Origin of the sequence: Microtetraspora sp. NBRC 16547, from assembly GCF_030268965.1 — a bacterium.
Lineage (GTDB): Bacteria > Actinomycetota > Actinomycetes > Streptosporangiales > Streptosporangiaceae > Microtetraspora.
In genome coordinates this window covers 1-110423 of the sequence record NZ_BSSE01000014.1, presented here as the reverse complement: position 1 = coordinate 110423, position 110423 = coordinate 1, and the positions used below count along the sequence as shown (strand labels likewise).

At 69.9% G+C, this 110423-nt stretch carries 113 protein-coding genes, 3 pseudogenes and 1 riboswitch (1 of these 117 running past the window's edge); of the genes and pseudogenes, 68 read left to right on the top strand and 48 right to left on the bottom strand.

Annotated features, from left to right (window positions below):
- Positions 1-991, top strand: the 3' portion of a protein-coding gene (locus tag QSK17_RS20085) for a glycoside hydrolase family 113 protein (protein WP_285706461.1). The gene continues 32 nt to the left of window position 1, outside the view; 991 of the gene's 1023 nt are visible here — the last part of the coding sequence; its start codon lies beyond the left edge, outside the window; the stop codon is at positions 989-991.
- Positions 992-1003: 12 nt separating this feature from the next.
- Here QSK17_RS20085 and QSK17_RS20080 read toward each other — a convergent pair whose 3' ends face one another.
- From QSK17_RS20080 to QSK17_RS20070, 3 genes are all read right to left on the bottom strand, one after another.
- Positions 1004-2104 (bottom strand): BUD32 family EKC/KEOPS complex subunit, encoded by a 1101-nt coding sequence (locus QSK17_RS20080; RefSeq protein ID WP_285706460.1) that lies wholly within the window; start codon positions 2102-2104, stop codon positions 1004-1006.
- Between the two features lie 195 nt (positions 2105-2299).
- Positions 2300-2440 carry a hypothetical protein gene (locus QSK17_RS20075; RefSeq protein WP_285706459.1) on the bottom strand — a complete coding sequence of 47 codons (141 nt, stop codon included), beginning with the start codon at positions 2438-2440 and terminating at the stop codon, positions 2300-2302.
- 74 nt (positions 2441-2514) lie between these two features.
- The gene (locus tag QSK17_RS20070; protein WP_285706458.1) at positions 2515-3429 is read right to left on the bottom strand and encodes a DUF5937 family protein; all 915 of its coding nucleotides are present in this window, start codon (positions 3427-3429) and stop codon (positions 2515-2517) included.
- A 114-nt stretch (positions 3430-3543) separates the two neighbouring features.
- Between QSK17_RS20070 and QSK17_RS20065 the strand changes: the two genes are divergently transcribed.
- A complete protein-coding gene (locus QSK17_RS20065) occupies positions 3544-4017 on the top strand; it encodes a cupin domain-containing protein (protein WP_285706457.1) in 474 nt (157 codons plus the stop codon).
- 63 nt (positions 4018-4080) lie between these two features.
- Positions 4081-4458, top strand: a complete 378-nt coding sequence (locus QSK17_RS20060) for a DUF4267 domain-containing protein (RefSeq protein ID WP_285706456.1) — start codon at positions 4081-4083, stop codon at positions 4456-4458.
- 93 nt (positions 4459-4551) lie between these two features.
- Here QSK17_RS20060 and QSK17_RS20055 read toward each other — a convergent pair whose 3' ends face one another.
- Entirely contained in the window at positions 4552-4725 is a 174-nt protein-coding gene (locus tag QSK17_RS20055) for a hypothetical protein (RefSeq protein ID WP_285706455.1), read from the bottom strand.
- A 28-nt stretch (positions 4726-4753) separates the two neighbouring features.
- Here QSK17_RS20055 and QSK17_RS20050 point away from each other — a divergent pair, with 28 nt between their 5' ends.
- Positions 4754-6064, top strand: coding sequence for an FAD-binding oxidoreductase (locus QSK17_RS20050; protein ID WP_285706454.1), 1311 nt, complete (start codon positions 4754-4756; stop codon positions 6062-6064).
- Between the two features lie 305 nt (positions 6065-6369).
- Here QSK17_RS20050 and QSK17_RS20045 read toward each other — a convergent pair whose 3' ends face one another.
- Complete coding sequence (locus QSK17_RS20045; protein ID WP_285706453.1) at positions 6370-8049, bottom strand: TlrC/CarA/OleB/SrmB family ABC-F type ribosomal protection protein; 1680 nt, start codon at positions 8047-8049, stop codon at positions 6370-6372.
- A 329-nt stretch (positions 8050-8378) separates the two neighbouring features.
- Here QSK17_RS20045 and QSK17_RS20040 point away from each other — a divergent pair, with 329 nt between their 5' ends.
- From QSK17_RS20040 to QSK17_RS20025, 4 genes are all read left to right on the top strand, one after another.
- Positions 8379-9449 (top strand): metallophosphoesterase family protein, encoded by a 1071-nt coding sequence (locus QSK17_RS20040; RefSeq protein ID WP_285706452.1) that lies wholly within the window; start codon positions 8379-8381, stop codon positions 9447-9449.
- A gap of 159 nt (positions 9450-9608) precedes the next feature.
- Complete coding sequence (locus tag QSK17_RS20035; protein ID WP_285706450.1) at positions 9609-10544, top strand: ABC transporter ATP-binding protein; 936 nt, start codon at positions 9609-9611, stop codon at positions 10542-10544.
- 1 nt (position 10545) lies between these two features.
- Positions 10546-11316 carry an ABC transporter permease gene (locus QSK17_RS20030; protein WP_285706448.1) on the top strand — a complete coding sequence of 257 codons (771 nt, stop codon included), beginning with the start codon at positions 10546-10548 and terminating at the stop codon, positions 11314-11316.
- On the top strand, positions 11316-12140 hold the full coding sequence (locus tag QSK17_RS20025; protein ID WP_285706446.1) for an ABC transporter permease: 825 nt from the start codon (positions 11316-11318) through the stop codon (positions 12138-12140). Before QSK17_RS20030 ends, QSK17_RS20025 begins: the two co-directional genes overlap by 1 nt.
- A gap of 62 nt (positions 12141-12202) precedes the next feature.
- Here the strand turns inward: QSK17_RS20025 and QSK17_RS20020 are convergent, their stop codons facing one another.
- Entirely contained in the window at positions 12203-13231 is a 1029-nt protein-coding gene (locus QSK17_RS20020) for a helix-turn-helix transcriptional regulator (protein ID WP_285706445.1), read from the bottom strand.
- 63 nt (positions 13232-13294) lie between these two features.
- Between QSK17_RS20020 and QSK17_RS20015 the strand changes: the two genes are divergently transcribed.
- Both QSK17_RS20015 and QSK17_RS20010 read left to right on the top strand, forming a co-directional pair.
- Positions 13295-13768 (top strand): VOC family protein, encoded by a 474-nt coding sequence (locus QSK17_RS20015; protein WP_285706444.1) that lies wholly within the window; start codon positions 13295-13297, stop codon positions 13766-13768.
- A gap of 194 nt (positions 13769-13962) precedes the next feature.
- Complete coding sequence (locus QSK17_RS20010) at positions 13963-14697, top strand: DUF2786 domain-containing protein (protein WP_285706443.1); 735 nt, start codon at positions 13963-13965, stop codon at positions 14695-14697.
- A 66-nt stretch (positions 14698-14763) separates the two neighbouring features.
- Here the strand turns inward: QSK17_RS20010 and QSK17_RS20005 are convergent, their stop codons facing one another.
- From QSK17_RS20005 to QSK17_RS19990, 4 genes are all read right to left on the bottom strand, one after another.
- Positions 14764-15516 carry an amino acid ABC transporter ATP-binding protein gene (locus tag QSK17_RS20005; RefSeq protein ID WP_285706566.1) on the bottom strand — a complete coding sequence of 251 codons (753 nt, stop codon included), beginning with the start codon at positions 15514-15516 and terminating at the stop codon, positions 14764-14766.
- 86 nt (positions 15517-15602) lie between these two features.
- A complete protein-coding gene (locus QSK17_RS20000; protein WP_285706442.1) occupies positions 15603-16511 on the bottom strand; it encodes an amino acid ABC transporter permease in 909 nt (302 codons plus the stop codon).
- 1 nt (position 16512) lies between these two features.
- Entirely contained in the window at positions 16513-17466 is a 954-nt protein-coding gene (locus tag QSK17_RS19995) for an ABC transporter substrate-binding protein (protein ID WP_285706441.1), read from the bottom strand.
- 13 nt (positions 17467-17479) lie between these two features.
- Positions 17480-19048, bottom strand: a complete 1569-nt coding sequence (locus tag QSK17_RS19990; RefSeq protein WP_285706440.1) for an amidohydrolase — start codon at positions 19046-19048, stop codon at positions 17480-17482.
- Positions 19049-19157: 109 nt separating this feature from the next.
- Between QSK17_RS19990 and QSK17_RS19985 the strand changes: the two genes are divergently transcribed.
- Together QSK17_RS19985 and QSK17_RS19980 are read left to right on the top strand one after the other, a co-directional pair.
- Positions 19158-20033: a LysR family transcriptional regulator gene (locus tag QSK17_RS19985; RefSeq protein ID WP_285706439.1), complete on the top strand. Its 876-nt coding sequence runs from the start codon at positions 19158-19160 to the stop codon at positions 20031-20033.
- A 203-nt stretch (positions 20034-20236) separates the two neighbouring features.
- Entirely contained in the window at positions 20237-21418 is a 1182-nt protein-coding gene (locus QSK17_RS19980) for an amidase (RefSeq protein ID WP_285706565.1), read from the top strand.
- A gap of 29 nt (positions 21419-21447) precedes the next feature.
- Here the strand turns inward: QSK17_RS19980 and QSK17_RS19975 are convergent, their stop codons facing one another.
- The gene (locus QSK17_RS19975) at positions 21448-21588 is read right to left on the bottom strand and encodes a hypothetical protein (protein ID WP_285706438.1); all 141 of its coding nucleotides are present in this window, start codon (positions 21586-21588) and stop codon (positions 21448-21450) included.
- Positions 21546-22607 (bottom strand): Lrp/AsnC family transcriptional regulator, encoded by a 1062-nt coding sequence (locus QSK17_RS19970; protein ID WP_285706437.1) that lies wholly within the window; start codon positions 22605-22607, stop codon positions 21546-21548. The genes QSK17_RS19975 and QSK17_RS19970 overlap by 43 nt, the downstream gene beginning before the upstream one ends.
- 134 nt (positions 22608-22741) lie before the next feature.
- Between QSK17_RS19970 and cuyB the strand changes: the two genes are divergently transcribed.
- Positions 22742-23518, top strand: a complete 777-nt coding sequence (gene cuyB / locus QSK17_RS19965; RefSeq protein WP_285706436.1) for a cysteate racemase — start codon at positions 22742-22744, stop codon at positions 23516-23518.
- Positions 23519-23525: 7 nt separating this feature from the next.
- Here the strand turns inward: cuyB and QSK17_RS19960 are convergent, their stop codons facing one another.
- From QSK17_RS19960 to QSK17_RS19950, 3 genes are all read right to left on the bottom strand, one after another.
- Positions 23526-23873 (bottom strand): DUF952 domain-containing protein, encoded by a 348-nt coding sequence (locus QSK17_RS19960; protein WP_285706435.1) that lies wholly within the window; start codon positions 23871-23873, stop codon positions 23526-23528.
- A 9-nt stretch (positions 23874-23882) separates the two neighbouring features.
- On the bottom strand, positions 23883-24716 hold the full coding sequence (locus QSK17_RS19955) for a putative protein N(5)-glutamine methyltransferase (RefSeq protein ID WP_285706434.1): 834 nt from the start codon (positions 24714-24716) through the stop codon (positions 23883-23885).
- Between the two features lie 298 nt (positions 24717-25014).
- Positions 25015-26064, bottom strand: coding sequence for a helix-turn-helix transcriptional regulator (locus QSK17_RS19950; protein WP_285706433.1), 1050 nt, complete (start codon positions 26062-26064; stop codon positions 25015-25017).
- 173 nt (positions 26065-26237) lie between these two features.
- On the opposite strand from QSK17_RS19950, the gene QSK17_RS19945 reads away from it, so the two are divergent.
- The 3 genes from QSK17_RS19945 (at position 26238) to QSK17_RS19935 (ending at position 28185) form a co-directional block, all read left to right on the top strand.
- Entirely contained in the window at positions 26238-26699 is a 462-nt protein-coding gene (locus tag QSK17_RS19945; protein ID WP_061253105.1) for a cupin domain-containing protein, read from the top strand.
- 66 nt (positions 26700-26765) lie between these two features.
- The gene (locus tag QSK17_RS19940; protein WP_285706430.1) at positions 26766-27695 is read left to right on the top strand and encodes an AfsR/SARP family transcriptional regulator; all 930 of its coding nucleotides are present in this window, start codon (positions 26766-26768) and stop codon (positions 27693-27695) included.
- 4 nt (positions 27696-27699) lie between these two features.
- The gene (locus tag QSK17_RS19935; protein WP_285706429.1) at positions 27700-28185 is read left to right on the top strand and encodes a cupin domain-containing protein; all 486 of its coding nucleotides are present in this window, start codon (positions 27700-27702) and stop codon (positions 28183-28185) included.
- Between the two features lie 187 nt (positions 28186-28372).
- On the opposite strand, the gene map is transcribed toward QSK17_RS19935, so the two are convergent.
- A complete protein-coding gene (gene map / locus QSK17_RS19930; protein ID WP_285706427.1) occupies positions 28373-29140 on the bottom strand; it encodes a type I methionyl aminopeptidase in 768 nt (255 codons plus the stop codon).
- 52 nt (positions 29141-29192) lie between these two features.
- Between map and QSK17_RS19925 the strand changes: the two genes are divergently transcribed.
- The 3 genes and pseudogenes from QSK17_RS19925 (at position 29193) to QSK17_RS36215 (ending at position 30283) form a co-directional block, all read left to right on the top strand.
- Complete coding sequence (locus QSK17_RS19925; protein ID WP_285706426.1) at positions 29193-29510, top strand: helix-turn-helix domain-containing protein; 318 nt, start codon at positions 29193-29195, stop codon at positions 29508-29510.
- 87 nt (positions 29511-29597) lie between these two features.
- Positions 29598-29825 (top strand): annotated as a pseudogene (locus QSK17_RS36220) (transposase family protein); the annotation flags it as partial.
- A gap of 239 nt (positions 29826-30064) precedes the next feature.
- Positions 30065-30283 (top strand): transposase, encoded by a 219-nt coding sequence (locus QSK17_RS36215; RefSeq protein ID WP_352231818.1) that lies wholly within the window; start codon positions 30065-30067, stop codon positions 30281-30283.
- A 1000-nt stretch (positions 30284-31283) separates the two neighbouring features.
- On the opposite strand, the gene QSK17_RS19915 is transcribed toward QSK17_RS36215, so the two are convergent.
- Genes QSK17_RS19915 through QSK17_RS19905 form a run of 3 tightly spaced genes read right to left on the bottom strand, consistent with a single transcriptional unit; the run spans position 31284 to position 33498 of the window.
- Complete coding sequence (locus QSK17_RS19915; protein WP_285706424.1) at positions 31284-32516, bottom strand: RNA polymerase sigma factor; 1233 nt, start codon at positions 32514-32516, stop codon at positions 31284-31286.
- Positions 32513-32836, bottom strand: a complete 324-nt coding sequence (locus tag QSK17_RS19910; protein WP_285706422.1) for a YciI family protein — start codon at positions 32834-32836, stop codon at positions 32513-32515. The genes QSK17_RS19915 and QSK17_RS19910 overlap by 4 nt, the downstream gene beginning before the upstream one ends.
- A gap of 53 nt (positions 32837-32889) precedes the next feature.
- Positions 32890-33498 carry a dihydrofolate reductase family protein gene (locus QSK17_RS19905; protein WP_285706421.1) on the bottom strand — a complete coding sequence of 203 codons (609 nt, stop codon included), beginning with the start codon at positions 33496-33498 and terminating at the stop codon, positions 32890-32892.
- 427 nt (positions 33499-33925) lie between these two features.
- Between QSK17_RS19905 and QSK17_RS19900 the strand changes: the two genes are divergently transcribed.
- Positions 33926-34087 carry a hypothetical protein gene (locus QSK17_RS19900; RefSeq protein ID WP_285706420.1) on the top strand — a complete coding sequence of 54 codons (162 nt, stop codon included), beginning with the start codon at positions 33926-33928 and terminating at the stop codon, positions 34085-34087.
- A 17-nt stretch (positions 34088-34104) separates the two neighbouring features.
- On the opposite strand, the gene QSK17_RS19895 is transcribed toward QSK17_RS19900, so the two are convergent.
- From QSK17_RS19895 to QSK17_RS19885, 3 genes are all read right to left on the bottom strand, one after another.
- On the bottom strand, positions 34105-34713 hold the full coding sequence (locus tag QSK17_RS19895) for a TetR/AcrR family transcriptional regulator (protein WP_285706419.1): 609 nt from the start codon (positions 34711-34713) through the stop codon (positions 34105-34107).
- Positions 34710-35033, bottom strand: a complete 324-nt coding sequence (locus tag QSK17_RS19890) for a DMT family transporter (protein ID WP_285706418.1) — start codon at positions 35031-35033, stop codon at positions 34710-34712. Before QSK17_RS19890 ends, QSK17_RS19895 begins: the two co-directional genes overlap by 4 nt.
- A 103-nt stretch (positions 35034-35136) precedes the next feature.
- Positions 35137-35841 carry a DJ-1/PfpI family protein gene (locus QSK17_RS19885; RefSeq protein WP_285706417.1) on the bottom strand — a complete coding sequence of 235 codons (705 nt, stop codon included), beginning with the start codon at positions 35839-35841 and terminating at the stop codon, positions 35137-35139.
- 350 nt (positions 35842-36191) lie between these two features.
- On the opposite strand from QSK17_RS19885, the gene QSK17_RS19880 reads away from it, so the two are divergent.
- On the top strand, positions 36192-37187 hold the full coding sequence (locus QSK17_RS19880; RefSeq protein WP_285706416.1) for a GlxA family transcriptional regulator: 996 nt from the start codon (positions 36192-36194) through the stop codon (positions 37185-37187).
- 128 nt (positions 37188-37315) lie between these two features.
- On the opposite strand, the gene pdxR is transcribed toward QSK17_RS19880, so the two are convergent.
- Positions 37316-38806 (bottom strand): MocR-like pyridoxine biosynthesis transcription factor PdxR, encoded by a 1491-nt coding sequence (pdxR, locus tag QSK17_RS19875; RefSeq protein ID WP_285706415.1) that lies wholly within the window; start codon positions 38804-38806, stop codon positions 37316-37318.
- A 160-nt stretch (positions 38807-38966) separates the two neighbouring features.
- Here pdxR and QSK17_RS19870 point away from each other — a divergent pair, with 160 nt between their 5' ends.
- On the top strand, positions 38967-39566 hold the full coding sequence (locus QSK17_RS19870; protein ID WP_352231817.1) for a mycothiol-dependent nitroreductase Rv2466c family protein: 600 nt from the start codon (positions 38967-38969) through the stop codon (positions 39564-39566).
- Positions 39567-39692: 126 nt separating this feature from the next.
- On the top strand, positions 39693-40691 hold the full coding sequence (locus QSK17_RS19865; protein ID WP_285706413.1) for a radical SAM protein: 999 nt from the start codon (positions 39693-39695) through the stop codon (positions 40689-40691).
- A gap of 268 nt (positions 40692-40959) precedes the next feature.
- Here the strand turns inward: QSK17_RS19865 and QSK17_RS19860 are convergent, their stop codons facing one another.
- Positions 40960-41532 carry a TetR family transcriptional regulator gene (locus QSK17_RS19860; protein WP_285706412.1) on the bottom strand — a complete coding sequence of 191 codons (573 nt, stop codon included), beginning with the start codon at positions 41530-41532 and terminating at the stop codon, positions 40960-40962.
- A 90-nt stretch (positions 41533-41622) separates the two neighbouring features.
- Here QSK17_RS19860 and QSK17_RS19855 point away from each other — a divergent pair, with 90 nt between their 5' ends.
- From QSK17_RS19855 to QSK17_RS19845, 3 genes are read left to right on the top strand one after another with little or no spacing between them, the layout of a single operon-like run.
- Positions 41623-43554 carry a fumarylacetoacetate hydrolase family protein gene (locus tag QSK17_RS19855; protein ID WP_285706410.1) on the top strand — a complete coding sequence of 644 codons (1932 nt, stop codon included), beginning with the start codon at positions 41623-41625 and terminating at the stop codon, positions 43552-43554.
- Positions 43551-44174, top strand: coding sequence for a DUF2867 domain-containing protein (locus QSK17_RS19850; protein ID WP_285706409.1), 624 nt, complete (start codon positions 43551-43553; stop codon positions 44172-44174). Before QSK17_RS19855 ends, QSK17_RS19850 begins: the two co-directional genes overlap by 4 nt.
- Entirely contained in the window at positions 44171-44671 is a 501-nt protein-coding gene (locus QSK17_RS19845; RefSeq protein WP_285706408.1) for a DUF6463 family protein, read from the top strand. The genes QSK17_RS19850 and QSK17_RS19845 overlap by 4 nt, the downstream gene beginning before the upstream one ends.
- On the opposite strand, the gene QSK17_RS19840 is transcribed toward QSK17_RS19845, so the two are convergent.
- Both QSK17_RS19840 and QSK17_RS19835 read right to left on the bottom strand, forming a co-directional pair.
- On the bottom strand, positions 44628-45293 hold the full coding sequence (locus QSK17_RS19840) for a response regulator (protein WP_285706407.1): 666 nt from the start codon (positions 45291-45293) through the stop codon (positions 44628-44630). The two genes, QSK17_RS19845 and QSK17_RS19840, sit on opposite strands and share 44 nt — an antisense overlap.
- Positions 45290-47263, bottom strand: a complete 1974-nt coding sequence (locus QSK17_RS19835; RefSeq protein ID WP_285706406.1) for a sensor histidine kinase — start codon at positions 47261-47263, stop codon at positions 45290-45292. Before QSK17_RS19835 ends, QSK17_RS19840 begins: the two co-directional genes overlap by 4 nt.
- A gap of 167 nt (positions 47264-47430) precedes the next feature.
- On the opposite strand from QSK17_RS19835, the gene QSK17_RS19830 reads away from it, so the two are divergent.
- Entirely contained in the window at positions 47431-48156 is a 726-nt protein-coding gene (locus QSK17_RS19830) for a hypothetical protein (RefSeq protein ID WP_285706405.1), read from the top strand.
- 279 nt (positions 48157-48435) lie between these two features.
- Here the strand turns inward: QSK17_RS19830 and QSK17_RS19825 are convergent, their stop codons facing one another.
- The 7 genes from QSK17_RS19825 to QSK17_RS19795 form a co-directional block, all read right to left on the bottom strand.
- On the bottom strand, positions 48436-48615 hold the full coding sequence (locus QSK17_RS19825; protein ID WP_285706404.1) for a hypothetical protein: 180 nt from the start codon (positions 48613-48615) through the stop codon (positions 48436-48438).
- A gap of 238 nt (positions 48616-48853) precedes the next feature.
- Positions 48854-49792, bottom strand: a complete 939-nt coding sequence (locus QSK17_RS19820) for a MerR family transcriptional regulator (protein WP_285706403.1) — start codon at positions 49790-49792, stop codon at positions 48854-48856.
- Between the two features lie 132 nt (positions 49793-49924).
- Entirely contained in the window at positions 49925-50716 is a 792-nt protein-coding gene (locus QSK17_RS19815) for a hypothetical protein (protein WP_285706401.1), read from the bottom strand.
- 93 nt (positions 50717-50809) lie between these two features.
- Complete coding sequence (locus QSK17_RS19810; protein ID WP_285706400.1) at positions 50810-51856, bottom strand: ABC transporter ATP-binding protein; 1047 nt, start codon at positions 51854-51856, stop codon at positions 50810-50812.
- Positions 51853-52695 (bottom strand): molybdate ABC transporter permease subunit, encoded by an 843-nt coding sequence (gene modB / locus QSK17_RS19805; RefSeq protein ID WP_502889247.1) that lies wholly within the window; start codon positions 52693-52695, stop codon positions 51853-51855. The genes QSK17_RS19810 and modB overlap by 4 nt, the downstream gene beginning before the upstream one ends.
- Positions 52696-52700: 5 nt before the next feature.
- The gene (gene modA / locus QSK17_RS19800; protein ID WP_285706399.1) at positions 52701-53495 is read right to left on the bottom strand and encodes a molybdate ABC transporter substrate-binding protein; all 795 of its coding nucleotides are present in this window, start codon (positions 53493-53495) and stop codon (positions 52701-52703) included.
- Positions 53496-53506: 11 nt separating this feature from the next.
- Positions 53507-53917 (bottom strand): TOBE domain-containing protein, encoded by a 411-nt coding sequence (locus QSK17_RS19795; RefSeq protein ID WP_285706398.1) that lies wholly within the window; start codon positions 53915-53917, stop codon positions 53507-53509.
- Between the two features lie 552 nt (positions 53918-54469).
- Between QSK17_RS19795 and QSK17_RS19790 the strand changes: the two genes are divergently transcribed.
- From QSK17_RS19790 to QSK17_RS19735, 13 genes are all read left to right on the top strand, one after another.
- Entirely contained in the window at positions 54470-56785 is a 2316-nt protein-coding gene (locus QSK17_RS19790) for a xanthine dehydrogenase family protein molybdopterin-binding subunit (protein ID WP_285706397.1), read from the top strand.
- Positions 56782-57717 (top strand): FAD binding domain-containing protein, encoded by a 936-nt coding sequence (locus QSK17_RS19785; RefSeq protein WP_285706396.1) that lies wholly within the window; start codon positions 56782-56784, stop codon positions 57715-57717. The genes QSK17_RS19790 and QSK17_RS19785 overlap by 4 nt, the downstream gene beginning before the upstream one ends.
- Positions 57714-58199 carry a (2Fe-2S)-binding protein gene (locus QSK17_RS19780; RefSeq protein WP_285706394.1) on the top strand — a complete coding sequence of 162 codons (486 nt, stop codon included), beginning with the start codon at positions 57714-57716 and terminating at the stop codon, positions 58197-58199. The genes QSK17_RS19785 and QSK17_RS19780 overlap by 4 nt, the downstream gene beginning before the upstream one ends.
- Positions 58200-58387: 188 nt before the next feature.
- Positions 58388-59554, top strand: coding sequence for an FAD binding domain-containing protein (locus tag QSK17_RS19775; protein WP_285706393.1), 1167 nt, complete (start codon positions 58388-58390; stop codon positions 59552-59554).
- A 203-nt stretch (positions 59555-59757) separates the two neighbouring features.
- The gene (locus QSK17_RS19770) at positions 59758-60504 is read left to right on the top strand and encodes a phytanoyl-CoA dioxygenase family protein (protein ID WP_285706391.1); all 747 of its coding nucleotides are present in this window, start codon (positions 59758-59760) and stop codon (positions 60502-60504) included.
- A 113-nt stretch (positions 60505-60617) separates the two neighbouring features.
- Complete coding sequence (locus QSK17_RS19765; protein WP_285706562.1) at positions 60618-61127, top strand: GNAT family N-acetyltransferase; 510 nt, start codon at positions 60618-60620, stop codon at positions 61125-61127.
- Between the two features lie 52 nt (positions 61128-61179).
- On the top strand, positions 61180-62106 hold the full coding sequence (locus QSK17_RS19760) for an ABC transporter ATP-binding protein (RefSeq protein ID WP_285706389.1): 927 nt from the start codon (positions 61180-61182) through the stop codon (positions 62104-62106).
- A complete protein-coding gene (locus tag QSK17_RS19755) occupies positions 62103-62885 on the top strand; it encodes an ABC transporter permease (protein WP_285706388.1) in 783 nt (260 codons plus the stop codon). The genes QSK17_RS19760 and QSK17_RS19755 overlap by 4 nt, the downstream gene beginning before the upstream one ends.
- Complete coding sequence (locus QSK17_RS19750) at positions 62878-63678, top strand: ABC transporter permease (RefSeq protein ID WP_285706387.1); 801 nt, start codon at positions 62878-62880, stop codon at positions 63676-63678. The genes QSK17_RS19755 and QSK17_RS19750 overlap by 8 nt, the downstream gene beginning before the upstream one ends.
- Positions 63679-63742: 64 nt before the next feature.
- Positions 63743-63997: a hypothetical protein gene (locus tag QSK17_RS19745; protein ID WP_285706385.1), complete on the top strand. Its 255-nt coding sequence runs from the start codon at positions 63743-63745 to the stop codon at positions 63995-63997.
- 44 nt (positions 63998-64041) lie between these two features.
- Positions 64042-66126, top strand: a complete 2085-nt coding sequence (locus QSK17_RS19740; RefSeq protein WP_285706384.1) for a prolyl oligopeptidase family serine peptidase — start codon at positions 64042-64044, stop codon at positions 66124-66126.
- A gap of 153 nt (positions 66127-66279) precedes the next feature.
- Positions 66280-66486, top strand: coding sequence for a hypothetical protein (locus QSK17_RS36210; protein ID WP_352231820.1), 207 nt, complete (start codon positions 66280-66282; stop codon positions 66484-66486).
- Positions 66487-66756: 270 nt separating this feature from the next.
- Complete coding sequence (locus tag QSK17_RS19735; protein WP_285706383.1) at positions 66757-67491, top strand: alpha/beta hydrolase; 735 nt, start codon at positions 66757-66759, stop codon at positions 67489-67491.
- An 18-nt stretch (positions 67492-67509) separates the two neighbouring features.
- On the opposite strand, the gene QSK17_RS19730 is transcribed toward QSK17_RS19735, so the two are convergent.
- The gene (locus tag QSK17_RS19730) at positions 67510-67662 is read right to left on the bottom strand and encodes a hypothetical protein (RefSeq protein WP_285706381.1); all 153 of its coding nucleotides are present in this window, start codon (positions 67660-67662) and stop codon (positions 67510-67512) included.
- A 42-nt stretch (positions 67663-67704) separates the two neighbouring features.
- Between QSK17_RS19730 and QSK17_RS19725 the strand changes: the two genes are divergently transcribed.
- The 5 genes and pseudogenes from QSK17_RS19725 to QSK17_RS19705 all read left to right on the top strand — a co-directional run bounded on the left by QSK17_RS19725 (position 67705) and on the right by QSK17_RS19705 (position 71657).
- Positions 67705-68055, top strand: a complete 351-nt coding sequence (locus QSK17_RS19725) for a bifunctional 3-phenylpropionate/cinnamic acid dioxygenase ferredoxin subunit (RefSeq protein WP_285706380.1) — start codon at positions 67705-67707, stop codon at positions 68053-68055.
- On the top strand, positions 68052-69224 hold the full coding sequence (locus QSK17_RS19720; protein ID WP_285706379.1) for an NAD(P)/FAD-dependent oxidoreductase: 1173 nt from the start codon (positions 68052-68054) through the stop codon (positions 69222-69224). Before QSK17_RS19725 ends, QSK17_RS19720 begins: the two co-directional genes overlap by 4 nt.
- Before the next feature lie 15 nt (positions 69225-69239).
- The gene (locus QSK17_RS19715) at positions 69240-70325 is read left to right on the top strand and encodes an S-(hydroxymethyl)mycothiol dehydrogenase (protein WP_285706378.1); all 1086 of its coding nucleotides are present in this window, start codon (positions 69240-69242) and stop codon (positions 70323-70325) included.
- A 5-nt stretch (positions 70326-70330) separates the two neighbouring features.
- A pseudogene (locus QSK17_RS19710) lies at positions 70331-70447 on the top strand (MBL fold metallo-hydrolase); the annotation flags it as partial.
- Positions 70448-70541: 94 nt separating this feature from the next.
- Positions 70542-71657, top strand: coding sequence for an aromatic ring-hydroxylating oxygenase subunit alpha (locus QSK17_RS19705; protein WP_285706377.1), 1116 nt, complete (start codon positions 70542-70544; stop codon positions 71655-71657).
- Positions 71658-71756: 99 nt separating this feature from the next.
- Here the strand turns inward: QSK17_RS19705 and QSK17_RS19700 are convergent, their stop codons facing one another.
- Positions 71757-72530, bottom strand: coding sequence for an IclR family transcriptional regulator (locus QSK17_RS19700; protein WP_285706376.1), 774 nt, complete (start codon positions 72528-72530; stop codon positions 71757-71759).
- A 125-nt stretch (positions 72531-72655) separates the two neighbouring features.
- Between QSK17_RS19700 and betA the strand changes: the two genes are divergently transcribed.
- From betA to QSK17_RS19640, 12 genes are all read left to right on the top strand, one after another.
- Positions 72656-74293, top strand: coding sequence for a choline dehydrogenase (gene betA / locus QSK17_RS19695; RefSeq protein ID WP_285706375.1), 1638 nt, complete (start codon positions 72656-72658; stop codon positions 74291-74293).
- A 396-nt stretch (positions 74294-74689) separates the two neighbouring features.
- Positions 74690-75757: a quaternary amine ABC transporter ATP-binding protein gene (locus tag QSK17_RS19690; RefSeq protein ID WP_285706374.1), complete on the top strand. Its 1068-nt coding sequence runs from the start codon at positions 74690-74692 to the stop codon at positions 75755-75757.
- Entirely contained in the window at positions 75757-77772 is a 2016-nt protein-coding gene (locus QSK17_RS19685; RefSeq protein WP_285706373.1) for an ABC transporter permease, read from the top strand. Before QSK17_RS19690 ends, QSK17_RS19685 begins: the two co-directional genes overlap by 1 nt.
- Positions 77773-77799: 27 nt before the next feature.
- The gene (locus QSK17_RS19680) at positions 77800-78783 is read left to right on the top strand and encodes an ABC transporter substrate-binding protein (RefSeq protein WP_285706372.1); all 984 of its coding nucleotides are present in this window, start codon (positions 77800-77802) and stop codon (positions 78781-78783) included.
- A gap of 173 nt (positions 78784-78956) precedes the next feature.
- A complete protein-coding gene (locus tag QSK17_RS19675) occupies positions 78957-81359 on the top strand; it encodes a GcvT family protein (protein ID WP_285706371.1) in 2403 nt (800 codons plus the stop codon).
- Positions 81360-81374: 15 nt separating this feature from the next.
- Entirely contained in the window at positions 81375-82607 is a 1233-nt protein-coding gene (locus QSK17_RS19670; protein WP_285706370.1) for a sarcosine oxidase subunit beta family protein, read from the top strand.
- A 10-nt stretch (positions 82608-82617) separates the two neighbouring features.
- Positions 82618-82896, top strand: coding sequence for a sarcosine oxidase subunit delta (locus QSK17_RS19665; protein ID WP_285706369.1), 279 nt, complete (start codon positions 82618-82620; stop codon positions 82894-82896).
- Positions 82893-85763 (top strand): 2Fe-2S iron-sulfur cluster-binding protein, encoded by a 2871-nt coding sequence (locus QSK17_RS19660; protein ID WP_285706368.1) that lies wholly within the window; start codon positions 82893-82895, stop codon positions 85761-85763. Before QSK17_RS19665 ends, QSK17_RS19660 begins: the two co-directional genes overlap by 4 nt.
- On the top strand, positions 85756-86328 hold the full coding sequence (locus QSK17_RS19655; RefSeq protein WP_285706366.1) for a sarcosine oxidase subunit gamma: 573 nt from the start codon (positions 85756-85758) through the stop codon (positions 86326-86328). The genes QSK17_RS19660 and QSK17_RS19655 overlap by 8 nt, the downstream gene beginning before the upstream one ends.
- 40 nt (positions 86329-86368) lie before the next feature.
- A complete protein-coding gene (locus QSK17_RS19650; protein WP_285706365.1) occupies positions 86369-86857 on the top strand; it encodes a MarR family winged helix-turn-helix transcriptional regulator in 489 nt (162 codons plus the stop codon).
- 77 nt (positions 86858-86934) lie between these two features.
- Positions 86935-88407 (top strand): MFS transporter, encoded by a 1473-nt coding sequence (locus tag QSK17_RS19645; RefSeq protein WP_285706364.1) that lies wholly within the window; start codon positions 86935-86937, stop codon positions 88405-88407.
- Positions 88408-88440: 33 nt separating this feature from the next.
- Positions 88441-88953 carry a TIGR03618 family F420-dependent PPOX class oxidoreductase gene (locus QSK17_RS19640; RefSeq protein WP_285706363.1) on the top strand — a complete coding sequence of 171 codons (513 nt, stop codon included), beginning with the start codon at positions 88441-88443 and terminating at the stop codon, positions 88951-88953.
- 110 nt (positions 88954-89063) lie between these two features.
- Here QSK17_RS19640 and QSK17_RS19635 read toward each other — a convergent pair whose 3' ends face one another.
- Positions 89064-90029, bottom strand: coding sequence for a hypothetical protein (locus QSK17_RS19635; protein ID WP_285706362.1), 966 nt, complete (start codon positions 90027-90029; stop codon positions 89064-89066).
- 93 nt (positions 90030-90122) lie between these two features.
- On the bottom strand, positions 90123-91346 hold the full coding sequence (locus tag QSK17_RS19630) for a L,D-transpeptidase (protein ID WP_285706360.1): 1224 nt from the start codon (positions 91344-91346) through the stop codon (positions 90123-90125).
- Between the two features lie 241 nt (positions 91347-91587).
- Here QSK17_RS19630 and QSK17_RS19625 point away from each other — a divergent pair, with 241 nt between their 5' ends.
- Complete coding sequence (locus QSK17_RS19625) at positions 91588-92322, top strand: ArsR/SmtB family transcription factor (protein ID WP_285706359.1); 735 nt, start codon at positions 91588-91590, stop codon at positions 92320-92322.
- 101 nt (positions 92323-92423) lie between these two features.
- On the opposite strand, the gene recD2 is transcribed toward QSK17_RS19625, so the two are convergent.
- Together recD2 and QSK17_RS19615 are read right to left on the bottom strand one after the other, a co-directional pair.
- Positions 92424-94652: an SF1B family DNA helicase RecD2 gene (gene recD2 / locus QSK17_RS19620; RefSeq protein WP_502889246.1), complete on the bottom strand. Its 2229-nt coding sequence runs from the start codon at positions 94650-94652 to the stop codon at positions 92424-92426.
- Positions 94653-94740: 88 nt separating this feature from the next.
- A complete protein-coding gene (locus tag QSK17_RS19615) occupies positions 94741-95637 on the bottom strand; it encodes an LLM class F420-dependent oxidoreductase (protein WP_285706357.1) in 897 nt (298 codons plus the stop codon).
- 293 nt (positions 95638-95930) lie between these two features.
- Between QSK17_RS19615 and QSK17_RS19610 the strand changes: the two genes are divergently transcribed.
- Both QSK17_RS19610 and QSK17_RS19605 read left to right on the top strand, forming a co-directional pair.
- Positions 95931-97277, top strand: coding sequence for a serine hydrolase domain-containing protein (locus tag QSK17_RS19610; protein WP_285706356.1), 1347 nt, complete (start codon positions 95931-95933; stop codon positions 97275-97277).
- 92 nt (positions 97278-97369) lie between these two features.
- A complete protein-coding gene (locus QSK17_RS19605; RefSeq protein WP_285706355.1) occupies positions 97370-97963 on the top strand; it encodes a hypothetical protein in 594 nt (197 codons plus the stop codon).
- 104 nt (positions 97964-98067) lie between these two features.
- On the opposite strand, the gene QSK17_RS19600 is transcribed toward QSK17_RS19605, so the two are convergent.
- A complete protein-coding gene (locus QSK17_RS19600) occupies positions 98068-99066 on the bottom strand; it encodes a helix-turn-helix domain-containing protein (RefSeq protein WP_285706354.1) in 999 nt (332 codons plus the stop codon).
- A 52-nt stretch (positions 99067-99118) separates the two neighbouring features.
- Here QSK17_RS19600 and QSK17_RS19595 point away from each other — a divergent pair, with 52 nt between their 5' ends.
- From QSK17_RS19595 to QSK17_RS19580, 4 genes are all read left to right on the top strand, one after another.
- On the top strand, positions 99119-99526 hold the full coding sequence (locus QSK17_RS19595; protein ID WP_285706353.1) for a cupin domain-containing protein: 408 nt from the start codon (positions 99119-99121) through the stop codon (positions 99524-99526).
- Between the two features lie 460 nt (positions 99527-99986).
- Positions 99987-100124: riboswitch (cyclic di-AMP (ydaO/yuaA leader) on the top strand.
- Positions 100125-100138: 14 nt separating this feature from the next.
- Positions 100139-100810: a CHAP domain-containing protein gene (locus tag QSK17_RS19590; RefSeq protein ID WP_285706351.1), complete on the top strand. Its 672-nt coding sequence runs from the start codon at positions 100139-100141 to the stop codon at positions 100808-100810.
- A gap of 298 nt (positions 100811-101108) precedes the next feature.
- Positions 101109-101339 carry a hypothetical protein gene (locus tag QSK17_RS19585; RefSeq protein ID WP_285706350.1) on the top strand — a complete coding sequence of 77 codons (231 nt, stop codon included), beginning with the start codon at positions 101109-101111 and terminating at the stop codon, positions 101337-101339.
- 69 nt (positions 101340-101408) lie between these two features.
- Complete coding sequence (locus tag QSK17_RS19580) at positions 101409-101894, top strand: ricin-type beta-trefoil lectin domain protein (RefSeq protein WP_285706349.1); 486 nt, start codon at positions 101409-101411, stop codon at positions 101892-101894.
- A 188-nt stretch (positions 101895-102082) separates the two neighbouring features.
- On the opposite strand, the gene QSK17_RS19575 is transcribed toward QSK17_RS19580, so the two are convergent.
- Positions 102083-102667 carry a TetR/AcrR family transcriptional regulator gene (locus QSK17_RS19575; protein WP_285706348.1) on the bottom strand — a complete coding sequence of 195 codons (585 nt, stop codon included), beginning with the start codon at positions 102665-102667 and terminating at the stop codon, positions 102083-102085.
- A 90-nt stretch (positions 102668-102757) separates the two neighbouring features.
- Here QSK17_RS19575 and QSK17_RS19570 point away from each other — a divergent pair, with 90 nt between their 5' ends.
- A complete protein-coding gene (locus QSK17_RS19570; RefSeq protein WP_285706347.1) occupies positions 102758-103936 on the top strand; it encodes a cytochrome P450 in 1179 nt (392 codons plus the stop codon).
- A 46-nt stretch (positions 103937-103982) separates the two neighbouring features.
- Here the strand turns inward: QSK17_RS19570 and QSK17_RS19565 are convergent, their stop codons facing one another.
- Positions 103983-104135, bottom strand: a complete 153-nt coding sequence (locus tag QSK17_RS19565) for a hypothetical protein (protein ID WP_285706346.1) — start codon at positions 104133-104135, stop codon at positions 103983-103985.
- A 12-nt stretch (positions 104136-104147) separates the two neighbouring features.
- Between QSK17_RS19565 and QSK17_RS19560 the strand changes: the two genes are divergently transcribed.
- Positions 104148-104336, top strand: a complete 189-nt coding sequence (locus QSK17_RS19560; RefSeq protein ID WP_285706345.1) for a hypothetical protein — start codon at positions 104148-104150, stop codon at positions 104334-104336.
- Between the two features lie 64 nt (positions 104337-104400).
- Here QSK17_RS19560 and QSK17_RS19555 read toward each other — a convergent pair whose 3' ends face one another.
- The 3 genes from QSK17_RS19555 to QSK17_RS19545 form a co-directional block, all read right to left on the bottom strand.
- Positions 104401-105615, bottom strand: coding sequence for an RNA polymerase sigma factor (locus QSK17_RS19555; RefSeq protein ID WP_285706344.1), 1215 nt, complete (start codon positions 105613-105615; stop codon positions 104401-104403).
- Positions 105612-105953, bottom strand: a complete 342-nt coding sequence (locus QSK17_RS19550; RefSeq protein WP_285706343.1) for a YciI family protein — start codon at positions 105951-105953, stop codon at positions 105612-105614. Before QSK17_RS19550 ends, QSK17_RS19555 begins: the two co-directional genes overlap by 4 nt.
- A 192-nt stretch (positions 105954-106145) precedes the next feature.
- Positions 106146-106772, bottom strand: a complete 627-nt coding sequence (locus tag QSK17_RS19545) for a hemerythrin domain-containing protein (protein ID WP_285706342.1) — start codon at positions 106770-106772, stop codon at positions 106146-106148.
- A 125-nt stretch (positions 106773-106897) separates the two neighbouring features.
- Here QSK17_RS19545 and QSK17_RS19540 point away from each other — a divergent pair, with 125 nt between their 5' ends.
- Positions 106898-107734 (top strand): MarR family transcriptional regulator, encoded by an 837-nt coding sequence (locus QSK17_RS19540; RefSeq protein WP_285706341.1) that lies wholly within the window; start codon positions 106898-106900, stop codon positions 107732-107734.
- Between the two features lie 37 nt (positions 107735-107771).
- Here QSK17_RS19540 and QSK17_RS19535 read toward each other — a convergent pair.
- Positions 107772-108005 (bottom strand): annotated as a pseudogene (locus tag QSK17_RS19535) (response regulator transcription factor); the annotation flags it as partial.
- A 401-nt stretch (positions 108006-108406) separates the two neighbouring features.
- Positions 108407-109006: a helix-turn-helix domain-containing protein gene (locus QSK17_RS19530; RefSeq protein WP_285706340.1), complete on the bottom strand. Its 600-nt coding sequence runs from the start codon at positions 109004-109006 to the stop codon at positions 108407-108409.
- A gap of 91 nt (positions 109007-109097) precedes the next feature.
- Here QSK17_RS19530 and QSK17_RS19525 point away from each other — a divergent pair, with 91 nt between their 5' ends.
- Positions 109098-110123, top strand: coding sequence for an NAD(P)/FAD-dependent oxidoreductase (locus QSK17_RS19525; RefSeq protein ID WP_285706339.1), 1026 nt, complete (start codon positions 109098-109100; stop codon positions 110121-110123).
- A gap of 43 nt (positions 110124-110166) precedes the next feature.
- On the opposite strand, the gene QSK17_RS19520 is transcribed toward QSK17_RS19525, so the two are convergent.
- Positions 110167-110423 (bottom strand): zinc ribbon domain-containing protein (locus QSK17_RS19520; RefSeq protein WP_285706337.1); only part of this gene is annotated, 257 nt, incomplete at its 5' end.

Here is a 110423-nt window from a genome sequence, read left to right as displayed (position 1 = left end):
CTTCGTCCGCGACGGAGCCATGTCCCGCAAGCTCTTCGACTCGGAGGTAGTCAAGCGCGAGCTGCGCATCATCCGTGATGACCTGCACTGTGATGCGGTACGCGTCATGGGCGGTGATCCGGAACGGCTGGAGCTCGCGGCGGCATACGCCGCCGACCTCGGCCTCGAGGTCTGGTTCTCGCCCTACCCGCTTGAACTGACCACCGACGAGATGCTGTCGCTGCTCGCCGACTGCGCGGCGCGCGCGGAGCGGCTGAGACAGCGGGGAGCCGAGGTCGTGTTCGTCACCGGCGCAGAGCTGAGCCTGATGAACAAGGGGTTCCTGCCCGGCGACAGCACTGAGGAGCGGGTCGAGTTGCTGCGCCAGCCACATCTCCTGCGCGAGCAGATCGGCGAGGTCAGCGCACGTGTCAACGACTTCCTCGCCAAGGCCGTGGCACTCGTCCGTGAGGGCTTCGGCGGCAAGGTGACCTACGCCTCCGTACCGCTTGAGCGCGTCGACTGGGCACCGTTCGACATCATGTCCGTGGATCTCTACCGGTCGGTCGAGATCGCCGACCGCTTCGCCGAAGGCGTCCGCGGCCTCGTCGCGCAGGGAAAGCCGGTCGCGATCACCGAGTTCGGCGCGGCCGGCTACCACGGTGCGGGCGAGCGGGGCGCTCACGGTCTGGAGATCGTCGAGTACGACAAGGACACCGGTCCTGTTCGGTTGAACGGTGAGTACACCCGCGACGAGGCCGGTCAGGCCGCGTATCTGCGCGAGCTGCTGGAGGTCTTCGACGCCGGAGGCATCGACAGCACCTTCGTGTTCACCTTCGCGCTGTACGACCACCTGCACCGCCCCGACGGCGACCCCCGCGAGGACCTGGACCTGGCCAGCTACGGCATCGTCAAAGTCTTCGAGGACCGCCTCGGAGCCACCTACCCCGACATGCCATGGGAACCCAAGGCCGCGTTCGCCGCCCTAGCCGACTACTACCGGGAGCACTGAGACGGCCACCGCTCAGGAGCCGTGTCCGCTTTCATGCGGTTCAGGGGTCGTGTTCGACCACGCGCGGACAGCGTTGATCTTCTCGGCCGGATACGGCGTGGCCCGGCTCACCCCGAACAGATCCCAGTAGAAGTCGTTCATGACGGCTGCCACGGGTGCGTACCGGCGGATCAACTCCGCAACGGCGGCCGGGGCGCCGAGGGGCTCGGCGCCCGCCGCACACGCCCGGATGTATTCGTTGCGCTCCACCGGCCCGCCGGTGTCCGGAACCGCCACCCCGCACACCGCTGACACCAGCCAGTTCACCAGCCTCATGACCGCGTAGGCGATATCGTGCGTGCGATTCCGTTCGACGAACGTCGCCTCCTGCGCGGAGAGGTCGAAGCGCGCAGAGGTCGCCAGGCCGAGGTCGGTGATGTACAGGCGACGCCCGTCCGTGATGATGTTGTCGAAGTGGGCGTCGAAGTGCATCAGGCCGCCTGCGTTCATGAAGGCGATGTCGGCGAGCAGCCGCGACTCCAGCATCGCGCACGCCGAGGCGACGGCGTCCTCGCCCGCCGCGACCTGGGCGGCGAGCCAGTCGCGCAGGGTGTGCGGGATGAACTCCTGGAACAGCACGATGCTCGCCGACGCCTGACGCAGCGCATGGAGCCGCCGCCGCACCGCGGGCGAGCCGCCCCAGTAGGCGACGACACGCTCGACGTTGGCGTGCTCCTCGGCTACCGGCACCGCTCCGGGCAGCACCCGCCAGTGGTAGAGGAGAGGAAAGGCCTCACTGCGCCTGGCGAGTACCCAGTTCGTCGTCATGATGTTGGCCGCCAGTTCGCGCCACGCGCCGAAACTCGGTGAGCCGACTCCGTATTGGCAGAACACCGGCAGCCCGAACAGATTCGCCGTGGACATGACGTTGTCCGGGTGGCGTTCCAGGTCGGTGAGAGGGATCCGTTTGGCGAACACCGGCACACCGTCGACGTCCAACAGCACCGACGTGCCGCCGATACCGGAACCGGCGACCGGAGCGTGGTCTACGAGTTCCGCCAGTCGCCGATCACTGTGTAACGCCAACGCGCTCGACACGTGGCCGTACCTGATGACGCGCTCATCGTGGGACATGTCCGCACCATCACTCCGAAATCCCATAAGCACGTACCGCCTTCCGGTCATTCTGATCTTGGATTCCGGAGTGTAGGCCTTCAGCCGCCGGTCCCGGACTCGGTGGATGGGTCGGGATCGGCGCCGTTCGATCACCGAGCTCTTCCTGGGCCTGTCCCGGGTCCAGCCGAGATACGAGAAAAATCCGAGATGGTGTCAATCTCGGAAGTGGCGAAGGTCGTGGTGAGAGAACATGCCGCATCCGGCAGTCGCAGCGGTTTCGTCGCAGGTGCCGGCCAGGTCGCGGCCCTTGACGCTGTCGGCGTCGGTGTTGAACAGCAGTTCGTCGCCATCCATGACGAATCATTCGTGCGGGCATCGATTCGTCGACGCACCGGCCCGATGGGGAGGACCGGTAGCTCCCAGACCAGTCATGGTCGCGGCGAGGCCGCGTCCAGGAGAGCATGTCCAGCTTTGGTCAGCTCGTGCGTGGCCGTGCGGCCGGCCCGGCTGGTGTCGATCAACCCGGCGTCTCGCAGGATTGCCAGGTGTTCGCTGGCCGTCGGGACGGTGACGCTCACCAGCCTGGCCACAATGGTCGTCTGCAGCGGAGTGGTGAGCGCGGCCAGGATCCTCGATCGAGTCGTTCCCAGAAGCCGGTCAAGGGATCTCGGAGTGGGAGGTGCCGCCCAGAGGTATCGCCCGGATGCCGGGTAGTAGATCGCCGGAGTCCAGTGGTCTGAGGTGGAGCACTGCACCCGGTCGGTGATGAACAGTGACGGAACGAGAATGAGTCCCTCGGGGCAGTCGACGTCGACATCGGCGGTCGACTCGACGGTGATGGTGTCGCCTTCGCACCCTGCGGAGTGGTGCAGGCGCGGAAGGACGGTGCGCAGCCCCTCGCGGTTGACCTGGAGGGCGCGGTCCAGCATCTCGGCGCGCAGCGCCTGCCGCATGGACGGCCACTCCGGTTCCATGGCGGCCTTCCAGAGGCGGCGCACCGCTTCGGCGGCCTCCAGCCTGGCTCGGTCGGGGTCATCGAGCAGTCGGCGGCCTATTTGTGCCCCACGCCCGATACCGGCGTCGACCAACTCGGCGTAGACCTGGTCCGTCGGGATGGAGAGGAGGGCATCCATGCCTTCTTCGAAGGTCGGCTCACTGGACATCGGCGATGGGTCGAGGAAGTCGGGCCGGTACGCGCCATCGGCCATGAAGATCGTGAGCGCGCTCAGGTCCAGGCCGGAAAGGCGGTGGTGGCGACGGCGGAGCCACTGGTGGAACATCGGGTGACGCTGCGGTTCTGTCAGCAGCCGGGCAAGACTGACCACTTCGTGGATCGGCGACATGGCCCATCGCACGCTCGCAGCACCGGCGCCCAATCGGTAGCGGATCACCTCCCTATTGTTAGGCCACCGCCGAAGTGAGCGCGAGCGGAGCGGCGAAGCCCCGAGACTCGGGTCGTGACTGAGACCAAGCCGATGGACTGCTTCTGCAAGCAACCCGAGCGAGCCCGAAAGACGCGAACGATCCGGCTGGGCGCCAGCGGATCGACCATCGAAGTCCTCGCCGGCCCGGCGGAGACCAGCGGGGTCGTGAGCATCTACCGGTGGCGCATGTCGCCCTCCAGTCGGGGACCTGCCCCGCACTTTCACACGACCTTCAGCGAGACCTTCATCGTTGAGGAAGGTGAAGTCGACTACTTCGATGGGCGGGAGTGGCGAACACTGCTGCCCGGCGACGCTGCGCATGCCGCGATGGGTGACGTCCACGCGCTGCGGAAGGAGCGCGCCGAACCTGCCACCCTCCTCATGGCCCTCTCGCCAGGCGTACCCCGGGAGGAGTACTTCGCGCAGCTCGCCACCGTGAACGATCGGGACCAGAGCCGGCTTCACGAAGCCCACGACAACCACTTCGTCGACGGCTACGAACGGTGATGGCATACGCCCCGCTGTCTGGAATGCGCTCGTAGAACTGCTCCCGAGAGACGAGACGAACCCATGCTCACCAACATCGCCACTGCGCTCGCCGGACTGATCGGCGCGGGCATCATCTTCATGGGCGCCCGCGCCTTCTGGGCGCCGCAGGCCGCGGCCGGTTTCGGCATCCCCGATACGCCGACCGAGGACCGCAGCTTCCACGCCTGGCTGTCCGTCAAGGGCGTGCGCGACATCGCCTCAGGGCTTTTCATCTTCATCCTGTTGGCCGGCGGAACAACGAGCCTGCTGGGCTGGTTCATGCTTGCCGCCAGCGCCATACCCGTCGGCGACGCGGTGATCGTGCTGCGCAGCAACGGGCCCAAGGCGGCCGTCTACGGCATCCACGGCGCCACCGCCGTGGTGATGCTGACGATCAGCGCGCTTCTGCTCATCGCGTAACCACGTGGTCTGGCGGCCGGAGCTCTTCGACGCGTCCCGCCATCGCCGCACCAGCGATCCGGCAGCCGGTCGATGCCGGACCAGAACAGCACGTCAGGCCGCGCCGGTCCTCGGCTCGGCGAGAACCTGCTGCAGCAGCAGCGTGCTGACGTGCACCAGCGCGGACCGCCGCAGGTGCAAGGCCTGCATCGAGGTTTCGGCGTGATCTTTGCCCGGGCCGGTCAGGGCGCCGTCCTTCCCGTAGTGCAGCAGGGTGCGCCTTCGCATTTTCTGAGAACTCGAAAAGGAGACGACGATGACGATCAACGATCTGCGCGGTGTCCTCAAGGGGCGCGTGCTCCTGGCCGATGACGACGGCTTCGAACAGGCGGCCACCGCGTGGAATCTGACCGTCAAGCAGCCGGTGGCGGCCGTGGTGGAGGCCGCGGATGCCGATGACGTGGCGGCGCTCGTGCGTTACGCGCGGCGGGCGGGTATGACGGTGACCGCGCAGCCGAGCGGGCATGGCGCCTCGGGTGATGTGGAAGGCCTGATCCTGTTGCGTACCGGTCTGCTGAACGAGGTGGAGGTACGCGCGGAGGAGCGCATTGTCCGGGTGGGCGCGGGCGCGAAGTGGGGGCAGGTGCTGGCGGCGGCCGGTCCGCTGGGTCTGACCGGCCTGTCCGGTAGCGCGCCGGGAATCAGCGTGACCGGCTACACCCTGGGCGGTGGGGTCGGCTGGTTCAGCCGCAAGTACGGCTTCGGCTCCGACAGCGTGCGGGCTGTCGACATCGTGGACGCTCATGGCGAGCCGGGCCGGGTGACCGCCGAGTCTGATCCCGAGCTGTTCTGGGCGCTGCGCGGCGGTGGCGGGGACTTCGCGGTGGTGACCGCCCTCGAACTCGAACTGTATCCCGTGCCAGTCCTGTACGGCGGGCGCGTGATCTGGCCTGAGCACCGGACCAGGGAGGTGTACGACGCGTTCCTGGAGATCACCGCCGAGGCGCCGCGTGAACTCAGTGTCTGGATCAACCGGCTCCAGCCACCCGGCGCGTCGCCGATGGTGACGCTGGATCTGGCCTACCTCGGTGAGGCGGCTCAGGGGGAGGACCTGCTGGGGCGCATCGACAAGATCGAGGGCGCGATCTCCGACAGCCGCGGCGTCGTCCCGGTTGCCAACCTGGGTGACATCGCCGCCGAGCCCACCGATCCGGCCCCATCCATCGCTCGCGCGGAGCTACTCACCGGCCTGGACGCGGACGCGGTGGAGCGCCTGCTGGCCAAGTCGGTCGAACCGCTCATCAACGTGCAGATCAGGCACCTGGGCGGAGCGCTCGCCGAGCTGGACGGCGGGGCCGGTGCGAGTGGCGCGGTGGCTGAGCCGTACCTGCTCGGCTTGGTGGGTCTCGGCCTGCCGCACGCGGCCGATGCGACGCGCGCCAAGCAGGCCGAGGTCGTGGCCGACCTGGAGGCCTACATCAGCGGCCGCAAGCCGTACACCGTACTGTCCCCCGGTGACACGGCGGCGCAGTCCTTCTCCGGCAGCGCGCTCGCGCGGCTGCGGGAGATCAAGCGGGCCCGTGACCCGCACAACGTGTTCCGTGCGAACTACCCGGTGCTCGGATAGATCGATTCCCAGCAGGTCACGGCCCCTCCACCCACCGGGACGGCGGGGCCGCACCGAACCCGCGTGGCAGATGACGCCGCGAGCACTGTGATGGACACACCCACACAGGAGGGAGTCGCACAATGAGGGGTTTGCCAATCTGACTTGACTGGCCACGGGGTTGGCCTGTCGGGGTTTGCGACCTTGAGATCGTCTTCCGGTGTCAGGGGTACTCGCCGGAGAGCTTTCAAGATCGACTCATGGCCGGTTTTACCCGTATCTCGGTTGGACCCGTATCCGGCCGTACGCCCGTCCTTCCTGTCGGGTCAGGTGACCTGGAACTCGGCGACACGGCCATCGCGCAGGGTCAAGTGGGACCCGGTGAACCGGGACCGCATCCGGCGATCGTGCGTGACGACCACCAGTGCGCCCTGGTAACCCGCCAGCGCCTGTTCCAGCTCCTCGACGAGCGCGGGAGACAGGTGGTTGGTGGGCTCGTCGAGCAGGAGCAGGTCCACCGGTTCGCTCACCAGCCGGGCCAGCTCGATCCGGCGCCGCTGCCCGTAGGAGAGCTCCCCCACCCGCAGGCGCAGGTCGGCCGGGCGGAACAGGCCGAGCGAGAGCAGCGTCTCGATGTGCTCGTCCAGATCGCCGCCCCGTCCCTGGGCGAACGCCTGCGGGACGGTCATCCGGGGCGGCCATGGCGCCTCCTCCTGCCGCAGATGTCCCACCCGCCCGGGAACGCGTACCGATCCGGTGTCCGGCCGCAGCTCTCCGGCCAGGACCCGCATGAGCGTGCTCTTGCCCGCGCCGTTGGGCCCGGTCACCAGCAGCCGTTCATCCGGCCGGATGCGCAGGGACGGTACGCGGAGCCGGTCCCCGACGCGCACGTCGGCGAGCTCGGCCGCGGCGGCCACGGCGGTCGCGCCCTCCGCGTCCGAAACAGCGTCGAGACCCGTGTCGGTGCGCGCGGTGGTGATGGGGGCGGTGAAGACGAGCGGATCGGGAGGCGGTGCGACCGGGTTACAGGTCAGCCGCTCGACCCGCTCCTTGGCGTTGCGGATCCGGCCCATCGCGCCGTGCCCGCGTCCACGTGCCCGGAACGGCCCCGCGGCGAAGACGGCGAGCGGCAACTTGCGCGGGATGTCGTCCAGCCGCGCCGCGTTGGCGGTGACCAGCCGCCGGTTGCGGGCCACCTCGGCACGCCAGTCCGCGTACTCCTGCAGCCGCCGCCGGCGCTCCGCGGCCTTGGCGGCGAGGTACCCGTCGTAGCCGTCCCCGTATCGGGACACCCTGCCGGAGTCGACCTCCAGGATCGTGGTGGTGAGCCGTTCCAGGAACACCCGGTCGTGGGTGACCGCGACCACGGTGCCGCGATGCCCGCGCAGATGCGCCTCCAGCCAGCTCACGGCCTGGTCGTCCAGGTCGTTGGTCGGCTCGTCGAGCAGCAGCAGCTCGGGCTCCGACGCCAGCGTGGCGGCCAGCGCCAGGCGGGACCGCTCGCCGCCGGAGAGGGTGCCGAGCGGCCTGCCGCGCTCCAGACCCGGCAGGCCGAGCCCGTGCAGCGCGATGTCCACCCGGGCGTCGGCTTCGTAGCCGCCGCGGGCCTCGTAGCGTGCGACCAGCCCGGCGTAGGCCTCCAGGGTGGAATCGAGCTCCGCGCCCGTCCGCGCCTTCAGCTCGGCTTCGGCCCGGCGCATCCGTGTTTCGAGATCGCGGAGGTCTGCCAGGGCCAGGTCCACGGCGTCCTGGACGAAGGCGTCGAGCGGGAGCTCCAGCGTCTGGGCGAGGTAGCCGACGCCGCCGGGCGCCACCACGGTCAGCTCGCCGTTGTCGGCTCGCTCATGCCCGGCGAGGAGCTTGAGAAGCGTGGACTTCCCCGAGCCGTTGTCCCCGATGACGCCGACCTTCTCGCCCGGTTTGACGGTGAAGGAGACCTGGTCGAGCACGATGTGATCGTCGTAGCGCTTGGTGATGGTGTGTAGAGCAAGTTGTGCGGTACGCATGAAAGGCGTCCCCCTGTTCTCGGCCGGGCCGATCGGAACGGATCGATGACGCATCCGCGCGCACGGCACGCCTCACAGGCGAACTCAGTGGAGGAGTCGGCGCACGGGTGGAAGCGGCGACGGCGGAGCGAAGCTCGACGCGGTCGCGCGCCCGGCGATCACAGGGAACCCATGCCGAGGACCTTACGTGATCTAGGGTGTCAGCTGTCAAGCTGATTAACGGCGTTCCGGGTTGTCCGTTTCCGTGCGCGTTTGCCACGATGCCGGGAGACGTCCCATGGTCCATCGGCATGGTTCCGTCATGATCGCTCACCCCACGGGAGACAGCCGTGTCCCTGCATCTTCCCGACCCCGACCCTCGCTCCACGCCCCGATCGCGGTCCGGACGCCGCGGCCGGTTCGGCCTGCTCGCCGCCGCCCTGGCCCTGCTCGCCGGCCTGTTCGTGATCGCTGAGCGCGCGGCCGGCGGCTCGAACCTCGACAAGCTGACCGTGACCCCGGGCGGGACGGCCTCCCCGTCGCCGCCGCCGTCACCCTCGACCTCCCCGTCGCCGCCGCCGTCACCCTCGACCTCACCGTCGACTTCGCCGTCCCCTGGCGGTGCGTTCACCGTGGTGGCGGCGGGCGACATCGCGGCGCAGTGCACCGCGAGATCCAGCTCCTGCGCCCACCCCAAGACGGCCGCCCAGGTCCAGGCGATCAACCCGGCGTTCGTCATCACCATGGGTGACAACCAGTACGACCGCGGCACCATCCACGATTTCCGGAAGTACTACGACACCACCTGGGGCAAGTTCAAGAAGAAGACCCGCCCCTCTGCGGGCAACCACGAGAGCTACGACCCGGCCGGGTTCGAGGCGGGCTACAAGTCCTACTTCGGGGCGATCGCGTTCCCGAAGGGCAAGAGCTGGTACAGCTACGACCGGGGCAACTGGCACTTCATCGCCCTGGACTCCAACATCTTCGACCAGACGGCGCAGATCAACTGGCTCAAGGCCGACCTCGCCGCCACCACCAAGGGCTGCGTTGCCGCGTACTGGCACCACCCCCTGTTCAGCTCCGGAGAGCACGGCAACGACCCGGTCAGCCGGCCCGTCTGGCAGATCCTTTACGACGCCAAGGCCGACCTCGTGCTCAACGGGCACGACCACCACTACGAGCGGTTCGCGCCGCAGGACCCCTCGGGCAAGGCCGACGCCAACGGCTTGGTGGAACTGCTGGGTGGCATGGGCGGCGCGGTCTCGTACAAGATCAAGAACGTGCAGCCCAACAGCCGGTTCCGGCTCAGCGGCACGAACGGCGTCGTGAAGCTGACGTTCACCGACAGCACCTACTCCTGGCAGCTGATTGGCGCCGACGGCAAGGTGAAGGACTCCAGCCCGACCTACACATGCCACTGATGTACGTACGGGCGACCCGGTGGCCCCGGCCGGCGGCGGTGCCTCGCGACTGCTGCCGCGCGACACCGCCTCCCCCGCGTGGCGCGTAGGGCGCGTGGGGCGCTGGGGCGCGAAAACCTGTTGCGGAAATGTCGGTGCGGTTCACTAGTGTCTCGGCACGTGGCTGAGCAACCATTGATCTTCGCGCGTGACCTGGTCAAGCGCTTCGGCGACTTCACCGCCGTCAAGGGCATCGACGTGGAGGTCGCGCCGGGCGAGGCGTTCGGTTTCCTCGGGCCCAACGGGGCCGGCAAGTCCTCCACCATGCGGATGATCAGCTGTGTTTCCGCGCCGACCTCCGGCGAGCTGCGCATCCTGGGAATGGACCCAGTGCGCGACGGCACCAAGATCCGCGCCCGGCTGGGCGTCTGCCCCCAGCTGGACAACCTCGATCCCGACCTGTCGGTCCGGGAGAACCTCACGACCTACGCCCGCTATTTCGGGCTCTCCCGCGCCGAGGGGCGCCGGCGGGCCGACGAGCTGCTGGAGTTCGTGCAACTCTCGGATCGCGCGGGCAGCATGGTCGAGCCGCTGTCCGGGGGCATGAAACGCCGGCTGACGATCGCCCGGGCCATGATCAACGAGCCTGACATCGTGCTGCTCGACGAGCCCACCACCGGCCTCGACCCGCAGGCCAGGCACCTGCTGTGGGAGCGGCTGTTCCGGCTCAAGCAGCGCGGCACCACCCTCGTGCTGACCACGCACTACATGGACGAGGCCGAGCAGCTGTGCGACCGGCTCGTGGTCATGGACGGCGGCAAGATCGTCGCGGAGGGCTCGCCTCGGTCGTTGATCGAGACGTACTCCACGGCCGAGGTGGTCGAGCTGCGTTTCCCCGACGGCCTCGACTTCAACGCCGACTACGCCGCCAAGCTCGGCGGGATCGGCGAGCGGGTGGACCCGCTGCCCGACCGGGTCCTGCTGTACGCCGACGACGGCGACGCGGCGGTGGCCGAGGTGCAGCGGCGCGGCCTGGTCCCCTCCAGCGTGCTGGTCCGCCGCTCCACGCTGGAGGACGTGTTCCTGCACCTCACCGGCCGGACGCTGGTGGACTGACATGGCCATGGGAACCGTTCACCCCAGCATCGCCGTTCTGGAACGGCACCTGACGCTGTACCGCCGGCTGTGGCGGGCGTCGGTGTTCTCCTCGTTCGTCCTGCCGGTGCTCTTCGTGGTCAGCATCGGCATCGGGGTCGGCGGTTACATCGGCTCCGTGCAGGGCGTCGACTACCTGTCCTGGATCGTCCCTGGGGTGGTCGCCTCGACCGCCTTCCAGATGGCGGTCGGCGAGTCGACGTACTCCGTGCTCGGCGACTTCAAGTGGGTCCGCGCCTACCATGCGATGCGGGCGACCCCGGTCCGGCCGAACGACATCGTCACCGGCCACCTGCTCTACCTGCTGTTCCGGGTGACGACCGCCGTCCTGGCGTTCCTGATCGTCGTGCTGTTGTTCGGCGCCCTGCACTCGCCGTGGACGGTGGCGGTTCCGCTCGTCTGCGCGCTGCTGACGGTGGCCGCCGCCGCGCCGGTCATGGCGTTCGCGGCCAGCATCGAGAGCGACAGCCACTTCGCGCTGCTGTTCCGCTTCGTGGTGATCCCCTCGTCACTGTTCTCGGGCGTCTTCTTCCCCGTCGAGCAGCTCCCGGCGCTGGTGCGGCCGGTGGCGTACGTCTCACCGCTGTGGCACGCCGTGGAGCTGTGCCGTTCGGCCACGCTCGGGGTCGCGCCACCCTGGCCGGTCGCCGCCCATGTGGGCTGCCTGCTGCTGTGGGCCGTCGCGGGCACGGTGCTCGCCGCGTACCGGTTCCGTCGAAGGCTGGAGGACTGATGCTGACCACTCTGGCGGCCAGACGGTCGGGGCGGATCACCCGGGCCGGGATCTCCCCCGCCCGCGTCGGCGCCGTCATCGGCCGCAACGTCGGCGCGCTGCGATCCGGCCCGTCCTACTGGGTCGTGCTCGTGTCCGGGTTCTTCGAGCCGCTGCTCTACCTGCTGTCCATCGGGGTCGGAGTCGGCGCGCTGGTCGGTGACCTGACGGTCGGCGGGCGGACCATGTCGTACGCCGCGTTCGTCGCCCCGGCGATGCTCGCGGTGTCGGCGATGTCGGGAGCGCTGGCCGAGACGACGTTCAACGTCTTTTTCAAGATCAAATACGCGAAGACGTATGAGGCGGTGCTGGCAACGCCGGTGCGGCCGATGGAGATCGCGTTCGGCGAGCTGGCATGGGCGACCGTCCGCGGCTCCCTCTACACCGGGATCTTCCTGGGCGTCATGGTGGCGCTCGGCCTGGCCTCGGTGGGTGGCGCGCTGGCCGCCTTTCCGGCGACCGTCCTGGTGAGCCTGGCCTTCGGCGCGGTGGGCCTGGCGATCAGCACGCTGATGCGCGGCTGGCAGGACTTCGACCTGCTGACCACCGGCCAGTTCGCGTTGTTCCTGTTCTCCGGCACGTTCTCCCCGGTGCATAACTACCCGGCCTGGATGGAGGTCCTGATCCAGGTCACCCCGCTCTACCACGCGGTCGAGCTGGTGCGCGGGCTGTGCCTGGGCACGTACGAGCTGGGCCTGGTCGGCCACGCCGCCTACCTCATCGCGATGGTGACGGCCGGGTTGTGGTTCGCCGCGCGCCGCATGGAACGCCTCCTCTGTCGCTGATGTCCCCGCCCCTCGGTGTCAACCGGGCCCACGCCGTCGGTGGGCCCGGTTGCCACCCGGCCTCAGGGCGCGCTGACTGCCGGGGGGCCTGTCGTACCGCCGGGCGGCGGAGTGTTTTGAGCAGGCCACCGAGGATCTCCCTCTGGTACTGGAGTTCCTGCAGCGCGCGTGAGGCGGGCGGCCAGCGCGTGCAGGTGCGCGGCGAGCTCGGTCGGCTCGTGCACCTCGAACTCACACCCCAGAGCCAGCAGGTGGAAGGCGAGCCAGTCCAGGGTGTCGCCGTGCATGTGCAGCCGGCAGCGCTCCCCGTCGATCGGGGCGACCTCGCCCAGCGCCCTGATCGCCTCCGTGGGCCGGGTGTGCAGCGTGACGACAGCCTCGTACGTGGGGGCGAGCGAGTAGAGCTTCTCGGCGACGTACGCGGCGGCGTCCCCGGCGGGCGGCTCACGCGGCGTGACCCTGGCGCCCGTCGCCCGCAGGTCGGCGATGCGGTCGATGCGGAAGGTCCGCCAGTCGTCGCGGTCACGGTCGTGCCCGAGTAGGTACCAGCGCCGCCCGGCCGCGACGAGGCGGTGTGGGTCGACCAGCCGCTCGCTGCTCGTGCCGTCGTTCGCCAGGTACCCGAATCGGACTCGTTCCCGGTTCGCCACGGCCGCCGCCAGCGTGGTGAGCCGCTCGGGATTGACCTGCGGCCCGCCCTCTGCGGGCAGCGGGACGGTGGCGCCGCCCAGTGACCTGACCCGGTAGCGCAGGCGGGACGGCAGTACCTGCTCCAGCTTGGCCAAGGCGCGTACCGACGCCTCCTCGATGCCCTGGACCGGGTTCCTGGCGGCGGTGGACAGGCCGACCGCGATGGCCACCGCCTCCTCGTCGTCCAGCAGGAGCGGCGGCATTGCCGTGCCCGCGACCAGCCGGTATCCGCCGGCCACGCCCATGGTGGCCTCGACCGGGTAGCCGAGGTCGCGCAGGCGCTCGATGTCGCGCCGGATCGTACGGCGGCTGACCCCGAGGCGCTCGGCCAGCTCGCTGCCAGGCCACTCGCGCGGGGTCTGGAGCAGCGACAGCAGGGCCAGGAGGCGGGACTCGGTCATGGATCCCAGCGTATGTGTGCATATAGGACGAGATCTGACCTACTTGCGAAATAGCCTCCAGCAATGAACATTCCAGAGGGCTACACCACCGCCACGCCGTGGATCATCGGGCACGACACCGCAGGGCTCATCGACTACCTCAAGGCCGCGTTCGACGCCGTCGAACTGGCCAGGGTGGTCGATGACGAGGGACGTATCGGGCACGCGGAGGTGCGGATCGGCGACGGGGTGGTGATGATGTTCGACGCGGCTTCCCACTGGCCGCCCACCCCGGCCTTCCTTCGCCTGTACGTCCCCGACGCCGACGCCGCCCACCGCCGCGCCGTCGAGGTGGGCGGGACGTCGGTGACCGAGGTCACGCACCTGTTCTGGGGCGACCGGGTGGGGCGGGTACGCGACCCATTCGGCAACCTGTGGTGGATCCAGGCCCGCGTCGAGGAGGTCTCGCCGGAGGAGATGGAGCGCCGCATGAGCGACCCTGTGTTCACGAAGGCGATGGAGTACGTCCAGGGCGCGGACTTCTTCCCTGGCCGATGAGACGGGTGATCGTCGGGGCGGGGAAGAGCATCAGGTAGAGGAACTGCTGGCCGCGTTACTCAGATGCGGTTTGGCGGCTCATCGCACGTTTCTTAACGGCACCCCGTATGGGCGGCCCGTGCGGGGTCTGTAACTGTCGGTAGCGTCCCGTAGCGTTGCGCCTGTTGTCGTCGGCATTGGAAGGGATGGCCACCGTGAACGAGATTCCCGAGCGCAAGTTGGAGCTGATCCGAAAGCTCCTCGCGGTGGCCGAGCATCCCAACACCGGTGAGGCCGAGGCGGCGGTCTATCTGGAGAAGGCGTGCGCTCTCATGGCGGCGTATGGCATCGAGCAGGCCGTTTTGGCCGACGCGGGGCGGGTGCGTGACGAGGTCGATCACCTGACCATCGAGGTGGGCAACCCCTACCAGCCGGACCGGCGGGCCCTGCTGGCGGGCGTGGCCGCCGCGCTGCGCTGCCGGACGATCTACCGCAAGACCGGGTCGGTGTCGCGGGTGCAGGTCGTGGGCTACCGCTCCGATTTGGACCTGGTGGAGATGCTGTTCACCTCGCTCTGCCTGCAGATGGCGTCCGGCGTCCTTCGGGTCGCCGTCCCGCCCGGCCACACCACGATCAGCTACCGCAAGAGCTGGATGGCCGGATACGTCAACCGCGTCTGCGAGCGGCTGCGCGCCGCGGAGAGCGCGGCCGTCAGAGACGCCGAGCGAGCGACGACGCCGGCCGCCGGGCGCTCGACCGACCTGGTGCTGCGCGACCGCGCCGCCCAGGTCGGGCGGGTCTATGAGCAGATGTTCCCCAACGTGCGTCGGGCCGGTCGGCGGGCGTTGAGCGACTGGTCGGGCTGGGCCGGAGGCCGGGCCGCCGGAGATCGCGCCGATCTCGGCGGCTCCCGCCTCGGCGCGCCGCCCCAGGCCTCGATCGGCCGCTGACTAGCTGTACTGCCCAGGCCGGTTAGGCACGGCTGATGGGTGGCTGTCCTTTCAGCGCGGTGTGGCCTAGGGTTCCTGGCGTTCCTTCTGGTTGCGCACGCTGGACAGGAACGCCCTGGTCCGTTCGTGGGCGGGGTTGGCCAGGAGTTCACGGGGCCGGCCTCGCTCGACGACCACGCCGTCGGCGAAGAAGGTCAGCCAGTCGCCGACCTCCCTGGCGAAGGCGATCTCGTGGGTCACCACGACCATCGTCATCCCCTCGGCGGCCAGGCCCTTCATGACCTCCAGCACCTCGTCGACCAGCTCCGGGTCCAGCGCGGAGGTCGGCTCGTCGAACAGCATGAGCTCGGGGTTCATCGCCAGCGCCCTGGCGATGGCCACCCGCTGCTGCTGGCCGCCGGAGAGCTGGTGGGGCCGCTTGTGCGCGTGGGCGGCCAGGCCCACCCGCTCCAGGTGCTCCATCGCCAGCGACCGCGCCCGGTCCGCCGGAGCGCCCAGGACGTGGACGGGGCCGCAGGCGACGTTCTCCAGCGCGCTGTGGTGGGCGAACAGGTTGAAGCGCTGGAACACCATGCCGATGTTCCTGCGGAAGGCGGCGAACTCCTTGGGCGTCCAGGGGCGGTATCTGCCGTCGCGCAGGGTGTGGCCGACCTCCTCGCCGAGCACCCGCAGGCTGCCGCCGAGCACCGGCTCCAGGCCGTTCATGCACCGCAGGAACGTGGACTTGCCCGAGCCCGACGGGCCGATGAGGCAGCTCACCTCGCCGGGGGCCACGGCGAAGTCCACGCCGTTGAGCACCTGCACGTCGCCGTAGCTCATCCGAACGCCCGAGGCCCGCACAACCGGCTCGATGCCGGACGCCGCGCCGGACTGGCCGCCGGGCTCCGCGGACTCCACGCCGGGGTTCACGCGGCCGCCTTCGGCAGGATCCTGGCCGCCAGGCCGCCGCCGCGTACCAGCCGTACGGCGTCGGAGCCGAAGCGGCGCTCAAGCCTGCCCTGCAGGAAGGTCGCCACGGCGGTCATGAGCATGTACCACAGGCTCGCCACGATCAGCAGCTCCATGATCCGGTTGTTCGCCTTGTAGATCTGGCTGGCGTTGGTCATCAGGTCGTGCCCGGCGACCACGTAGACCAGCGATGTGGTCTTCAGCATCGAGATGAACTCGTTTCCGGTCGGCGGGATGATGATGCGCAACGCCTGCGGCAGCACGATGACCCGCATCCGCTTGGCCGGCGTCATGCCCAGCGCGTACGCCGCCTCGGTCTGGCCGTGGTCCACCGCCTGGATCCCGGCGCGTACGGTCTCGGCGAAGTAGGCCGCCAGGTTCAGCCCCAGCCCCAGCATGGCCGAGGTGAAGCCGGTCATCACCTGGTTGGTGTCCCACTTGAGGCCGATCATGGTGAACGGGATCTTGAGCACCAGCTCGGGGAAGAGGAAAGCCAGGTTGTACCAGAAGATGAGCTGCACCAGCACCGGCGTGCCGCGGAAGAACCAGATGTAGCCCGAGGCCAGCGCGCTCAGCACGGGGTTGTGCGCCAGTCGCATGACGGCGACCAGCACCCCCAGGACCAGCCCGAGGGCCGTCGCCAGCACGGAGATCTCGATGGTGACCCAGACCCCGGACAGGATCCGCTCGTTGAACAGGTACTCGGCGACCTTGCCCCAGTCGAGGCGCGGGTTGACCACGACCAGGTAGACCAGCCAGCCCGCGATCACGAGCGCGACGGCCGCGGACAGCCAGCGGCCCCAGTGCAAGGTACGGGCGACGGGCACCGGCGTGCCGGACGGGCCGGTGATCGGTTCGGTGCGCACGTCACTTACCGCCGTTGACCACGGCCGACTCGACGGCCAGCGCGTCCAGGTTCCACGCCTTGAGCAGCTTGCCGTACTCGCCACTCTTGATGAGGGAGTCGAGCGCGCCCTTGACGGAGTCGATGAGCTGCGCGTTGTCCGGCTTCATCCCGATCCCCCAGGGAGCCGCGGTGCCTTCGAGGGTGATCGCCTCCATCGCGAGCTTGGGGTCGGCGGACTTGTACGCGGCCACCACGTAGTCGGTGATGGTGGCCTGCGCGCGGCCGTTGCCCACCTGGAGCATGGCCTCCGTGTCGCCGGGGAACTTAAGGATGTCCATGGCCGGCTTGCCGTCCTTCTTGCAGTCAGCGTCGTAGCTCTCGGCCAGCTCCATCGAGGAGCCGTTGTCGACGACGGACACCGTCTTGCCGCACAGGTCCTTGGGCCCGGTGATGCCCGCGGGGTTGCCGGTCTTGACCAGCATCCCGGCGCCCGCCTGCACGTAGTCGACGAAGGTGACCTGGCCCTGCCGTTCGGGGTTGTCGGTCATCGAGGAGATGACGAAGTCGTAGCGGCCGGTGAGCACGCCGGGGATCTGCGAGTTGAACTCCTCGTCGGTGATGGTCACCGTGACGCCGAGCTTCCTGGCGATGGCTCTGGCCAGCGCGGGGTCGAAGCCGATCGGCGTCTTGCCGTCGCTCGCGAACAGCTCCATCGGCGGGTAACCGATGGACGAGACGACCTTCAGGCCGCCGGACTTCAGGCTCGCCGGCGCCTTGGCCGCGAGGTCCCCGTCGGGGGTGATGGCGTTGATGACGTCGGCCGCCTTCTCCTCGGCGGGAGCCTGGTCGAGGGTGACGGCCGGCGCCGAGGCCGCCGCGTCAGAGTCGCCGCCGTCGAGGGACTGAGCGCCACAGGCGGCGGTCGCGGCCAGCAGCCCGCCGACGGCGAGCGTGGTGAGGATCCGGGTGTTCAACGGGGGTGCTCCTTCAGGTTCGCTGCCAGCGGACTTCGCCGCCGACGACGGTCGTCATGACCTTGGTGCGCAGCACCGCGTCCGGCGACTCCCGGTAGGGGTCGGTGTCCACCGCGATGAAGTCGGCGAGCTTGCCGGGCGCGAGGACGCCCTTGTGGTCCTCCTCGCCGGCGGCGTAGGCCGCGCCCAGGGTGTGGGCGGTGACGGCTTCGGCCATGCTCAGCCGCTGCTCTGGCTGCCAGCCACCGGCGGGGGTGCCGTCGGTGCGGGTACGGGTGACCGCGGCGTAAAGCGCGGCGAAGGGGTTGGGGTGCTCGACGGGGGCGTCGGAGCCGAAGGCCAGCGCGACGCCGGCGTTCAGCATCCCGCGCCAGGCGTAGGAGGCCAGCTCGTGGCCGGCCAGCAGGGAGTCGACCAGGTCGATGTCGCTGGTGCAGTGCACGGGTTGCATCGAGGCGGCGATGCCCAGCCTGGCCATCCTGGTCAGGTCGCCGGGCCGCAGGTGCTGGGCGTGTTCGATGCGGTGCCGCAGCCCCGCCGTGCGGCCGACGGCCTCGTAGGCGTCGATCACCAGGTGGTTGGCCTGGTCGCCGATGGCGTGCGTGGCGATCGCGATGCCGGCCTCCGCGGCCCTGGCGAACAGCCTGAGCAGGTCCTCGTACGGCGTGACCGCGATGCCCACGTTGCCCTGCTCGCCGGCGAAGGACTCGCTCATGTGGCAGGTGTGCGAGCCCAGCGCCCCGTCGCTGAAGATCTTCACGGGGCCGGTGCGGAACCAGTCGTCGCCCTGCCCGGTGCGGCGGCCCTCGGCGATGGCCGCCTCCAGATAGATCATCGGGATCGCCTTGTGCACGCGCAACTTCAGCTCGCCGGCCTCGCGCAGTTCCAGGTAGGCGGCCCGGCAGTCCTCGCCGTCGATGTCGTGCACGCTGGTCAGGCCGAGTGCGAGCAGCTCCTCCTGCGCGGCGCGGAGCTGGTCGCGCAGGTCGGCGGAGACCATGAGGTCGCGCAGCGGGTAGGAGGCCGACTCGCGCAGGATGCCGGTTGGCTCCCCGGTCGCGTCCCTGACGATCTCGCCGCCCACCGGGTCGGGGGTGCGGGCGTCGATGCCGGCCAGCCGCAGGGCCGCCGAGTTGGCCCACACCGTGTGGCCGTCCACGCTGGGCAGCGCGACCGGCAGTTCGGGACAGACCGAGTCCAGCGCGTACCTGTCCGGCTGTGCCGGCGGGTCCCAGGTGTTGCTGTTCCACCGGCCGCCGAACAGCCAGGCGCCCGGTCGCAGCCGTGCCGCGTGCGCGGCCACCCTGGCCAGCGCGTCGTCCAGTGAGCGCACGTCGCGCAGGTCCACCGCGTCCAGGCTCTGGGCGTACTGCGCGGTGTGGATGTGGGCGTCGTAGAGCCCGGGGAGCACCGCGGCGCCCTCCAGGTCGATCAGCTCCGCCCCGGGGCCCGCGGTCTCGCGCACCTCCGCCTCGCCGCCGACGGCCAGCAGTCGCTCGCCGTCCACGGCCATTGCCTGGGCCAACGGGTTGCCGCTGTCTCCCGTACGGATGGCGGCGTTGCGGTACACGCGGATGCTCATGTGACTCTCAAGGGCTCGGGTGAAGGTGGCCATCACTGTAGGAGTGGCCGAAAGAAGTCGGAAGCGCTATAAACACGACATTTAGCACCCCTGAGAGCAAGGAACTCTGATGCTCAAGCCGGAACAGCTGCGTACCCTCCGCGAGGTCGTTCAGTTGGGGTCCTTCGCCGCCGCCGCCAACCGGCTCGGTTACACCTCATCGGCCGTCTCCCAGCAGATGGCCGCACTGGAGCGGCAGATGGGTGTGAAGTTGTTCGACCGTTCCGCCCGCAGTGTGCTGCCCACCAGCGCCGCCGAGGCGCTGGCCAGGCACGCGGAGGTCGTGCTCAGCGACATCGAGCGCTTGGTCGCCACCGTGCAGGCCGTACACAGGAACAGCGAGCGGCAGATCCACCTGGGCGTCTTCCCCAGCTTCGCCGACGTGCTGACCGGCGTCCTGCGGCGGATGAAGCCCGAGGACCGTGCCGGCATCAGAGTCTCCATCGCCGAGTCCTCCCAGCTCATCCCGCGTCTGGGTGCCGGTGGCGAGATGGACGCGGCGATCGTCTACCAGGTGGGCAACTCCGGCCTGTCATGGCCCTCGACGCTGGGCCGGCGGTGGATCGCCGAGGATCGCTACAAGGTCGTCCTCCCGCGCGGCTGGCCCGACCTGGCGCCCTACCGGGTGGAGCAACTCGTCGACCTGCCGTGGATCATGCACCACCCGGGCAGCAGCGACGCCTTCTTCTTCGACAGCGTGTTCGCCCGCTGGAACCTGCACCCCCGGGTGGCCTGCCACTCCGACGACTTCAAGATCACGATGGCCATGATCGAGGCGGGGATGGGCGCGGCGCTCGTCCCCGACCTCGCGCTGCGCGGGCACGGCCGGGACGTCGTGGTCGCCGACGTGCCGTGGGTGAACACCAGCCGCAGCATCTTCACTCTTGTCCGCCCCGACCGCGAGACCGCCCGCCTGCGGGCCCTGCTGGACGCGCTCGCGGTCTGACCGATTCCGACAATTCCTCGACTCGATGTCTTTCCGCCGAGTGCCGTGACCGGAAAGGTTTGCCCGGAGAGGCACTGACTCGACGGCGAACAGCAGATCTGTCAGCATGTGCCGGATCACGGGCGCGGCGGTGACGCCCTTCGCGCAGGTAGCCACCGACCGGCTTCACTTCGGCCGAGGTAGGCATGAGGAGATCCTTGAGCATGGAACGTGAGGCGGCGATCGCCAGGTCCGCCGAGGCCATACGCCTCCACAGCGGGCACAACATCCTCATCGAGTCCGGTGCCGAGCCGGTCATCGACCGGCTCGCACGCCGCGACCGGCCGGTACCCGCCACACCGCCAGAGCTGTGGGCCTGGACGTTCGTGGTCAAGGACATGATCGACGTCGCCGGGCTCCCCACGACCCGCGGATCCGCCCTGTACGGGACCGAGGAGGCGCTGACCAGCGCGCCGTGCGTCGAGCGGCTGGAGCGCGCGGGAGCACTCCTGGTCGGGAAGACGAACCAGCACGAGTTCGCCTGGGGCGTCACGAGCGAGAATCCCCACTGGGGCGATGTACGCAACCCGCGCCATGAGCACCTGGCCCCGGGCGGGTCGAGCGGCGGCACGGCGGCGGCGCTGGCCGCCGGGATCGCCCGGTTCGGCCTCGGCACGGACACCGGCGGCTCGGTGCGGATCCCGGCGGCCTGCTGCGGCGTGGTCGGACTCCGCCCAAGGCTCGGCGCCGTTCATGCCGAGGGGGTCGCGCCTCTCGCCCCGATGTTCGACGTGGTCGGGCCGATGGCCACGTCGGTCGCCGACTGCGCGCTGGTGTGGCAGGTGCTCTCCGGGGAGACCGCCGCCCCACCGCCCTCGCTGTCGGGGCTGGTCGTCGGCGTCGCCGAGGGATGCGAACAGGCCGGGGACTTCGCTGACCTGGGCGCCGAGGTGCGCGAGATCGCCCTGCCGTACGACATCCTCTCCTCGTACTGGACGATCGTGGGCGCGCAGGCCCGGCGCACCCACGAGGCCACGTACCCGAGGAACGCCGCGAGCTACAGCGCGGGCGTGCGGCGGAAGCTGGACGGCGCCGCCGGGATCGGCCATCGGGAGTACCGCAGGGCCCGCGAGGAGCTCGCGGCCGTCCGGGCCGGGTTCTCGGCGCAGATGTCCGGCGTCGACGTCCTGCTCACGCCGACGCTCGGTGGGCCCGCGCCCCGGGTCGGATGCGACGAGGCCGCCATCCGCGGTGAGGTCGGCCGGATCACGTCCGTCGTGTCCGCTCTCGGCCTGCCCGCGCTGGCCATCGGAGATCTGCAGGTCGTGGGGCGCAGCGAGGTCGACGTGCTGCGGGTAGGCCTGTGCTGGGAGGCCCGTGGAGGCGCGATCCCCGCGCCGCGCTGACCGTCAGCGCCGAACCTCAGCGCCGAACCTCAGCGCCGAACCTCAGCGCCGAACGTCAGCGCCGCGCCGAACGTCAGCGCCGCGCCGAACGTCAGCGCCGCGCCGAACGTCAGCGCCGCGCCGAACGTCAGGAACGTCCGGAACGACTGACACGCGGCGACAGGCTCCACGGGTCCACCGGGACGACGCCCACGGAGCGACCGAAGGGGTCCAGGACCCGTCCATAGAGCTTCGACTGCCTCAGGACGATCTGCCGGTCGGCGACGCTCACGTAGGGGAACCGCTCTTCGAGGCGCACCACCAGCGGGTGCAGGTCGGAGACCGCGTGCAGGCCGACGGTGAGGAGCATGTTGCGGGACCCCGCGAGCGCCGCGCACGTCCGTGTCTCCGGCCAGTCGAGCAGTGCCCGGCCCGTCTCCTCCAGCAGGCCGTCCGGCATCCGCAGCCACAGCACCGCCGAGGAGTGCCAGCCCGCGTGCGAGCGGGCCAGGTCGCAGCGGAAGTCGATGTCGCCGGTCGCGACCAGGCGTGACAGCCTGCGCTGCACCGTACGCTCGGACGTGCCGACCGCGCCCGCGAGATCGGAGTAGCCGGCGCGGCCGTCCGCGAGCAGGGCCTTGAACAGGAGCCGGTCGGTCTTGTCCATCTGCCTGGTGGACACCGGCGGAGCGGGCCGCCTGGCCAGCGTGCCGGCGGCTCGGGGTGACAACACGCGCAGCCGCCAGCGGCAGGAGGCCTCGAAGACGCGTGTGGCGACATGGGTGCGCACCTTCGTCACGCCGGGCACCCGCGGCAGGTCCGTGAGCAGGTAGTCCGCCAGAGCCGTCGTCGACGCGGCGGCGGCGATCACGAACAGGTCGTGACCGGCGGCGACGTGCTGAACGGTGATGAGGTGCCCCGCCGTCGCGAGCGTGTCCGCCACCTCGACCGCCGTCCCGGCCTCGCAGTCGATCTCCAGGAACGCCATGCTCATCGCGTGCATCTGGCGCTGCCCCAGAGCAGCCGTGGTCCACGCCTCCCCTGCGCTGTTGAGCCGCTGCCAGCGCCGCGCCGCCGTCACAGGATCCGCGCCGATCGCCGCCCCCACGTCCACCCAGCTCGCCCGTGGGTTGATCTGGAGGGCGTCGATGAGCTCGAGGTCGGTCTCCGACAGCAGCCGGGAGCGCTGCTCGATGTCGGAATCCTGCATATTTACCCCATTGGTGGCGCATTGCTGCGTCTGGACATTGGCGACAACTTATACCTCGATCCTTGTGCGGGCGGCCGCCCCTGACTCGGCCCTGGCTCGGCCCTGGCTGCCCGCGAAGGAGAGGACGCCACTCGATGACTCGGTCCCGCGACCGCGAACTGGTATCGGCCGGGGGGCGGGTGGTCGATCCCACATCAGGACTGGACGCGCGGTGCCCGGTGAGAGCGCCCCGGCTGGTCGGCGTCCTGGGCGGCATGGGCCCGGCGGCCACCGTCGACTTCTACGGCAAGCTCGTGGAGGAGACGGCGGCCACCTGCGACCAGGGGCACGTGCCCGTCGTCATCTGGGGTGATCCCCGTGTCCCCGACCGTTCCCTGAGCTTGCTCGGCGGCGGTGAGGACCCGACCCCGTACCTGCGGCGCGGCATCGAGGCGCTGAAGCAGGCGGGGTGCGAGGTGCTCGCCGTGCCCTGCAACACCGCCCATGCCTTCGTCCCGCGCCTGGCGGACGAGGCAGGGCTGGAGCTGGTGAGCATCATCGAGGTCACGGCCGACGCCCTCGCCGCCGACGGTGTCCGCGCGGCCGGTGTGCTGGCCACCTCGGGCACTCTGTACGCGGGCCTGTACGCGGAGGCCTTGCGGCGGCGCGGCGTTGTGGCGATCGAGCCGGACGAGCCCGGCCAGCGGCAGGTCATGGCGGCCATCGGCGCCGTCAAGAGCGGTGGTGCCCGACCGGCCCACAGGCGGACGCTGGCCGAGGTCGCGCGTTCCCTCGCCGAACGCGGCGCCGAGCGGGTCGTCACCGCGTGCACCGAGCTCGTTCTGGCCCTGGACGGCTCCCGCGTCCCCGTTCCGATCGTCGACCCCGCCCGCCTGCTGGCCCGTCGGGTCGCCGACCTGGCGCTCGGCTGAGGGCCGTTCAGGCGGGCAGCGGTCGGTCCGGTTCCAGATCGAGGGGGAAGTCGGCGACGGCGACGACCGCCTCGACCGGGACCGGTCCGTAGATGTGCGGGAACGCCTCGGCCGAGCCGTCCGGGATCTCGTACCGTACGGGACAGCCGAGCAGGTCCTCGTCGATGGTGAGCAGGACCAGCGGCTCGGTCACCTCGCGGTAGTAGCGGCCGGCCACGCCGCGCGCCTGGCCGGGGCCGGTCGAGGCGTGGATGAAGCCCTCCTCGTCGAGGGTCCGGCCGAGCGTGGAGACGCGGTACTCGCCCCGCTTCATCGCCTCGGTCCAGTCGGCCTCCAGGGCCAGGTGCACGATCATGCGCCGACCCTACCGGGCGCTCGGTCGTCGGGTGTCGGGCGCGTTCGCGGCGGGGGCGGACCAGGTCCCGATGACGGCGGTGGCGTCCAGCTCGTCCGAACCGGCCACGCGCGGGATCAGCCCCGCGCGGGCGACGGCTTCGACGGTCTGCGCCGCCTGACGCTCGCTCGTCTCGACCAGCAGGTGACCCTCCGGTGCGAGCCACAGCGGCGCCTCGGCGATCACCCGTCGTACGATGTCGAGCCCGTCCGCGCCGCCGTCGAGCGCCACCCGGGGCTCGTGAATCCGGGCCTCCGGTGGCAGCAGGCCGATCGCGTCGGTCGGCACGTAAGGTGCGCTGGCGACCAGGACGTCGACGCGGCCTCGCAGAGCGGCGGACAGCGGCGCGTACAGATCGCCCTCGTACACGTGACCCCCGACGGCGGCGAGATTGCGGCGGGCGCATCGCACGGCGACGGGGTCGATGTCCACGGCGTGCAGTTCGACGCGGTCCTCGGCCGCGGCCAGCGCGGCGCCCACCGCGCCGGAGCCGCAGCACAGGTCGACGACGACGGCTCCCGGCCGGGCGAGGGCGGCGGCCTGGCCGATGAGGAACTCGGTGCGGGGGCGGGGGACGAAGACGCCGGGGTCCACGGCTATGCGCAGGCCGCAGAAATCGGCCCAGCCCAGGACGTGTTCGAGGGGCAGTCCCGCGACCCGCCGGTCCACCATGGCGGTGAGATCGGCCGGGGTGCGTGCCGTGGAGACGAGCAACTGTGCCTCGTCCTCGGCGAAGACGCATCCAGCGGCCCGAAGTGTGGCGACGATGACTGACAAGGAATGAAGCGACGGCGAAGCCGACATGGAAGCCTTTCGGGATGCCCGTGGGCGCTCCCGCGGTCGCCTAGGTCAGAGGGACCGCACGGCTGTGAGGTGGGAGCACCCAGCCTGATACAGGGGAATGGGTCTCACCTCCTCGGAACGATCTCTGCCAGAGGCGGCAACGGTATCAGAGCCAGTCTCGGGGTGCACACGGCACCTCACGGAGGCCCGAGAGCGGGGTCTCCCACGTTCGTGGGAAACCCCGCGCGATCTTCTCCGTCTGAGCCCGCCGGGCATGCGCGGCGTCAGCGCCACTGAACTTCCAGCTCCTGTCCCTGGATTAGGAACCGTGGAGACGACTGAGGAGCTGGTTGCGACTGCGCACGCCGACCTTCGTGAAGATCGATTTGAGGTAGTCCTGAACGGTGTAGGCCGACAGATACAACCGATCGGCGATCTCGGCGGTGGAACGGCCCGTGAGGACCTCCTCGCACACCTCTCGCTCTCGCGCGGTCAGGGCGTAGGAGGTCAGCATAATGCCGATCACCTCGTCGGCGGGCACCGGTTCGACGGTGATGAGCACCCGCTCGGCCGGCGAGTCCAGGGCCATCAACTGCGCGGCGCGGAGCGCGACCCAGGTCCCCGAGATGTCACGCATGCGGGCGTACGCCGTGCCCGTAGGGGAACCGGACAGCGTGGCGGCCACCGCCTGCAGTGCAACATCGAGCCAGCCGGGGCGTGTCGCCTGCCAGGCCTCCAGCCATTCGAGGGCGGCGGGCGTCGCGCCCTTGAACTCGCCGCCAGCACCGAGCACGATCACCACCGGGCCGCCGGAGCCCGCACTGGTGCCGGGCATCCTGCTCCTGTTCGCCGTCCGCAGCGCTATGCCGATCAGCGGAGCGGCCGAGGTCAGGAAGTCTGCCTCGGCCGTGGAGAAGTCGGGTCCACCAGGGCCGCGCATCAGGCCGGCGATCCCCCAGCAGGCACCGTCGCTGACAAAGGACGCGCGCAGGTCGAAGGCCACCCCGATGGACTTGTAGAGCTCGTTGAAGCGCCGGCTGCGCACGACCTCGCCGAACGGCAGGTCGGAGAGCCGGCCGATGGGGACCTGCCTCCGCGCCAGGTCGGCGAAGCTGTTGCCGTCAGAAGGGCCGTACTCGATCTCGGCGAACAGCGCCTCCTGCTGTTTCGAGGGGTTGAGGTCGACCGTCACCGAACCGGTGGGCAGCATGGTCTGCGGGTCCACAGCCGCCCAGCAGGTGGCGTCGTACGGCACGACCTTGCCGACCACGTCGATCGCCTCCTGCTGGACGTCGGCCGGGCTCAGGCCGGCCGCCGCGAGGGCGGATAGGGCGCGCTTGGCCTCGCAGGCCCGTGCCTGGTTCACCACGGTCCCATTATCGAAGAGTCCTTCGCCGGCCACCATCCCAGATTTCTGGGGGTGCCGGCCGGGCGAGATCACCCTTCGCGTGGGATGGAGCGCGACCGCACCTGGTTCTTAACGTGAGGGCGCAATGCAGTAGCACCGGGGACTGCAACCCCAGTGCCACAGAAGGAGATTCGATGTCCCAGCAAATTCACCACAGCCTTGCCGGCGAGGGCAGGGAGCTGTTCACGGTCGACAGCACCGCGACGGTGAAGGTCGGCGCGGAGCACACCAATGGTGAGTACGAGTTGTTCGAGATCGACGGCGAGCGAGGTAGCTTCGTCCCGCCGCACCGGCACCCCTGGCCCGAGTCGTACTACATGCTGCACGGCAGGATGTCAGTTCAGGTGGGCTCCAAGCGGTACGAGATGGGCCCCGGCGAGTCGATCACGGTCCCCACTGGTGCCGTGCACACCATCGAGGTGCGCAGCAAGGCCGCGAAGTTCCTGGCTTTCAGCCTGACCGACGGCACCGGAAAGCTCTTCGCCGACCTCGACGCGAACGTTCCCCCCGGGCGCGCGATGGAGGAACTGGCTCCGCTCATCACCGAGATCGCTGAGCGGAACCGGACCAGCTTCATCGGCCGTCCCGCACAGTAACCCTCTCATTCAGGCCGGCCGAGGGAGGCCCCGGCCAGGGGCCTTCCGTCATTCATGGAGGAGATCATGGACTTCCGGCTACTCGGTGAGACGGCGGTGCTGGCGGCTGACGGCACGTCACTTGATCTCGGCCCCAGAAAGCAGCGCATGGTGCTCGGCGCGCTGATGCTCAGGGCAGATAAGACCATCGACATCGAGCAGCTCATCGACGTGATCTGGCCGGAGACCGCGAACAGTCGCGTCGCTGTGAGCAGCCTGCATGCGTACGTGTCCAAGCTGCGCCGGATCCTCGAGCCGGGTACGGAGCGACGCGGCGACTACGAGATCATCACCAGGCGCCACAGGGGCTACCGCCTGACCGTCCGGCAGGAGTCCCTGGACATCGGACGGGTGCGCATCCTGGCAGAGGAGGGCCGCAGGCTCTTCGCCGCGGGCCACAGCGCGCAGGCGTCGGCCTATCTGGGCAAGGCACTCGCCGAGTGGCGCGGGAAGCCGCTAATGGATTTTCCCGACGGGCCATGGATCCGTGACGAGGCGCACTACCTGGCCGAGTTGCACAGGGGCCTCATCGAGGACGCGGCGGAGGCGGATCTGGCTCAGGGGCTCGGCCCTGCGCTGGTCCCCGAACTGGGACGGATGCTGGCGGCCTTCCCCTACCGGGAGCGACTGCGTGCGCTCACCGCGCACGCGCTCTACCAGGCGGGCCGGCAGGCGGACGCGCTGTCCCTCATCGCCGAAGGACGCAGGCAGATGGCCGAGGCCTTCGGTCTCGACCCCGATCCCCGCATCCGCCTGATGGAGGATCGGATCCTGCACCACGATCCCTCGCTCACCCCGCGGCACGTAGTGCGACTGCACGGCAACAGCTGTGCGAGGGTGCGGCGTCAGGCGACCACCAGGCTCACTCCGAAGGTGTTGGCAACGTCGCCACAGACGGGCACTCCACCGACGACGAAAGGGGCGCTGTCATATGTCACTACCTGTTCCATCCCATGACGTCGTGGTGGTACGAGAGGCGGAGACCGAGATCCTCGCGACCGCCCAGGTGACCGGGCGACTGTATGCCGACAGCAGTCAGGTGGGGGGAGCTCTCAGCGCTCAGCGGATCACCCTCGGGCAGGGAGTCTCGGGAGCGTCGCCGCACCATCACACCAGGGCCAGCGAGCTCTTCTACGTCCTGCAGGGGGCGGCCGAGATCCTCACCGGAGAACGCGTCCTCACGGCGGAGCAGGGAGACCTGGTCGTGGTCCCGCCCCGCGCCGTCCACGCCTTCGCCGCCGCCCCCGGAACCGAGGCCGATCTGCTGATCGTCGTCACGCCCGGAATAGAGCGCTTCGAGTACTTCCGCCAACTGCAGCGTGTCGCCAGAGGCGAGGCCACCTTGGAGAGCATCCTCGAAGCCCAGGACCTTTACGACAACCACTTCGACGAAAACCAGGTCTGGCAGCAGCACCTTCTCCGGCGCGCACCGGGTTTTCGGGCTTGATGGTGCTGCGGTTCCAGGAGCCCCCGGGGATCGTCTATGACGACACAGCGTGCCCGGGCCCTGGGCGAGGGCGGGGCACGCCACCCAGGCAACCGCCGGCACGGCCTGCTGGCGTTCGGAGTGAGACTCGCGCTCACCCCAGCCCGGCCCTGACCTCGAACGAACTCCGGCCCTCTCTCATCGGGCGTTAGGGAAGGGTCAGGATGACCGGTCCGTCGTCGGTGACGGCCACTGAATGCTCGACGTGGACCGTGCGGCTGCCGTCTCCGCTGCACAGGGACCAGCCATCCTCGGCCATCGCGTAGTCGTCCCCGCCTCCGGCCATCAGGCTGGGCTCGATGGCGATGACCAGGCCGGGGCGGAGCCTCAGGCCGTGCCCTCGACGGCCCTCGTTGGGTACCCACGGGTCCTCGTGCATGGCCCGCCCGATGCCGTGGCCGGCGAAGTCGTGCTGGATGCCGTAACCGGCCGCGCGGCCGATGCGGGACATGGCCTGGCCGATGTCGCCCAGCCGCGCGCCCGGCACGGCCTGCTTGATTCCGGCGGCCAGCATGCGCTCGGCCGTCGCGATCAGATCGCCGTCGCCCTGGCGAGCCCGGCCGACGCAGAAACTGACAGCGGCGTCGGCATGCCAGCCGTCGATGTGGGCGCCGCAGTCGATGCTCAGCAGGTCGCCGTCACGGAGCCGGTAGCCGGTGGGCAGGCCGTGCAGCATGACCTCGTTCACCGAGGTGCAGATCACGCCAGGGTAGGGAGTGGCACCGAACGCCGGGTGGTAGCCGAGAAAGGACGATCCGGCTCCGGCCTCGTGCATGATCTGGCGGGCCAACTCGTCGAGCTCGCGCAGAGACACTCCGACGGTCGCGTGCGAGCGGACCTGCGTGTGTACCGCCGCGACGACCCGGCCGGCCTCACGCATCACCTCGATCTCGCCAGCGGTCTTGAGCTCGATCAATTCCTGCCTCCTTCTAGATTCCGATAACTATACCGGTATTAGTATTGGGCTCATGGTACGCGAACCGTTGTCGATCGCCGACCGCCTGCGCGGGGAACGGCTGGGCGACCTGCTGCGCGAGGCCAGGGGCCCACGCAGCATCACCGACGTGGCACTCCGGGCCGGGATCTCCCCCGAGACGCTGCGGAAGGTCGAGAGGGGCCGTATCCCCACACCGGCCTTCTTCACGGTCGTCGCCGTCGCCGGGGTTCTGGAACTGTCACTCGACGGACTGCTGGATCAGGTCAGCCTGTCCGAAACGGCCGCCGAAGCCACGGGCGAAGCCGTCGCGAACACTCCGGCCGACGGCGCGCGCAGAGCCGCAGGATGATGGTCCGGCGGGAGGACCAGCGGCCCGGCCGCCAGAACCTCCCGCACCGGCGATAAGAGGCAGCCGCCGCTACCCGTCCGGGTCCGAGATGAGCTGGGCGAGCTGTTCGCCGACGCAGAGTTCGCGGCTGCGTGCGCTATCGAGGGTAAACCGGGCTGGTCACCGGGCCGGCTGGCGTTGATCACGATGTTGCAGCGGGTGGAGAACCTGACCGACCGGCAGGCCGCCGAGACCGTACGGGCGGACTTGAGCTGGAAATACGCGCTCGGGCTGGCGTTGGATGACCCCGGCTTCGACGCCAGTGTGCTCAGTGAGTTCCGAACTCGGGTGGTCGCCCACGGCCTGGAGGAGAAGGCTCTGGACCTGCTGCTCGCCAAGCTCGCCGGCAAGGGCCTGATCGAGGCGGGAGACAAGCAGCGTACCGACTCCACCCACGTGATCAGCGCGGTCCGGGACCTGAACCGGCTGGAGTTGGCCGGGGAGTGCGTCCGCGCGGCGTTGGAGGCGATCACCGCCACCGACCCCGGCCGGATGAGGAGAGAGCGCCGACGGCTATGCGCTGGTGGAAGCGGTGTACGCGCCGTTCTCCCCTGTCTGGCTGCGGGAAGGAGTGGCAGGACAAGTACAAGCTCCGCGCTGGAGTCGAGGGCAGCATGCGCCAGGCCGTCGCGGCCACCGGCGTTCGCCGGGCCCGCTATCGGGGCCTGGCGAAGGTCCACCTCGAACACGTCCTCTCCGCTGTGGCGCTCAACCTGGGGGCAGACCAAGTATGAGAGAAAGGGACAGTCATGTCGCTGACCAGGGCGATCACACAGCCCCGCCCAGCGCGCCGCACGGCCACGATGGGTGTGCTCTTACCTGCCCGCGCTAGTCCGACCCGGGTCGTCGCGCCATAGGGTCGCCCTGCTAACCCTTTGGCCCTGAATAAGTAGCAGTCCCGCGCTTGGGCCTATGCGCCAACCTAGTCATTCGAGCAATACGAGTGATCAGGTTGGCGTTTGGTTTTCTTGGGAGCTTGCGAGTTGCCACCTCTTGGCCGTTGACCCTTATCTTCGCAATAGAGAAATTACCTGTAGCTTCTGCCGCCCAGGCGATTTCTCCAAGCGTCAGCGCCAAAACGCGCTTATGCTTGACCAACCGACCGAAAAGGTGCGCGGGCGTGAATGACACCTCTATTTTGCTGGAAGGTGATGGAAGAACTCCCCATATGATGGTGGTGAACTGGCCTGAAAGGCGCTGTAATCTTCGGGGAGAAGGCGTTGCACTCCAGTGGACCTGCGCCTCGATCACAAGTGGTATTCGCTCGGCAATGGAGTGCTGGGGAGCCCACGAACGCTCCGATGCTCTAGGGCGAAGTCTCGCTTTGGGCTCACCCTCGCACTCAAGATCCAATTCTTGTACGCTCTGAGCGAGTGGCAACTCTAGGATCATCACCATGTCTCTATTTTCCCATCGTGAGCGCTCGAGGAAATACGGGCCCACGATTCTGTACCCGCGCGGCTGACCTCGCTGATGATCCTTGCCGCGGAGGCATCGGAGCATTCGGTGGTTTGTCCGCTTCGGCGGACGCGCGCAGGCGGATCGCCTCGGCCGCGCGGCGGCAGAGTCGCGGCCGGTCGACAACAGGCCGCGTCTCTACGGCCGCCGCAACCCGGCGCCCCCGAATCCTGCGCCGTTGCTCGGCGAGAAGGGTTGGCGTCTGAACATGTCAATAGTGCAGCGTTCCGCGTCGCCTTTCATCGCTGTATCAAGTGCGCTCTTCAAGCGCGGGCGCTACTGCAGTTGGTCGCGGCGGCGGGTGAGGTAGGCGGTCTCGCCGGTGTTGCCGGCCAGCTCGATGGCCCGGTCGTAGGCCGCGCGTGACTGCTGACTTTGGCCCAGCCGGCGCAGCAGGTCGGCGCGGGTGGCGTGGTAGGCGTGATAGCCGGCCAACGCCTCGGCGAGGCGGTCAACGATGGCCAGTGCCACCTCCGGCCCGTCGAGCTCGGCCACGGCGATGGCCCGGTTGAGGGCGATGATCGGCGAGGGGTCGAGGCGGACGAGCTGGTCGTAGAGGGCGAGGACCTGCGACCAGTCGGTGTCGCGGATGTCACGGGCGGAGGTGTGCACCGCGTTGATCGCGGCGAGGATCTGGTAGCGCCCCGGAGTCGCCCCGGAAGCGGCAGCGGCCAGGCGCTCGCGCACCAGCCGATGACCTTCGGCGATCAGTTCCGCGTCCCAGGCCCCACGGTCCTGCTCGTCGAGCGGGACCAGTTCGCCGTTCGCCGAGATCCGGGCGGTGCGGCGGGCGTCGGTGAGCAGCATCAGCGCCAGCAGCCCAGCCACTTCTCCGTCCTGCGGCAGGAGCGCGCGGATCAGGCAGGTGAGCCGGATCGCCTCGGTGGTCAGCTCGTGTCGTACGGGATCGGTGTCGGGGCCGCTGGCCAGGTAGCCCTCGTTGAAGACGAGGAACAGGACGGCCAGAACGCCGGAGACACGAGCCGGCAGATCATCGGCGGACGGCATCCGATAGGGGATGCGAGCCGCCTTGATCTTGGCCTTCGCGCGGGTGATGCGCCGCTCCATGGTGGTCCCCTGCACCAGGAAGGCACGGGCGATCTCGGGCACGGTCAGACCGCCGACCATGCGCAGCGTCAACGCCACGCGCGCTTCCATCGCCAGCGCCGGGTGACAGCAGGTGAAGATCAGCCGGAGCCGGTCGTCATCGATGGCGCCAACAGGCTCGGGCGGGTCGTCGTACGTCATCTGAGCCTCCCTGTGCTTGTCGTCGCGCTTGTTCTCACGCCGGATCCGGTCGATGGCCTTGCGGTTGGCGGTTGTGGTCAGCCACGCGCCGGGATTAGGCGGTACGCCGTCGGCCCGCCACCGCTCCACGGCGGTCGCGAACGCCTCGGAAGCCGCCTCCTCGGCGATGTCGAGGTCACCGAAACGCCTGGTCAGGGCGGCCACCACCCGCGCCCACTCGTCGTGGTGGGCCCGGGTGATCGCCTCCTCGACGTCGCTCACAGGAACGGCCGCACCTCGACCTTCCGATCGCAGACCTTCGACGCCTCGGCGGCGAGCTTGAGCGCCACATCCAGATCGGGGGCCTCCCACACCCAGACGCCGGCGAGGTACTCCTTCGACTCCACGAAAGGCCCGTCGCTGAACACCGCCTGCTCGCCCCGGTTGTCGATGACGGTGGCCGTGTCGGGCGAGGCGAGTCCGCCCGCGAAAACCCAGTAGCCCTCGGCGATCAGTCGTTCGTTGAACGCGCTGATGGCAGGCCGCCTGTCCGTGCTGCCGGGATTGCTCTTGTCATCGATCACGGAAACCAGGTACTGCATCTAAAGATCATCTCCTGTGGTGTCAAGACAGCATGGTTCGGTGGTCAGGGACTTCAAGCCGTTGCATACCGCGGGCGCCCGGCCGGCCGGTAGACCTGGATCGTCACGCCCTTCGAGTCGACCCGCGACTCGACCAGGTCGAACGCAAGATCCGGACCGGTCTCCGGGAACAACCGCACGCCCTGGCCGAGAACCACGGGAACAACAATCAGAGTCATCTCGTCGACCAGATCGTTCTCCAGCAGCCACCGGGTCAGGGCGCCACTGCCGTGCACCTGCAGCTCACCCCCGGGCTTGGCCTTCAGCTCACTGATGGCCGCCGCGAGGTCACCGCGGAGAACGGTCGTGTCCTCCCAACGCGGCGCGGTGAGCGTGGTCGAGGCAACGTACTTGGGGGCCTCGTTCAAGGCCACGCCGATGGGATGTGCGCGCATCTGGTCGATTGATCCCCAGGAGCCGGCGAACAACTCGTAGGTGCGCCGGCCGAACAGGAACGCCTCGGCGCGCTGGTAGGTCTGCGTGATGAACGTCCTGGTCTCGTCGTCACCCGCCCCCCGGGCCCATCCGCCGCGCTCGAATCCGTTCCTGCGGTCATCCGACGCGGCCCCGTTTCCCTGCATCACTCCATCGAGGGTGACCTGAGTCATGGTCGTCAGCTTCATGATCGCGGTTCCTTTGCCTTGGCGCCGCCCCTTGTGGGCGGCCTCACCCCTGCTACGAACACCACCGCCCCGATCCGACACCTCCTCCCGGACTTCTTTGAAGAATTTTCCGGGACGCCGGTCGTCATCGATCCGACAGCACGAGAGCGTCGCGGCGAATGCGCTCCACCTCCTCAAGCGCGCCCAGTGCGGACAAGCTCGTGGACCAGGTCGATCGCGAAGATCCTGACCAGTGGTGGCGGGCGTCGGCTCAGGGTGACGGCGGCGCCGATCGGCGCCGCCGTCACGAGTACCGGGCCACGCAGCGGCACGGAGAGCGGCCGGGATTGTGTACCCGAGCGCTCCCGCCGGAAGCGCCGATGCTTGCCGCGCCGCCGCGCTGGCCGAACTGCGACAGCTACTGTTCGAGTGGCTCACCAAGTGCGGCGTGGCTCATCCCGTAGCCGCTTCTGTGACCATCACCGCTGCCATCGACGGATACCTGCTCCAGCGAGCGCTCGATCCGTCCCTGGAGCCCAGCCCCCTGATCGAAGGGCTGGCCTGCCTCGTACAGCCATCGGACCAGGGCTCGCAAGCCCCGACGGCCTGAGCCGGGAATTGTCCAGTTCATGTGCTGATCGCGCGGAGCGCGCGGGTGACCATGTCCGCGGCCTGCTCCAGCGCCCCAGGGCGGGCCTCGACGATGTGCTCCAGCCAGAAACCCGACACCAGGGTCGCGACGAAGCGGACCTCGGACCGGCCGCAGGGGTGGCCGGACCGGTCGAGTAGCGTGCGTACGATGTCGTCCCACCCGTCGGTCCAGGCTCGGGCGATGTGCTGCAGGGCGGGCTCACGGCCCGCCTGCAGGTACAGCTCCCAGAGCCCGAGCTGGCGGCCTCTGTCCGACGCGTACGTCCGCACGAGCGTCCGGGCCAGCTCGTCGAGCGAGTCGCCGCAGGCCCGGGTGAGAGAGTCCCGCATCAGCCGCAGGTCGCGTTCGACCAGCACGGCGAAGGCCTGGGCCACCAGTTCGTCCCGCGAGGAGAAGTAGTAGGTGGTCGCCGCGAGCGGCACGCCCGCCCGTTCGGCGACCGCCCGGTGGGTCACCGCCGTGAAACCGCCCTCGCCCAGCAGAGCGACGGCCGCGTCGAGCAGCGCCTCCTTGCGGCGCAGCGCCCTCTCCTGCGGCTTGCGTCCCGGCTTCCCGCCGTCCCCGCGCGGGACCCGCCCACTCAATGAGCGCCCGCCAGGTTCAGGAGCACGACACCACCGATGATCAGCAGGATGCCGCCGATCTTCGCCGGATTCATGTGCTCGCCCAGGAAAGCCATCCCGATCACGGCGATAACGGCGGTGCCCACTCCGGACCACACCGCGTACGCGACACCGAGCGGCATCTGCAGCTTCAGGGCTCTGGCCAGCAGTACGAAGGAGGCGATGTACCCGACGATCACCAAGACGGACCACCCCTTGTGACTCAGCCCGTCGCTGAATTTCAGAGCGGTGGTCGCGACGACCTCCGAGGCGATCGCGGCGGCGAGCAGGAGCCATGCCATGGGTGACCTCCATAAAAGCGGTACGCTTGTCCAACTTTAATGGAGATATCCCGATTTATATGGGCGGTGTCGCGGGGAAGGCGGGGCGCCCGGAGGGTCGAGGTCAGGCCGTCAGGCGTGCCAGCAGTTCGGGATGACCGGCCAGCGTGGAGGCGAGCAGACCGTCTGCGATGGGACGGTAGGACGGGATGTCCACCTTGTCCCAGTCGATCCCGCCGAGCGGCGGCTGGGGGTCGTACTCGATCCAGAGCTGGACCATCCGGGCCATCTCCTCCCCCGCCAGCCGTTCCACCAGAGCGAGGGCCATGTCGATCCCGGCGGCCACGCCCGCCGCGGTGATGAACGGACCGTCCTCCACCCAGCGCTCGGCGACCGGGACGGCGCCGAACCGCTCCAGCAGGTGCCGCATCGCCCAGTGGCTGGTGGCCCGGCGCCCCTCCAGCAGTCCCGCGGCGCCCAGCAGCAGCGAGCCGGTGCACACCGACCCCACGACCTCGGCGCCCGCCGCCGCGTGCCGGATCCACCCCAGCAGTGTGTCGTCGGCGAGCGCGGCCAGCGTGCCCTCGGTGCCTCCCGGAACGACCAGTACGTCGGCTTCGGCGATCTCGTCGAAGGTGTGGCTCGCCGCCAGGGCGAGAGGCGTGTCACTGGGCAACGGAGCCGTGTCCTTCGCAAGGACCACGACCCGGTACGCCGGGTCGAACTGGGCGAGGCCGCTGAGGACCTGGAGCGGCCCGACGACGTCGAGCGCGGTCAGCCCGGGATAGAGCACGAAAGCGATGGTCTTCGTCACGTGGGTCTTCGTCATGCCCCCACGCTCACACCGCCTCCGCCGGCGTCTCAAGCCAGGCGCAGCGGGAGGTCCGAAATCCTGGGATCCCTGTCCATCAGACCCCCGCCTCAGGCCGAGCGATCGGTTCCGCGAGTCACGCCCGATGACGCTTCCAGGGGATCTTGATGTCGCATGTCCGTCACCGCGACGCGGAGAACCGGTAGGCATGGCCGTGCGCGTCCAGCGTCGCCATCGCCCGCTCGCCGACCTCCTTCTCACCGTCGTTCGGACCGGCGGGCACCCGGCAGCGGACGGTGAACGCCGAGAGGGACTCGGCGACGGGCCAGGATGTCAGGGGCGAGGAAATCTGAAGAAAGGGGCGAACGGTGATCGAACGGCGGGTCGTCGTGGTGGGGTACGAGGACGCCGAACTCCTGGACATCGCCGGGGTGACGACCCCTCTGCACGCCGCCAACCGGCTCGGCGGGCGGCCGCCGTACCGGATCAGCGTAGCCACGCCGGGCGGGCGCGCGATCACCTGCGGGAGCGGACTCGTCCTGCACGGGCAGGAACGGCTGGAACGCCTGACCGGCCCGATCGACACGCTCGTCGTGTCCGGCGGGGACGGGCACGAGACCGCGGCCGGGGACCGGCGGCTGGTCGCCCACATACGGCGACTGGCCGGGGAGAGCCGCCGGGTCGCCTCGGTGTGCACGGGCGCGAGCATTCTCGCCGCCGCCGGCCTGCTCGCCGGGCGCAGGGCCACCACGCACTGGGCGTACGCGCGCCGGCTGGCGTTGCGGCACCCGGACGTGATCGTGGATCCGGCGCCGATCTATATCCGTGACGGCCAGGTGTCCACGGCGGCCGGGGTCACGAGCGCGCTCGACCTGACGCTCGCGTTCATCGACGAAGATCATGGCCCCGAACTGGCCAGGGACGTCGCACGAGCCCTGGTGACCTACCTGCAACGGCCGGGCAACCAGGCGCAGATGAGCATGTTCGTCGCCCCTCCCTCCCCCGAACACGCGGTCGTCCGGCGGGTCGTCGATCATGTCAGCGCTCATCTGGACGGCGATCTCAGCGCCGCCACGCTCGCGGTGCTCTCCGGGGTGAGCGAGCGCCATCTCGCCCGGCTGTTCGGCGCGCATGTGGGCGAGAGCCCGGCGAGGTTCGTCCGGCGGGTCCGGACGGAGGCGGCCGCGCACCTGCTCGCCTCGACCGCGCTGCCCCTGCCCGTGGTCGCCCGCCGCTGCGGGTTCGGTTCGGCCGAGACGCTCCGCGAGGCGTTCACCAGCCGGTATGGACTCCCGCCCAGCCGTTACCGCGCCGCCAACGCGGTCGCGCCCGGAACCGATACGGCGGGCGCGTTCCGGGCCTGACATCGGGGAAACGGGGTCGGCCTCAGCCGTGTCCGCTCGTCATTCGTCGGTGAGCGCCCGCAGTACGCGCGCCGTCAGGTCGGCGGCTGCGGCGCCGGGCGCGGCAACCATGCTGGGCACGTCACCCATCAGGATGGGCGGAAGCTCGCCGCCAGGCGGCGGAGGCCCTCCTCGATCCTCTCGGTCTGGATCCTCCCGTATCCGAGCACGAGCCCCGGCCGCGCGGGAGCCTCGCCGTAGTAGGTGGCGAGGTTGTCCACGACGACGCCCGCCTGCCTCACCCGCGCCACGACTGCGCCGACGTCGACGCCCGTACCCGCGTTCCCATGGGGAACCAGCCGGGCGCACAGGTGCAGACCCGCCGCGGACGGCACGGGCCGGAGCAGGTCCGCGAAGTCGCGCAGGAGCGTCGTGAGGATCAGCTCGCGCCGGGTCGCGTACTCGCGCGTGGCCTTGCGGATCTGCCGGCCGAGCAGGCCCTCGTCGATGAACCGGGCCAGCGCCGCCTGGGTGACGACGTCGCCGTGCCAGTCGGTGAGCTGTTTGGCCTTGCGCAGCGCGGACCGGAGCGAGGCCGGGGCGACCACGAATCCGACGCGCAGCATCGGCAGCAGCGTCTTGGAGAATGACCCGACATAAATGACCCGCCCGGTTCGGTCCAGGCTCTGCAGTGGTTCCAGCGGCCGGCCGCCGAACCGGAACTCGCTGTCGTAGTCGTCCTCGATCACCGTCGCGCCGTGCCGTTCCGCCCAGGCGAGCAGCGCGGCACGGCGTTGGAGCGACATCGGCGCACCCAGCGGGAACTGGTGCGACGGTGTCACGTAGACCAAGCGTGCGGTGGCGGGGACGGCGGCGACGTCCAGCCCCTCAGAGTCGACCGGGACCCCGGTCACCCGTGCGCCCAGTGACCTGAACAGCAGTCGGGCCGGAGGATATCCGGGCTCCTCGACGGCCACGTGGTCCCCCGGCTCGATCAGCACCCTGCCGATGAGGTCGAGGGCCTGCTGCGCCCCCTGGGTGACGAGGACGTCGTCGGGCTCCGTGCGCACCGAACGGGATATCCCGATATACCGGGCGATCGCCGCGCGCAGGGCGGGGTGCCCCGCGGGATCGCCGTAGTTCTCCGCGTGGACGAGTGAGGGCCGCAGCTCGCCGGCCACGAGCCGTCGCCACGTCGCCAGCGGGAACAGGCGCGGGTCGGGCGTGCCCACCCGGAAGTCGTACGCGGGATCGGGCCGTCTCTCCCTGGTGAGCGGGGTCGGGAGGTCCCGCCACAGGCGGCGCGCCACCACGCCGGCGTCTCCGGGGGCCCTTCCGCGTCGCGGGCGGTCGGCCGCGTCTCCGGCCGCCGCCCCGGGGACCGCGGCGCCGGCGGGCACTGCCTTGCCGGTGACGAAGGTCCCCGCCCCGGCGCGGCCTTCGATGAAGCCCTCCGCGGCCAACCGCTCGTACGCCAGGGCCACCGTGTTGCGCGACACCTCAAGCCGCTGGGCCAGCTCACGCGTCGGCGGCAGGCGCTCTCCCGGCCGGAGCCGACCGTCGATTATGGCGTCGACGAACTGCCGGTAGATGCGGGCGGCGAGATCGCCCCGGCCGGCGAGGCTCACATGGAAGTCCACCCGACGAAGCCTATTTGGCCCAATCAGATCGATCGAAATTGGCTCTCCTGTAGGGCCAAGCCGCTCTCTACCGTAATCGTGTCGGACTTCGTCGGTCCGGCGAGCGAAGCCCAGAACAAGAGGAAACACAAGGAGAAGGCGACGTGACGATCGCGGACATGTGGGGTTCGACCCGAAATGCCCATGGGCCTGGATCGCGTCCCGCTGGCTGCTCGAAGTCGAGCGGGTGCGCGATGTGCGGGTGCGCTTCCACGTCATGAGCCTGGCGATGCTGAACGACGGCCGCGACGACCTCGAGGAGTGGTACCGCGCGTGGCTCGCGGACGCCTGGGGCCCGGTGCGGGTGGCGGTCGCGGCCGAGCAGAAGTACGGCAACGAGGTGCTGCGCGACCTCTACACCGCCCTCGGCACCCGGACCCACCTGGAGAAGGCGCCCGTCGGCCGTGACCTGTACGTCGCCGCGCTCACCGAGATCGGCCTGCCCGCCGAACTCGCCGACGCGGCCGACGGCACCGATCACGACGAGGCGCTGCGGATCAGCCACCACCAGGGGCTGGACCCGGTCGGTGAGGACCTCGGCACCCCTGCCGTCCACGTGCCCGGACCGGACGGCCGTACGATCGCGTTCTTCGGGCCGGTAGTGACACCGACCCCGCGGGGCGAGGCGGCCGGGCGGCTGTGGGACGGCGTGCTCCTGACCGCGGGCACCGAGGGATTCTCCGAGCTGAAGCGCGCTCGCACCCGGCCGCTCGTCGACTGAGGCCCCGGCGCAGGATCCGGCGAACAGTCAGCCGACGCGCGGCTGCGGCGGCCGCGATGTGGCCATGCGCGAGCCGTGGCCCGATTTCCTTGGCGCGCCGGTCGAATGCGTGTTCTACTGGAACTCATGCATGCGGTGCAGGAGTCGCTCCTCGACGCAGGGACCGCGCCCCCGCCGATCGAGCGCCCGCGGATCGAGCGGCAGGCGGTCACCCGGGCCTTCGACGGCGTCACCTGTCACGAGGTGCGGGCGCGCACCGCCGTCGAGCGGGTCCCGGAGGCAGCGGAGCTGCCGTTCCAGTGGAGCGTGAGCCCCTACCGGGGGTGCGAGAGCGCCTGCGCGTACTGCGCGGCCCGGCGCGACCACCGCCGACTCGGTCTCGACGCGGGCGCCGGCTTCGCCTCGACGATCGTGGTGAAGACCGGCCTGGCCGACCGGCTGCGCCGCGAGCTCGCCGCGCCGAAATGGGAGGGCGCGCCGGTCGCTCTCGGCGTGGCCGGCGACTGTTACCAGCCGGTCGAGGACGTCTACCGCCTGATGCCGCCCATCCTGCGGGCGCTCGCCGACGCCGGAAACCCGTTCACCGTGCTGACCAAGAGCCCGCTCATCCTGCGCGATCTGGATCTGCTGCGGGAGGCGGCGAAGGTGGCCCCGGTGCGCGCGGCGGTCTCGGTGGGGTTCGTCGACGATCGGGTGCGCCGCTCTGTCGAGCCGGGTGCCGCGACCCCGCAGCGCCGCCTGGAGGTGTGCGCCGCGCTCAACGACGCGGGCATCCCGTGCGGGGTGCTGATGGCGCCGATCCTCCCTCTGATCACCGACTCCCCCGACCATCTGCTCGCCACCGTCCGCAGGGCGGCGGAGGCCGGGGCGGTGAGCGTGACACCGATCGTGCTGCGGCTCCCCTCGGGCACCCGCGAGTGGTACCTCGCATGGCTGGAGCGCGAGCACCCCGGGCTCGTCCCCCGTTACCAGGCCCTGTACGGCAGGAGTCCCGTCGCCGACGCCGACTACCGCAGGCGGATCACCGCGCAGGTGCACAGCCTCGCCGAGGCGTACGGCATCGGGCGGGACAGCCGCCGCTGGCGCCGCCGCCGCTCCCCCGCCCGCCAGCTCACCCTCGCCTGACCATGATCCCGCGAGCGCGGCCAGCGCGAACCCGGCCGGCAGCGCGCTGAGCACCAAGGCAGCGGGTTGACGTGTCACGTGTCATAGACCTTCCGGTTAATCGCTGGGTAAGGATCTTCTTCCCGACCATGATTGGAATCATGAAGATCACCTGTATCAATCCCGGCGAGCTGCGACGACCGTAACGCCCTCGACCAGCAGATGCCGCCCCAGGACGGGTGCGCGGAAGAAGGCGCCGTATGGGGCGGGGAGTCGGTGCGGCGTGGCGTCAGGCCTGTTCCAGGCTCGCCGGTAGCAGGGCGCGGATCGTGGCGTGAACGGCCTCGAGGTTCACCGCCTCGGGAGCGACCCGCCACTGGGCGTGGACACCGATGACCGCCCCCACCAGCAGGACCGTGAACGCCTCCGGGGTGGTTCCCGCGGGCAGCGCCTCTGCCGGAATCCGGGCCTGTACCCCCTGCCGGAGGGCCGCATGAAGCCGCGCGTAGTGCTCGCGGATCGGCGAGTCGACCTCCACGGCCTCGGCGAGCAGGGTGATGAACAAGCGCGCGACAGGGAGGCGGATGAAGCCTATGACCTGGTCCAGCGGATCGCCGGAGCGTTCCCCCGCGGGCGAGGCGAAAGTGGTCAGCACGGCGTGGAGTTGGTCGTCGAGTACCGCTTCCAGCAGGCCCAGTTTGTTGCCGAAGTGCCAGGGGATGGAGCCGCGGCTGATGCCGGCCCTCTCGGCGATGTCGATGAAGCTCGTCTGCCGGTATCCCTTCTCGGCGAAGAGCTCGGCCGCGGCCGTCACCAGCAGCCGGCGGCTCTCCTCAGTCCTCTGGATACGTCGCGTGGCCATGCGAACCATCAAACCAGGTATGCCCGACGGCAGAGCAAATGCTGATTGGTATAGCCTATGTCAACCAACATAGAGACAAGGGGGTTCTCCATGCGTTGGGTGACCTACGCGACGGGCACCGGAGACCGCGTCGGGGTGATCGGAGAGGACCGGATCCATCCCGTCGCGCCGGGCGTCAGCTTGATCGAGCTCATCGGCCGTGGCGCGGAGGAGCTGCGGGCGACGGGAGAGGCGGCGTTGGCGTCTGCGGCGCAGACGGTTCCGCTGGCCGAGGCCAGGCTGCGTGCGCCGATTCCGCGCCCGCCCTCGGTCCGCGACTGCCTGTGCTTCCTGGACCACATGCGCAACTGCCAGCAGGCCGCCGGTCAGCCGCGCACGCTCAAGGACGCCTGGTACCAGATACCGGCCTTCTACTTCGCCTGCCCCTCGACGATCGCCGGCCCGTACGACGATGTGACGATCTCGCCCGGCAGCGCCTGGTTCGACTTCGAACTGGAGATCGCCGCGGTCATCGGACCGGGCGGCCGGGACCTCACGCCGGAACAGGCCGAAGAGCACATCATCGGCTACACCATCTACAACGACTGGTCGGCACGCGACCTGCAACTGCGCGAAACGCCACTGGCGATCGGCCAGGCCAAGGGCAAGGACGGCGCGACCACGCTCGGCCCGTTCCTGGTCACCCCGGACGAACTGGAGCCCCACCGCCGGAACGGCAGGCTCGCCCTGCGGGTCGAGGCCACCGTCAACGGCAGAATCATCGGCTCGGGCCGTACCGACGCCATGGATTGGAGCTTCGGCGAGGTCACCTCCTACGCCTCGCGCGGCGTGGACCTGGTGCCCGGTGACGTGTTCGGCTCGGGCACGATTCCTGGCTGCTGCCTCATCGAGCACCTGTCCCTCACCGATCCGGCCGCGTTCCCCGGCTGGTTGCGGGACGGCGACGTCGTCGAGCTGACGGTCGAGGGGCTGGGCCGAACCCGCCAGACCGTACGCGCGTCCGCCGCGCCGTATCCGCTGGCGCCCCGGCACAACCCCGACCGGCGACCTCCGCGCCCGCGCGTCAACCGCGCCCCGTCGAAGCTGCCCTACACCCGCGGCCTGCACGAGGTCGGCGCGGGCGTGTGGGCCTGGTTGCTGCCCGACGGCGGGTACGGCTGGAGTAACGCGGGACTGGTCGAGGGCGAGGGTGCCTCCCTCCTGGTCGACACCCTGTTCGACCTGCCGCTGACCGCCGAGATGCTCGGCGCCATGCGTGCGATCACCGATCGGCACGCGCTCACCCACGCCGTCATCACCCACTCCAACGGCGACCACACCCACGGCAACCAGCTGCTGGGCGAGTACATCCAGATCATCGCCGCGGAGGCCACCTGCACGGAGATGCGGCATGAGATGCCCCCTGAGATGCTGACCGCCACCCAGGTCGTGGACATCGGCCCGGCGACCCCCTACTTCCGCGAACGCTTCGGCGCCTTCGACTTCAGCGGCATCCGCCTGCGGCTGCCCGACCTGACCTATGACAGGGAGCTCACGCTGGACATCGGCGGCCGCGAGGTGCGCGTGATGAACCTCGGCCCCGCCCACACCGGCGCCGACTCCGTCGTGTACGTGCCTGACGCGGGCGTGCTCTTCGCGGGCGACCTGCTGTTCGTCGGCTGCACCCCGATCGTGTGGGGCGGCCCGATCGCCAACTGGATCGCCGCCTGCGACAAGATGATCGCCACCGGCGCCGAAACGATCGTCCCCGGCCACGGCCCGGTCACCGACCCCGATGGGATCCGCGCGGTGCGCGGCTACCTCACCCACGTGGTCGAGCAGGCGGACGCCGCCCACGCCCGCGGCCTGTCCTTCTCCGAGGCGATCGAGGCGGTGGACCTGGATGAGTACGCCACCTGGCTGGACGCCGAGCGGATCGTGGTCAACCTCCACCGCCGCTACCGCGAGCTCGACCCCGCCGCCACACCCGATCTGGACCAGATGACGCTGTTGGCCATGATGGCCGAAAGGGCGCTCTCGTGAGGCTACCGAAGACGGCGTACACCTCCCACCCGTGGCGTATCCACGAATTCACGAGTGACTTCGCGATCGAGGATGTGTGGTCGTTCCGCACGCCCGGAGCCGGGCCTGACGACTTCCCCGCGATGCTCGCGGCGATGCGAGCCGCCGGCGGGCTCGCGCAGCAACCCTGGCCGGCGCGGTTCTTGTTCGCCCTCCGGTGGAAGATCGGCGCCCTCCTCGGGTGGGACAGGCCGTCAGCGGGCATCGGCGCGCGGGTCACCTCGCTCCGCGACCGCCTGCCCGGCGACATCCGGGACGCTCCCCGCGGTCCGGACAACAAGGCCATGCCCCTCAAAGCGGTCTACGAGCTCGACACGGAGTCCGTTCGCGAGCTGGCGAACACGACCGCGCACACCCTGATGCATCTCGGCTGGGTTCAAGGCGCGAACGGCGACTACGAGCTGCGGATGGCCGTCCTCGTCAAGCCCAACGGGCTGTTCGGCCGGCTCTACATGGCCGCCATCGCGCCTTTCCGGTACCTCATCGTCTACCCGGCCCTGACCCGGCGATGGGAGCGAGCCTGGCTCGTCCGCGACCACGACCACGTGGAGGCCGAGCACGACGAAGGGACGTCACTGTGAACGCCAGAAAGCGGATGCTCCGCTGGGCGAGCGGGATCATGCTCGTGCTGGGAGCGGGGCACCTGTCCTTGGCGGCGCTCGTCGCCTGGAAGGACATCACCGGCTGGGTTGATCGGGGGATGTGGGCGGCCGTCCCGCTCCTGTCCACGGAGGGCACCGTGCAGACGGTGGAGTCCCTTCGGAACAAGTTCGCCTTCTGGGCCGCGCCGGGAAGCTTCGCCGTGCCTTTGATCCTCCTGGGCTGCCTGACATGGCATCTCGCCGGACGCGGGGTGGCTGTGCCCGCCGGAATCGGCTGGGGCCTCGCGGCGTGGTGTGTGCTGGGCGGCGTCCTTCTTGTGCCGTCCCCGTTCTTCGCCGGGACGATCTCCGGGGCACTCATCATCGTGGCGGCGCGGCATGAAGATCGGTCGGGAGCGGGAGATGGACCTGGCGTGATCGTGCCCGGGAATCTCAGGAATTGGTGCCGAGGCCGGCTTGGCGGGCGCGGACGATGACCTCGGCACGGTCGGCGACTGCCAGCTTGGCGAAGATGGCGGAGATGTGGTTACTGACCGTCTTTCCGCTGATGACCAGCTGCCGGGCGATCGCCGAGTTGGACCGGCCGGCTGCGATGAGGTCGAGGACCTCCCGTTCGCGAGCGGTGAGCTCGGGGAAAGGTTCCGCGGTCGGCGCGAAGGGCGCGCCGCCGGCGAAGAAGTCGATGATCCGGCGGGCCACGCTCGGGCCGAAGATGGCCTGGCCGACCGCGACCGAGCGGACCGCCCGTATGATCTCCTCCTGCTGAGCGCCCTTGACCAGGTACCCGGAGGCGCCGGCGCGCATCGCGGCGAATACCGACTCGTCGTCCTCGAACATTGTGAGCACGAGCACCCGGGTGGCGGGTGCGGCACGCACGATGGCCCTGGTGGCATCCACGCCGTTGGTGCCCGGCATGTGCAGGTCCATGACCACGACGTCGGGGTGGGTGAGTTGGACCTCGCGGCGGGCGGCGTCGCCGTCGCAGGCCTCGCCCACCACCTCGATGTCGGGCAGCGACGCGACCAGGGCGCGCAGTCCCTCTCGCATCAGCGGGTGGTCATCGACGACGACGATCCGGATCGGTTCCACGGCGGTCATGACTGCTCCAGTGGTAGCTGGGCGTGGACGCGGCCCCCGCGGTCGGTCGGGCCGGCGGTGAGCGTACCGCCCAATTCGGCGGCCCGCTCGTGCATGGAGCGCAGGCCCACGCCGTGCGGCCAGGCGCCGGCGCCATTGGTGCTGTTGTCGCTCACCTCCACGTGCAGGGCGTGATCGGCACGCAGCGAGACCCGGCACGCCGTGGCCTCGCCGTGACGCAGCGCGTTCGTGACCGCCTCGGTGGCGATGCGGTACGCGGCCACCTCCACCGCGGCGGCCAGCGGCGGCAGGTCCTCCGGGACGTCGACGGTCACCACGAACTCGGCGTGCTCGCGGCGCCAGAACTGCTGGGCGCGCTGGCGCAGGGCACCGACAAGTCCGAGCTCGTCGAGGTCGGGCGGGCGCAGGTCGTAGACGAGGCGGCGGATGTCGGCGATCGCGGTGGTCAGGTCGGCGCGCAGGTCGAGCAGGAGTTGCCCACTCCGCTGCGGATCGGTGTCGCGCAGGTTGTGGGCGGCGTCGGCCTTGAGGGTCACCGCGGTGAGCACGGTGCCGAGGCCGTCGTGCAGGTCGCGGCGCAGCCGTCGGCGTTCCTCCTCTCGGGCGGCCACGATGCGCTTGCGGGACTCGCCCAGTCGCTCGGACAGGCGTACCTCCTGCAGGGCCAGGCCGATCGGGGCGGCCAGCAGGTTGAGGGCGCGCCGGTCGGCGCCGGACAGCCGGTTCTCGCCGGTGCGCAGCCCGACGAGCAGGTCGGCGGGCGACCCGTCGGCCACTTCCAGCGACACGGTGTGTCGTAGCGGTGGGGGCTGGCCGTACGTGGCCACCAGCCGGCCGTCGGAGCTGACCGCGGCGTACGGCAGCCGCAGCGCCTCGCACACGGCCCGCAGCACCCCGTCCAGGCCGGTACCGAGCCGCAGGCCAACCCGGGCGGCGGCCGAGGCGGGGTCGCGGCGCTGCCCGTACATGACCCTGTCCACAAAGGACTGGACAGCGGAGCGGGCGGGTGCGAAGGCGAGCGCGATGACCGCGGTCGCGATGACGGGTTTGGCCGACAGCCGATCCTGCGCCAGCGCGGAGAGCGCCGCGACGATGCCCAGGTACGCCGCGACAACGCCGAGCGTGAGCACCCCGTACACCAGCGACCGGTTGACAATCAGCTCGATGTCGTACAACTGGTGGCGCAGGATCGCCACCGTGGCCGCGGCCGGGATGAGCGGCAGGGTCAGCAGGAACAGCACCGGCCCGTCGGCGGTGACGATCCGCTGCACGTTGAGCGTCACGAACAGTCCCACCGCCCACAACAGCCACATCAGCTGCAGCCGCTGCACCCCGCGCGACCGGCGGGTGCGCAGGCCGAGCACGACGAGGCCGGCCAGCAGCACCAGCGCGTCGGCACCGACGAACACCGGCATCAGCCTCTGGGCGACTTCGCCCACCACGGCGGGCAGCATCGGGCCGTAGCCCGCGGTCGGCTCACCCTCGATCACCCCAGCCGCCACGGGCAGGGTCAAGGTCGACGTGAGCGGCAGGACCGCGAGGGTCGCGACGGCCAGTGGCCGCCAACGCCGGGACAGCGGCGTCCCATCCGGGAACAGCTGGATGATCAGCGGAAGGCAGACGGCGGGTGCCGGGATCCACACGGTGATACCGAACAGCTCCACCGCCCGCTCCCACCCCGCCGGCAGCCTGACCACGCCGGAGAGCAGCCCCAGGCAGGCCACGCTCATCGTGTAGCAGGCGCCGTACGCCACGAACAGCAGCCCGATGCGGTGCCCAGGCCGGTGCGCCAGCACCAGCACACCGAACGCGGTGAAGGTCAACGCCTGGGCGCTGTTGGTCAGCAGGTACGAGTCATCGGCCGCGTCGGCGAAGGTGAGCCCGCCGAGGAACCAGGACACCCACGCCGCCGCGACCACGACGACCGTGAGGGTGAGTACCGCGACCGGGCCGGCTCGCCTGACAGCCATGGACTCATCATCGGGTCCCGCCACTCCCACCGGCCATAGGAGTGCACCCCCAGATCCGCCGGGAGTACCAGGACCGACTTTGGGAGACCACGCCCACGACGGCGGGAGTACACCGCGACCACTCTCGGACACGACCGGGCATCCACCAAACCTTCCAGGAGGACATCATGCGGCCGGACACCGGTTCCCGCACCGCCACCGCCCCACCCAAGCCGCTCCGGGACGTGCGCGGCTTTTGGCGCATCCTGCTCGCCGTCATCGCACCGATCCCCATGCTTGGCATGGGCATTCACTACATCTTCAGCCCCGTCGACGGTGGCCAGTCGTTCGAGGCCACGGTCGCGGCGTACGCAGCGCATGAACAACTGGTCGGCACGCTTCGATGGTTCATGCTGCCGTTCCTGGTCGGACTGATCCCGGCCACCTTCGCTGTGGCCTGGGTGGCCCGTCGCGGCGCTCCCCGGCTCACCACGGCGGGTGCGCTCCTCGCGCTGCTCGGCGATCTGGCCGGCTTCCCCCTGATCCGCGGCGGCGACGACCTCGCGTACCTCACGGTGACGAGAGACTTCGACGTGGCGACCATGGCGAAGATCCAGAACGCCTTGGAGGACGACCCCGCGCAGCTGGCGGCGGGCCTGCTGTTCATCCTGGGCATCGTCATCGGCCTGCTGCTGCTCGGCCTCGCGCTATGGCGCAGCGGCGCGGCGCCGGCCTGGATGGGCATCGTCCTCGCGGCGGGCGGGTTCACGCATCCGTTCATGCCCGGTCACGTCGCGTCAGGCATCGGCCTGGTGATCACCGCCGTCGGCTTCACCGGCGCCTCCATCGCCCTGTTGCGCATGCGCAACGACGAGTTCGATCTGCCACCCGCCAGACCCGCCGCAGGCGCGTGACTCCGGCCGGCAGGCGCGACCGCCGTCCACGCACGCGGCCGGCGGTCGCGCCCGTGCTCGGCCAGACTGTTCGCCTGCCGAGAAGCTGACTCAGGATTGGGGCATCACGGTGCGAGGTCGACGCCTGACGGGCAATCGGCCGGATCGAAGCTTTTGCCTCTCAGGGGTTACCGTCGCGAGCACCGGTGTCTAGCGTGGAATTGATGAGCACGCCGTTTCGGCGTCTTCCGCAGACCGAATCGACGCTCCGTAGCCAGGCCATCCTGGCAACCGAATCCATCACGACACGGGGTGATCACTCATGCTGAAGCACGCTTTCGCGGCAGGGGTGATGGCGGCCTCCGCTCTCGTCGCTCCCGTGACGATGCCCGTGCAACCGGCGAACGCGGGAACCATGGCCACGGTCGTCACGACGTTGCCCGCTCCCACGTCCACCACGGCGACGCCGACATCGGCCACGAACTGGCCTTGCTGGCATTGCCACCGTGGCTGGCACGGTGGCTGGCACCGCCACTGGCACGGGGGCTGGGGTTGGCACCACCACCGCAACTGGAACTGGGGCGGGCATCACTTCCGCCACTGGAGGTGGTAGCCGAGTATGCCCTCGGCCCATGACGCATGATGTGCGTCACGGTCGACCGGTAGTCGGGCCGTCGTCCCGCAGGAGTACTCGCGGGAGCGACGGCCCTTGTTCTCGCTACCCCGGTATCCGGGCACGCAAGGCCCGGATGAACCAGTCGAGGGCCGGTGCCAGGCTTTCCGGGGCCGGCCAGCCGTTGATCACTGCGAGCAGTTGAAGGTACGCCTCCCTGCGAGGGTCGTTGGCTGTCTCCAGCCGGGACAACAGCTGACGCCGAAGGTCGACGTCGTCGGGGCGGCCCAGGACATGCGCGTACTCGGCCATGACCGCCGCGACGACCTGATCGGCCTGGGGCGAGGCCGGAGTGATCCCCGCTTCCAGGGCCGGGCCGACCTGGTCACGGACCGCTGCGGTGGAGTCGCGCCGCAGGCCCATGGCATCTCCGCGAGCATGATCGTCCGCGTGCTGCTCGGCCATGCGGCGCATGAGAGCGCGGAAACCCGGGTCCTGAGACAGTTCGGCCAACTCCACCCACGCCTCGACCTGCTCGGCCTCGGGGTCGTCGGGCAGCTCGGGGGTCATCGAGCGCCTGGTCGCCGCGAATCCGTGGTCGACGTCCAGGCCGCCGAAGGCGGTGTCGAGGAAGTCGTCGATCAACCGTCGGCGTTCGTCCTCGGAGAGCCTGGCGAGCTTGTGCATGAAATCCATCTCCTCAGGGGTGGACCCGCGCCTGGCCACCGCCGTAAGCACCGCGCGCCGCAGGCGCAGCGTTCGGATCTGCACCGCCAGCGCTTCGGCGTGCGCCGCGGCGACCTCGGGCAGCGAGATCTCCTGGTCCACGACCTTCCGGATCGTGGGGAGATCCAGGCCCAGGTCGCGCAGCGTCCGCACGAGGTCCAGGCGTGCGACGGCGTCGATGCCGTAGCGGCGGTAGCCGGCCGGGCTGCGGTCAGTCGGCGGCACGATCCCGCGATCGGAGTAGAACCGGATGGCCTTGACTGTCAGACCGGTCCGCCGAGCCAGATCGCCGATCGAGTAGAGCGTGTCGCCGTCCATGCCCTCACCCTCGCGTCTCCCCTTACTGGAGACTCAAGCCGGTTCACCTGTCGGTAGCCGACCGCTCCTGGTTCACAGATCCTGATAAATGCTCACCGCGCCGCCCTCGGTGCCGACGACTCCGGGCACTGATCAGATCTCCGCGACCGACCCGCACTCTCCCTCCTTGAGGGCGGGCGCGTTGTCGTCGTAGGCGTCAGTCTGGCCGATGCTGTTGTATTCGCGGACGAACTCAGGGTGCACGAACCTGTCCTTCGAGCCGCATTCCGTGCCCGCCGTCCACGTGTCGGTGCTCGGGCCGTCCCAGTGGCGCAGCGGGTCGCCCGGTTCGTCCCGCCAGTACTCATGCCGGGCCTTGACGAAGGCCATCACGCGGATGATGGGGATCTCCTTGCCCGCGGGACGAACCGCGTAGACCAGCCTGATCGTGTAGTTCACCCACAGTTCGGACCGGCCCTGCTCGTCCTTCCCACTCTCGGCGGACATCGTGCTCTGGACCTTGATGGCCGGGCCGACGAGTTCGGCCGAGCCGGGGGCGAAGCTGGTCACCCAGCCCCGGGTGTTCTTCTTCGCGTCCGTGCTGTCCAGGTTCTCCAGGAAGTACGTCCGCTGCTCGGGGTCCAGCAGGTTCGCGAAGGCGTCGGGTTTCCCGCCGAGCAACGTCTGCTGGTCAAGGTGGGCCGCCTCCAGCAGCCGCTTGCTCATCTGGAAGGCATCTTTGACATCCTTGGCCGAGAAGTTCCCCACGTCCCCCGCCTCGGGAATGACGATGCCGTCCGCTCCGTCGGCGAAGTTCTCCGCGGGCGACCCCTGGAAAGGCCGGCTCGCGGTGATCACCGTGGTGTCGGTGAGCATGTTCTGAATCGCTCCGCATCCCGTGAGCATCGCAGTGGCCAGGCATCCCGCCATCATGATTCGCCTCATACCGTGATTCGACATGGCAGGAATTATTCAGCGATCTCCCGGTTTGTTACCTCTCCTGCCGACAGGCGCACATCGACACCAGCGGCGCACGGGTCAGGCCGGGTAGGCGTGGGTTTCGGTGGCTTTGACCGAGGCCCAGATCCGCTGGCCAGGGGCCAGCTCCAGATCGGCGACGGCGGCCGGAGTGACGTCGGCGAAGGCGCTGATCGGCCCGGCGAGGTGGATGCGGATGTTGTCCCCGTGGCGTTCGATGCCCTCGATCCCGGCCTGCCACAGGTTGCGCGGGCTGCCGTCGGGGCGTGAGCGGTACAGCGCGACGGCGGCGGGTGAGAAGGCGACGAAGGCGGGCCCGTCGAGGTGCTCGGCGACGCTGAACAGCACGTCCTCGACCTTCACCTGCTGGTCGCAGGCGTGGCCCCGATAGAGGTTGAGCCCGACCAGGCGGGCGACGTAGTCGGTGCGCGGGCGGCGTCCCACCTCACCCGGCGTGCCCTGCTGGACGACGGAGCCGTTCTCGATGACGACCAGCCGGTCGGCCAGGACCATGGCGTCGAGCGGATCATGGGTGACAAGGACGGTGGCCCCGTCGAACTCGGCCAGGTGACGGCGCAACTGGGAGCGGATCTCCAGCCTGGTGTGGGCGTCCAGCGCGGCCAGCGGCTCGTCCAACAACAGCAGCCGAGGCCGTACGGCGAGCGCTCTGGCCAGGGCGACGCGTTGGGCCTGGCCGCCGGACAGCTGCCGAGGTTTGGCACCGGCGTGCTCGGCCAGGCCGACGCGGCCCAACCACGTGGCGGCCGTACGGCGGGCCTCGGCCTTCGTGGCGCCGTGGCAGCGAGGCCCGAACGCGACGTTGTCCAGGGCGGACAGGTGAGGAAAGAGCAGGTAGTCCTGGAAGACCATGCCGACGGGACGGCTTTCGGCGGCCAGGCCGTGCACGGACCGGCCGTCGAGGGTGATGCGGCCCCCGTCCGACAGCGGGGACAGCCCGGCCAGGGCGCGCAGGGCGGTGGTCTTGCCCGCGCCGTTGGGCCCGAGCAGCGCGACGACCTCACCGGCGGCGACCTGGAGTTCGAGGTCGAGTGCGAAGCCGGGCCGGGTGACGACCAGGCGAGCGTCAAGCGCCGTCGGCGGGGTCATGGACTGTTCACCCACCTGTCGCGCAGGCAGGCCAGGATGATCACGGAGACGGCGAGCAGCACGAGACTGAGCACGATGGCCGCCTCGGGTTCGGTTTCCAGGGCCAGGTAGACCGCCAACGGCATGGTCTGGGTCCGGCCGGGGAAGTTGCCGGCGAAGGTGATGGTGGCCCCGAACTCGCCCAGCGCGCGAGCCCAGCACAGGACGGCCCCGGCCACGACGCCGGGGGCGATGAGGGGCAGCGTGACGCGCCGGAAGACGGTCCAGCGCGATGCGCCCAAGGTGGCGGCGGCCTCCTCGAAGCGCTGGTCGGCGGCGCGCAGTGCGCCTTCGACGCTGATGACGAGGAACGGCATCGCCACGAACGCCTCGGCGATGACGACGCCGGTGGTGGTGAAGGGCAACGTGACACCGAAGGCGCTGTCGAGCCACTGGCCGATCAGGCCGCGCCGGCCGAGCACCAGCAGCAGCGCTACGCCGCCCACCACGGGGGGCAGCACCAGCGGGACGGTGACCAGCGCGCGCACCAGGCGGCGGCCGGGGAAGGCGACGCGCGCCAGCAGCCAGGCCAGCGGCACGCCGAGAAGCAGGCACACGGCCGTGGCCGCGGTGGCGGTGACCAGCGACAGCCGCAGGGCTTCGAGCACCTGGGGTTCGGCCAGCCGCTGCGTGAGCGTGGACCAGGGGGCGCGCACCAACAGCCCGGCGAGGGGCAGCACCAGGAAGGCCATGCCGATCACGGCAGGCACTACCAGCACCCACGGCACGCGGCCGGACACGCCGGATCGCTCGGGGCGGCGGACATCGCCCCGAGCGGTCGGTGTGGTGGACGCGGTCATACCGCTCAGGGGGCCTCGAACCCGGCCTTGGTCAGCACGTCCTTGCCCTGCGGTGAGAGCACGAGGTCGACGAACTGCTTGGCCAGGTCACCGGCGGGCGCATTGGACAGCACCGCGATCGGGTAGTCGTTGATCGCCTTGTCGGCCTCGGGGAAGGGGATGCCCTGGACCTTGTCCCCGGCGGCGATCACGTCGGTCTTGTAGACCAGGGCGGCGTCGACCTCGCCCAGCTCGACCTTGGTCAGCGTGGCCTTGACGTCCTGTTCCAGGGTGACCGGGGTGACCTTCAGCCCGGCCGCGTCCAGCGCCTTGACGGCCGCAGCGCCGCACGGCACCTGCTCGGCGCAGAGAGCGACCTTGATCTTGGGATCGGTCAGGTCCTTCAGCTCGTCCACCTTGGCCGCGTTGTCTGCCGGGACGGCGATTTCCAGCTTGTTGCGCACGAACGTGGTGGGTGCGCCGGCCAGGGACGCGTCGGTGACGGTCTTCATCGTGGCCGGGCTGGCCGCGGCGAACACGTCGGCCGGTGCGGCCTGGGTGATCTGCTGGGCCAGCGTGGCGCTGGAGCCGAAGTTGAACCTCACCGTCGTGCCCGGGTGGGCGGCCTCGAAGGCCTTGCCGAGCTCGGTGAACGTGCCGGTCAGCGAGGCTGCGGCGAACACCGTCACCGTCTTGGCCGTACCCCCGGAGGAGGTGGACGCGGAGGTCGCCGGGGTGCTCGAACCGCAGCCGGTGAGGCCGGCGGCGAGGGCGAGCGCGAGGGGGGCCGCGACGGCCCAACGGAACAGACGGCTTGACAACGGGGGGCTCCTTATTGACTCACCGGGCGGGTCTGGTCGGGGATCTCCACGACGACGTTGGTGGACTTGATCACGGCGACCGCCACCACCCCCGGTTCGAGGCCCAGCTCGTCGGCGGCCTGGCGGCTCATCAGCGACACCACCCGGTATGGCCCGGCGGCGATCTCCACCTGGGCCATCACCGAGTCCTTGATCACCTCGGTCACGATGCCGCGGAAGCGGTTGCGCGCGGAGGAGTGACCGGAGTCGCTCTCGGCCTCGATCTGCGCGCGCGCGAACGCGGCCAGATCCGCGCCGTCCACCCGGCGGTGGCCGTACTCGTCTCGCTGGGCGGTGAGCCGACCGGCGTCCACCCATCGGCGGACGGTGTCAGCGCTGACACCGAGCAGAGCGGCGGCCTCGCTGATCCGAAACGTCGTCACGAACAATCACCATACCTTCGCACATTCCAGCATGAACACCCGCGTGGCCTAGTAATCGCGGCGCGATATCCGTACTCTTCATCGCATCCACGAGAGAAGATGTCATGAGACGGGTCTCGGCCCTCCCGTCCACGCCGACAGTCAACCACCGCACCGGTGGGCCGCCGCCGGTGTCGCTCCGGGCCGCCGGGCTCGTTCCCGGACTTGGCCGAGACGATCTGATCCGCGCCGCCCGGGGTCTTGGATCCTTCGTGGACCAACAGCATGCCCGGGTTCGTGTTTCCCCTGCCAAAGCGATAATCAACGCTGACTCCCAGCAGAGACGGAGCCAGCCTCGGTGCCGCCATCTGAAGACCTATATTGACGGGACGAATCCACTTCGCTGCCGATCACGTGCCGTCGAGAGAGGGACTGGCGGCCGTGTTGGGTCGGAGCGATCCCTAGACCTCTGCGCAGCCCCCAGGGCTCCATCACGGCGCGGGTGAGGAGAGCCCGCCGGAGTGCCGACCGCATTCATACTGCGACGTTCTTCACCGAACAGTGGAGCATGACATGGAGCAGTGGACCAGACGCGAGGACAGGCGGCTGCTCACCGGCCATGGCCGGTACGTCGCGGATTTGGTGGTGCCGGGTTGCTTGGATGCGGCGTTTGTCAGAAGTACCGTCGCCCACGGCATCGTGCGTGAAGTGGACTGCGCGGCTGCCCGGGAGGTGCCCGGCGTGATCGGGGCCTGGTCAGCGGCGGATCTGTCCGGGCTGCCCACCTGTACGCACGCGGCCGCGCGGCTGCAGGACCTGCCGCCGGTGCCGCACACGCTGCTCGCGAGGCTGTCCAATGAAGAGGCGGTCACCGGACGTGAATGGCCGGCGCTGGCGAAAGAGCGCGTGCGGTACGCGGGAGAGGCCGTCGCGGTCGTTGTAGGAGAAGATCGCTACCGGGCCGAGGACGGGGCCGCCGAGGTCGTTGTTCGGATCGACCCGCTACCGGCAGTGGTCACGCCTTCCCGGGCGGCCAACGACTCGATTGCCCTGTTCGATGGCCTGAGCAACACGGCGTTCACGGGTGAGGCAGGACAGCCGATCGATGAGTCGGTTTGGCAGGGGGCGGCCGCCGTGGTCGAGGCTCGCTACCGTCAGCAACTCCTGATGCCGACGCCGATGGAGTGTCGGACCATCCTCGCCGTCCCGGAGGAGGACGGTCGGCTGAGCGTGTGGTCGGGGCACCAGATGCCCCATCGGCTGCGGCGTGAACTGGCGGCGCTGCTGGATCTGCCGGTGGACCGGATCCGCGTGGTGGTGCCCGACACCGGGGGCGCGTTCGGTTCCAAGAGCGCGGCGTTCCCGGAGTTCGTCACGGTGGTCTACCTCGCGGTGACACTCGGACGGCCGGTTCGCTGGATCGAGGACCGTCTGGAGTCCATGACGGCCGCCACTCGCGGGCGGGGCCAGGACCAGCGGGTCCGGCTCGCCGCCGACGCCGACGGGCACCTGCTCGCCTATGAGCTGCAGATCGACGCCGACGTGGGAGCTTACCCCCATCTAGGGGTCGGCCTGCCCATGCAGACGGCCTGGATGGCCACCGGCCCTTACACCACGCCCAAGGTCCACGCCACCGTACGTTCGGTGCTGACCAACACGATGGTGACTTACCCGTATCGCGGCGCTGGCCGGCCGGAGGCGACGATCGCGCTGGAGCGGTCGATGGACCTGCTGGCCCGCAGGCTCGGGATGGATCCGGCGGAACTGCGGCGGCGCAACTTCATCCCTGCCGGGAGTTTCCCGTACCAGACCCCCACGGGCCGCTGCTACGACAGCGGTGACTACTCGACCGCCCTTGACCTGGCCTTGGAGACCATCGGCTACGGCACGTGGCGGGATGAGCAGGAACGGCGCAGAGAGAATCCGGACGCACTGCCGCTGGGCATCGGCCTGTCCTGCTATGTGGAGCGTTCCGGCGGGGAACCGGGCGGGTTGCACGAGTTCGCCGGCGTCGAAGCGCACGAGGACGGCACGATCACCGCCCGGTGCGGCGCCGCGCCCAGCGGGCAGAGCCACGAGACGACCTTCCCCGCGCTGGTCGCCCAGGCCCTCGGCGTCGAGGAGGACCGGGTGCGGCTGGTCGAGGGGGACACCGACGCGCAGCCCGAGGGCCTGGGCTCTTTTGCCAGCCGTTCGGCGCAGGTGGACGGGGCGGCCCTGTGTCATGCCTGTGCCCTGCTCATCGACCGGGCGCGCGAGCGGGCGGCGGAGCTGTGGGGGATGCCGGTGGAGGAGGTGGAGTGGTCTGCCGGCTCCCTCCGCCCCCTCCGGGACGGCTCGGCAGCCATCGGGTTGGCGGAACTGGTCAAGGACACCGGACCGCTGCGCGTCGACGACCGGTTCGAGTCAGGCATGGGCTTCCCGTTCGGCGCCCACGCCGCCGTCGTCGAGGTCGATCCGGAACTCGGCACCGTTCGTGTCTTGCAACTGGTGGTGGTCGATGACTGCGGAGTTGTGCTCAATCCGGCGGTGGTGCGCGGGCAGGCGTTCGGATCGGCCGTCCAGGGGATCGGCCAGGCCCTGTACGAGGGCATCCCCTACGGCGACGACGGCGTGCCGCAGCTGGCCAATGGCCTGCTCGACTATCTACTGCCGACGGCCGCCGAGATCCCGCCCATCGAGGTCAAGGACACCCGCACACCGACCCCCAGCACGCCGCTGGGAGCGAAAGGGGCCGGGGAGTCGGGCTGCATCGGCACGCCTGCGGCGATCGTCAACGCCGTGGCCGACGCGCTCCAGCCGGCCGACCCCGGCCTGCTGCAGATGCCGCTCACCCCGGACGTCGTCTGGCGGGCGGCCCGTGCCCCGAAATACGAGGAGGCCCGGTGAAACCCGCAACCTTCGACTACGTCGCACCGCACACAGTGCACGAGACCCTGGACGCCCTCGGCGACACCGAGCGCGACGTCCGCGTCCTGGCCGGCGGGCAGAGCCTGATCCTGGAGATGCACCTGCAACGGATCCGCCCTGATCTGGTGGTCGACATCAACCGTGTGGCGGGGCTCGACCACCTGAATCTGGACAACGGCGCCGTGCGCGTCGGCGCCCTGGTCCGCCACGGCGTCTTCGAGTCCCCTCAGGCCGTTCCCGGTCCGCTCGGCAGGCTCTTCGCCCTCGCCGTCGTCAACATCGCCCATCCGCCGATCCGCGCCCGTGGCACGATGGTGGGCAGCCTCGCCTGGGCTCATCCGGCGTCGGAGTGGTGCGCCATCGCCCTCGCGCTCGACGCCGCCATAGAGGTGCGCAGTGCCGACAGGGCCCGTGAGATCGCGGTCCATGACTACTTCCGCGGCGCGCTCCAGACAGCGCGCGCACGGGACGAGCTCATCACCTCGGTGCGATTCCCGCTGCTTGGTGACAACACCGGAGTCGGCTTCATCGAGCACCGCCGGACGCACTTCTGCTTCGCCCAGGTGGCCGTGGCCACGGCACTGGCCGTACACGACGGAGTGATCGAGCAGGCGCGGATCGGGCTGGTCAACTGCGCTGACCGGCCGGTGCGGGCACGAGCCGCCGAGCAGGCGCTGGTCGGCGCCGAGGTCGGCTCGCCCGGCACCGGCTACCGGCTGCCCGACGGCCACCCCTTCATCCGCGCGGGACGGATCGCTGCGGAGCAGGATGCCGCGCCCCTGGCAGAGCCGTACGCCGACCCGGAGTATCGGCGAAATGCCATCGCCGTGCTGGTCGGCAGGACGCTGCGTCAAGCAGCGACGGACTACCAGGTGCAAGCCGGCAACGGGGCCACGGGAGGCCGCCTGTGAAGATCAAGCTCACTGTCAACGGCGAACAGCACTCACTCGACGTCGAACCCCGGCGCATCCTCGCCGACGTGTTGCGGGAAGACTGCCGACTCACCGGTACGCACCTCGGTTGCGAGCACGGCGTCTGCGGGGCCTGCACGGTGCTGGTGGACGGCGAGGCCGTCCGCGCGTGCCTCATGCTGGCCGTTCAGTGCGACGGCAGGTCGGTACGCACCGTTGAGGGGCTGTCCTCGCCTGATGGCGAGCCACATCCGCTCCAGCGGGCGTTCTCCGCCGAGCACGCCCTCCAGTGCGGTTTCTGCACACCGGGCTTCTTGATGGTGGCGGCAGGCGCCCTGGAGGCCGACCCCACGATCGCCGATGACTCAGAACGCATAGACGGCCTGGTCGAGTCCAACATCTGCCGGTGCACCGGCTACGAACCCATCCGCCGAGCGATCATGCGCGCTGCAGCAGAGTCCGCCTCACGTGGAAAGCCGTGATGAGCACCACATGGAGATCCTGCAACCCCCAGGCCGTCGACGATGACATGGCCGCCTACGCCCGCAGCCTCCGAACCAACGGCGTCCCGGTACCGCAGGTCGCCCAGAAGCTGCGATCTTCAAAGCTTTGCCGGCCCACATACGCCGTCTCGGGCGGGTATAGGAACTGCCATGTTCGGAGAGCGTCTATGCATCTGAGAGAAGCGTTCAAGGCTCTGATCATCGGTGGGTCGGTCGGGGGCCTGGCAGCGGCCCACGAGTTACGAGCCGTCGGTGCTGAACCCGTCGTGTACGAACGATCGGCGGGCAGGATGCAGGCTCGTGGTGCGGGCATCGTCATGCAGCCCGAGGTGGAGGCGCTGCTGGTGAGACTGGGCAAATCTGCGCAGTCGGTGAGCGTCGAACTGCGTGAGCGCCAGCAGCTCCACATCCACGGCAGTCCCGACCGGTATGAGGCCCCGCAGTTGATGACGGCCTGGGACACTCTCTACCGGGCGTTGCGGGAACCCCTCGCCGGTGTCTGTTACCGCTTGGACAGTGCCCTTAGGCGGGTCCGGGTGGAAGGCTCCGATGTCACGGCCGAGTTCGCTGACGGCTACACGGCTCAGGGCAATTTCCTGGTGGGCGCGGACGGGATCGGTTCGGCCACGCGGCGGCTGCTCGATTCCGCCGCGCGTCCCGCGTACGCCGGGTATGTGGCCTGGCGAGGGCTGGAACCGGAGTCGGCCCTGCCCGGTGGCCTTCTGGACCTGCTGGCGGGCCGGTTCACGTTCTTCGGCGCGGACGGCCTGCAGATGCTGTGTTATCTGGTCCCGGGGGCCGATGGTGAGCTGGTGGAAGGCTCCAGGCGTGTCAACTGGGTGTGGTACATGAACGTGCCCGAGGGTGAGCTTCCACGGCTGCTCACGAGCCGATCTGGAAAGTCGTTCACGACTTTCCTGCCGCCTGGGGAGATGCTTCCCGACGTTGCTGCGGAGCTTGCCGTCACGGCTGAGGCGTCGCTTCCGCCGCCGTTCGCGGAGCTCGTGCGCCACGGTGAGGTCTTCATGCAGCCTGTCTTCGACCTTCGTCCGTTTCGGATGGTCGCCGACCATGCGGCTCTGATCGGCGACGCCGCTGGCACGGTCCGGCCGCACACCGCCTCCGGGACCTCCAAGGCGTTCGGTGATGCGGCCGGCCTCGCCGCGGCCATGCGCGGATGGACACCCGGTCACGACCTTCCCGCCCGGCGGCTGGCGGACTGGGAAGAGCAGCGGCTGATTCACCTGGTGAGGCTGTCGGAGATGGGGATCGACCTGGCTAAGCGGTCAGCACTCGGGACGGCCACCGGCCGTCGCTTCTTCGTCTCCGACTGAGGGAGCTGTGTGGGCGCGGCTCGGCGACTACCCGCCTGAGTTGAAAGCCGATGCCGTCGCGCGACGGGTCTCGGCCCTCCCGTCCACGCCGACAGTCAACCACCGCACCGGTGGGCCGCCGCCGGTTTCGCTCCGGGCCGCCGGGCGGAGCCGGAGGGAAAACCGGTCGACCTCGCCGTCCGGCGGCGTCTATGGTCCGTCGCGTGACGGACTTCGATGACACCGCCATCGAGCGGTTCTCCACCGACGGGTTCCTCAAGATCGAGGAGGCCTTCCCGCGCGAGACGGGCGAGCGTGCGGGAGCCTTGATCTGGGAACGGCTGGGTCTGTCACCGGACCGGCCGCAGGAGTGGACCCGGCCTGTGGTGTGGCTGGAGCCCAGCTGGGACGGCGCATTGGGTGAGGTCATGCACGGCCCGCGGCTCGCCGCCGCGCTGGACCTGGTCGCCGGGAAGGACCGATGGGTGCCGCGCCCGGTGGTCGGGATGATGCCGATCAGATTCCCTCATCCGGAGGACTCCGGTGACACCGGCTGGCACATCGACCAGAACATCCCGGGGCCGGACGGGGCCTGGGGCGTCGTCACCGGACGGTCGCACACCTTCCTCCTCCTGCTCCTGTTCTCCGAGGTGGGTCCGGACGATGCGCCCACCCGCATCCGGGTCGGCTCCCACCGGGACGTGGCACGGGTGCTGGAGCCGTACGGCGAGGGCGGCCTGCCGTTCTTCGACTCCGGGCCGATCCTGGACGCGGCGACCGCGCACCGGCCGGAGGCGCTCGCCACGGGGTCGCCGGGAGACGCCTACATCTGCCATCCCTTCCTCGTGCACGCGGCCCAGCGGCATCGTGGGACCCGGCCCCGGTTCATGTCGCAGGTCCCGATGTCCCTCAGGTCGCCGCTCAGCCCGGGCGGTTCCACGCCGCTGGACCGGCTGACCTGGCCCTGCTGACGTGGGGCGGCGGACAGTGCCTGAGACAGCCGAACTGTGACTGTTTCTTCCGATTTATCCGGCATCCAGTACTCCGGGGGCATTCGCCGGGCCGCTGCTAGGATCGCCCGGTGATGATCAGGCAGGGTGGCCTCGCGGACGTCCAGGCCGTGCTCGGCATGTTCGACAGCGCGGTGGCGTGGCTGACCGAGCGGGGGCGCACCGGCCAGTGGGGCAGCGCGCCGTTCTCCACCGATCCGGCGAGGATCGAGAGCATCACCCGCTGGGCGTCGGAAGGCGGCATGCGGATCGCCGAGATCGACGGCGAACCGGCCGGCTGCGTTGTGGTGGGCGCAGCCATGCCGTACGTGCCTCCGCCGGTGGAGCCGGAGCTGTACGTGCACGGCCTCGTGATCGACAAGCGGTTCTCCGGCCAGAAGGTGGGCGCCGCGCTGCTCGGGTGGGCGCGCGAGGAGGCGGCCAGGCGCGGGGTGGGCCTGCTGCGGGTCGACTGCTACGCAGGTGACGACGGCAAGCTCGTGAAGTACTACGAGAGCATGGGTTTCTCCCGGACCGACACCTTCACGGTCGGCGAGTGGCCCGGCCAGGTCCTGGAGATGCGGATCTCCCCCGCGGACACCTGACCCGCCAAGAAAATAGTTGTCGCGCGACATCCTCAACGTGAAGGATGTCGTCATGATCAGGGTCGAGTCGCTGACGAAGGTCTTCCGCCGCCCGCACGCCTTTTCCGGCCCTTTCGGAGCCCTCCGCACCCTCGTGACCCGCCGATATGACGAACGGGTCGCCGTCGACGGCGTCAGCTTCGAGATCCCCGAGGGCGAGATCGTGGGCTATCTCGGCCCCAACGGCGCCGGCAAGTCCACCACCGTGAAGATGCTGACCGGCATCCTCACCCCCACCAGCGGGCGGATCGAGGTGGACGGCAGGGTGCCGTGGCGGGACAGGGAGGCCAACGCCAGGGCCGTCGGCGTGGTCTTCGGCCAGCGCAGCCAGCTGTGGTGGGACCTGCCGCTGATCGACTCCCTGCGCCTGGTCGGCGATCTGTACGACGTGCCCGCTGCCCGTTTCACCGGATCGCTGCGCCGCATGTGCGATCTGCTCGGCCTGGACGACTTCCTGGACACGCCTGTCCGCCAGCTGAGCCTCGGCCAGCGGATGCGCGGCGACCTGGCGGCGGCGATGCTGTACGACCCGCCGATCCTGTACCTCGACGAACCCACCGTCGGCCTCGACGTCCTGGCCAAGCAGGCGGTGCGGGAGTTCATCGTCGACACCAACAGGGCCGGCCGCACCACGGTCGTGCTGACCACGCACGACCTGGCCGACGTGGAGGCGCTGTGCAGGCGCATCATCCTCATCGACAAGGGCCGGGTGCTGTACGACGGCGGCATCGACGATCTCGTCACCGCCTACGCTCCGCCCCGGAGGCTGGTGGTCGAGCTGGCCGACGGCGAGACCCGCACCTTCGAGATCGCCGGCGGCACGTCGGTCCCCGAGCTGATCGCCCAGGTGGCCGCCGAGCACGCCATCCGCGACCTGTCCATCGAGGAGCCCGACCTGGAAAGCGTGATCAAGCAGATCTACGCCGAGAGCATGCGATGATCCGGCCGCTGGCCGGGATGGCCCGCATTGGCCTGCGCTTCCAGCTCGCCTACCGCAGTGATGTGATCATGACGGTGCTGGCGCTGATCGCCCAGGTGTTCCTGCTGCGCATGGTGTGGACCGCGGTGTACGGCGGCTCGGGACAGGCCCGGGGACTCACCCTCGATGCCCTGCTCGCCTACCTGAGCCTGGCCAACCTCCAGGCGTTCGCGACCACCCCGGTCATCCCGAGGATCGCCCACTTCCGGATCCGTACCGGCATGGTGTTCTTCGACCTGTCCAGGCCGACCGGCTACCTGTCCCAGATGGCCGCCTTCCAGGTCGGGCACACCTTCGGCGGCTTGCTGATGCTCGCGCCGGCCGTACCCGTGGTCCTGCTGGTCGGCACGATCACCCCCACCGCGCAGCCGCTCGGCTACGTGGCCACCCTCTCGCTCGGCTACGTCATCTCGGTGATGATGTCGCTGCTCATCTGCGTGATCGGCTTCTGGACGCTGGAGACCGGGGCGATCTCGCTGCTGTACCGGCTGGTCAGCCACTTCTTCGCCGGGACGATGGTGCCGCTGTCGTTCTTCCCGGGGGCGCTGGGCGTCCTGGCGGAGGCGCTGCCGTTCAAGTACATGGGGTACGTCCCGGCGGCCGTCTACGTCGGTCACCTCTCGGGCGGGCAGGTCGGCCGGGCGGTCGCCGTCGAGGTCGCGTGGATCGCCGCGCTGGCGGCGCTGCTGTGGGCGGTATGGCGAAGGGCGCACCGCAGGGTGGTGATCAACGGTGGCTGAGATCGCGCGCACGCTGCGCCTGTACTGGCGGCTGCAGCGCGCCTCCATGCGCGGGGCGTTGCAGTACCGGCTCAACACGGTGATCGGCATCGCCACCGGGGTGGCCTACCAGGGCAGCGGCTTCGCCTTCGTCTGGGTGGTCATGCACACCTTCCCGTCCTTGGCCGGGTGGAGCCTGAAGGAGGTCGCCTTCCTGTACGGGCTGCGCCTGACCGCCCACGCGTTCTACGTGCTCCCGTTCAGCAGCCTTTTCGGCCTGGAGTTCCTGGTACGCGAGGGAGAACTGGACCGGGTGCTGCTGCGCCCGCTCAACCCGCTGGTCCAGATCATCGCCAGGCGGTTGGGCGTGGGACAACTGGGCGACCTGCTGGCGGGCCTCGTCCTCCTGGTCATCGCGGCGCCGCCCCTGAGCCCGGCAATGATCGCCTTCTGTCTGGCGGCGGTCGTGGGCGGCGCGCTCGTGGAGGCGTCCTTCGCCCTGGTGCTGGCATCGATGTCGCTGCGCACGTTGAACGGGTTCGCGTTGTGGACGTTCGTGGACGACCTGTTCAGCAGGTTCGGGTCCTACCCCATGAGCGTCTTCGGCGGCGCCACCCAGTGGGTGCTGACGTTCGTGCTGCCCGTGGCCTTCGTGGCGTACGTTCCGGCGAGCGTGCTGCTGGACAAGACCGGAGCGCTGAACGTGCCCGCGCTGGTGGCGTACGGGAGCCCGCTGCTGGGCGTCGCGCTGTTCGCCCTCGCGTACCAGGTCTGGCGGCACCAGCTCCGGCACTACCAGAGCGCGGGCAACTAAGCAGCTCCCAGGCCTCGCGGGCCTTGTCGACGGCCCCGACTTCGTAGCCCTGCACGTCCGCGACGTGGACGCCGCAGCCGCCTTCTGCGAGCAGCACCTGGGCCTGCGTCGGGCCGCGGTTTCGCCGCCACACGCGGTCGTGTTCGACACCAAGCCGACCCCGTTCGCCATCCGCGAGCTCCTCCCGGGCATCGACCTCGCCGACGCCGCACGGCCCGGCCTCGGAGTGGCGCTCTGGTTCGTCAGGTGTCCACCAAACCGGGGCAGGACCAAAGTAGATGGCCGTCAGGCGAGCCCGGCGGAGGGACGCGTGATCTAATGTCCCGGCAAGTCACCGGATCTCCGGCATATGATCATGCGCATATGAGCGACATCACCGAACCCCCGATCGCCCGGGTGGACGTCGTGCGCGAGACCCTCCACGGCATCACACTCGAGGACCCCTACCGGTGGATGGAAGCCGAAGGCGAGGAGTTCCACCACTGGCTGGACGGCCAGGCCCGGCACGCCCGCGAGCACCTGGACGCCCTGCCGCACCGCTCCGGCCTACTGACCCGGATCCGCGAACTGGGCGGTGCGCTCACGCGGTACTTCGGCCTCGCGATGGCGGCCGACAGGGTCTTCGCCCTGGTACACGAGCCGGACGCCCGCGTGCCGGTGCTGACGGTGACCGAGGCCGACGGAGCGAGCAGGGTCCTGTTTGACCCCGGCACGGTGCCCGGCGACGGGCACCACGCCATCGACTGGTACGTGCCCTCCCCCGACGGCCGCCACGTCGCCTGCGCCGTCTCCGCCTCCGGGTCGGAGGACAGCTCCATCCACGTGATCGACGCCGACTCCGGCGCCCTCCGGGAGACGATCCCGCCCACGACGCGCTTCGCCTTCCTGAGCTGGCTGGAGGACAGCCGGTCGTTCGTCTATCACCGCTACGCAGAGCAGCACCTCCTGGACAGCCGTACCTTCCTGCACCACCTGGGCGCCGACCCGGCGCAGGACACGGCGGTGCTGGCGCGCGGCCTCAACCCCCACATCGAGCTGACCCCGCGGGACCGGCCTTTCCTGGTGGTGCCGCCGCACGGCGAGTGGATGCTGGCGATCGTCTCCCACGCCGCGCTCAGCCCCTGGCCCTGGACCAGCGAGCAGCTGAGCGACTGCACGCTGTACGTGGCGCCGCGGACCGGGCTGGCCGACCCGGCCGCCTGCCCGTGGCAGCTGGTCGCGGACGTGGCCGACGGCGTAACCACCTTCGCCACCAGCCACGACACCCTCTACCTGGTCTCCCATCGGGACGCGCCGCGCTCCCGCGTGCTGGCCGTTCCGCTTGCCGCACCCGATCTGTCCCGAGCCCGGGTGGTCGTGCCCGCGGGTGAGCGGGCGGTGGAGTCGGTGCGGGTGGTGGGCGACCGGCTGCTGGTGCGCGATCTCGACGGCGGCGTCAGCCGGATACGGCACGTACCCCTGTCCGGCGGCGAGCCCGCCGACCTCCCGATGCCGGTGGACGGCACCATCCTGGAGTGGACCACCCACCCCGAGCGCCCCGAAGCCCTGCTGCTGGTGGCCGGCTGGACCGACGCGCCGCGGCTCTACCGCTACGACGGCCAGTCCCTCCAGGACACCGGGCTGGCGCCCCGCTCACCGGTGGACTTCGGCGACGTGCACGTCCGTACTCTGCACGTGCCCGCGAGGGACGGGACGCCGATCCCGCTCACGGTCATCCACCACAAGGACCTGGAGCTGGACGGCGACAACCCGGCCGTGCTCACCGGCTACGGCTCCCACGGGTTCATCGACCTGCCGGAGTTCCGTCCCGAGATGCTCGCCTGGTACGAGCGTGGCGGCGTCTACGCCGTCGCGCACCTGCGCGGCGGCGGCGCCTACGGCCGCGAGTGGCACGAGGCCGGGCGCGGCGAGCGCAAGGAGGCCACCATCACGGACTTCATCGACTGCGCCGAGCATCTCATCGCCCTCGGCTACACCCGCCCGGGGCGGCTGGCTGCCGAGGGCGCCAGCAGCGGCGGCATCCCCACCGGCGGCGCGCTGGTGCGCCGCCCCGATCTGTGGGCGGCCATGGCGATGCACGCGCCGACGGTGAACGCCACGCGCAACGAGTTCAGCGAGAGCGGGCCGATCAACGTGCCGGAGTTCGGCAGCGTCACCACTGAGGAGGGCCTGCGCGACCTGCTGATCATCGACGCCTACCTGCGGGTCCGGGACGGCGTGCCGTACCCGGCGGTGCTGCTGACCACCGGCCTGCACGACGCGCGGGTGCCGCCGTGGCAGCCGGCGAAGCTGGCTGCCCGCCTGCAGGCGGCCACGGACTCCGGTCGGCCGGTGCTGCTGCGCGTCGAGGAGCACGGCGGCCACGGCGCCGGCTCGACCAGAGACCAGGAGCAGGCACTGCTCGCCGATGTGCTGGCCTTCATCCTGCACGCGTCCGACGGGTCATGATGACGACAGACATGTCGGGTACGGCACACGCACGCGCCCTCAGCCACCTCACAGCCCGGTCGATCCCGGCCTGCGTGTGACGCTCAACCTCCATCCCGACCGCCTGGTGGGCGAGCTGGCGATCCTCGAGCGGCTGGCAAGGACGGCGTCTACCTGTCCCAGTTCGTCACCGGGACCGGCAACGGCGGCCTGACCGCCCATCCCGGCGGGGACAGGTGGCTCTGGGAGAGCCGCATCTTCGCGCGGGCGCCTACGACGAGGCGCCCGCGCGACAAGGTTGAGCAGACCGTCACCGCGTGGGTGGCGGCGCGCCGTCACGACGTGGTCTACCGCGGCAAAGCCGTCAAAGGGTCGTGGTAGCGGGCGCTCGCGACCAGAATCGAAGCGCACACCGATGAAGGCTCGGTAGACGACGGGCTGAAGCCCCTCCGTGGCATCCGCCCACGGAGCCTCCGCAAAACCCGTTGGCGGACCACGGCGACCACTGCTACTTTTCTGGAGGCCGTGCCAGAGAACGAGGAGGTGGTACCCGTGAACGCAGTATCGACATGGGTGCTCCCCTCCGGGGTCACGGTCGGGCGATAGGTCGTCCGGGAGCGCTGTTCAAGAGCACTCCCGAAAGGCACGACCATGCAATTCACCTCCGAGCAGCGCCTCGACGACGGCATCCTCGAACGCGAATTCACCCTCGGCGAGATCCCCGGCATCCTGTGGACGCCCGGATCCGCATCCGCACCGGCGCCGCTGATCCTGCTCGGCCACCCCCCGCTCGGACTGCACAAGATGTACCCCCGGCTGGTGGCGCGGGCCCGGCACTCTGCGGCGGAGGGCTTCGCTGCGGCCACCATCGAGCTCCCCGGGACCGGTGACCGGCCCCGCTCCGCCGCCGCCGAGCAGGCCCGCGCCGACCTGCGCCGGGCTATGGAGGCCGGCGAGCCGGTCAGCGACGAGATCATCGACGCCCTCATCCTCCCGCTCGTCGACAAGGCGGTCCCGGAATGGCAGGCCGCCCTGGATGCCCTCCTGTCGCTGCCCGAGATCGGCGGCCCGGTCGGGTACTCGGGAGGAGTGATCTCCATCGGCATCCGGCTTGCGGTGGTCGAGCCGCGCATCGTGGCCGCCGGCTTCTTCGCCGGGAGTTTCGTGCCTCGCACCATGTTCGAGGAGGCCCGACAGGTCACCATTCCGCTGCACGTCCTGCTGCAGTGGGACGACGAAGGGAACGACCGGCAGGCAGCTCTGGACCTGTTCGACGCCTTCGGCTCCGAGGAGAAAACGCTGCACGCCAACATGGGCGGGCACACCGGCGTCCCGCAGTTCGCAGGGGAGGACGCGGCCCGGTTCTTCACCCGGCATCTGCGCTAGCCGCCGACCACCCCGCCGTCAGGCCAGCAGCAGACGGTAGGCGGTGCCGGCCAGGACGCCGCCCTTCGAGGACAGGTCCCGGCCGGCACTCCCGGTCAACCCGAAAACTGGACAGAAGCCCCGCAAACCGGTCTTGACATCCGCATTCCGCACCCGCACTCTGTTGCGCATGGCGCTAAACGTTCCCCGTTACGAAACCGGGGATGTGACACGATGATCCCAGCGTGCCCTCTCGCGTCACTTCCGCGAGGTGAGGCCGTCCGCCTCAATGTCAATCCGCCCATCGCCGTCTTCCACACCGATAACGGCGAGATCCTCGCGATCGACGACACCTGCACCCACCAGGACGCCTCGCTGGCCGACGGGTGGCTGGAGGGCTGCGAGGTGGAGTGCCCGCTGCACGCCTCACGATTCGATCTGCGCACCGGCCAGGTCGACGCCCCTCCCGCCAAGCGGCCAGTCCGCACCCACCAGGTGGTCGTCCAGAACGACGTCATCTATGTCGTGCCGTCCGACGCGCCGCCCAACCTTCCTCCTTGCGTCACCGTGAGGGAGCGGGAGTGAACACGATCTGCGTGATCGGCGCCTCGCTGGCTGGGCTGCTGAGCGCCCGCGCCCTGCGAGGCCAGGGGTATGAGGGACGCATCGTCCTCATCGGCGAGGAGAAGCATCGCCCCTATGACCGGCCCCCGCTGTCCAAGGACTTCCTCAAGGGCGCCATCAGCGAGACCGACCTCGCCCTGGAGTCCGAAGGCGAAGACCCGGACCTCGAATGGCGGCTGGGCGGGGCCGCCACCGCCCTGGACCCGGCCATCCGGCGTATCACGCTGAGCGACGGCACCTCGCTTCTCGCGGACGGCATCGTGATCGCGACCGGCGCCTCCGCGCGCCGACTGCCGGCGGCGGAGGGACTGCCCGGCGTGCACACGCTGCGCACGCTGGACGACGCCCGAGCGCTACGCGCCGACCTGAAGACCGCCAAGAGACTGGTGGTGATCGGCGGCGGCTTCATCGGCGCCGAAGTCGCCGCCACGGCCCGCGAGCTGGGCCTGGAAGTGACCCTCGTGGAGTCGGGGCAGGCGCCGCTGGCGCACGTCATCGGCGTCACGATGGCCCGGGCCATCGCGGGCGTGCACGAGAAGCGCGGCGTCCAGCTGGTCTGCGGCGCGCACGTGACAGCACTGACTGGCGCGCACCGGGTCGACGGGGTACGCCTGGCGGACGGAACGCACCTGCCGGCCGACGTCGTGGTCGTCGGGATCGGGGCGGTGCCCAACACCGCCTGGCTGGAGGGCAGCGGCCTGGAATTGGGCGATGGGGTCCTCTGCGACGAGGGCGGCGGTACGTCCGTCCCGGGGATCGTCGCCGTCGGCGACTGCGCGGCCTGGTTCGATCCCGCGCAGGGCCGCCACCACCGGATCGAGCACTGGACAGGCGCCCGCCAGCGAGCCGGCGTCGCGGCGGCGACGCTGCTGTCCGGCGGCACCGCCCGCCCGGAGCCCGCGCGCCCGGCCTACCTCTGGTCCGACCAGTTCGACGTGAAGATCCAGTTAATCGGGCAGGCCCGCGACGCTGACACGGTCACCGTGGAGGAGGGCGATCCGGCGAACCACAGCTTCCTCGCCGTCTACCGGCAGGGAGGCCGCCCCGTGGCGGTGCTGGGTGTGAACCAGGTGCGGCTGTTCACCCGCTGGCGCCGCCATTTGGAGACCGCGCCGGCCCAGGCCGGCTGAAACAGGAGTGAATCGATGGCGCATGAAGTTCGCGGCGTGGTCGCGACCGGCAAGGGTAAGCCGGTCAGCCTGGAGACGATCCTGGTGCCGGATCCCGGCCCCGGCGAGGCACTGGTGAAGGTGCAAGCGTGCGGCGTATGCCACACCGACCTGCACTACCGCGAGGGCGGCATCAGCGACGACTTCCCATTCCTGCTCGGTCACGAGGCGGCGGGACTGATCGAAGCCGTCGGCGTCGGAGTCACCGACGTCGTGCCCGGCGACTTCGTGATCCTCAACTGGCGTGCGGTGTGCGGATCCTGCCGCTCCTGTCTCAGGGGCCGCCCGCAGTACTGCTTCGCCACCCACAACGCGACCCAGCGCATGACCCTGGCCGACGGCACGCCGCTCAGCCCCGCGCTCGGCATCGGCGCGTTCGCCGAGAAGACGCTGGTGGCCGCCGGACAGTGCACCAAGGTCGACCCGGCCGCCTCCCCGGCCGCCGCCGGGCTCCTCGGGTGCGGCGTGATGGCCGGGCTCGGCGCGGCCGTGAACACCGGCGCAGTCAGCCACGGCGACTCGGTCGCGGTCATCGGTTGCGGCGGCGTCGGCAACGCGGCGATCGCCGGCGCCCAGCTCGTCGGCGCCACTACGATCATCGCCGTCGACGTGGACGACAGGAAGCTCGACTGGGCGCGTGGCTTCGGCGCGACGCACACCGTCAACGCGAAGCAGGCCGATCCCGTCGAGCGGATCAGGGAGCTCACCGGCGGCTTCGGCGCGGACGTTGTCATCGACGCCGTCGGCCGGCCTGAGACGTTCAAGCAGGCGTTCTACGCCCGCGACCTGGCCGGGACCGCCGTGCTCGTGGGCGTGCCCACCCCGGAGCTGATGCTCGAACTTCCGCTCCTCGACGTCTTCGGCCGCGGCGGCTCGCTGAAGTCCAGTTGGTACGGCGACTGCCTGCCGAGCCGCGACCTCCCCATGCTGGTCTCCCTCTACCTGCAGGGCCGCTTCGACCTGAACGCGTTCGTCACCGAGACCATCGGCCTGCCCGACGTGGAGGACGCCTTCGCCAAGATGCACCACGGCGAGGTGCTCCGTTCGGTGGTGCTGCTGTGACGCGGATCGAGCGCCTGGTCACCCGCGGCACATTCCGCCTGGATGGCGGGACGTGGGACGTCGACAACAACGTCTGGCCGCTGGGTGACGACGACCAGGTGCTGGTCATCGACGCGGCGCACGGCGACGACACCGGCATCGGAGCCGAGGCTCCGCAACTCGAGGACTGGATCCGCCGAGGACACTGACCCGGCCCGTACACAGAGGAGTACTCCCGTGGGCACCACAACAACCTCAAGCGTGATCCCCACCCTGCCGGGCCGCTATTACACCGATCCGGAGATCTTCGCGCTGGAGCAGCGGAGAATCTTCGAGACGATGTGGTTCTGCGTGGTGCGCTCTGCGGACCTGGCCAAGCCAGGAGCCTTCAAGACGGTGCAGGTCGGCACCGAGAACATGCTCGTCAGCAGGGCGCGCGACGGGTCGGTCCGCGCCTTCTATAACGTCTGCCGGCACCGCGGCGCGATCATCTGCACGGAGGAGTCCGGCGAGGTCAAGCGGGCCTTCCAGTGCTCCTACCATGCCTGGACCTACGACCTCGACGGCAAGCTGATCGCGGCGCCCAACCTGGCCAAGATGGCGGACCTGGATCGGACGGAGTACGGCCTGGTCAACGTGCACGTGCGCGAGTGGCTCGGCTACGTGTGGATCTGCCTGGCCGACGAGCCCCCATCGTTCGAGGAGGACGTGATGGGTGCGGTGACCGATCGGCTGGGCGCGCTCGACCTGATCGGCAACTACGACGTGGCGGAGCTGGAGGTGGGCCGGCGGATCGTCTACGAGGTCAAGGCCAACTGGAAGCTCATCGTCGAGAACTTCATGGAGTGCTACCACTGCGCCACGATCCACCCCGAGCTGACCGAGGTGCTGCCGGAGTTTGCCGACGGGTACGCGGCGCAGTACTTCGTCGGTCACGGCGCCGAGTTCGGCGAGGATGTCGAGGGCTTCACCGTGGACGGCTCGGCCGGGGTGGACCGCATCCCGGGCGTCAGTGCGGACCAGGACAGGCGCTACTACGCGATCACCGTCAAGCCGCAGGTCTTCATCAACCTGGTGCCCGACCACGTCATCCTGCACCGCATGTTTCCTCTCGCGGTCGACCGAACGGTGGTCGAGTGCGATTGGCTCTACCTGCCCGAGGTCGTGGCGAGCGGGAAGGACCTGGACAAGTCAGTCGAGCTCTTCCACCGGGTCAACCAGCAGGACTTCGAGGCCTGCGAGCGCTGCCAGCCGAGGATGGGCTCGCGCACGTACGCCAAGGGCGGCGTGCTGGTGCCGAGCGAGCACCACATCAGCGCCTTCCATGAATGGGTCCAGGAGCGGATCGGATAGAGACGGCCGGCGAAGACGAGGGGCTCCTGGACCCCCGCCCAAGGACGGGGCGGACTGCCCGGAGTGGAGCACGCGATGCGGTTGGCGTACGGGTGGACGCTAGTGCGCGTAGCCGAGCCGCTCGCTGATCTCGTCGGCGCCGCTGATCAGGACGGGGACGAGTTCGTGCATGCGCTTCTCGCTGAAGCGGTAGGCGGGGCCGGAGGCGCTGACCGCGGCGATGACCTCGCCGTGGTAGGAGCGGATGGGCGCGGCCATGGCGTTCAGCCCGTCCTCGAGCTCCTCCAGGCAGGAGGCGTACCCCGCCTTCCTGATCTCGGCCAGCTGCCGCTCGAGGGCGTCGGCATCGATGATCGTCCTGGACGTGAAGCTCTGCAGCTGTCCGTCGGCCAGCAGTTTCGCGCGCTGCCCGTCGTCCAGGTGGGCCAGGAGCACCTTGCCGCTCGAGGTGGCGTGCAGGGGCGTGAGCTGGCCGACCCAGTTGTAGGCGGTGACGGCGGAAGGGCCGCGCACCTGGTCCAGGTTGACGGCGTAGGTGGAGCGAAGCACCGCGATGTTGACCGTCTCGCCGATCTCCTTGGCCAGCCGCTGGCAGACGTGACGGCTGCGCTGGGTGATGTCCATCTGGGTGCTGACCCCGCCGGCCAGCCGGATGATGCCGAAGCCGAGGCGGTACTTGCCCCGGTCTTCGGCCTGCTCCACCAGACCGCGCGCCTCCAGGGCGCCGAGCAGCCGGAAGGCGGTCGACTTGTGCACGTCGATCTCGGCGGCGACCTCGCTGACCCCCGCCTCACCCCGGCGCGAAAGGATCTCCAGCACGCTGATCGCCCGATCGACGGACTGCACGCCCCCACTACTCGAGTCGTTGCTCATAGCGAAACTGTAAGTGCTTTGCAGAACTGCGTCGAACGCAAACAGAAGATCCATTGTTGCGACTAGTGCAACGCAATGCACATAACACTACGATTCGATGAAACGCGCGAGCGAGACGAGGCATCATGACGTCACCGCAGTACGACTTCGTCATCGTCGGAGGCGGCTCAGCCGGCAGCGCCCTGGCCAACCGGCTCTCCGCGGACCCGGCCACGCGGGTGCTGGTCCTGGAGGCGGGTCGACCGGACTATCCCTGGGACGTCTTCATCCACATGCCGGCGGCACTTACCTTCCCCATCGGCAACCGCTTCTACGACTGGCGGTACGAGTCCGAGCCCGAGCCGCACATGCACGGCCGCAGGATCTACCACGCCCGAGGGAAGGTGCTCGGGGGCTCAAGCAGCATCAACGGCATGATCTTCCAGCGCGGCAACCCGCTGGACTACGAGCGGTGGGGTGCCGACTCCGGGATGAAGACGTGGGACTACGCCCACTGCCTGCCGTACTTCAAGCGGATGGAGAGCTGCCTGGCCGACCCGGGGACTCCCTGGCGCGGCCATGACGGACCGCTGGCGCTGGAGCGAGGGCCGGCGAGCACCCCGCTCTACGCGGCCTTCTTCAAAGCCGTGCGGGAGGCGGGCTACCCGCTCACGGACGACGTCAACGGCTACCGTCAGGAGGGCTTCGCCCGCTTCGACCGCACCATCAGGCGGGGCCGCCGGCTCAGCGCCGCCCGCGCCTACCTGCATCCGGTGCTGAAGCGCCCGAACCTCACGGTCAAGACCCGTGCCTTCGTGTCGAAGGTGCTCTTCGAGGGCACGCGGGCGGTCGGCGTGGAGTACAACGGCGGCACCGTGCGGGCCAAGGAGGTCATCCTCTGCGGCGGCGCGATCAACTCGCCGCAACTCCTCCAGCTGTCTGGCATCGGCAACGCCAAGGAACTGAGCCCCCTCGGCGTCCGCGTGGTCCACGACCTGCCGGGCGTGGGTGAGAACCTGCAGGACCACCTGGAGGTCTACATCCAGCACGGGTGTGGCAAGCCGGTCTCGATGCAGCCGCACCTGCAGAAGTGGCGTCACCCGTGGATCGGCGCGCAGTGGCTGTTCCTGCGCAAGGGCCCGGGGGCGACCAACCACTTCGAGGCGGGGGGCTTCGTCCGCAGCAACGACGACGTTGGCTACCCCAACCTGATGTTCCACTTCCTGCCCGTCGCCGTCCGCTACGACGGCTCCGCGCCCGCGGGCGGGCACGGCTACCAGGTGCACGTCGGGCCCATGTACTCCGACGCACGCGGCTCGGTGAAGATCAAGAGTACCGATCCGCGCCGGCACCCCTCCCTGCGGTTCAACTACCTGTCCACCGCACAGGACCGACGGGAGTGGGTGGAGGCCGTCAGAGCGGCCCGCCGTATCCTCGGCCAGCCCGCCCTGACCGAGTTCAGCACCGGCGAGCTGTCGCCTGGGCCGTCCGTTGAGACCGACGAGGAGATTCTCAACTGGGTCGCCAGAGACGGCGAGACGGCTCTGCACCCCTCCTGCACGGCCAGGATGGGGGTGGACGAGATGTCGGTGGTCGACCCGGAGACCATGCGCGTGCACGGCGTGGACGGGCTGCGCGTGGTGGACGCCTCAGTCATGCCGTACGTCACCAACGGGAATATCTACGCGCCGGTCATGATGTTGGCGGAGAAGGCGACCGACCTGATCCTTGGCAACACCCCGCTCCCGCCCGAGACCACCGAGTTCTACCGCCACCGCACGTAAAGAGGGAGGCGGTGGGGGCCGCAGCTCCTCCCCACCGCCGCCTGGCCGGTGTCCGTCACTGGCCTCCGCCTCGGCCTTGCTCTCCGGGGTGACCGGCACGTGGTGGAAGGGCACGCGGCGCAACAGAGTGGGACCCGAGACGCCACACAGTCAAGACGTGGCGCGGGGAAGGGGAGAAACTACGACCATAGGGATTTATTCCGTGATTCCTGCTAAGCCTTGACTAGCCCGAAGAAAGCGGTCAATCCTGTTTCTCGCTGAGCAGCATCTTGCGCGATACGCAACGATCAGATCAGAGGGGCGCCGATGACACCGAGTTCGGCCTGGCAGGCGCTGGGTGGACACTCCCAGCGGTGGCTCCCAGCGAACTGACGCTCCGACGACCAAGAGGTGGCCATGACCGTACCGTCAGTGACCGAACGCATCCCGCTCGGCGCCGAGTCACCCTCCGTCCTCGACGCCAGGGGGCTGTGGAAGGTGTTCGGCCCAAAGGCCGACAGCGTCGTCGGCAGCGCGCTCGGCCGTAAGGAGCTCAAGGAGCAGACGGGCTGCGTCGCCGCGGTTCGCGACGTTTCCTTCTCCGTACGGAGAGGCGAGGTGTTCGTCGTCATGGGCCTTTCTGGCTCGGGCAAGTCCACCCTGGTCCGCTGCCTGACCCGGCTGATCGAGCCGACAGCCGGCGAGATCGTGCTCGACGGCGAGGACATCCGCAAGGCGGACGAGCGACGGCTGCGCGAACTGCGCAGACACCGCATGGCCATGGTCTTCCAGCACTTCGGGCTGCTGCCCCACCGGTGCGTGCTGGACAACGTCGCCTTCGGGCTGGAGATCCGCGGCGTGCCCAAGCAGCAGCGCTACACCAGGGCCCGCGAGGTGGTCGAGCTCGTCGGCCTCACCGGCTTCGAGAACTCCTATCCCGACCAGCTCTCCGGCGGCATGCAGCAGCGCGTCGGCCTGGCCCGTGCGCTGGCCGCCGACCCCGAGGTGCTCCTGTTCGACGAGCCGTTCTCCGCGCTCGACCCGCTGATCAGGCGCGAGATGCAGAACGAGGTCATCCGCCTGCACCACGAGGTCGGCAAAACCATGATCTTCATCACCCACGACCTGAACGAGGCGCTCAAGCTGGGCGACCGCATCCTCATCATGCGTGACGGCGCGCTCGTCCAGATGGGCACCCCCGACCAGGTAGTCGGCGCGCCGGCCGACGACTACGTGCGGGACTTCGTCAGCGACGTGCCCAGGTCCGACGTCCTGACCCTGCCCTGGATCATGCGCGACGCACGTCCCGGCGAACCGCTCGACGGGCCGGAGCTCGCACCGGAAACCGTGATCCGCGACGCTGCCAGGACCGTCCTGTCCGCCGGCCGCCCGGTCAAGGTCGTCGCGGGCGGGGCCCTGCTCGGGGTGGTCACTACCGCGGAGATCCTGGAAGTCATCGCGGGTCCCTCCGAGGAGAAGCACTGATGGCGGCGCTGCCCACCACCACCGCTGCCACCCTCACGTTCGCGCGCCGGCTCCTCCGCACCCGCTACCTGGCTGGCCTGGTCCTGGTGGCCTGGGTATTGCTGTGGGCCGTGCTGAAGGGCCGCGACACGCTGGCGCTGGGCGGCGCCGAGCTCACGCCGCTGCACACCCGGCTCAACGAGGGCATGGACGCGATCGACGCCGGCCGGAACAGCAACCCGCTCTTCCTGTACTTCATCAACTACATCCGGCTGTTCCTCGACGAGGCGGTCACCTTCATCCAGGCGCTGATCAGCCAGCCGTCGTTCAGCCGACCGGTCCCGGTCATCGGCTGGCTCGGCGTGACCGGCATCGCCACGGCCGTCGCGCTGCTGTACGGCAACCGCAGGGTGGCCGTGCTGACCGCGACCGGGTTCGCGGCGTTCGGCCTGCTCGGCCTGTGGCAGGAGAGCATGGACACGCTCGCCCTCACGCTGACCGCCGTCGTGCTGTCCCTCGCCGTCGGCATCCCCCTTGGGATCTGTGCGGGCCTCAGCGACCGGTTCAACCGGCTCGTCACGCCGGTGCTTGACTTCATGCAGACGATGCCGACCTTCGTCTATCTGGCCCCGCTCACGCTGTTCTTCCTGATCGGCCCGGCCAGCGCCACCGTCGCGACGATGATCTACGCGATCCCGCCGGCGATCCGCATCACCGCGCACGGGATCCGGGAGATCCCCGTCAACACGCTGGAGGCGAGCACCTCCCTCGGCTCGACCGCTGCGCAGTCGCTGCGCAAGGTACGGCTGCCGCTCGCCAAGCGGACGATCATCGTCGGAGCCAACCAGACCATCATGGCCGCCCTGTCCATGGCCACGATCGCCGCCCTGATCGACGCGCCCGGACTGGGCAAGACCGTGCTGAAAGCGCTGGAGAAACTCGACGTCGGAACCGCGTTCAACGCCGGACTGGCCATCGTGATCATGGCGATCGTCCTCGATCGGGTGACCTCGGCCGCCGGGCGGCGGGTGGGGGCGGAGCACCGTGCCGGCCGGGGGAACTGGGCGGGCCGGTCGCGTGGTCGGCGGGCGCGGCGGATCGAGGCGGGACTGGCCGTCGCCGTCACTGCGGTGCTGGTCTACCTCTCGCACGTCTACGTGTGGGCCGCCGAGTTCCCCGGCGATGTCGACCTCGGCTCCTATGTCCGGCGCGGCGCGGGCGCGGCGAGCGAATGGGCGCAGGACACGCTCGTCACGTACACGGGCGCGCTGAAGAACCTCATCACCTATGCGCTGCTCAACCCGTTCGAGTCGCTGCTGACCGGCTCGCCCTGGTGGCTGGTCGCAGTGGTCGTGATCGCCCTCGCGCTGCTGCTGGCGGGAACCCGGGCCGCGATCACCGTCGGCGTGGCGTTTGTGCTGCTGGTGCTGCTGGGGCTGTGGCGGGACAGCATGGTGACGCTGGCCTCCGCGCTTGCGGCCATCCTGCTCGTGATGGTCCTCGGCGTGGTGCTCGGGGTGTGGATGGGCCGCAGCGACCGGGTGGACCAGGTGCTGCGTCCGGTCCTCGACGCGGGTCAGACCATGCCAGCCTTCGTCTACCTCGTCCCGATCCTGGGGCTGTTCGGCCCGAGCCGGTTCACGGCCATCATCGCCGCCGTGGTGTTCGCCGCGCCGGTGTCGGTCAAGCTGGTGGCCGAGAGCGTACGGGGGGTGCCGCCCACCGTGGTCGAGGCGGCGACGGCCGGAGGGTGCAGCACCTGGCAGCTCATCTTCAAGGTCCAGCTCCCCATGGCACGGGCCGGCATCATGCTCGCAGCCAGCCAGGGCCTGATCTACGTGTTGTCGATGGTCGTCATCGGCGGCCTCGTCGGGGCCGGCGCGCTCGGATACGACGTGGTGGCCGGCTTCGTTCAGTACCCGCTGCGCGGCAAGGGGCTGGCCGCCGGGCTGGCGATCGTCGTGCTCGGCATCATGCTCGACCGGATTATGCGCGCAGCCGCGCAGCGCGCGGGCACGCGTCCGGCAGGCCAATGAAGAAAATCAATGGTCAGGAGGACCACCATGACAGCTTCGAGGATGGCCGGGCTGCGCACGTGCGCGCTCGTGGCGGGCGCCGGCCTCCTGCTCTCCGCCTGCGGGGGAGCGAAGGTCGGTGAGAACGACAACGCGCAGGCCTCGGGCGGTGGGAAGTCGGACTGCGGCACGGTCAACCTGGCGATCAACCCGTGGGTCGGCTACGAGGCGAACGCCGCGGTGATCGCCCATGTGGCCGAGAAGGAACTCGGGTGCAAGGTCGTCAAGAAGGACATCAAGGAGGAGGTGGCCTGGCAGGGGTTCGCCACAGGTGAGGTGGACGCGATCGTCGAGAACTGGGGCCACGACCACCTCAAGAAGAAGTACATCGAAGACCAGAAGGTCGCCGTGGAGGCCGTGCCCACCGGCAACAAGGGAGTCATCGGCTGGTTCGTGCCGCCGTGGATGGCCGAGAAGTACCCCGACATCACCGACTGGAAGAACCTCAATAAGTACGCTGACCTGTTCAGGACCTCCGAGTCGGGCGGCAAGGGGCAGATCCTCGACGGCGACCCCTCGTTCGTCACCAACGACGAGGCGCTGGTCAAGAACCTGAAGCTGGACTACAAGGTCGTCTACGCCGGCAGCGAGGCCGCCCTCATCACGGCGTTCCGCCAGGCGGAGAAGCAGAAGATCCCCCTGATCGGGTACTTCTACGATCCGCAGTGGTTCATGTCCGAGGTGAAGCTGGTGAAGGTCGGCCTGCCCGAGTGGACGGAGGGCTGCGACGCCGACGCGGCGAAGGTGGCCTGTGATTACCCGTCGTACGAGCTCGACAAGATCATGAGCACGAAGTTCGCGGAGTCCGGCAGCCCGGCCTACGACCTGGTCAAGAACTTCACCTGGACGAACGACGACCAGAGCCTCGTGGCGAAGTACATCGCCGAGGACAAGATGTCGGCCGAGGATGCGGGCGCCAAGTGGGTGGCCGACAACCCCGGCAAGGTCAAGGCCTGGCTTCCCGATAGCTGAGCATCTCCGTGCGCCCGGCCCGATCCGCGATCGGGCTGGGCGCGCGCGTGTTCGGGCCCTACAGAAACCGTACGGAATACGACAGAACGCACTCTTGACACCCGGAACTCCACAAGCGACGCTTGTTGCGAAAAGTGCGCCTGGTTGCATATACCGCAACAAAGGAGGTGGCTATGACGGACCCGAGCGTCGTCATCATCGGCGCGGGCGTGGTTGGCGCGGCCCTCGCCGACGAGTTATCCGCCCGTGGCTGGACCGACGTCACCGTCGTCGATCAGGGAGACGTACCCGCCACCGGCGGCTCCTCGTCGCACGCCCCCGGTCTGGTGTTCCAGATCAACGGGTCGAAGACCATGACCGAGATGGCTCGCTACACCGTCGAGAAGTTCGTCGAGCTGGACAGCTTCTCCCAGGTGGGCGGGCTCGAAGTGGCCACCACGCCCGAGCGGCTCGCCGAACTGCGCCGCCGCCACGGCTGGGCCGCGTCCTGGGGGATCGAGACGCACCTGCTCTCCCCCGAGGAAAGCGTGGCCAAGCACTCCCTTCTCGACGCCGGCAAGGTGCTCGGCGGGCTGTTCATCCCCACCGACGGCCTGGCCAAGGCGGTCAAGGCAGTCGACGCGCAGCTCGCCCGAGCCCGGGAGCGCGGGGTGCGGGTGCTGCCCAGGCACGAGGTGCTGAACATCAGGACCGATGGCGGCCGGGTCACCGGGGTGCTGACGGACCAGGGTGAGATCCCCGCCGACATCGTGGTGTGCTGCGCCGGGATCTGGGGACCGCGTGTGGCCCGGATGGTGGGGATGGAGCTGCCGCTCACGCCGCTCGCCCATCAGCTCGCCTGGACTGGGCAGGTGCCCGAGCTGGCCGGTCAGACCGTCGAGGCGAGTCGGCCGATCCTGCGCCACCAGGACGCCGACCTCTACTACCGGGAGCGTTTCGACACGCTCGGCATCGGCTACTACGGCCACCGCCCCATGCCGGTCAGCCCCGACGACATCCTGTCCGTCGACGCGGCCGAGGTGATGCCGTCGGTGCTCGCCTTCACCCCTGACGACTTCGCCGATGCCTGGCGGGAGACGCAGGAGCTACTGCCGTCCACTTCCTCCGCCAAGGTGGAGGAAGGCATCAACGGGCTGTTCTCGTTCACGACCGACCACATGCCGCTGATGGGCGAGTCGCGCGAGGTCATCGGCTTCTGGGTGGCAGAGGCCGTCTGGGTGACCCACTCCGCGGGAGTGGGCCGCGCGATGGCCGAGTGGCTCGTGGACGGTCACTGCTCGTCCTTCGACCTGCACGAGTGCGACATCAACAGGTTCGAGCCGCACCAGCTCGCCCCCGGATACGTCCTGGCCCGTGGCTGCCAGAACTACGTCGAGGTCTACGACATCATCCACCCCCTCCAGCCGATGGAGGACCCTCGCCCGCTGCGCACCAGCCCGTTCTACGCCCGCCAGCAGGAGCTCGACGCGCGCTTCCTCGAGGCCGGCGGCTGGGAGCGGCCCCAGTGGTACAGCGCCAACGCCCCGCTGCTCCAGGGCCGCGAGATCCCCACGCCCGGCGAGTGGGCGGCCCAGTACTGGTCGCCGATCGTAGGCGCGGAGGCCCAGGCCACCCGAGAGGCCGTCGCCCTGTACGACATGACCGCGCTCAAGCGCCTGGAGGTCAGCGGCCCCGGCGCCGTCGCCTTCCTTAACCGCCTCACGACCGGCGACGTGGACAAGTCGGTCGGCTCGGTGACCTACTGCCTGCTGCTCGACACAGACGGCGGCATCCGCAGCGACGTCACGGTGGCCCGCCTCGGCCCGCAGGAATTCCAGGTCGGCGCGAACGGCAACCTCGACCTCGACTGGCTCGATCGCCACCGGCCCGCCGACGTGCACGTCCGCGACATCACCGCGGGAACCTGCTGCGTGGGAGTCTGGGGGCCTAGAGCTCGCGGCCTCGTCCAACCGCTGACCAGCACCGACCTGACTGCGCTTCGGTACTTCCGCGGCACCCGGGCCTACATCGGCAACGTGCCCGTCACGATGCTGCGCCTGTCCTACGTCGGCGAGCTGGGCTGGGAGATCTACACCACCGCCGACATGGGCCTCAAGCTCTGGGACACGCTGTGGAAGGCCGGCCAGGACCACGGCGTCATCGCCGCGGGCCGCGGCGCCTTCACCAGCCTGCGCCTGGAGAAGGGCTACCGTTCCTTCGGCACCGACATGACTCACGAGCATGACCCGTATGAGGCGGGGCTCGGCTTCGCCGTCAAGCTGGACAAGGGCGACTTCATCGGCCGCGAGGCCCTGCTCGCCCGCGGGGAGTCGGTCACCCGCAGGCTCACCTGCCTGCTCACCGATGAGGTCGTCATGGGCAGGGAGCCGGTCTACGACGGTGAACGTGCGGTCGGCTACGTCACCAGCGCCGCCTACGGTTACACGATCGGCAAGGGCATCGCTTACGCATGGCTGCCCGCCTCGCTCGCGAACCCGCGCCAGGCACTGCACATCGGCTACTTCGACCAGCGGATCGACGCCGTCGTCGCCGAAGAACCTCTGTTCGACCCGGCGATGCAGCGGCTGCGCGGTTAGGAACGGAGAGGCCCGATGACCCCACGCACTCCCGGCGCCGACCTTCCGGAGCACCCCGACCGGCTGTGGAGCGCCGCCGAACCGAAGGCCTCCTATGACGTGGTGATCGTCGGCGCCGGCGGCCACGGCCTGGCCACGGCCTACTACCTGGCGAAGAACCACGGCATCACCAACGTAGCCGTGCTGGAGCGCGGCTGGCTGGCCGGCGGCAACATGGCCCGCAACACCACCATCATCCGATCCAACTACCTGTGGGACGAGAGCGCGGGTATCTACGAGCACGCGCTGAAACTCTGGGAAGACCTGGAGGAGGAGCTCGACTACCCGCTCCTGTTCAGCCAGCGCGGCGTGCTCAACCTCGCGCACAGCCTGCAGGACGTCCGCGACAGCAAGCGGCGGGTGGAGGCGAACAAACTCAACGGCGTTGACGCCGAGTGGCTGGACCCCAAGCAGGTCAAAGAGGTCTGCCCGATCGTCGACATCTCCCCCGACGTGCGTTACCCGGTGCTGGGCGCGACCTTCCAGCCGCGCGCGGGCATCGCCAAGCACGACCACGTCGCATGGGGGTTCGCCCGGGCCGCGGCGGCGCTCGGCGTCGAGTTCATCGAGCACTGCGAGGTCACCGGTCTGCGAGTGACCGGCGGTCGGGTCACCGGCGTCGACACCCCCCGCGGCACGATCGCGGCGGGCCGGGTGGCACTGTGCGCGGCCGGGCACACCTCGGTCGTGGCCGCCACCGCCGGCATCGGCCTGCCGCTGCAGAGCCACCCGCTGCAGGCCCTGGTCTCCGAACTGCTGGAGCCCGTTCACCCGACGGTCGTCATGTCCAACGCGGTCCACGTGTACGTCAGCCAGGCCCACAAGGGAGAGCTGGTCATGGGGGCGGGCATCGACGCGGCCAACTCCTACCGCCAGCGGGGCGCCTTCCACATCATCGAGCGGCAGATGGCCGCGGCGCTTGAGCTGTTCCCGGTCTTCGCCCGGGCGCACGTGCTGAGGACCTGGGGTGGCGTGGTGGATGTCTCGCCGGACGCCTCGCCGATCGTCGGGCTCGCCCCGGTCGAGGGCCTGTACCTCAACTGCGGGTGGGGCACCGGAGGGTTCAAGGCCACCCCTGGCGTGGGCTGGTGCTTTGCGCACACGATCGCGCACGGCGAGCCGCACCCGCTCAACGCCCCCTTCTCTCTTGACCGATTCGTCACCGGGGCGCTCGTCGACGAGCACGGCGCCGCCGCGGTCGCACACTGAGGACGTCATGATGTTGCTGATCCCTTGCCCATGGTGCGGCCCTCGCGACGAGGCCGAGTTCCACTACGGCGGGCAGGCCCACGTCGCCTACCCGGAGAACCCGGCCGCGCTCTCCGATGAGGAGTGGGCCCGCTACCTGTTCTTCCGTGACAACCCCAAGGGCGCCTTCGCCGAGCGCTGGAGCCACTCCGCCGGCTGCCGCCGCTGGTTCAACGCGCTGCGCGACACCGCGACCAACGAGATCCACGCCGTCTACCGGGTGGGCGAGCCGCGGCCGGTGACGTCATGAGGCGCGAGAGCGGCGGCCGGGTGGACCGCTCCCGTACCCTGCGGTTCCGGTTCGACGGCCAGGACTACACCGGTCACCCCGGTGACACGCTCGCCTCCGCGCTGCTGGCGGGCGGCGTGCGCCAGGTGGCCACAAGCGTCAAGCTGGGCCGCCCCCGCGGGATCTTCTCCGCGGGCAGCGAGGAGCCCAACGCGGTCGTCCAGATCGAAGAGCCGTTCCCCGAGCCGATGCTGCCCGCCACCACCGTCGAGTTGTACGACGGTCTGGTCGCGAGCAGTCTCCCCGGCCAGGGGCGGCTGGCCACCGGGCCGGACCCTGCCCGCTACGACGCCGTCCACGCACACTGCGACGTCCTGGTGGTCGGCGCGGGGCCTGCGGGGCTGGCTGCGGCGCGGGCGGCGGCGAGCACCGGCGCGAGGGTGATCCTCGCCGACGAGCAGCCCGAACCGGGCGGCGGCCTCCTCGGCGCTTGGCCCGCGGACGTCGTGGAAGGGCTGCTCGGCGCCGAATGGGCCACCGCGACGGCGGCCCACCTGAAGGCCCTGCCCGAGGTCAGGGTGCTGGCGCGCACCACCGTCTTCGGCTACTACGACGACAACTACCTGGTAGCCGTCGAGCGGCGCACCAACCACCTCGGCGCCGCCGCGCCCGCGCACGTGGCACGTGAGCGGATCTGGCGCATCAGGGCGCGGCACGTCGTGCTGGCCACCGGCACGCACGAGCGGCCGATCGCCTTTGCCGGCAACGACCTGCCCGGCGTGATGCTGGCCGGTTCCGCCCGCACCTACCTCAACAGGTACGGCGTGCTGCCTGGCCGTCGCGCGGTGGTGTTCACCGCCGACGACAGCGCCTACGCCGCTGCCTTCGACCTCGCCGACGCGGGCGTGCGGGTGGCGGCCATCCTCGACGTGCGGCCCTCGCCCGGTGAAGCCCTGGCCCGCGAGGTGGCGAAGCGCGGCATCGTACTGCTGGCCGGGCACGTCGTGACGGCCGCCCAGGGCGATGGGCAGGTCGCATCGGTCCAGGCCGGACGGCACCGGCCGGAGGCGGATCCGGCCGTGGCGGAGCACGCGTTCGACGCCGACCTGCTGCTCGTGTCGGGCGGCTGGAACCCGGTCGTGCATCTGTTCAGCCAGTCCGGCGGAAGGCTTCGCTTCGACGAGACGCTCGGCACGCTCGTGCCCGGCGACTCCCGCCAGGCAGTCGAGGTGGCGGGAGCGGCCAGAGGCGTGGACACGCTCTCCGGCTGCCTGGCCGACGGCGCCGCGGCGGGCGAGCGGGCCCTCGGCGGGCAGGCCGCCGCGGCCGCGCCACCGCCGGTGGACGTGCCGACGGCGGGCGGTCAGGCGTTCTGGCTGGTCCCCGCGTCCGACTACGCGGCGCACTTCGTCGACATGCAGCGGGACGTGACCGTGGCCGACCTCCACCGGGCTACCGGTGCGGGGCTGCGCTCGGTCGAGCACATCAAGCGCTACACCACCGCCGGGACCGCCCACGACCAGGGCAAGACGTCCGGTCTCCTCACCACGGCGGCCGTGGCGCACGCGCTCGGCGAGCGGATGGGAGAGCTGGGCATCACCACGTTCCGCGCGCCGTACCTGCCCGTGAGCTTCGCCGCGCTGGCCGGGCGCGACCGCGGCCCGCTGCACGACCCGGTCCGGGTGACGGCACTGCACGACTGGCACGTCGCCAACGGCGCGCTGTTCGAGAATGTCGGGCACTGGAAACGGCCCTGGTATTACCAGCGTGTGCTGGCGGACGGACGGCTGGAGGACATGGAAACCGCTGTGCTCCGGGAGTGCCGGGCGGCTCGTGAGGGCGTGGCGATGATGGACGCCTCCACCCTCGGCAAGATCGACGTCATCGGGCCGGATGCCGGCGAGTTCCTGGACCGGCTCTACACCAACCTGATGAGCTCGCTGGCCGTCGGCTCCATCCGCTACGGCGTGATGTGCCGGCCCGACGGGATGGTCTTCGATGACGGCACCGTCATCCGCCTCGCCGAGGACCACTTCCTCCTCACCACCACGACCGGCAACGCGGCGGCCGTGCTCGACTGGATGGAAGAGTGGCTGCAGACCGAATGGCCCTCGCTTCGGGTGTATTGCACCTCGGTGACGGAGCAGTGGGCCACGGTCGCGCTCGTCGGCCCCAGGTCCCGCGAGGTGCTCGCCGGGCTCGCGCCCGGATTGGCGGTGTCCACGGCCGACTTCCCGTTCATGACCTGGCGCGAGGCCGAGGTCGCCGGAATCCCGGCGCGAGTCTGCCGGATCAGCTTCTCCGGCGAACTGGCCTTCGAGATCAACGTGACCTCCTGGGAGGTCTCGCGCCTGTGGACGGCCATCATGGACAGCGGCATGGTCACCCCGTACGGGACCGAGACCATGCACGTGCTGCGGGCCGAGAAGGGCTACCCGATCGTCGGCCAGGACACCGACGGCACCGTCACGCCGCAGGATCTGGGAATGTCCTGGGTCGTGTCGAAGAAGAAGGCGGACTTCATCGGCAAGCGCTCCTTCTCCCGGGCTGACACCGTGCGAGCAGGCCGCAAGCAGCTCGTCGGGCTGCTTCCGGAGGATCCTGACTTCCTGCTGCCCGAGGGCACGCAGCTGGTGAGCACGGATGTACCGGCCACAGTGGGCACGGTGCGCGGCGGCGCGCCGCCGCGCACCGTGCCCACGCTCGGCCATGTGACCTCCAGCTACCGCAGCGCCGCACTGGGCCGCACGTTCGCGCTGGCGCTGGTCAGCGGCGGGCAGAGTCGTCTGGGTGAGCGGCTGTACGCGCCCGTCGGCGACGCGCTGGTACCCGTCACCGTCACCTCTCACGTCCTGTACGACCCGGAAGGAACGCGCCGTGATGGCTGAATGCAGGAGTCCGGCCGCGGCCTTCGCCGACCGGTTCGATGCCGCCTCCAAGGGCGGCGCACTGCGTCTGGCGGAGCTGCCCTTCCTCACCCAGGTCGACATCCGCGTGGACCCGGCGAGCCCCGCAGCGAAGGACATCGGGGCCGCGCTGGGGATGCCGCTGCCCGTCGCGCCGGGAACCACGGTGATCTCCGGCGACGTCACGGTGGCCTGGCTCGGCCCCGACGAGTGGCTGGTGATCGGGCCCGAGGGGTACCGCTTCGACCTGCTGCGCAAGGCCCTCGGCGAACGGCACGGGTCGGTCGTGGACGTGTCGGCCCAGCGCACCACCCTGCTGGTGGCGGGCCCACGGGCGCGCGATCTACTGGCCCACGGCTGCGCGCTGGACCTGCACCCCACCGTGTTTGGGCTCGGCAGGTGCGCGCAGACCATGCTGGCGCGGGCCCAGGTCGTACTGCTGCCCAGGCAGGACGGCCTGCTCGTGCTGGTCCGTTCGTCCTTCGCCGCATATCTGGCGGAATGGCTCCTGGACGCAGCAACGGAATACCTCGCTCCCAGGTTGTAGCGGATAATCCGCCTCGGACCGAATCGTTATGCTGATGGGCATGACCGCCATGGCTCCCATCCGCACCGCACCGGATCTGTCCTTCCTGCTCGACCACACGAGTCATGTCCTGCGGACCCGGATGTCGGCGGCGCTCGCCGAGATCGGGCTCACGGCCCGCATGCACTGCGTGCTGGTCCATGCCCTGGAGGAGGAGCGCACCCAGATCCAGCTCGCCGAGATCGGCGACATGGACAAGACCACGATGGTCGTGACGGTCGACGCCCTGGAGGAGGCCGGCCTCGCCGAGCGCCGGCCATCCAGCAAGGACCGGCGGGCCCGGATCATCGCGGTCACCGAGGAGGGCGCGCGGGTCGCACGCCGGAGCCAGGAGATCGTCGACCGCGTGCACGAGGAGGCGCTGGCGGCGCTTCCCGCGGACGAGCGGGACGCCCTCGTGCGCGCGCTGAACCGCCTCGCCGCCGGACATCTGGCCACCCCCGTCGAGAGCCCCCAGCAGGTGCGGCGGGCCCGCCAGCGCGGAAAGTAGAACCGAGAGAGATAGTCTGCAACAAAACTATCTGCTACGGTTTCTTCTGTCATTTCATCTGACAGGAGAGACCTCCCATGTCCACCACCTCTTCGGCTCCATCCGCGCCTCGAACACGACGGCTCGCCCTCGGCGTGATCGCCACGGGGATGCTGATGATCATCCTTGACGGCAGCATCGTCACTGTGGCGATGCCGGCCATCCAGAGTGATCTCGGCTTCTCCCCCGCCGGCCTCAGCTGGGTCGTCAACGCGTACCTGATCGCGTTCGGCAGCCTGCTCCTGCTGGCCGGACGGCTCGGCGACCTGATCGGCCGCAAGCGCATGTTCCTCGCCGGAACCGTGGTGTTCACCGCGGCCTCCCTGCTCGCCGGGGCGGCCACCGCGCCGTCCGTGCTGATCGTCGCCCGGTTCCTGCAAGGAGTCGGCAGCGCGATGGCCTCCGCCGTCGGCCTGGGCATCCTCGTGACGCTGTTCACCGAGCCCGGAGAGCGGGCCAGGGCGATCGCCGTGTTCAGCTTCACCGGCGCCGCCGGGGCCTCGATCGGCCAGGTGCTCGGCGGCGTCCTCACCGACGCCCTCGACTGGCACTGGATCTTCTTCATCAACCTGCCGATCGGGCTGGCGTCGCTCGCGATCAGCGTGTCCGTGCTCCCCGCCGATCGCGGACTCGGCCTTGCGGCCGGCGCCGACGTCCTCGGCGCCTTTCTGATCATCGCTGGGCTGATGCTGGGCATCTCCACCGTCGTCAAGGTCGAGGAGCACGGCTGGACCTCCGGATACACGCTCGGCTCCGGCGCACTCGCCGCCGCACTGCTCGTCGCGTTCGTCGTCCGCCAGGCCACCGCGACGTCCCCGCTCATGCCACTGCGGATCTTCCGATCGCGCAGCGTCTCCGGGGCCAACCTGGTCCAGGTCCTGATGGTCGCCGCGCTGTTCTCGTTCCAGATCCTCGTCGCGCTCTACCTGCAGAACGTGCTCGGATACGGCGCCGCCGCGACCGGTCTGGCCATGCTTCCGGCGGCGGTGGTCATCGGTGCGGTTTCGCTGGGCGTCTCCGCCCGGCTGAACGCCCGCTTCGGTGAGCGCAACGTCCTGCTGACGGGGCTGGTCCTGCTGGTCGGCGTCCTCGGGCTGCTCGCCCGCGTCCCCGTGCACGCGAACTACGTGACCGACCTACTCCCGGTGATGCTCCTCGCCGCCGGCTTCGGACTCGCCCTCCCGGCCCTCACCGCGCTCGCCATGTCCGGCGCGGCGGACGACGACGCCGGACTCGCCTCCGGACTGTTCAACACCACCCAGCAGATCGGCATGGCCGTGGGCGTCGCGGTGCTGTCCACGTTGGCGGCCTCCCGCACCGAGGGGCTGCTCGCGGGCGGGATGAGCCAGGCCGTCGCGCTGACCGGTGGCTACCACCTGGCTTTCACGGTCGGCGCCGGACTGCTCGTCGCGGCCTTCCTCGTGGCCTTCGCCGTACTGCGCCGGCCCGAGCGGCGGCCCGACGCGGCACCGGAGGAGCCCGCTCCTGCCGCCCACACCACGTCCGCCTGACGTCCGCCACACCGACCACCGGAAGGACCCGCCATGAACACAATCGAGAACAAGCCCATGGCCAACGCCGAAGAGCACAAGCCGGGCGCCGGACCCGCGCCCAGGGTCCTCACGCCGGAGGAGCTCTCCCGGCTGTTGCGCGAGCAGCGGTTCGGAGTGCTGGCGAGCGTCAGGAGCACCGGCCACCCGCATCTGTCCACCGTTGTCTACCACTGGAACCCCGAGGAGCACGTCGTGCGGATCTCGTCCACGGCCGACCGCCTCAAGGTGCGTCAGTTGCGGCGCGATCCGCATGCGGCCCTGCACGTGAACGGCCCGAATGTCTGGTCGTTCACCGTCGCCGAGGGCGAGGCGGAGATATCTGAGGTGACCACCGTTCCGGGTGACGCGACCGGGCGGGAGCTGCTGGCCCTGACACCCGGTTTCGATGATCCAGCAGACGAGGCGGCCTTCCTCGAACAGATGGTCGCCGACCGGCGCGTGGTCATCAGGATCCGAGTGTCCCGCCTGTACGGCACGGCCCTGGACGTCCCCGCTGAGGGCTGAACAGGGCCGGGGACCGAGCGCAGCCGCAGGCAGACGGATGCCCTTTCACGTGACAAGCGAGGCCCTGGACCGGTCATCACCGTTGGATGTAGGTGCCGGCAGTGGCGGCCTCACGATTCGGACACGTGTTCTCGGTGGGATCGCAGCGCGCTGATGGCGGCTCCTGGATCGTCGGCGAAGAAGCGGATCGTGCGCGCTTCGACCCGGCGGCCGAGGGGACGCACGGCGATGACCGGTTCGGTCAGCCGGAGGACCAGGTTGGTCTGGGAGGCCACCGCCACCGCCAGCCGGTCGTCCTCCACCATGACCATGCCGTTCTCATTGAAGTTGCGGACGTGGTTTGCCTCGGCGATCCGCTCGCGCGGGACGCGCAGATCGAAGAAGGCGCCGTAGCGGATGCGCACCTCGTCGGCCGAGACGACGTGGGGCCGGGTGACGCAGGCCGCGATGGCCGCCAGCACGATCAGGACCGTATAGCCGTCGACCGCCAGGAACACGACGCGCAGGCCCGACGGCGCGCCGAACGCTCGCAGCAGGACATCCACGACAACCAGCTCCAAGACCATCGCGAACAGGAGAAGCATCATCGTGGAGGTCTGCGCGCGGGAGTACGAGACGGCGGTGGCGCCGTGCGGCACGCCGTGGCGGCGCCGAGCCACCCACAGGGCGAGGCTGATCATGCCCTTCAGGTCGAACCCCATGATCCGTCGCACCTGTTCGGGGACCATCCGTTCATAGGTGGCCCGCGACGCCGCCCGTCGGTTGGCGCCGCCCCGGCGCTCGGCTCTGTACAGCCGGTACGCGACCGCCGTCTCGAGGATGAGCACCGCGCTGACGGACGCCTCGGCCGCCACAATCAGGGGGCCCGGAAGCGACACGCCGGACACGAGCAGAACCGCGAACACCAGCTCCATGGGGACCACGGCGAACAGCGCGGCACGTGCGATCCTCTGCGTCACCCTCACTCCCTCAGTATGATCAACAGCAGCCTGCGCGGCGGGCAGCTCCTTCGACAGCTCCTCCAGCCAGTGGCCGGTTTCGGCGACGTCGAGGCTCGTGACCATCGCCGCGGCCATCTCGTCGGGGATGTGAGCGGCGACCGCGGCGGCGATGGAACGAACCCTGGGCGTCCCCGCTGAGGGGACGCCCAGGGTCAGGTGAACGCCGGACTATCCCTGGGAGTCGGACTGGGAGTCGGACCGGGGCTGGGACTTCAGGGCGCTGCCCTTCTTCCACTCGCTGAAGGACATCTGCCAGAACCCCCAGCCGTTGTTCCACTCAAGCGCGCGGTCGGTGCCGACGATCTTGACGACGTCGCCCCGGTGGAAGTTGTCGTAGTACCACTTGGCCTGCGTCGGGTGGGCGTTGATGCAGCCGTGGCTGACGTTGGCCCGGCCCTGGGAGCCGACCGACCACGGCGCGCTGTGCACGTACTCGCCACTGCTGGAGATGCGCACCGCGTGGTCGACGATCTCCTTGTAGTACCCGGGGTCGCCCTCCTTCTTGCCCGGGGAGATCATCGTGACGGGATTGCCGCGTTCCATGGTCAGGTGGATGCCACTGGTGGTGGTGTACTCGCGGGTGGTGCCGTTGCCCGCACTGATCTTCATGGTCTGCACGGTCTTGCCGTCACGCTTGACCGTCATCATGTGCGTCTTGATGTTGATGGAGCTGACCCAGGCCGACCCGATCTTGATCTTGGCGGTGTGGTCCTCGACGCCGTACGTGTCGGTGCCGGCCTTCACGCCGTCGAGGTGCGCGGTGAACGTGACGGTCTGGTGGGCGGGCCAGAACTTGGCCGGCCGGTAGATGGCCAGCCTGTCGTTGATCCACCGCCACGCGCCGGGGACCGGCTTCTCGGCCTTCACCTCGAGGACGTCCTCGACCGCCGCCTTATCCTGCACGGGCTGGTTGAAGGTCACCATGATCGGCATGCCGACGCCCACGGTCTCGCCCTTGATGCCCGGAGTCACGTCGGCGACGGCGAGCTCGACCTTGGGCTTGAGCGTGGTGAACTGGCTGGTCGCGGTGGTCGGGCCGCCGTCACCGCTGGCCTTGGCCGACACCGTGTAGTTGGTGGACGGCTTCAGCGGCCCCTTGGAGACCCACTTGCTGCGAGTCGAGTCGAACTTCCCCTCGACCTGCTTCCCGTCGGACTCCAGAGTGACCTCTTCAAGCGAGCCGTTCGCCGCCGTGACGACCACGGTCTTGTCCGGGCGCACCTTCGCGCTGCCCTCCACCGGGCTTATCTTGATCGTCGGCGCGGCGGCCGCGGTCGCCCCCGTGTCACCCGACCCGGCGGTTCCGGACGTCCCCCCGGCGCCCGAACCCCCAGAGCAGGCGGACAGCACGACGGCCGTCGCCGCGGCGAGCCCGACAAGTGGCAACCTCATGCGCGTGTTATCGGTCAACGCAAACGTCTCCCCCATGATGGCAAAGTGCAATACAAGACTCTATTAGGACTAACCCCATCTGTACTGATTCTTTTGGAGAGTTGGGTCACACTTTCGTCACGTATTAGTCCTAACGGAGTTCACTAGCGGTAAAGTGCCCGCCAGCCAAAATCATGATCAACGTCAGAACGCCGCCGACACTTCGGTGCCGACCGCAATGTGCGGCGCCGATGATGGACGGATGACCGACGCCTCCCAGATCGCGCTGACCCGGCTTGCCGGTCTGCTCGCCGACGGCACCCGCGCCACCTTCTGCCTCGCGCTCCTCGACGGACGCGCCTGGACAGCCGGAGAGCTGGCCCGGCATGCGGGAGTGGCGCCCTCCACGGCGAGCGAGCACCTCTCGCGTCTGGTCGCCGGAGGCGTGCTGGCCGAGGAGCACCAGGGCCGCCACCGCTACGTACGGCTCGCCGGCCCCGCGGTGGCGCAGCTGATCGAGGACATGGCGGCCCACGATCCTCCCGCCGCCGCGCCGCCGGCAACCCTGCGGGTGGCCGGCTCGCGCCGCGCACTCGCGTTCGCCCGCACGTGTTACGACCACCTGGCCGGGCGCCTCGGAGTCGCGATCGCCGACGCGTTGACCGGCAGGGGCCTGCTCGAACGGGAGGCAGGGTTCGCTTTCACCGAGGCAGGGGTGGCCTGGCTGGGTGACGTGCTGGGTGAGCTGCCCGCGACGACAGGCCGGCGGCCGCTCGCCCGGCCGTGCCTCGACTGGACCGAGCGCCGCCCCCACCTGGCCGGGTCAGCCGGGGCCGCCCTCTGCCGACACGCGCTGGAGCAGGGCTGGGTGGCCCGCATCGGGTCGGGGCGCGCGCTGGGGGTCGGCCCGGCCGGCGGTGAGGCGTTCTCGCGGTTGCTGGACATCGACGTCGCCGCGCTGAAGCTGCCGCCGGACCAGCCGGACAACCCCGTCTAACTGATCTGTCGGGGCTGCCGAGGCTTGGCATGGTCACCTCGCCGCCAGCCCGCCATCGCTCCCACGGCGTCCGTCGCCGGGTCAAACGAGAACGGGCGTGCTCACAGCAGGCGGTGGGTCAACCCGGTGTGCCGCCTGCCCGCCCCCTTGGTCCGTACGGCCTGGCCGAGGGCGCGGCGGGACCCCACGATGACCACGAGCTTCTTGGCCCTGGTGATCGCGGTGTAGAGCAGGTTGCGCTGCAGCATCATCCACGCGCTGGTGGCGAGGGGGACCACCACGGCGGGATACTCGCTGCCCTGCGAGCGGTGGATGCTCACCGCGTACGCGTGGGCCAGCTCGTCCAGCTCGTCGAAGGAGTAGTCGACGCTCTCGTCCTCGTCGGTCAGGACGGTGAGCTTGCTCTCCTCCGGCGTGATGTCGGTGACGACGCCCACGGTGCCGTTGAACACCCCGGCGGCGCCCTTGTCGTAGTTGTTGCGGAGCTGGGTGACCTTGTCGCCCACCCGGAACACGCGCCCGCCGTACCGGCGCTCGGGCATGCCCTCGCGGGCGGGGGTGAGCGCCTCCTGCAGCGCGATGTTCAGCGCGCCCGCTCCGGCCGCGCCCCGGTGCATGGGCGCGAGCACCTGCACATCCCGGCGCGGGTTGAGCCCGAACTTGGCGGGAATGCGGCGCGCCACGACATCCACGGTCAGCGCCGCGATTTCTTCCGGTTCTTCGCACGGGAAAAGAAAGAAGTCAGGGAATTCGCGGACGAGAGGCGATTGTCCGGTATTCACCCGGTGCGCATTGACCACGACACCCGACTGCTGCGCCTGGCGGAAGATCTGTGTCAGACGGACCCTCGGTATATCCGGTGCGGCGAGCAGATCGCGCAACACCTCGCCCGCGCCGACGGACGGCAGCTGGTCGACGTCGCCGACGAACAGCAGATGCGCGCCGGGCGCGACGGCCTTCACGAGCTTGTTGGCGAGCAGCAGGTCGAGCATCGACGCCTCGTCGACCACCACCAGGTCGGCGTCGAGCGGGTTGTCCCGGTCGAAGGTGGCGTCGCCGCCCGGCCGCAGCTGCAGCAGCCGGTGCACGGTGGTCGCCTCGTGACCGGTCAGCTCCGCCAGCCGCTTCGCCGCACGTCCCGTCGGCGCGGCCAGGATGACCTTGGCCCGCTTCGCCCGGGCGAGGGTGACGATCGAGCGCACGGTGAAGCTCTTGCCACAGCCCGGTCCCCCGGTCAGCACGGCCACCCGTTCGGTCAGGGCCAGCCGTACGGCCTGGGCCTGCTCGGGGGCCAGCTCGGCGCCGGTCTTGCCGCCCAGCCAGTCGAGCGCCACCGGCCAGTCCACGTCCTCGAAAGCGCGCAGCCGGTTTGCCGAGGTGGTGAGCAGGCCACGCAGCGTCCCGGCGAGGGACACCTCCGCGCGCTGGAACGGCACCAGGTAGATCGCCGGAACGGTGCCCTCCGCCGCCGGGATCTCCTCGCGGACGACGCTCGCCTCACGGGAGTCGTCGGCGGTCAGCTCCTCCAGACAGGCGGTGACCAGCTCGGCGGGAACGTCGAGGATCTTCACCGCGTCGGAGATCAGATTGGGCGCGGGCAGGTAGCAGTGGCCGTCGTCGGCGCCCTGGGAGAGGGTGTAGCGGAGGCCGGCCTTCACCCGCTCCGGGCTGTCGTGTGGGATGCCCACGGCCTGCGCGATCGTGTCAGCCGTCTTGAAGCCGATCCCCCACACGTCGTCGGCGAGGCGGTAGGGCTCCTTGCGCACCACCTCGATCGAGCCGTCGCCGTACTGCTTGAAGATGCGGACCGCGATCGACGTGGAGACCCCGACTCCCTGCAAGAAGATCATCACCTCTTTGATGATCTTCTGTTCCTCCCAGGCGGCGCCGATCATCTTGGTGCGCTTGGGTCCCAGGCCCGGCACCTCGACCAGCCGGCCGGGCTCCTCCTCGATCACCCGCAGGGTGTCAGTGCCGAAGTGGTCCACGATCCGCTCGGCCATCTTGGGGCCGATCCCCTTGATCAGGCCGGAGCCCAGGTAGCGCTGGATGCCCTGAACGGTCGCGGGCAGCACGGTGGTGTACGACCACACCTCGAACTGCTTGCCGTACCGAGGGTGGGAGGTCCACCTGCCGGTGAGTCGCAGCGACTCGCCCACCTGCGCGCCGAGCAGCGGCCCCACCACGGTGAGCAGCTCGTTTCCCGAACGCTCGGTGGCCACCCGGGCGATGGTGTAGCCGGTCTCCTCGTTGGCGTACGTGACGCGTTCAAGGACGGCTTCCAGCACCGCGCCCGGAGGCTTGCCGGGAGGGTTGGTCATGGGTGGCATTCTCCCTCAGTCGAGGGGCGGGTCGAGCCGACGGAGCGGCCCGAGCCGGAACGAGAGGCCGGGATCCCCTGCCCGCCGGCCTGCGGTTTTAGAGGGAGAGGAGGGCGGGCGCGAGCTCCCTCAGGTGGTCCAGGGGCAGTCTGCCGCCGGGCGCGAGCGGCTGGATCGCGACGTGATCCGCCCCCGCCTCCAGGTGCGCCTTCACACGGTCCCGGATCGCGTCCACGTCGCCCCAGGCTACGATCGCGTCCACGAGCCGGTCGCTGCCGCCTCCCGCGAGGTCGCCGTCGTCGAAGCCGAGGGTGCGCAGGTTGTTCGCGTAGTTCGGCAGGGCCAGGTAGGGCTCCATGTGCTCGCGCGCGTGCGCCCGGGCCGTGTCGGGATCGCGTTCGAGCACGACGGCCTGTTCGGGTGCCAGGATCCGCCCAGCCCCGAGCAGGCCGCGCGCCCGCTCCGTGTGCTCGACCGGCACGAAGTACGGATGCGCGCCGTCGGCACGGTCTCGGGCCAGCTCCAGCATCCTGGGGCGGAGCGCGGCGAGCAGGCGGGGCGCCGGATGCGTCGGGGTCGGCGCGTCGTATCCCGCCTGGTCCATCGCCTTGAGGTACACGGTCATCGCGGCCACCGGCCGCCGGTAATCGTGGCCGCGCGCCTGGACGAGCGGGGCGTGGCTCACTCCGATGCCGAGCACGAACCGGCCGGGGAACGCCTCGGCCAGCGTGGCGGAGCCGGAGGCCATCGCCGTGGCGTCGCGGGCCCAGATGTTCGCGATCCCGGTGCCAACGGTGATCTTCCGGCTGGCGCAGAGCAGGATGGCCGCGTTGGTGAGCGCCTCCTTGGTCGCCGACCCTTCGCCGAACCACAGTGTGCCGAAGCCGAGCTCCTCGATCTCGGCGACGGCCTCTCTGGCGGAGTACGCCGAAATGCGGCCGAGAGCCGCGTGCCATACACCCACCCGGCCGAGCCGGGTCCGCTTCGCGTTCATCCGCTCCTCCTAGGGTGTTCGATCAAGGTGGAACATTTCGCGGACGTCCGATGCCCATCGAACAATGGTGAGAGCCCGCTCCTTCACCCACGTGCATCCCCAGGAGACGACGATGCAGTCCGTACTCCACGCGCTCGCCGACCCGGCCCCCCGGCTGATCCGCCGAGGACGGCGAGACGGAGGACAGCGAACGCGGGCCGAACGGCGACGGTGCAGGTGAGAACCCCGGTCCGAGGTGCGAGTTCCGCCGATGCCGCCCGGGTCTGTCGGATCTCGCCGCTAGCCTTGGTCCCATGTCGAAGGTCGAGGAACGTACGGCTCGCGCGCTGCTGCACAGGTTGGCGATCGAGCAGGCGGAGTCACGAGTGCCGTCACTGGCCGCCGCGCTGGTCCGAGGAGGCCAGGTCGCTTGGTTCGGCTTCCGAGGAAAAGTCGACGGGGAGCCGCCGACCCCGGCCACGCAGTACCGCATCGGCTCCATCACCAAGAGCATGGTGGCGGTCGCCGTCATGCGGCTGCGCGACGAGGGGCTGCTCGACCTGCTCGACCCGCTCGGCAAGCACATGCCCGGCACGCCCGCCGACGAAGTGACGATCGCGCAACTGCTCTCCCACACCGCCGGGCTGACCGCCGAGCCGCCCGGGGCGTGGTGGGAGCGCACTCCCGGAGCTCCGGCCGACGAGATGATCGCGAGCCTCGGACCGGACATCTCCCGGCACCGGCCCGGCCGCCGTTACCACTACTCCAACCTCGGCTTCGGTCTGCTCGGCGAGCTGGTCGCCCGCAAGCGCTCCATGCCCTGGGCGCAGGCCGTGAGCGAGGAGATCCTCCAGCCGCTGGGCATGCTGGACACCACCCCCCGACCGCGCGCGCCGCACGCCTCGGGGTTCGCGGTGCACCCCTGGGCCGATGTGCTGCTGCCCGAGCCCGAGCACGACCACGGCGCCATGGCCGCGGCGGGGCAGTTCTGGTCCACCCCTGCCGATCTCGCCCGCTGGGCGGCCTTCGTCAGCGGTCACACGGCCGGCGTGCTGCGTCCGAAGACCCTCGCCGAGATGCGCGAGCCCGCGACGGTGGACGATGGAGACGCCTGGATCGGGGGGTACGGCCTCGGCCTCCAGCTCACCCGGCACAACGGCCGCCGCCTGGCCGGGCACACCGGATCGATGCCCGGCTTCCTGGCCACCGTATGGGCCGACCCGGCCGACGATCTGGGTGTCCTGTTCATGGCCAACACCACCTCCGGTGTGCAGGCGTCGCTCCCCAAGGACCTGCTGGAGATCCTGGCCGCGCACGAGCCGCCGTTGCCCGCCGAGTGGGTGCCCGGTTCCGCGGACGACGACCTGCTCGCGCTCACCGGCCCTTGGTACTGGGGGCCGAGCGCCTACATTCTGCGGCTGCTGCCCGAGCGGGGCGTCTCCCTCACCCCGGCCAGCGGGCAGGGCCGAGCCTCGCGGTTCGTCGCCCAGCCGGACGGCACGTGGCTTGGCCTCGACGGATACTACGCGGGCGAGACTCTGCGGGTCGTCCGGTCGCCGGAGGGCGTCCACCTCGACCTCAACACGTTCATCTTCACGCGGGAGCCGTACGACGCCTCGGCGCCGGTCCCGGGCGGCGTGGATGGGGGCGGCTGGCGGTAACGCTTCGCGTTTTGGCGGTCACTCAGCGTGCGCGATATGGTGCTCCAGCCGGGAGGACATCTCCCATCCCCATCCCCCTACGGAGACGACTCATGAAGAGTTTGGAACAGCGGGTGACCGACCTGGAGGACGCGGTCATGCGCTCGCAATACACGGCGGACGCCGCAAACCTCGCGATCACCGGCGTCTGGCGTGAGGTGTCGGACTTCCACCGGGAGACCGTGCGTCACTTCGAAGCCATCGACAAGCGGTTCGACGCGGTCGATACCCGGTTCGAGGCGATCGATCAGCGATTCCAGGAGGTCGACGCCCAGTTCGAGGGCATCGACAAGCGGTTCGACGCGGTCGACGCCCAGTTCGAGGCGATCGACCAGCGATTCCAGGAGGTCGACGCCCGGTTCAAGGCCGTGGACGAGCGCTTCGACGCGATCGATACCCGGTTCGAGGCGATCGACCAACGATTCCAGGAGGTCGACGCCCGGTTCGACGCCATCGACAAGCGGTTCGACGCGGTCGACGCCCAGTTCGAGGCGATCGACCAGCGATTCCAGGAGGTCGACGCCCGGTTCAAGGCCGTGGACGAGCGCTTCGACGCGATGGACGTCCGGCTCGACCGCCTCGAGGGCAACCAGAAGGCGTCCCACGCCATGCTGCAACTGATCCTGGACGAGGTGCGCAAGCGCTGAGTCGCCGCGCAGCCAGCGGGTCCGGTCGCCGGTCAAGGCGGCCGGACTCACAGCGGTACGTGACACTCATGCCCGCCTGACGGGGGTCGCCATGGAGATCCCCGTCAGGCGGGCGTGACGGGGGGACCGAAGCGCCGACGGTAGGCGCTGGGGCTGAGGCCGGTCCGCCGCCGCATCTGGGCGCGCAGGTTGGCCGCCGTACCCAGGCCACTGGCCCGGGCCACCGCCTCCATCCGGAGTTCGCCACGCTCGATCAACCGGCAGGCGAGGGTGACGCGTTCGGCGGTGAGCCAGGCGAGCGGTGTGGTGCCGAGTTCGGCCTGGAAGCGCCGGTGCAGGGTCGCGGGGCTGACCGCGACTCGGTCGGCCAGGTCCGCGATGGTCAGCGGCTGATCCAGCCGCTCCTGCGCCCAGGCGAGCGCGGGGCCGAGAGACGCGTCCGGTACGGCCGGCACCGGCCGTTCGATGAACTGCCGCTGGCCGCCGTCGCGGTGGGCGGCGAACACCAGCCGACGGCTGACCGCGTTCGCCACGTCGGCGCCGTGATCACGACGGATCAGATGTAGGCCGAGGTCGAGCGCCGCCGCGCTGCCGGCCGCGGTGAGGACGTCGCCGTCGTCGACGAACAGCACCCCCGGCTCCAGCCGTACATCGGGGTAGCGGGCAGTGAACTCCTCCGCCCAGCGCCAGTGCGTGGTGGCCCGGCGGCCATCAAGCACACCGGCCGCGGCCAGGGTGAACGCGCCGGTGCAGAAGCTCACCAGGCGGGCGCCGCGCGCGGCGGCGCGGCGGATCGCCTCCAGTACGGCGGGGTCCGGCGCGACCTGCGGGTCCGGCCGGTTGGGCACGATCACGGTGGCCGCGCCGTCCACGGCGTCGAGGCCCGCCACCTGCGACATCGTGAAGAAGCCGTTGTGCATGCGCACAGCCGGTGTCGCCGCGCACAGCGCGAAGTCGTACCACGGCAGCCCGAGTTCCGGACGGCGCAGCCCGAACAGCTCGGTGGCCACCCCCATCTCGAACGGGTTCGACCCTTCGTCGACGATCATGACAACCCGGCGGGCCGCGTCGGCGAGCTGCTGCTGCGAGGATGCTTGCGCCATATGCGATTCCTAGCACTTTCGCGGGCAGGTCACTCCCAGCCAGGATCGGCACATGATGAACACGCCCATCGACCTCAGGGCCGCCCTGGCCGGTTTCGACCAGCTGTGGAGCCCCCGAATCGTCACCCGAGTGAACGACTACGACGTGCGGATCGCCAAGGTGGCCGGCCAGCACGTCTGGCACGCCCATGACAACACCGACGAGTTCTTCCTGGTCATCGAGGGTGAGCTGAGCATCGCGCTGCGCGACGGCGGGTCAGGCGGCGACCAGGCGGAACGCGTTGTCGAGCTTTCCCGGGGTTCGGTCTTCGTGGTCCCGCGCGGAGTCGAGCACCGGCCCTACTCCGCCAACGGGGCCTCGATCCTGCTGTTCGAGCCGACCGGGACCCTGAGCGTGGGCGACCGGCACGACGAGATCCCCGACCACATCGACGCCACGACCGGGCGCGCGCTCACCTGACTCGTCTTCCGCCTGGTCAGCGCCGCCTCGCAGGCGAGACGCACCTGCCGATTGCCCGGTTCTCGTGAAGGTCAAGGCGACATCGATCGCGATCGCCCGCGCACCATGGACGTCGCTGCGCGTAGATGGTGAAGCGGGTGTTTCCTCATGCCCGCGAGCATTCGTATGTAGATCTTTCCGAAGCGAGTAGAGGGTCTCCCGTCGGCCCACTCCGAAGGACGACGGCGACGCCGGAAACTCCTCGCTGGTAGGCGAAGCCACATGATCGGAGCGATCACCTGCCGCGATTGTGATCCTGCAAACCGCCCCTAACCGATCATTTACGGTGATATGTTCTGGTTTGTTATCGCTTGACCGATTTGAACCGGTCTATTACCGTTTTGGGAACACGGCGCATACCTGTCCTCTGCAAGGTGTGCCTGCCCCATAACCGATGACGCGGTCATCCGTCGCTGGAACCGACCGCCGACCGCCGAGTCCGCGTCCGCGCGGAGCCGGGGACCCACCACTTTTCTGGGGTGAATCGGCATCACTGCCGTAGGGCGACTTCCACGCCCGAACCCGTCAGCTAACCCGGTAGGCGGCATGGAAGCAAGGGAGTAGACCCCCGTAATGCGAGCCCCGAAGACCTACCTTCGCGCTGCCCTGATCGCCGGAGTTCTCGCCACCGTGGCCGTGCCCGCCACCGTGGCCGTGCCCGCCACCATGGCGGTGGCCGACGCCGAGACCGTTCCGGCGAAGGCGGCAGCCAACATGAGCCCGCTGGTGAACGTAGCCGCCTCGCTGCCCAAGGTGAGCGCTTCGCAGCTTCTGAAGATCGCGGAGAGCCAGGTCGGCGTCAGCGAGAACTCGAGCGGCGGCGGCACGAAGTTCCACGAGTGGTACATGAACTCGCCTCGCGCCAAGGAGACCGTCGCCCGTGACGGTGGCAGCGTCGCCGCCTACGCCAACGCCCCCTGGTGCGACATGTTCGTCTCCTGGGTCGGCGAGCAGGCGGGCCTGCGGCCGGTCTTCGGCTGGGACGCCTACACGGTCCAGCACGCCAAGTGGTTCAAGGACAACCACCGCTGGGGCAACACCGCCGAGCCCGGCGCGGTCGTGTTCTTCAACTGGAACGGCGGCAAGGACATCTACGGCGTCGAGCACGTCGGCTTGGTCATCAAGGACAACGGCGACGGCACGATCAAGACCGTCGAAGGCAACACCGGCAACGGCAAGGTCGAGATCCGCACCCGGCCGATGAGCCAGGTGGCGGGCTTCGGCTACCCCGTCTACACCGCCTGATCGGTGTAACGCCGCAGACGCCCCCGGCAGACCGCCGGGGGCGTTCTGCTGCCCGGAGACATCCGGCTATGCCACGACATTCGGGCACCGACATCACGACAGAGATTCGCCAGGACGCGGGTTGAACGTGGCGCTGGAACACCCGGGCGGGCTCGCGAGGTCGGGCGAGGGACGATACCGAAGTCGCGGCGGCCGATCCTTTGGTCGAACACGGCGCCTGGGAGAACCGCGACCTCGGTCGGCGACGTGGGTTCCGATGGCCGATCCGCGCCCGCGCGGCAACTCCTACCGTTGCGTCATGCGTCACACCATTCAGCTCGTCGGGCTCTACTTCGTCGCCTCCGGCATCAGCGGAACCATCGACCATCTGGCCGTACAGCCCGTGTTCGGCGCTGTCCTCAACTTCTTCAACCGCGTCGTCATCCCGCGCGTGGACGTCCTCACCGGCTACGAGGTCTACGCGAACCTGAGCCTGGCGGTGCTGGGAGGCGTGCTGATCATCGCCGCGGACCGGACCCGGTCGACCTGACATCATCAGGCGCGGCCGCACTTTGCGTGATAATCAGTGACGCAATGTAGTCGCAAGGGAGGGTTCCTCGTGCGCATCCGTCTCGCCTCCGCCGCCGTGCTGGCCGCGGCCGCCTCCATCACGCCGGCCGCCCCCGCGTCGGCGGGCACGAACGCTCATGTCCCGCCGGGGACGTACGAAATCGTCGACGGCGAGGGCCTATGCCTGCGTGGGGAGGGCTACTTCAACTCCAAGGTCCTGTCCGGGCCGTGTGACACCAGGTGGAGAGTCACGCTCCTCGACGGCGGCGAGAACGTCATGATCCAGCACGCGGTCTCCGGCAACTGCGTGAGCGTCGCCCTGGAGCGGATCTATCCTCCGATGGTCGCCACGTTGCCGTGCGACCCCGCCCCAGAGCGGAACTGGGCCCTCCGTGACGTCGGCGACGGCCAGGTCGCCATCACTCGGGGGTTCGACTCCGTGACCCACTCGGCACCGGGACGTCCGGCGCTCTTGTTGGGGAACAGCCCTGACCTCTCCAACCAGCAGCGGTGGACGTTCAGGCCGACGGGGTAGACCACCCCCAAGCAGCGGCAGGGCGAAGACCTCGGTCACCCTGACCGGCCCTGACGATCGACAGGCCACGGCCTCGGACCGCATTGGTTCGGGGCCGTGCCCGTGTCGTACTGCCGGCCCTTGGTGGACTGCCCGTACGCCGCCCCCGCTACGCCATCACCCATGCCGAGGTAGCACGCGTGATCGGGTCACTGGGCAGGTTGCGCGGCGGCGATCACGCCGGCGATAGCTTGGCCTATGCGGGCGGCCGCCTGCTCGGGGTCGGGCCGGCCGGCGTCCAGCCAGGCGATGACGGCCTCGATGGTCAGCGGCGGGATCAAGTGTGAGGCCCACTCCAGCCACTGCCCGGCGGGGATGCGGCGGGCGAGATTGCGCCGAGCGATCTCGGCGGAGGCTGCGGTGATGGAGTCGATGAGATCGCGGAACTCCGGCTCGCGAGCGGCGTGGTGGAACAGCAGCCGGAAGCCGTCGGGGTCGGCGGCGGCCGCGCCGAGCAGCGCGGGGATGGTGTGATCATCGTAGTCGCCGGACTCCCCCGTGGCCTGGCCCAGGCGCAGGCAGGCGCGGTCGAGCACCGCCCGGTACAGGTCGGCCTTGGACTCGAAGTGCCGATAGAGCATCGCACGGGTGAGCTCGGCCTCGGCGGCGACATCGTCGAGGCTGGTGGCGGCGTATCCGGCGCGGGCGAAGGCCCGGGTGGCGGCGTCCAGAATCTGCTCACGCCGCTCGGCGCGGCGCATCCGGCGGACCGGCGTCTGTGGGGTCTCGGTCAATGCCTCCCACCCTCCTCTTGTACACACAAGAGTGTAGAAGTAGCTTAATATACAAGCGAGTCTACAAATTGGTGTGTACCAGGAGGTGCCATGCAGCTCCCGTTCGACCAGCCAGGCCCGATGCGGCCTGCTCCCACGCTGCGCGCGCTCCAGCGGCAGGGGCCGATCCACGCCATCCGCACCGCCGTCGGTGATCCGGCCTGGCTGGTCACCGGATACCGGGAAGTACGGCGACTCCTGGACGATGACCGGCTTGGCCGCGCCCACCCGGCGCCGGAGACCGCCTCGCGCACCGGCGAGTCGGCGATGTTCGGCGGGCCGCTCGGCAACTTCGACACCGAGCAGGGCGACCATGCTCGGATGCGCTCGCTGCTGCAGCCGCACTTCTCGCCCCGGCGCATGCGGGCGCTGCGCGCCCGCATTGAGGCGCTCGCCACCGACCTGCTCGACGATCTGGCTGAGCAGGGCCCGCCCGCCGACCTGCACGCCGCGCTGGCGTTGCCGCTGCCGATCGCGGTGATCTGTGAGCTTCTCGGCGTGCCGTACGCCGATCGGGCGCAGTTCCGGGCCTGGACGCAGGCGGCCGGTGACATCACCGACCGCGCCCGCTCAGAGCGGGGACTTGCCGAGCTGTTCGGCTATGGCCAGCGCCTCGTTGCCCGCAAACGCGCCGAGGGCTTGGCCGACGACGATGGCGCGGATGTCATCAGCCGCCTGGCTGCCGCAGACGGGGTCAGCGACGACGAGGCCGCCGCGATGGGCATGTTCCTGCTGTTCGCCGGGCACGAGACCACGGTTGTGGCGATCGGTCTGGGCGTGCTGTGGCTGCTGGCCAACTCCGCCCAGTGGCAGGCGCTGGTCGCCGACCCCGCCCGGATCGATGCCGCGGTGGAAGAGATCCTGCGCGCCCCACGTCTGGGGGGCGGCGGCATCCCGCGCTACGCCCGCACCGATCTGGAGGTCGCCGGCGTACATGTGCGGGCGGGTGATCTGGTGCTGCTGGACACCGGCGCGGCCAACCACGACGCCGGCGTCTTCGGCGACCCCGACCGCTTCGACATCACCCGCCAGGCGGTGCCGCATCTGACGTTCGGGCACGGCGCCCGCTTCTGCATCGGCGCCCCGCTCGCGCGCCTCGAGTTGCAGGTCGTCTTCTCCCAGCTCGCCGCCCGTTTTCCGACGCTGCGACTGGACATGGCGGTGGAGGAGCTGCGCTTCAACCCGCACGTGCTGACCGGCGGCCTGACCGCCCTGCCGGTGGCGTGGTGATCACGATGTCGCAGGAGAGCGTGCGCCGGCCGGGCTTCGTCGGCCGTCACGGGCGGCGCTGGGTAATGCGCCACAGCCTGCGTGGCAGTTCGCCTTTGGTGAAGGCGTGCACCTCCAGGCCGATCCAGCCCTCGGCGAGCGCGTCCACCAGGGCGCGGTCGAAGAAGTGCACGGCCAGCCCACGGCGAGCGAAGTACAAGGTGTCACGACCATGCCCGGCGCCCAGATCCAGTACAGCCTGCGCGCCGCCGGCGAGGAACACCTCGGCCCCGTCCCGCCCGGCTCCGACCCGGCTCCGTCGCGCCCGGCCTACGCGTTGCGAGTCGAGGCACGCGCCCGGACGACGCGCGCACACGCTCCCTGGCAGATCAGCGAGCCGAACACCGGACTGACCACGTAGACCGCTCGGCGAGCAGGAGGAGGACGCCTGAGGACGTGATCGGTCCGCAGCAGGAGGAGTGGCGTCAGCTCCAGCCGAGCCGCTCCCGCAGCAGGGCCTGCTGGGCCGGGTTGGCGGTCAGCGCCAATGCGCGCTCGTCGCACTCCCGAGCCTGTGCGTTATGGCCGAGCTCGCGCAGCAGTTGGGCGCGGGTGGCGTGAAAGAGCGGATGGCGTGCCAATGCCTTCTCCAGGTTGGTCAGCTCGGCCAGCGCCTCCTCGGGCCCCTTGGCGTAGCGCAGGGCTATGGCGCGGTGCAGCCGGATGATCGGCGAAGGGGTCAGACACAGCAGCATGTCGTACAACACCAGGATCTGTGCCCAGTCGGTGCGCTCCAAGCTGTCGGCCTCGGCGTGGCAGGCCACGATCGCCGCCTGCAGCTGGTACGGCCCCGGCCGGTGATGGGCACGGGCGGTGCGCATCAGTAGAGCGCTCGCCTCGGCGATGGCCTGCCGGTCCCACAGGCCGCGGTCCTGGTCGGCCAGCAGCACCAGGTGCTCGCGGGCGTCGAAGCGGGCGGCGCCGCGGGCCCGGTGCAGCCGGATGAGGGCCAGCAGCCCGGCCACCTCCGGCTCGTTCGGCATGAGGTCGGCCAGCAGCGTGGCGAGCCATTCGGCGTCGTCGACCAGGTCCCGCGCGTGGGCGCAGTCGCCGGTGCTGGACAGGTAGCCCTCGTTGAACAGCAGGTAGATGACCGCCAGCACGGTCTCCAGCCGTTCGGGCAGGTCGTCGGCGGCCGGGATGCGGTAGGGGATGCCCGCCTCGGTGATCTTCCGTTTGGCGCGGGTCAGCCGCTGGGCCACCGTCGCCTCTGGTACCACGAACGCGGCGGCGATCTGCGCCGTGCTCAGCCCGCACACCACCCGCAACGTCAGCGCGATCCGCGCAGCCCGGGACAGGGCCGGGTGGCAGCAGGTGAAGATCAGCCGCAGCCGGTCGTCGGGTCGGGATGGTTCGATCCAGCACAGCTGGGCCAGCTTGGCGTGGTATTTCGTCTCCCGCCGCAGCACGTCCAGGCCGCGCCGCCGGGCGACGGTGAACAGCCAGGCGTCCGGCCGGTCCGGTACGCCCTCGTCCGGCCAGCGGCGCAGTGCGATCTCCACGGCGTCTTGCACCAGGTCCTCGGCCGCGGAGAAGTCGCCCAGCAGCGACACCAGGCAGGCGGCCAGCCGGCCCGCGTGCTCACGCACCACTCGGGCCAGCACCTCCTGGCTCACCTGCCCCGGGCACGGTCCGCTCATGAGGCTGGGCGGATCTCCACGATCGGGCACGCCGGCCACGACCGGGCCAGCTTCAGCGCCTCGTCCAGGTCGGCCACCTCAACCTCGACGAACCCGCTGACGACCTCCTTGCCCTCCACGAACGGCCCGTCGGTGACGACCGGCTCACTACCGCCACTGAGGCGTACGGTGGTCGCGGTGTGCACCGGCGCCAGGTGGGTGTGGTGAGTGATCTTGCCGGAGTGCTCGGCGAACCAGCGGCCCACGGCCTCGTAGGCGGCTTCGCGCTCCCGCTCGCCCATCGCCTCCAACTCCTTGGCGAACTCTTCGGTCTCGACGAACATCAGGACGTACTTCACCCTGGCCTCTCCCTCGTGTTGTCGCTTTCTCCCCGGTGGGCCCGTCGGCCGGCCGGCAGCGCCGCGGAAAAGCTCCGCCGCGTGGTCAGCGCGGCCCGGTTACCGGCCCTCACCAGGAAGACGATCGGCGAAAGCTCCCATACGACACCGTGCCAAAGAATCTTGAGCACCGCAGCAGCGGCGGCCTGCCGTTCACGCGTAGAGGGTGAGGTCGGCGTAGGCCACGCGCCACTCGTCGTGGTAGGCGGTGCGGATCGGCGCCGGCATGCGGCTGAGGATCCGCGCGGTGGTCCGGTCGTCCGCGCCGTCCAGGAGCCAGGGCAGGTAACGGGGCGCGTTGTCGCCGATCCGGTCACGGTGCACCGTGGAGAAGTTCTGCCAGTGCCCTTCGGCGAGGGTAGCGTCGATCAGCGCGAGCCCTTCGTCCTCCTCGTGGCGCAGGTGACCGCTCAAGCCGGTGACCAGGGCGTCGACCAAGCCGCCGAGGCGCTCCAGGCCGTGGTCGCGGTCGGCCAGCGCGGCGTCCACGCCGGCCAGCAGGGGGTCGATGGCGGCGTGCTCGGCCTCCATCGCGTCGAGCAGGGCGAGATCGTCCGGGCGGCCTTCCAGCTTCCGCTGCATGACCGGCCACAGCGCGAGGTCCTCGGCCGTGTGGTGCGCCCGCAGGAAAATCTTGAACATCTCCCAGCCTACGGCGGTCCGCAGCACCCGCCGTGGGTCGTCGCCGGTCCGAGCGGCGACTCGGGCGATGCGCTCCAGCTCCCGCCGGAGAGCGTCGTGCATCGCGAACATCATCGTCATGTCGAGCGTGAACGTCATGTCGTTCCTCCCTTGAAGATGCCGGCGACGCTAATCGTGCATGCAGGCAACTGTCAACATGCCAACTAATTGCTCGTGTAACTATCACCCATTGGAGTAAGCTGCCGGCCGGAGGTGGAGGATCAGTGGAGGAACGGACGCTCTCGACCGCGCTGCGCGGTTCCCTCGGGGCGCTGCTGCGCCGCGTGTACGCCCGGTTCACCGCCGAGGCGTTGCGGGACGATCCGCAGTCCCGTGACTTCGTGGTCCTCGACACGCTCGCGGATCAGGACGCCGATTCCCAGCACGAGCTGGCCGAACGGCTCGGCATCAACCGGACGATCATGGTGCGGCTGATCGACCGGCTCCAGGACGCCGGGTACGTGACCCGCACACGCAACCCGGCCAACCGGCGTTCATACGTGCTGTCGATCACCGATGAAGGCCGCAAGGCACGGGAGGCCATGCGCGAGGCGGTCGCCGCCCGCGACGCCCGGATAACCGCTCCCCTGACGTCGCCCGAACGGCAGCGCCTCAACGAGCTGCTGAGCCTCCTGCTTCCGGAGCCGGAACCCCTCCAGACCACCGCGTACCTCGTCGCGCAGGCGCACTACCGCCTGCGCCGGATGGGCGACGCGTTCCTCGCCGACGCGGGGCTGCGCACCCGGCACTTCGGCTCCCTCGCGGCGATCGACGAGCTGGGCCCCTGCCCCCAGCAGCGACTCGCCCGCCGCATGAACATCACCGAGCCCGCCGCAGCTCAGATCGTCGAGGAACTGGTCCAGCTCGGGCTGGTGGCCCGCGGCCAGGATCCGCACGACCGTCGCCGGTACGCCTTGGAGCTCACGGGCCTCGGCAGGGAACGGCTCGTCGTCGTCCGCGACGCGGTGGAGCGCCTCCAGGCAGAGGTCCTCGACCTCCTCGGCGCGGACGCCGAACGCGAACTGCGCCCCCTGCTCGCCAGGCTCCTGCCCGAGGAGTGACCCGAGGCTGCGATGCCGCGGCTGGTCTGACCGCGAGTCATCTCGGCCCACGGGAGCCCGGCACGACCAGTCCCGTCTCGTACGCGGCGACGACCGCCTGCGTCCTGTCGCGTAATCCGAGCTTGCTCAGCACGCGGCTGACGTGTGTTTTCACGGTCTCCTCTGTGACGGTCAACCGCGCCGCGATCTCCGGATTGGACAGTCCCTCGGCGATCAGCCGCAGAACCTGCGTTTCCCGGGGGGTGAGCGCCGCGAGCTCGGCCGCTGAGGAGCCGTCGGGCTTCGGCCGCAGGAAAGCGAACTCGCTGATCGGGCTCGCCCAGTGCGGGGCGGCCCTGCTGCTGCTCGGTCCGCTGCGGCGGGGGCTACGCCGCCCGGCCGTGTGGGCGTTCGTGGTGCTGGCGAACCTCTCCGCGATGACGATCTTCCTCTGGCACCAGACCGCCATGATCGCGGTGACCGCGATCGGCATGTTCGCGGGTGGGCCGCTGCCGGGCCTGCACACCGTCCCTGACGGCTTCGGCTGGCTGCTCGCTGCTGCCGGCGTTCGTGCTGGCCCTGCTGGTGTGCTGGGCCGCGTTCCACGCCCACGAGCGGAGGCCGATGCGCGGAGGGCGGAACACCGGAGTCGGGGTTGAGAGACGTGCGGTGGTGCGGGCCGTGAGCCTACGGTCAGTGGCCGGGCTTGTCACGGGGGCGGGGGCGGGCGCGTACGTGCATGCGCTCGCCCTGGCGGCCGAAAAGGCTGAGGACCTCGACGGGCCCCTGACCCGTGCTGCCGAACCAGTGCGGCAGCCGGGTGTCGAACTCGGCGGCCTCCCCCGGGCCCAGGATCAGGTCGTGGTCGGCCAGGATCAGCCGCAGGCGTCCGGACAGGACGTAGAGCCACTCGTAGCCCTCGTGGGTACACGGCTCCGGCGTGCTCCTGGTCGCTGGAAGGACCATTTTGAAGGTCTGCAGCGGGCCGGGCTGCCGGGTGAGGGGCAGCACCACGTTGCCGTTCACGCGCTGGGGCGTGAGCCGGACGCGGGGATCGCCGACCTCGGGGGCGCCGACCAGTTCGTCAAGCGGCACTTGGTGGGCCTGGGAGATCGGGAGCAGGAGTTCCAGACTGGGGCGGCGCTCGCCGGACTCCAGTCGGGACAGGGTGCTCTTGGAGATGCCCGTGGCCTCGGAGAGCGCGGCCAGGGTGACGCCGCGCTCGGTGCGCAGGCGTTTGAGGCGGGGGCCGACCTCGGCCAGGGCGGCGGCGATCGCGGACGCGTTTTCCATGCCCTCATTCCACCGCAACGTTCCCGGAAACAGCAACAAAGGTTGCCGTTCTCGTTGTGGTGACTGCAGCCTGAGGGCGGAGGTGATCGCCGTGAGCGATACGAAGAACGCGGCAACGAACGATTCGGCGTACGACGTGGTGGTGGTCGGCGCGGGCGCGGCCGGGCTGAGCGCCGCCCTGGTACTGGGCCGCGCCCGCCGCCGGGTGGCGGTGGTGAACGCCGGGACCCCCCGCAACGCCCCGGCCGCGCACATGCATGGTTTTCTGTCCCGGGACGGGATGCCACCGGCGGCCCTGCTGGAAGTCGGCCGGACCGAGGTCGCCGGATACGGCGTGGACCTGATCGACGGCCGGGTGGACCACATCGACCCCGGCTTCTTGGTGCATTTGGCGGGCGGCCCGGCACTCCGGGCCAGGCGGGTGCTGGTGGCCACCGGGCTGCGCGACGAGCTGCCCGAGATCCCCGGGGTTCGCGAGCGGTGGGGCAGGGACCTGCTGCACTGCCCGTACTGCCATGGTCACGAGGTCCGTGACGAGCCGATCGGTGTTCTGGGCACCCACCCGGGCGCGGTGTCCCAAGCGCTGCTGCTGCAGCGGTGGTCGGCCGACACCGTCTTCTTCCCGCACACCCTCGACCTGACCGACGACGAGCGCGAGCGGTTGGCCGCCCGCGGAGTGCGCATCATCGACGGCGCGGTCAAGCGGCTGGTGGTGGACGGCGACCGATTGCGCGCCATTGAGCTGGCCGAGGGCAGCGTGGTGCCCCGCAGCGCGGTGTTCGTCGTTCCGCACATGGTGCCCCGCGACGCCCTGCTGACCGGCCTCGGCTGCGAGCGGGACGAGAGCGGCTGGGTGACCACCGATCCCTCGGGCCGGACCAGCGTGCCCGGGGTGTGGGCAGTGGGCAACGTCGCCGACCGGCGGGCACAGGTCGTCACCGCGGCAGGCATGGGGTCGACGGCCGCGATCGCCGTCGACCACGACCTGGTGGACGAGGAGGTCACGCGGGACGTCGAGGACTACCGCGCAGCGGAGGCGACGTCCTCGAGTTCCCTGCGGCCGGCCGCCCACGCGGTCTCTCTCGAAGGACACCGGGGGTCAGCTTCTCGGCCTTGAAGGGCCGAGCTTGCAGCTCCTCGCCGTACCTGGCGGGTACGGGTCAGGCCGCGTCGTCGGCAGCGTGACTCACTGCCCAGCCCGCGACACCGCGCGAGGCGATGTTGCGGGCCGCGTTGACGTCGGCGTGCTCAGCGAAGCCGCACGACGTACAGGAGAAGGATTTCTGGCCCGGCCGGTTGGCCTTGTCCACATGCCCGCAGGCCGAGCAGGTCTGGGAGGTGTAGGCCGGATCAACGTGGATCACGGCGACCCCATGCCGGGCCGCCTTGTAGACGATGAAGCTCCCCAACTGGTGGA

What these genes read in the sequence shown, in the direction of transcription:
- modB (WP_502889247.1), bottom strand. Translation starts at nt 52,695, where the DNA reads ATGACCGCGTCCACCACACCGACCGCTCGGGGCGATGTCCGCCGCCCC.
- QSK17_RS19635 (WP_285706362.1), bottom strand. Translation starts at nt 90,029, where the DNA reads ATGGCCGCGGCGATGGTCACGAGCCTCGACGTCGCCGAAACCGGCCAC.
- QSK17_RS20015 (WP_285706444.1), top strand. Translation starts at nt 13,295, where the DNA reads ATGAACATTCCAGAGGGCTACACCACCGCCACGCCGTGGATCATCGGG.
- QSK17_RS19990 (WP_285706440.1), bottom strand. Translation starts at nt 19,048, where the DNA reads ATGAGCATCCGCGTGTACCGCAACGCCGCCATCCGTACGGGAGACAGC.
- QSK17_RS19755 (WP_285706388.1), top strand. Translation starts at nt 62,103, where the DNA reads ATGATCCGGCCGCTGGCCGGGATGGCCCGCATTGGCCTGCGCTTCCAG.
- QSK17_RS19650 (WP_285706365.1), top strand. Translation starts at nt 86,369, where the DNA reads ATGACCGCCATGGCTCCCATCCGCACCGCACCGGATCTGTCCTTCCTG.
- QSK17_RS20045 (WP_285706453.1), bottom strand. Translation starts at nt 8,049, where the DNA reads ATGCGTACCGCACAACTTGCTCTACACACCATCACCAAGCGCTACGAC.
- QSK17_RS19615 (WP_285706357.1), bottom strand. Translation starts at nt 95,637, where the DNA reads ATGAACGCGAAGCGGACCCGGCTCGGCCGGGTGGGTGTATGGCACGCG.
- QSK17_RS20025 (WP_285706446.1), top strand. Translation starts at nt 11,316, where the DNA reads ATGCTGACCACTCTGGCGGCCAGACGGTCGGGGCGGATCACCCGGGCC.
- QSK17_RS19595 (WP_285706353.1), top strand. Translation starts at nt 99,119, where the DNA reads ATGATGAACACGCCCATCGACCTCAGGGCCGCCCTGGCCGGTTTCGAC.
- QSK17_RS19655 (WP_285706366.1), top strand. Translation starts at nt 85,756, where the DNA reads ATGGCTGAATGCAGGAGTCCGGCCGCGGCCTTCGCCGACCGGTTCGAT.
- QSK17_RS19820 (WP_285706403.1), bottom strand. Translation starts at nt 49,792, where the DNA reads ATGGACGGCGACACGCTCTACTCGATCGGCGATCTGGCTCGGCGGACC.
- QSK17_RS19815 (WP_285706401.1), bottom strand. Translation starts at nt 50,716, where the DNA reads ATGAGGCGAATCATGATGGCGGGATGCCTGGCCACTGCGATGCTCACG.
- QSK17_RS19570 (WP_285706347.1), top strand. Translation starts at nt 102,758, where the DNA reads ATGCAGCTCCCGTTCGACCAGCCAGGCCCGATGCGGCCTGCTCCCACG.
- QSK17_RS19670 (WP_285706370.1), top strand. Translation starts at nt 81,375, where the DNA reads ATGACCCCACGCACTCCCGGCGCCGACCTTCCGGAGCACCCCGACCGG.
- QSK17_RS36215 (WP_352231818.1), top strand. Translation starts at nt 30,065, where the DNA reads ATGCGCTGGTGGAAGCGGTGTACGCGCCGTTCTCCCCTGTCTGGCTGC.
- QSK17_RS19855 (WP_285706410.1), top strand. Translation starts at nt 41,623, where the DNA reads ATGCGTTGGGTGACCTACGCGACGGGCACCGGAGACCGCGTCGGGGTG.
- QSK17_RS19640 (WP_285706363.1), top strand. Translation starts at nt 88,441, where the DNA reads ATGAACACAATCGAGAACAAGCCCATGGCCAACGCCGAAGAGCACAAG.
- QSK17_RS19910 (WP_285706422.1), bottom strand. Translation starts at nt 32,836, where the DNA reads ATGCAGTACCTGGTTTCCGTGATCGATGACAAGAGCAATCCCGGCAGC.
- QSK17_RS19555 (WP_285706344.1), bottom strand. Translation starts at nt 105,615, where the DNA reads ATGAGCGGACCGTGCCCGGGGCAGGTGAGCCAGGAGGTGCTGGCCCGA.
- QSK17_RS19700 (WP_285706376.1), bottom strand. Translation starts at nt 72,530, where the DNA reads ATGAGCAACGACTCGAGTAGTGGGGGCGTGCAGTCCGTCGATCGGGCG.
- QSK17_RS19970 (WP_285706437.1), bottom strand. Translation starts at nt 22,607, where the DNA reads ATGCAGGATTCCGACATCGAGCAGCGCTCCCGGCTGCTGTCGGAGACC.
- QSK17_RS19730 (WP_285706381.1), bottom strand. Translation starts at nt 67,662, where the DNA reads ATGCGCAACAGAGTGCGGGTGCGGAATGCGGATGTCAAGACCGGTTTG.
- QSK17_RS19625 (WP_285706359.1), top strand. Translation starts at nt 91,588, where the DNA reads ATGACCGACGCCTCCCAGATCGCGCTGACCCGGCTTGCCGGTCTGCTC.
- QSK17_RS19585 (WP_285706350.1), top strand. Translation starts at nt 101,109, where the DNA reads ATGCGTCACACCATTCAGCTCGTCGGGCTCTACTTCGTCGCCTCCGGC.
- QSK17_RS19905 (WP_285706421.1), bottom strand. Translation starts at nt 33,498, where the DNA reads ATGAAGCTGACGACCATGACTCAGGTCACCCTCGATGGAGTGATGCAG.
- QSK17_RS19530 (WP_285706340.1), bottom strand. Translation starts at nt 109,006, where the DNA reads ATGGAAAACGCGTCCGCGATCGCCGCCGCCCTGGCCGAGGTCGGCCCC.
- QSK17_RS19545 (WP_285706342.1), bottom strand. Translation starts at nt 106,772, where the DNA reads ATGACGTTCACGCTCGACATGACGATGATGTTCGCGATGCACGACGCT.
- QSK17_RS19600 (WP_285706354.1), bottom strand. Translation starts at nt 99,066, where the DNA reads ATGGCGCAAGCATCCTCGCAGCAGCAGCTCGCCGACGCGGCCCGCCGG.
- betA (WP_285706375.1), top strand. Translation starts at nt 72,656, where the DNA reads ATGACGTCACCGCAGTACGACTTCGTCATCGTCGGAGGCGGCTCAGCC.
- QSK17_RS19945 (WP_061253105.1), top strand. Translation starts at nt 26,238, where the DNA reads ATGTCCCAGCAAATTCACCACAGCCTTGCCGGCGAGGGCAGGGAGCTG.
- QSK17_RS19835 (WP_285706406.1), bottom strand. Translation starts at nt 47,263, where the DNA reads ATGGCTGTCAGGCGAGCCGGCCCGGTCGCGGTACTCACCCTCACGGTC.
- QSK17_RS19760 (WP_285706389.1), top strand. Translation starts at nt 61,180, where the DNA reads ATGATCAGGGTCGAGTCGCTGACGAAGGTCTTCCGCCGCCCGCACGCC.
- QSK17_RS19680 (WP_285706372.1), top strand. Translation starts at nt 77,800, where the DNA reads ATGACAGCTTCGAGGATGGCCGGGCTGCGCACGTGCGCGCTCGTGGCG.
- QSK17_RS19885 (WP_285706417.1), bottom strand. Translation starts at nt 35,841, where the DNA reads ATGACGAAGACCCACGTGACGAAGACCATCGCTTTCGTGCTCTATCCC.
- QSK17_RS19860 (WP_285706412.1), bottom strand. Translation starts at nt 41,532, where the DNA reads ATGGCCACGCGACGTATCCAGAGGACTGAGGAGAGCCGCCGGCTGCTG.
- QSK17_RS19865 (WP_285706413.1), top strand. Translation starts at nt 39,693, where the DNA reads ATGCATGCGGTGCAGGAGTCGCTCCTCGACGCAGGGACCGCGCCCCCG.
- QSK17_RS20055 (WP_285706455.1), bottom strand. Translation starts at nt 4,725, where the DNA reads ATGCGAAGGCGCACCCTGCTGCACTACGGGAAGGACGGCGCCCTGACC.
- QSK17_RS19940 (WP_285706430.1), top strand. Translation starts at nt 26,766, where the DNA reads ATGGACTTCCGGCTACTCGGTGAGACGGCGGTGCTGGCGGCTGACGGC.
- QSK17_RS19610 (WP_285706356.1), top strand. Translation starts at nt 95,931, where the DNA reads ATGTCGAAGGTCGAGGAACGTACGGCTCGCGCGCTGCTGCACAGGTTG.
- QSK17_RS19685 (WP_285706373.1), top strand. Translation starts at nt 75,757, where the DNA reads ATGGCGGCGCTGCCCACCACCACCGCTGCCACCCTCACGTTCGCGCGC.
- QSK17_RS19645 (WP_285706364.1), top strand. Translation starts at nt 86,935, where the DNA reads ATGTCCACCACCTCTTCGGCTCCATCCGCGCCTCGAACACGACGGCTC.
- QSK17_RS20030 (WP_285706448.1), top strand. Translation starts at nt 10,546, where the DNA reads ATGGCCATGGGAACCGTTCACCCCAGCATCGCCGTTCTGGAACGGCAC.
- QSK17_RS19740 (WP_285706384.1), top strand. Translation starts at nt 64,042, where the DNA reads ATGAGCGACATCACCGAACCCCCGATCGCCCGGGTGGACGTCGTGCGC.
- QSK17_RS19960 (WP_285706435.1), bottom strand. Translation starts at nt 23,873, where the DNA reads ATGATCGTGCACCTGGCCCTGGAGGCCGACTGGACCGAGGCGATGAAG.
- cuyB (WP_285706436.1), top strand. Translation starts at nt 22,742, where the DNA reads ATGACTCGGTCCCGCGACCGCGAACTGGTATCGGCCGGGGGGCGGGTG.
- QSK17_RS19590 (WP_285706351.1), top strand. Translation starts at nt 100,139, where the DNA reads ATGCGAGCCCCGAAGACCTACCTTCGCGCTGCCCTGATCGCCGGAGTT.
- QSK17_RS19660 (WP_285706368.1), top strand. Translation starts at nt 82,893, where the DNA reads ATGAGGCGCGAGAGCGGCGGCCGGGTGGACCGCTCCCGTACCCTGCGG.
- QSK17_RS19955 (WP_285706434.1), bottom strand. Translation starts at nt 24,716, where the DNA reads ATGTCGGCTTCGCCGTCGCTTCATTCCTTGTCAGTCATCGTCGCCACA.
- QSK17_RS19715 (WP_285706378.1), top strand. Translation starts at nt 69,240, where the DNA reads ATGGCGCATGAAGTTCGCGGCGTGGTCGCGACCGGCAAGGGTAAGCCG.
- QSK17_RS19790 (WP_285706397.1), top strand. Translation starts at nt 54,470, where the DNA reads ATGGAGCAGTGGACCAGACGCGAGGACAGGCGGCTGCTCACCGGCCAT.
- recD2 (WP_502889246.1), bottom strand. Translation starts at nt 94,652, where the DNA reads ATGCCACCCATGACCAACCCTCCCGGCAAGCCTCCGGGCGCGGTGCTG.
- QSK17_RS20060 (WP_285706456.1), top strand. Translation starts at nt 4,081, where the DNA reads ATGCTCACCAACATCGCCACTGCGCTCGCCGGACTGATCGGCGCGGGC.
- QSK17_RS19890 (WP_285706418.1), bottom strand. Translation starts at nt 35,033, where the DNA reads ATGGCATGGCTCCTGCTCGCCGCCGCGATCGCCTCGGAGGTCGTCGCG.
- QSK17_RS20020 (WP_285706445.1), bottom strand. Translation starts at nt 13,231, where the DNA reads ATGACCGAGTCCCGCCTCCTGGCCCTGCTGTCGCTGCTCCAGACCCCG.
- QSK17_RS19830 (WP_285706405.1), top strand. Translation starts at nt 47,431, where the DNA reads ATGCGGCCGGACACCGGTTCCCGCACCGCCACCGCCCCACCCAAGCCG.
- QSK17_RS19775 (WP_285706393.1), top strand. Translation starts at nt 58,388, where the DNA reads ATGCATCTGAGAGAAGCGTTCAAGGCTCTGATCATCGGTGGGTCGGTC.
- QSK17_RS20005 (WP_285706566.1), bottom strand. Translation starts at nt 15,516, where the DNA reads ATGAGCTACGGCGACGTGCAGGTGCTCAACGGCGTGGACTTCGCCGTG.
- QSK17_RS20050 (WP_285706454.1), top strand. Translation starts at nt 4,754, where the DNA reads ATGACGATCAACGATCTGCGCGGTGTCCTCAAGGGGCGCGTGCTCCTG.
- QSK17_RS19690 (WP_285706374.1), top strand. Translation starts at nt 74,690, where the DNA reads ATGACCGTACCGTCAGTGACCGAACGCATCCCGCTCGGCGCCGAGTCA.
- QSK17_RS19840 (WP_285706407.1), bottom strand. Translation starts at nt 45,293, where the DNA reads ATGACCGCCGTGGAACCGATCCGGATCGTCGTCGTCGATGACCACCCG.
- QSK17_RS19985 (WP_285706439.1), top strand. Translation starts at nt 19,158, where the DNA reads ATGCTCAAGCCGGAACAGCTGCGTACCCTCCGCGAGGTCGTTCAGTTG.
- QSK17_RS19560 (WP_285706345.1), top strand. Translation starts at nt 104,148, where the DNA reads ATGCCCGGCGCCCAGATCCAGTACAGCCTGCGCGCCGCCGGCGAGGAA.
- QSK17_RS19605 (WP_285706355.1), top strand. Translation starts at nt 97,370, where the DNA reads ATGAAGAGTTTGGAACAGCGGGTGACCGACCTGGAGGACGCGGTCATG.
- QSK17_RS19765 (WP_285706562.1), top strand. Translation starts at nt 60,618, where the DNA reads ATGATCAGGCAGGGTGGCCTCGCGGACGTCCAGGCCGTGCTCGGCATG.
- QSK17_RS19980 (WP_285706565.1), top strand. Translation starts at nt 20,237, where the DNA reads ATGGAACGTGAGGCGGCGATCGCCAGGTCCGCCGAGGCCATACGCCTC.
- QSK17_RS20080 (WP_285706460.1), bottom strand. Translation starts at nt 2,104, where the DNA reads ATGTCCCACGATGAGCGCGTCATCAGGTACGGCCACGTGTCGAGCGCG.
- QSK17_RS19735 (WP_285706383.1), top strand. Translation starts at nt 66,757, where the DNA reads ATGCAATTCACCTCCGAGCAGCGCCTCGACGACGGCATCCTCGAACGC.
- QSK17_RS20070 (WP_285706458.1), bottom strand. Translation starts at nt 3,429, where the DNA reads ATGTCGCCGATCCACGAAGTGGTCAGTCTTGCCCGGCTGCTGACAGAA.
- QSK17_RS19925 (WP_285706426.1), top strand. Translation starts at nt 29,193, where the DNA reads ATGGTACGCGAACCGTTGTCGATCGCCGACCGCCTGCGCGGGGAACGG.
- QSK17_RS19810 (WP_285706400.1), bottom strand. Translation starts at nt 51,856, where the DNA reads ATGACCCCGCCGACGGCGCTTGACGCTCGCCTGGTCGTCACCCGGCCC.
- QSK17_RS19630 (WP_285706360.1), bottom strand. Translation starts at nt 91,346, where the DNA reads ATGAGGTTGCCACTTGTCGGGCTCGCCGCGGCGACGGCCGTCGTGCTG.
- QSK17_RS19675 (WP_285706371.1), top strand. Translation starts at nt 78,957, where the DNA reads ATGACGGACCCGAGCGTCGTCATCATCGGCGCGGGCGTGGTTGGCGCG.
- QSK17_RS19665 (WP_285706369.1), top strand. Translation starts at nt 82,618, where the DNA reads ATGTTGCTGATCCCTTGCCCATGGTGCGGCCCTCGCGACGAGGCCGAG.
- QSK17_RS19725 (WP_285706380.1), top strand. Translation starts at nt 67,705, where the DNA reads ATGATCCCAGCGTGCCCTCTCGCGTCACTTCCGCGAGGTGAGGCCGTC.
- QSK17_RS20075 (WP_285706459.1), bottom strand. Translation starts at nt 2,440, where the DNA reads ATGGATGGCGACGAACTGCTGTTCAACACCGACGCCGACAGCGTCAAG.